Annotated in this window: 103 protein-coding genes and 1 pseudogene (2 of these 104 running past the window's edge); 42 read left to right on the top strand and 62 right to left on the bottom strand. The window is 66.0% G+C overall.

Translation table 11 applies throughout. The features are described 5' to 3' along the window. Window positions 1–1,058, bottom strand: the 5' portion of a protein-coding gene (locus tag FHR22_RS18980; protein ID WP_166945244.1) for a M48 family metalloprotease. Its footprint begins 343 nt before the window's first position; the window shows 1,058 of its 1,401 coding nt (coding positions 1–1,058); the start codon lies at window positions 1,056–1,058; its stop codon lies off the left edge, out of view. Window positions 1,059–1,147: 89 nt separating this feature from the next. Next, the gene (locus tag FHR22_RS18975; RefSeq protein ID WP_208417803.1) at window positions 1,148–3,841 is read right to left on the bottom strand and encodes an Rne/Rng family ribonuclease; all 2,694 of its coding nucleotides are present in this window, start codon (window positions 3,839–3,841) and stop codon (window positions 1,148–1,150) included. Window positions 3,842–4,506: 665 nt separating this feature from the next. Between FHR22_RS18975 and FHR22_RS18970 the strand changes: the two genes are divergently transcribed. Beyond that, window positions 4,507–5,721 carry an N-acetylmuramoyl-L-alanine amidase gene (locus FHR22_RS18970; RefSeq protein WP_166945243.1) on the top strand — a complete coding sequence of 405 codons (1,215 nt, stop codon included), beginning with the start codon at window positions 4,507–4,509 and terminating at the stop codon, window positions 5,719–5,721. Between the two features lie 4 nt (window positions 5,722–5,725). On the opposite strand, the gene FHR22_RS18965 is transcribed toward FHR22_RS18970, so the two are convergent. Beyond that, entirely contained in the window at window positions 5,726–6,871 is a 1,146-nt protein-coding gene (locus FHR22_RS18965; RefSeq protein ID WP_166945242.1) for an aminotransferase class I/II-fold pyridoxal phosphate-dependent enzyme, read from the bottom strand. A 267-nt stretch (window positions 6,872–7,138) separates the two neighbouring features. On the opposite strand from FHR22_RS18965, the gene FHR22_RS18960 reads away from it, so the two are divergent. From FHR22_RS18960 to FHR22_RS18935, 6 genes are all read left to right on the top strand, one after another. Further along, entirely contained in the window at window positions 7,139–8,392 is a 1,254-nt protein-coding gene (locus tag FHR22_RS18960; protein WP_166945241.1) for a D-arabinono-1,4-lactone oxidase, read from the top strand. Next, on the top strand, window positions 8,389–9,534 hold the full coding sequence (locus FHR22_RS18955) for a DSD1 family PLP-dependent enzyme (protein WP_166945240.1): 1,146 nt from the start codon (window positions 8,389–8,391) through the stop codon (window positions 9,532–9,534). Before FHR22_RS18960 ends, FHR22_RS18955 begins: the two co-directional genes overlap by 4 nt. After that, on the top strand, window positions 9,531–10,169 hold the full coding sequence (locus tag FHR22_RS18950; protein ID WP_341786919.1) for a TetR/AcrR family transcriptional regulator: 639 nt from the start codon (window positions 9,531–9,533) through the stop codon (window positions 10,167–10,169). Before FHR22_RS18955 ends, FHR22_RS18950 begins: the two co-directional genes overlap by 4 nt. Before the next feature lie 58 nt (window positions 10,170–10,227). Further along, window positions 10,228–12,744 carry a penicillin-binding protein 1A gene (locus FHR22_RS18945; RefSeq protein WP_166945239.1) on the top strand — a complete coding sequence of 839 codons (2,517 nt, stop codon included), beginning with the start codon at window positions 10,228–10,230 and terminating at the stop codon, window positions 12,742–12,744. 191 nt (window positions 12,745–12,935) lie between these two features. After that, entirely contained in the window at window positions 12,936–14,063 is a 1,128-nt protein-coding gene (gene prfB, locus FHR22_RS18940; RefSeq protein WP_166945238.1) for a peptide chain release factor 2, read from the top strand. Then, on the top strand, window positions 14,063–14,794 hold the full coding sequence (locus tag FHR22_RS18935) for a class I SAM-dependent methyltransferase (protein ID WP_166945237.1): 732 nt from the start codon (window positions 14,063–14,065) through the stop codon (window positions 14,792–14,794). Before prfB ends, FHR22_RS18935 begins: the two co-directional genes overlap by 1 nt. Before the next feature lie 282 nt (window positions 14,795–15,076). On the opposite strand, the gene FHR22_RS18930 is transcribed toward FHR22_RS18935, so the two are convergent. From FHR22_RS18930 to FHR22_RS18895, 8 genes and pseudogenes are all read right to left on the bottom strand, one after another. Continuing rightward, window positions 15,077–15,451, bottom strand: a complete 375-nt coding sequence (locus FHR22_RS18930; protein ID WP_243853853.1) for a DsrE family protein — start codon at window positions 15,449–15,451, stop codon at window positions 15,077–15,079. After that, entirely contained in the window at window positions 15,430–16,179 is a 750-nt protein-coding gene (locus tag FHR22_RS18925; protein ID WP_166945236.1) for a HesA/MoeB/ThiF family protein, read from the bottom strand. Before FHR22_RS18925 ends, FHR22_RS18930 begins: the two co-directional genes overlap by 22 nt. A gap of 90 nt (window positions 16,180–16,269) precedes the next feature. Beyond that, window positions 16,270–16,731, bottom strand: a pseudogene (gene dut, locus FHR22_RS18920) (dUTP diphosphatase); the annotation flags it as partial. Next, window positions 16,694–17,980, bottom strand: coding sequence for a bifunctional phosphopantothenoylcysteine decarboxylase/phosphopantothenate synthase (locus tag FHR22_RS18915; protein WP_166945234.1), 1,287 nt, complete (start codon window positions 17,978–17,980; stop codon window positions 16,694–16,696). The pseudogene dut and the gene FHR22_RS18915, both read right to left, overlap by 38 nt. A gap of 4 nt (window positions 17,981–17,984) precedes the next feature. Next, entirely contained in the window at window positions 17,985–18,278 is a 294-nt protein-coding gene (locus FHR22_RS18910; RefSeq protein WP_166945233.1) for a CcdB family protein, read from the bottom strand. Further along, complete coding sequence (locus FHR22_RS18905; protein ID WP_166945232.1) at window positions 18,278–18,523, bottom strand: type II toxin-antitoxin system CcdA family antitoxin; 246 nt, start codon at window positions 18,521–18,523, stop codon at window positions 18,278–18,280. The genes FHR22_RS18910 and FHR22_RS18905 overlap by 1 nt, the downstream gene beginning before the upstream one ends. Window positions 18,524–18,567: 44 nt before the next feature. Further along, window positions 18,568–19,677: a hypothetical protein gene (locus tag FHR22_RS18900; protein ID WP_166945231.1), complete on the bottom strand. Its 1,110-nt coding sequence runs from the start codon at window positions 19,675–19,677 to the stop codon at window positions 18,568–18,570. Window positions 19,678–19,679: 2 nt separating this feature from the next. Beyond that, the gene (locus tag FHR22_RS18895; RefSeq protein ID WP_166945230.1) at window positions 19,680–20,807 is read right to left on the bottom strand and encodes a glycosyltransferase; all 1,128 of its coding nucleotides are present in this window, start codon (window positions 20,805–20,807) and stop codon (window positions 19,680–19,682) included. Window positions 20,808–21,522: 715 nt separating this feature from the next. Here FHR22_RS18895 and rpsT point away from each other — a divergent pair. Continuing rightward, window positions 21,523–21,786, top strand: a complete 264-nt coding sequence (gene rpsT, locus FHR22_RS18890; protein WP_166945229.1) for a 30S ribosomal protein S20 — start codon at window positions 21,523–21,525, stop codon at window positions 21,784–21,786. Between the two features lie 504 nt (window positions 21,787–22,290). Then, complete coding sequence (gene dnaA / locus FHR22_RS18885) at window positions 22,291–23,646, top strand: chromosomal replication initiator protein DnaA (protein ID WP_166945228.1); 1,356 nt, start codon at window positions 22,291–22,293, stop codon at window positions 23,644–23,646. A gap of 33 nt (window positions 23,647–23,679) precedes the next feature. Here the strand turns inward: dnaA and FHR22_RS18880 are convergent, their stop codons facing one another. The 5 genes from FHR22_RS18880 to secB form a co-directional block, all read right to left on the bottom strand. Further along, a complete protein-coding gene (locus FHR22_RS18880) occupies window positions 23,680–24,573 on the bottom strand; it encodes an alpha/beta hydrolase (RefSeq protein WP_166945227.1) in 894 nt (297 codons plus the stop codon). Between the two features lie 445 nt (window positions 24,574–25,018). After that, window positions 25,019–25,711 carry a DUF4136 domain-containing protein gene (locus FHR22_RS18875; RefSeq protein WP_166945226.1) on the bottom strand — a complete coding sequence of 231 codons (693 nt, stop codon included), beginning with the start codon at window positions 25,709–25,711 and terminating at the stop codon, window positions 25,019–25,021. Window positions 25,712–25,838: 127 nt separating this feature from the next. Then, on the bottom strand, window positions 25,839–26,855 hold the full coding sequence (gene trpS, locus FHR22_RS18870; RefSeq protein WP_166945225.1) for a tryptophan--tRNA ligase: 1,017 nt from the start codon (window positions 26,853–26,855) through the stop codon (window positions 25,839–25,841). Window positions 26,856–26,858: 3 nt separating this feature from the next. After that, entirely contained in the window at window positions 26,859–28,466 is a 1,608-nt protein-coding gene (gene murJ, locus FHR22_RS18865) for a murein biosynthesis integral membrane protein MurJ (protein WP_166945224.1), read from the bottom strand. A 27-nt stretch (window positions 28,467–28,493) separates the two neighbouring features. Then, window positions 28,494–29,012 (bottom strand): protein-export chaperone SecB, encoded by a 519-nt coding sequence (secB, locus tag FHR22_RS18860; protein WP_166945223.1) that lies wholly within the window; start codon window positions 29,010–29,012, stop codon window positions 28,494–28,496. 264 nt (window positions 29,013–29,276) lie between these two features. Between secB and FHR22_RS18855 the strand changes: the two genes are divergently transcribed. Genes FHR22_RS18855 through FHR22_RS18845 form a run of 3 tightly spaced genes read left to right on the top strand, consistent with a single transcriptional unit; the run spans window position 29,277 to window position 31,873 of the window. After that, window positions 29,277–29,945 carry a Tim44/TimA family putative adaptor protein gene (locus FHR22_RS18855; RefSeq protein ID WP_341786909.1) on the top strand — a complete coding sequence of 223 codons (669 nt, stop codon included), beginning with the start codon at window positions 29,277–29,279 and terminating at the stop codon, window positions 29,943–29,945. Between the two features lie 19 nt (window positions 29,946–29,964). Beyond that, window positions 29,965–31,290, top strand: coding sequence for a murein transglycosylase A (mltA, locus tag FHR22_RS18850; protein WP_166945341.1), 1,326 nt, complete (start codon window positions 29,965–29,967; stop codon window positions 31,288–31,290). 7 nt (window positions 31,291–31,297) lie between these two features. After that, entirely contained in the window at window positions 31,298–31,873 is a 576-nt protein-coding gene (locus tag FHR22_RS18845; RefSeq protein WP_166945221.1) for a Smr/MutS family protein, read from the top strand. A 224-nt stretch (window positions 31,874–32,097) separates the two neighbouring features. Here FHR22_RS18845 and dapE read toward each other — a convergent pair whose 3' ends face one another. Continuing rightward, window positions 32,098–33,234 (bottom strand): succinyl-diaminopimelate desuccinylase, encoded by a 1,137-nt coding sequence (dapE, locus tag FHR22_RS18840; protein ID WP_166945220.1) that lies wholly within the window; start codon window positions 33,232–33,234, stop codon window positions 32,098–32,100. A gap of 95 nt (window positions 33,235–33,329) precedes the next feature. On the opposite strand from dapE, the gene FHR22_RS18835 reads away from it, so the two are divergent. After that, a complete protein-coding gene (locus FHR22_RS18835; RefSeq protein WP_208417801.1) occupies window positions 33,330–33,797 on the top strand; it encodes a cupin domain-containing protein in 468 nt (155 codons plus the stop codon). 323 nt (window positions 33,798–34,120) lie between these two features. On the opposite strand, the gene FHR22_RS18830 is transcribed toward FHR22_RS18835, so the two are convergent. The 24 genes from FHR22_RS18830 to FHR22_RS22580 all read right to left on the bottom strand — a co-directional run bounded on the left by FHR22_RS18830 (window position 34,121) and on the right by FHR22_RS22580 (window position 49,602). Continuing rightward, window positions 34,121–34,792 carry a glutathione S-transferase family protein gene (locus FHR22_RS18830; protein WP_166945219.1) on the bottom strand — a complete coding sequence of 224 codons (672 nt, stop codon included), beginning with the start codon at window positions 34,790–34,792 and terminating at the stop codon, window positions 34,121–34,123. Window positions 34,793–34,948: 156 nt separating this feature from the next. Next, complete coding sequence (gene yihA / locus FHR22_RS18825; protein ID WP_166945218.1) at window positions 34,949–35,599, bottom strand: ribosome biogenesis GTP-binding protein YihA/YsxC; 651 nt, start codon at window positions 35,597–35,599, stop codon at window positions 34,949–34,951. A 107-nt stretch (window positions 35,600–35,706) separates the two neighbouring features. After that, window positions 35,707–37,464 (bottom strand): membrane protein insertase YidC, encoded by a 1,758-nt coding sequence (yidC, locus tag FHR22_RS18820; RefSeq protein WP_166945217.1) that lies wholly within the window; start codon window positions 37,462–37,464, stop codon window positions 35,707–35,709. 42 nt (window positions 37,465–37,506) lie between these two features. Further along, a complete protein-coding gene (gene yidD / locus FHR22_RS18815) occupies window positions 37,507–37,719 on the bottom strand; it encodes a membrane protein insertion efficiency factor YidD (protein WP_166945216.1) in 213 nt (70 codons plus the stop codon). A 258-nt stretch (window positions 37,720–37,977) separates the two neighbouring features. Continuing rightward, on the bottom strand, window positions 37,978–38,316 hold the full coding sequence (gene rnpA, locus FHR22_RS18810; RefSeq protein WP_166945215.1) for a ribonuclease P protein component: 339 nt from the start codon (window positions 38,314–38,316) through the stop codon (window positions 37,978–37,980). A 38-nt stretch (window positions 38,317–38,354) separates the two neighbouring features. After that, on the bottom strand, window positions 38,355–38,489 hold the full coding sequence (gene rpmH / locus FHR22_RS18805; RefSeq protein ID WP_039570342.1) for a 50S ribosomal protein L34: 135 nt from the start codon (window positions 38,487–38,489) through the stop codon (window positions 38,355–38,357). A gap of 101 nt (window positions 38,490–38,590) precedes the next feature. Further along, complete coding sequence (locus FHR22_RS18800; RefSeq protein ID WP_243853851.1) at window positions 38,591–38,902, bottom strand: PGPGW domain-containing protein; 312 nt, start codon at window positions 38,900–38,902, stop codon at window positions 38,591–38,593. 275 nt (window positions 38,903–39,177) lie between these two features. Further along, window positions 39,178–39,972 (bottom strand): alpha/beta hydrolase, encoded by a 795-nt coding sequence (locus tag FHR22_RS18795; protein WP_166945214.1) that lies wholly within the window; start codon window positions 39,970–39,972, stop codon window positions 39,178–39,180. Window positions 39,973–40,090: 118 nt separating this feature from the next. Next, on the bottom strand, window positions 40,091–40,744 hold the full coding sequence (locus FHR22_RS18790) for a glutathione S-transferase family protein (protein WP_425057473.1): 654 nt from the start codon (window positions 40,742–40,744) through the stop codon (window positions 40,091–40,093). Next, window positions 40,741–41,196, bottom strand: coding sequence for a hypothetical protein (locus FHR22_RS18785; protein ID WP_166945213.1), 456 nt, complete (start codon window positions 41,194–41,196; stop codon window positions 40,741–40,743). The genes FHR22_RS18790 and FHR22_RS18785 overlap by 4 nt, the downstream gene beginning before the upstream one ends. Then, a complete protein-coding gene (locus FHR22_RS18780) occupies window positions 41,183–41,680 on the bottom strand; it encodes a VOC family protein (RefSeq protein ID WP_166945212.1) in 498 nt (165 codons plus the stop codon). The genes FHR22_RS18785 and FHR22_RS18780 overlap by 14 nt, the downstream gene beginning before the upstream one ends. Beyond that, window positions 41,680–42,093, bottom strand: coding sequence for a VOC family protein (locus FHR22_RS18775; RefSeq protein WP_166945211.1), 414 nt, complete (start codon window positions 42,091–42,093; stop codon window positions 41,680–41,682). The genes FHR22_RS18780 and FHR22_RS18775 overlap by 1 nt, the downstream gene beginning before the upstream one ends. A gap of 25 nt (window positions 42,094–42,118) precedes the next feature. After that, entirely contained in the window at window positions 42,119–42,832 is a 714-nt protein-coding gene (locus tag FHR22_RS18770; RefSeq protein ID WP_166945210.1) for a DUF899 family protein, read from the bottom strand. A 42-nt stretch (window positions 42,833–42,874) separates the two neighbouring features. After that, window positions 42,875–43,663 (bottom strand): VOC family protein, encoded by a 789-nt coding sequence (locus FHR22_RS18765; protein ID WP_166945209.1) that lies wholly within the window; start codon window positions 43,661–43,663, stop codon window positions 42,875–42,877. 21 nt (window positions 43,664–43,684) lie between these two features. Further along, complete coding sequence (locus FHR22_RS18760; protein ID WP_166945208.1) at window positions 43,685–44,401, bottom strand: DUF899 family protein; 717 nt, start codon at window positions 44,399–44,401, stop codon at window positions 43,685–43,687. Window positions 44,402–44,403: 2 nt separating this feature from the next. Then, a complete protein-coding gene (locus FHR22_RS18755; protein WP_166945207.1) occupies window positions 44,404–44,955 on the bottom strand; it encodes a GFA family protein in 552 nt (183 codons plus the stop codon). 155 nt (window positions 44,956–45,110) lie between these two features. Next, complete coding sequence (locus tag FHR22_RS22800; RefSeq protein ID WP_166945206.1) at window positions 45,111–45,830, bottom strand: DUF1428 domain-containing protein; 720 nt, start codon at window positions 45,828–45,830, stop codon at window positions 45,111–45,113. A 31-nt stretch (window positions 45,831–45,861) separates the two neighbouring features. Beyond that, window positions 45,862–46,536, bottom strand: coding sequence for a glutathione S-transferase family protein (locus tag FHR22_RS18745; RefSeq protein WP_166945205.1), 675 nt, complete (start codon window positions 46,534–46,536; stop codon window positions 45,862–45,864). Between the two features lie 29 nt (window positions 46,537–46,565). Beyond that, entirely contained in the window at window positions 46,566–47,240 is a 675-nt protein-coding gene (locus FHR22_RS18740) for a glutathione S-transferase family protein (RefSeq protein WP_166945204.1), read from the bottom strand. Between the two features lie 3 nt (window positions 47,241–47,243). Continuing rightward, complete coding sequence (locus tag FHR22_RS18735; RefSeq protein WP_166945203.1) at window positions 47,244–47,462, bottom strand: DUF4287 domain-containing protein; 219 nt, start codon at window positions 47,460–47,462, stop codon at window positions 47,244–47,246. Then, complete coding sequence (locus FHR22_RS18730; protein ID WP_166945202.1) at window positions 47,459–47,875, bottom strand: DoxX family protein; 417 nt, start codon at window positions 47,873–47,875, stop codon at window positions 47,459–47,461. Before FHR22_RS18730 ends, FHR22_RS18735 begins: the two co-directional genes overlap by 4 nt. 24 nt (window positions 47,876–47,899) lie before the next feature. Beyond that, window positions 47,900–48,337 carry a VOC family protein gene (locus FHR22_RS18725; protein ID WP_166945201.1) on the bottom strand — a complete coding sequence of 146 codons (438 nt, stop codon included), beginning with the start codon at window positions 48,335–48,337 and terminating at the stop codon, window positions 47,900–47,902. A 77-nt stretch (window positions 48,338–48,414) separates the two neighbouring features. Beyond that, entirely contained in the window at window positions 48,415–48,858 is a 444-nt protein-coding gene (locus tag FHR22_RS18720) for a VOC family protein (RefSeq protein ID WP_166945200.1), read from the bottom strand. Window positions 48,859–48,894: 36 nt separating this feature from the next. Continuing rightward, window positions 48,895–49,602: a TetR/AcrR family transcriptional regulator gene (locus tag FHR22_RS22580; protein WP_166945199.1), complete on the bottom strand. Its 708-nt coding sequence runs from the start codon at window positions 49,600–49,602 to the stop codon at window positions 48,895–48,897. A 162-nt stretch (window positions 49,603–49,764) separates the two neighbouring features. On the opposite strand from FHR22_RS22580, the gene FHR22_RS18710 reads away from it, so the two are divergent. Both FHR22_RS18710 and FHR22_RS18705 read left to right on the top strand, forming a co-directional pair. Then, window positions 49,765–51,273, top strand: coding sequence for a YifB family Mg chelatase-like AAA ATPase (locus FHR22_RS18710; protein WP_166945337.1), 1,509 nt, complete (start codon window positions 49,765–49,767; stop codon window positions 51,271–51,273). Between the two features lie 5 nt (window positions 51,274–51,278). Then, entirely contained in the window at window positions 51,279–51,572 is a 294-nt protein-coding gene (locus FHR22_RS18705) for a DUF1905 domain-containing protein (protein ID WP_166945198.1), read from the top strand. Between the two features lie 229 nt (window positions 51,573–51,801). Here the strand turns inward: FHR22_RS18705 and FHR22_RS18700 are convergent, their stop codons facing one another. Next, on the bottom strand, window positions 51,802–52,257 hold the full coding sequence (locus FHR22_RS18700; protein WP_425057472.1) for a bactofilin family protein: 456 nt from the start codon (window positions 52,255–52,257) through the stop codon (window positions 51,802–51,804). Continuing rightward, window positions 52,205–53,407 (bottom strand): M23 family metallopeptidase, encoded by a 1,203-nt coding sequence (locus FHR22_RS18695; RefSeq protein WP_166945197.1) that lies wholly within the window; start codon window positions 53,405–53,407, stop codon window positions 52,205–52,207. The genes FHR22_RS18700 and FHR22_RS18695 overlap by 53 nt, the downstream gene beginning before the upstream one ends. 303 nt (window positions 53,408–53,710) lie before the next feature. On the opposite strand from FHR22_RS18695, the gene FHR22_RS18690 reads away from it, so the two are divergent. Beyond that, window positions 53,711–55,045: a protein-S-isoprenylcysteine methyltransferase gene (locus tag FHR22_RS18690; RefSeq protein ID WP_166945335.1), complete on the top strand. Its 1,335-nt coding sequence runs from the start codon at window positions 53,711–53,713 to the stop codon at window positions 55,043–55,045. A 187-nt stretch (window positions 55,046–55,232) separates the two neighbouring features. Here the strand turns inward: FHR22_RS18690 and FHR22_RS18685 are convergent, their stop codons facing one another. Next, window positions 55,233–57,500 carry a TonB-dependent receptor gene (locus tag FHR22_RS18685; RefSeq protein ID WP_166945196.1) on the bottom strand — a complete coding sequence of 756 codons (2,268 nt, stop codon included), beginning with the start codon at window positions 57,498–57,500 and terminating at the stop codon, window positions 55,233–55,235. 242 nt (window positions 57,501–57,742) lie between these two features. Between FHR22_RS18685 and FHR22_RS18680 the strand changes: the two genes are divergently transcribed. Then, the gene (locus FHR22_RS18680) at window positions 57,743–59,584 is read left to right on the top strand and encodes a gamma-glutamyltransferase family protein (protein WP_166945195.1); all 1,842 of its coding nucleotides are present in this window, start codon (window positions 57,743–57,745) and stop codon (window positions 59,582–59,584) included. A 191-nt stretch (window positions 59,585–59,775) separates the two neighbouring features. Here the strand turns inward: FHR22_RS18680 and FHR22_RS18675 are convergent, their stop codons facing one another. From FHR22_RS18675 to FHR22_RS18660, 4 genes are all read right to left on the bottom strand, one after another. Next, a complete protein-coding gene (locus tag FHR22_RS18675) occupies window positions 59,776–61,149 on the bottom strand; it encodes a glutamate--cysteine ligase (protein WP_166945194.1) in 1,374 nt (457 codons plus the stop codon). A 64-nt stretch (window positions 61,150–61,213) separates the two neighbouring features. Beyond that, window positions 61,214–63,577, bottom strand: coding sequence for a beta strand repeat-containing protein (locus tag FHR22_RS18670; protein ID WP_166945193.1), 2,364 nt, complete (start codon window positions 63,575–63,577; stop codon window positions 61,214–61,216). Further along, on the bottom strand, window positions 63,577–65,517 hold the full coding sequence (locus FHR22_RS18665; RefSeq protein WP_341786885.1) for a proprotein convertase P-domain-containing protein: 1,941 nt from the start codon (window positions 65,515–65,517) through the stop codon (window positions 63,577–63,579). The genes FHR22_RS18670 and FHR22_RS18665 overlap by 1 nt, the downstream gene beginning before the upstream one ends. Before the next feature lie 137 nt (window positions 65,518–65,654). Further along, a complete protein-coding gene (locus tag FHR22_RS18660) occupies window positions 65,655–66,395 on the bottom strand; it encodes a 16S rRNA (uracil(1498)-N(3))-methyltransferase (RefSeq protein ID WP_166945333.1) in 741 nt (246 codons plus the stop codon). A 239-nt stretch (window positions 66,396–66,634) separates the two neighbouring features. Between FHR22_RS18660 and FHR22_RS18655 the strand changes: the two genes are divergently transcribed. From FHR22_RS18655 to ubiA, 4 genes are all read left to right on the top strand, one after another. Continuing rightward, window positions 66,635–68,671 carry a pilus assembly protein gene (locus FHR22_RS18655; RefSeq protein ID WP_243853849.1) on the top strand — a complete coding sequence of 679 codons (2,037 nt, stop codon included), beginning with the start codon at window positions 66,635–66,637 and terminating at the stop codon, window positions 68,669–68,671. Further along, window positions 68,668–69,264 carry a TadE/TadG family type IV pilus assembly protein gene (locus tag FHR22_RS18650; protein ID WP_166945191.1) on the top strand — a complete coding sequence of 199 codons (597 nt, stop codon included), beginning with the start codon at window positions 68,668–68,670 and terminating at the stop codon, window positions 69,262–69,264. Before FHR22_RS18655 ends, FHR22_RS18650 begins: the two co-directional genes overlap by 4 nt. Then, the gene (locus tag FHR22_RS18645) at window positions 69,261–69,917 is read left to right on the top strand and encodes a TadE/TadG family type IV pilus assembly protein (RefSeq protein WP_243853847.1); all 657 of its coding nucleotides are present in this window, start codon (window positions 69,261–69,263) and stop codon (window positions 69,915–69,917) included. The genes FHR22_RS18650 and FHR22_RS18645 overlap by 4 nt, the downstream gene beginning before the upstream one ends. A 70-nt stretch (window positions 69,918–69,987) precedes the next feature. After that, window positions 69,988–70,896 carry a 4-hydroxybenzoate octaprenyltransferase gene (gene ubiA / locus FHR22_RS18640; RefSeq protein ID WP_166945189.1) on the top strand — a complete coding sequence of 303 codons (909 nt, stop codon included), beginning with the start codon at window positions 69,988–69,990 and terminating at the stop codon, window positions 70,894–70,896. A 7-nt stretch (window positions 70,897–70,903) separates the two neighbouring features. Here ubiA and smc read toward each other — a convergent pair whose 3' ends face one another. Further along, the gene (gene smc, locus FHR22_RS18635) at window positions 70,904–74,347 is read right to left on the bottom strand and encodes a chromosome segregation protein SMC (protein WP_166945188.1); all 3,444 of its coding nucleotides are present in this window, start codon (window positions 74,345–74,347) and stop codon (window positions 70,904–70,906) included. Between the two features lie 314 nt (window positions 74,348–74,661). On the opposite strand from smc, the gene clpA reads away from it, so the two are divergent. The 8 genes from clpA (at window position 74,662) to FHR22_RS18595 (ending at window position 84,127) form a co-directional block, all read left to right on the top strand. Further along, window positions 74,662–77,001, top strand: a complete 2,340-nt coding sequence (clpA, locus tag FHR22_RS18630) for an ATP-dependent Clp protease ATP-binding subunit ClpA (RefSeq protein ID WP_166945187.1) — start codon at window positions 74,662–74,664, stop codon at window positions 76,999–77,001. A 42-nt stretch (window positions 77,002–77,043) separates the two neighbouring features. Beyond that, entirely contained in the window at window positions 77,044–77,271 is a 228-nt protein-coding gene (locus FHR22_RS18625) for an AbrB/MazE/SpoVT family DNA-binding domain-containing protein (protein WP_166945186.1), read from the top strand. Between the two features lie 9 nt (window positions 77,272–77,280). Further along, complete coding sequence (locus FHR22_RS18620; protein WP_166945185.1) at window positions 77,281–77,664, top strand: type II toxin-antitoxin system death-on-curing family toxin; 384 nt, start codon at window positions 77,281–77,283, stop codon at window positions 77,662–77,664. A 44-nt stretch (window positions 77,665–77,708) separates the two neighbouring features. Continuing rightward, window positions 77,709–78,548 (top strand): type I methionyl aminopeptidase, encoded by an 840-nt coding sequence (map, locus tag FHR22_RS18615; RefSeq protein ID WP_166945184.1) that lies wholly within the window; start codon window positions 77,709–77,711, stop codon window positions 78,546–78,548. A gap of 214 nt (window positions 78,549–78,762) precedes the next feature. Then, window positions 78,763–80,949: a PQQ-dependent dehydrogenase, methanol/ethanol family gene (locus FHR22_RS18610; RefSeq protein ID WP_166945183.1), complete on the top strand. Its 2,187-nt coding sequence runs from the start codon at window positions 78,763–78,765 to the stop codon at window positions 80,947–80,949. A 463-nt stretch (window positions 80,950–81,412) separates the two neighbouring features. Further along, entirely contained in the window at window positions 81,413–81,751 is a 339-nt protein-coding gene (locus FHR22_RS18605) for a P-II family nitrogen regulator (RefSeq protein WP_037518110.1), read from the top strand. Between the two features lie 70 nt (window positions 81,752–81,821). Next, entirely contained in the window at window positions 81,822–83,234 is a 1,413-nt protein-coding gene (gene glnA / locus FHR22_RS18600; RefSeq protein ID WP_166945182.1) for a type I glutamate--ammonia ligase, read from the top strand. A 326-nt stretch (window positions 83,235–83,560) separates the two neighbouring features. Beyond that, window positions 83,561–84,127 (top strand): YqgE/AlgH family protein, encoded by a 567-nt coding sequence (locus FHR22_RS18595; protein WP_166945181.1) that lies wholly within the window; start codon window positions 83,561–83,563, stop codon window positions 84,125–84,127. Between the two features lie 28 nt (window positions 84,128–84,155). Here the strand turns inward: FHR22_RS18595 and FHR22_RS18590 are convergent, their stop codons facing one another. Further along, a complete protein-coding gene (locus FHR22_RS18590; protein WP_166945180.1) occupies window positions 84,156–84,554 on the bottom strand; it encodes a hypothetical protein in 399 nt (132 codons plus the stop codon). A gap of 400 nt (window positions 84,555–84,954) precedes the next feature. Here FHR22_RS18590 and ahcY point away from each other — a divergent pair, with 400 nt between their 5' ends. From ahcY to FHR22_RS18545, 9 genes are all read left to right on the top strand, one after another. Beyond that, a complete protein-coding gene (ahcY, locus tag FHR22_RS18585) occupies window positions 84,955–86,370 on the top strand; it encodes an adenosylhomocysteinase (RefSeq protein ID WP_166945179.1) in 1,416 nt (471 codons plus the stop codon). A 255-nt stretch (window positions 86,371–86,625) separates the two neighbouring features. Beyond that, window positions 86,626–88,965: a sensor histidine kinase gene (locus FHR22_RS18580; RefSeq protein WP_166945332.1), complete on the top strand. Its 2,340-nt coding sequence runs from the start codon at window positions 86,626–86,628 to the stop codon at window positions 88,963–88,965. After that, window positions 88,962–89,411 (top strand): tRNA (adenosine(37)-N6)-threonylcarbamoyltransferase complex ATPase subunit type 1 TsaE, encoded by a 450-nt coding sequence (tsaE, locus tag FHR22_RS18575; RefSeq protein WP_166945178.1) that lies wholly within the window; start codon window positions 88,962–88,964, stop codon window positions 89,409–89,411. The genes FHR22_RS18580 and tsaE overlap by 4 nt, the downstream gene beginning before the upstream one ends. After that, on the top strand, window positions 89,411–90,394 hold the full coding sequence (locus FHR22_RS18570; protein ID WP_166945331.1) for an aminoglycoside phosphotransferase family protein: 984 nt from the start codon (window positions 89,411–89,413) through the stop codon (window positions 90,392–90,394). The genes tsaE and FHR22_RS18570 overlap by 1 nt, the downstream gene beginning before the upstream one ends. Then, a complete protein-coding gene (locus FHR22_RS18565) occupies window positions 90,391–91,110 on the top strand; it encodes a nucleotidyltransferase family protein (protein WP_341786866.1) in 720 nt (239 codons plus the stop codon). The genes FHR22_RS18570 and FHR22_RS18565 overlap by 4 nt, the downstream gene beginning before the upstream one ends. A gap of 100 nt (window positions 91,111–91,210) precedes the next feature. Continuing rightward, window positions 91,211–94,183, top strand: coding sequence for a double-strand break repair protein AddB (gene addB, locus FHR22_RS18560; protein ID WP_166945176.1), 2,973 nt, complete (start codon window positions 91,211–91,213; stop codon window positions 94,181–94,183). Continuing rightward, window positions 94,183–97,659, top strand: coding sequence for a double-strand break repair helicase AddA (addA, locus tag FHR22_RS18555; RefSeq protein ID WP_166945175.1), 3,477 nt, complete (start codon window positions 94,183–94,185; stop codon window positions 97,657–97,659). Before addB ends, addA begins: the two co-directional genes overlap by 1 nt. Before the next feature lie 34 nt (window positions 97,660–97,693). Next, the gene (trxA, locus tag FHR22_RS18550) at window positions 97,694–98,017 is read left to right on the top strand and encodes a thioredoxin TrxA (protein ID WP_166945174.1); all 324 of its coding nucleotides are present in this window, start codon (window positions 97,694–97,696) and stop codon (window positions 98,015–98,017) included. 89 nt (window positions 98,018–98,106) lie between these two features. Continuing rightward, window positions 98,107–98,391, top strand: coding sequence for a virulence factor (locus FHR22_RS18545; RefSeq protein WP_166945173.1), 285 nt, complete (start codon window positions 98,107–98,109; stop codon window positions 98,389–98,391). Window positions 98,392–98,453: 62 nt separating this feature from the next. Here the strand turns inward: FHR22_RS18545 and argJ are convergent, their stop codons facing one another. From argJ to FHR22_RS18515, 6 genes are all read right to left on the bottom strand, one after another. Then, window positions 98,454–99,680 carry a bifunctional glutamate N-acetyltransferase/amino-acid acetyltransferase ArgJ gene (gene argJ / locus FHR22_RS18540; RefSeq protein ID WP_166945172.1) on the bottom strand — a complete coding sequence of 409 codons (1,227 nt, stop codon included), beginning with the start codon at window positions 99,678–99,680 and terminating at the stop codon, window positions 98,454–98,456. Window positions 99,681–99,880: 200 nt separating this feature from the next. Beyond that, complete coding sequence (locus FHR22_RS18535; RefSeq protein WP_166945171.1) at window positions 99,881–101,320, bottom strand: aldehyde dehydrogenase family protein; 1,440 nt, start codon at window positions 101,318–101,320, stop codon at window positions 99,881–99,883. A gap of 92 nt (window positions 101,321–101,412) precedes the next feature. Continuing rightward, complete coding sequence (locus FHR22_RS18530) at window positions 101,413–102,747, bottom strand: M20/M25/M40 family metallo-hydrolase (RefSeq protein ID WP_166945170.1); 1,335 nt, start codon at window positions 102,745–102,747, stop codon at window positions 101,413–101,415. 58 nt (window positions 102,748–102,805) lie between these two features. After that, entirely contained in the window at window positions 102,806–103,417 is a 612-nt protein-coding gene (locus FHR22_RS18525; protein WP_166945169.1) for a flavodoxin family protein, read from the bottom strand. Window positions 103,418–103,471: 54 nt separating this feature from the next. Continuing rightward, window positions 103,472–104,947, bottom strand: coding sequence for a PQQ-dependent sugar dehydrogenase (locus FHR22_RS18520; protein WP_166945168.1), 1,476 nt, complete (start codon window positions 104,945–104,947; stop codon window positions 103,472–103,474). 93 nt (window positions 104,948–105,040) lie between these two features. After that, window positions 105,041–105,559, bottom strand: coding sequence for a hypothetical protein (locus tag FHR22_RS18515; protein WP_166945167.1), 519 nt, complete (start codon window positions 105,557–105,559; stop codon window positions 105,041–105,043). Window positions 105,560–105,751: 192 nt separating this feature from the next. Here FHR22_RS18515 and FHR22_RS18510 point away from each other — a divergent pair, with 192 nt between their 5' ends. After that, window positions 105,752–106,234 carry a peroxiredoxin gene (locus FHR22_RS18510; protein ID WP_166945166.1) on the top strand — a complete coding sequence of 161 codons (483 nt, stop codon included), beginning with the start codon at window positions 105,752–105,754 and terminating at the stop codon, window positions 106,232–106,234. Between the two features lie 228 nt (window positions 106,235–106,462). Next, window positions 106,463–107,947, top strand: coding sequence for an AMP nucleosidase (locus tag FHR22_RS18505; protein WP_166945165.1), 1,485 nt, complete (start codon window positions 106,463–106,465; stop codon window positions 107,945–107,947). Between the two features lie 264 nt (window positions 107,948–108,211). Here FHR22_RS18505 and FHR22_RS18500 read toward each other — a convergent pair whose 3' ends face one another. The 3 genes from FHR22_RS18500 to FHR22_RS18490 all read right to left on the bottom strand — a co-directional run bounded on the left by FHR22_RS18500 (window position 108,212) and on the right by FHR22_RS18490 (window position 110,717). Next, the gene (locus FHR22_RS18500) at window positions 108,212–109,087 is read right to left on the bottom strand and encodes an SDR family NAD(P)-dependent oxidoreductase (protein WP_166945164.1); all 876 of its coding nucleotides are present in this window, start codon (window positions 109,085–109,087) and stop codon (window positions 108,212–108,214) included. Window positions 109,088–109,177: 90 nt separating this feature from the next. After that, on the bottom strand, window positions 109,178–109,810 hold the full coding sequence (locus FHR22_RS18495) for a TetR/AcrR family transcriptional regulator (protein ID WP_166945163.1): 633 nt from the start codon (window positions 109,808–109,810) through the stop codon (window positions 109,178–109,180). A gap of 103 nt (window positions 109,811–109,913) precedes the next feature. Then, complete coding sequence (locus FHR22_RS18490) at window positions 109,914–110,717, bottom strand: SDR family NAD(P)-dependent oxidoreductase (protein WP_166945162.1); 804 nt, start codon at window positions 110,715–110,717, stop codon at window positions 109,914–109,916. A 63-nt stretch (window positions 110,718–110,780) separates the two neighbouring features. Between FHR22_RS18490 and FHR22_RS18485 the strand changes: the two genes are divergently transcribed. Next, window positions 110,781–111,227: a winged helix-turn-helix transcriptional regulator gene (locus tag FHR22_RS18485; protein WP_243853845.1), complete on the top strand. Its 447-nt coding sequence runs from the start codon at window positions 110,781–110,783 to the stop codon at window positions 111,225–111,227. 10 nt (window positions 111,228–111,237) lie between these two features. On the opposite strand, the gene FHR22_RS18480 is transcribed toward FHR22_RS18485, so the two are convergent. Both FHR22_RS18480 and FHR22_RS18475 read right to left on the bottom strand, forming a co-directional pair. After that, entirely contained in the window at window positions 111,238–111,972 is a 735-nt protein-coding gene (locus FHR22_RS18480; RefSeq protein ID WP_166945161.1) for a sulfotransferase, read from the bottom strand. Window positions 111,973–112,039: 67 nt separating this feature from the next. Continuing rightward, window positions 112,040–112,522, bottom strand: coding sequence for an SRPBCC family protein (locus FHR22_RS18475; RefSeq protein ID WP_166945160.1), 483 nt, complete (start codon window positions 112,520–112,522; stop codon window positions 112,040–112,042). Between the two features lie 46 nt (window positions 112,523–112,568). Between FHR22_RS18475 and FHR22_RS18470 the strand changes: the two genes are divergently transcribed. Next, window positions 112,569–112,904, top strand: coding sequence for an ArsR/SmtB family transcription factor (locus FHR22_RS18470; RefSeq protein WP_166945159.1), 336 nt, complete (start codon window positions 112,569–112,571; stop codon window positions 112,902–112,904). Window positions 112,905–113,263: 359 nt separating this feature from the next. Here the strand turns inward: FHR22_RS18470 and FHR22_RS18465 are convergent, their stop codons facing one another. Then, on the bottom strand, window positions 113,264–113,981 hold the end of the coding sequence (locus FHR22_RS18465) for a M2 family metallopeptidase (protein WP_166945158.1). The gene runs 1,127 nt beyond the window's last position; the window shows 718 of its 1,845 coding nt (coding positions 1,128–1,845); its start codon lies beyond the right edge, outside the window; its stop codon occupies window positions 113,264–113,266.

Below are 113,981 nucleotides of genomic sequence, written 5' to 3'. Positions count from 1 at the left end.
GGCTGCGAGCGCGAGTTTTTGACCGCCTTGCGCAGCGCCGGGATCGCTTCCCCGGGGTGCCCCGATTCGAGCAGCACTTGGCCTTCGAGTTCGAGGAAATAGGGATCCTCGGGATTGGTCCTGAGCAGTGCCTCGACCTCTTCCAGCGCCTTTTGCGGATAGGCGCTGCGGTGCCAGGCATAGGCGCGGGCGTAGCGGGCGGGGACACTGCTATTGGTTTCGGGGAATTTGCGCAGCGTCCGGTCGGGATCGGCGATATAGCCCGAAAGCTTGGCCTTGATGCGCTGGAACCGCGCCTCGATCGCGGGATCGGCAGGCTTCGTCCACGCCGGGTCGATCACATAGACCTCGCGCAGGGCCTGGATGCGGTCGCCCGACATCGGGTGGGTGCGTCCATAGGCCTGATCATCGTCCTGCTTGACCCCGTAACGGAACTCCAGGTTCTGGAGCTTCTTGAAAAAGGCCAGGCTGCCGCGGCCGCTGATCCCGGCCTTCGACAGATATTGCGCGCCCGCCGCGTCGGCGGTCGATTCCTGAACGCGCGTGAAGGCGAGGAATTTGCCGAGCGCGGCTTGCTGCCCAGCCATCATCACCCCCATGCCTGCCTCGCCCGCGCCCGCCGCGATCGCTGCGGCGCCGAGCAGCAGGCTGACGATCGAGATGCCCGTTGCAGTCTTCGCGCCGTCGTTGACACGAATCGCGTGCCCGCCCATCACATGGCCCAGCTCGTGTGCCAGCACGCCCTGCACCTCTTCGGCGCTGTCGGCGGCTTCGATCAGGCCGCTGAAGACATAGATGTCCTGGCTGCCCGCGACGAAGGCGTTGATGCTGCGGTCGCCGAGCAGATGGACGTGCACCTGCCCCGGCTGCAACCCCGCGGCGACGAGCAGCGGGTCCATCATGTCCTGAAACAGCGCCTCGGTCTCGGCGTCGCGCAGGATCGACTGTGCCATCGCCGGCCGCATCGCGACGGCCAGCATTGCAAGCAACGTCAGGATGATACGGAAAAGCGGACGCCATGTGTCCGCCCGAAATCTCGCTGGCGTGAACGGGGTCATCGCCGCGATCCTTGCCCCGCGCGCCTGAACCTCCACTGAAGCCCAAGAGGCTTCGCGAGGTTCAGGGCGCGCGGAGGCAAGGGACCGGATCAATTGCCAAATGTACGTTGCCACCAGCCGCGACGCGGTTCGCCGTCGGGACCTTCGCCGGCCTCATCGCCCTCGGCGGCGACCGGTTCGACTTCGCGCGTCGTGGCGGCTTCGGGCGCGGCCTCGGCGGCGACGGCCTTCTTGGCGCGGCTTGCACGCTTCTTCGGCGCCGGCTTGGCCGGTTCGGCCTCGGGCGCCGCTTCGACCGTCTCGGGCGTCGTTTCGACAACGGGGGCCGCCTCGACGGCTTCGGCCGCCGCTGCGGCGGCTTCGGCTTCGGCGACCGCCTTGGTCTTGCGCGGCGCACGCTTGCGCTTCGGCTTTTCTTCGGCAACCGGGGCTTCTTCGGCGACCGGCTCGGCAGTTTCGGCTTCGACCGCCTCTACCGGTGCAGCCTCAACTTCCACTGCGGCGTCGTCGCCGGCATCCGCCGTATCGGCCTTCTTGCGGCCACGTCCGCCACGGCGGCGGCGTGGCTTCGCTTCGGCTTCGTCGGCCTCGGGAGCGGCCTCGACGGCTTCGGCCGGTGCGGCTTCGCCTTCCGCGGCGTCAGCGGCGTCGTCATCGCGATCCTCGCTGCCTTCGCCGCCTTCGCCGATTTCATTGCCTTCCTCGTCGCGGCGACCGCGGCGGCCGCGGCGGCGGCGGCGGCGGCGCTTGCGTCCGTCACCATCGCCATCGCCGTCCTCACGATCGCGCGTGCCTTCTTCGCGGTCCCGCGAACGCGCGGGACGCTCTTCGGCGGCCTCCTCTTCGGCTTCTTCTTCCTCGTCCTCGGGATAATCGTCGTCGTCGTCATCCTCGATCGGAGCGATCGGCGCGAAGCTGCGGCGCGCGATCGGCGGCGGGCCACTGACCTCGACCGCCATGCGTGCACCCTCGGTCTCGCCGTCGAGCAGGATTTCGACGGTGACACCGTAAAGCTCCTCGATCTCGCGCAGTTCGCGGCGCTTTTCGTTGAGCAGGTAGAAGGTTGCCTCCTGGCTCGCGCGCAGGGTGATCTTGTTGCCCTTGCCGCGTGCGGCTTCCTCTTCGATCAGGCGTAGCGCGCTGAGGCCGGCCGACGATGCGGTGCGGACGAGGCCGGTGCCTTCGCAATGCGGGCACGGACGCGTCGAAGCTTCGAGCACGCCGGTGCGCAGACGCTGGCGGCTCATCTCCATCAGCCCAAAGCCCGAGATGCGGCCGACCTGGATGCGCGCGCGGTCGTTCTTCAGCGCATCCTTCATCGCGCGCTCGACCTTGCGGACGTTCGAGCCATGATCCATGTCGATGAAGTCGATCACGACGAGGCCCGCCATGTCGCGCAGGCGCAGCTGACGAGCGATTTCATGCGCGGCTTCGAGGTTGGTGCTGAGCGCGGTCTGCTCGATATTATGTTCGCGCGTCGACCGGCCCGAGTTGATGTCGATCGACACCAGCGCCTCGGTCGGGTTGATCACCAGATAACCGCCCGATTTGAGCTGGACGACCGGATTGAGCATCCCCGCGAGCTGGTCCTCGACGCCGTAGCGCTGATAGAGCGACACCGGATCGGCATATTGCTTCACGCGCCGCGCGTGGCTCGGCATCAGCAGCTTCATGAACTGCTTCGCCGCCTTGTAGCCGTCGTCGCCCTCGACGAGCACTTCCTCGATATCCTTGTGATAGATGTCGCGGATCGCGCGCTTCACCAGGTCGCTGTCCGAATGGACCAGCGCCGGCGCGCTCGATTCGAGCGTCTTTTGGCGAATCTCGTCCCACAGGCGCGCGAGATAATCGAAGTCGCGCTTGATCTCGACCTTGGTGCGGCTCATCCCCGCGGTGCGGACGATGCAGCCCATCGTCGGCGGCAGCGCGAGTTCGTCGATCATCGCCTTCAGCTTGCGGCGATCGGCGCCGTTCGAAATCTTGCGGCTGATCCCGCCACCATGCATCGTGTTCGGCATCAGCACGCAATAGCGGCCGGCGAGCGACAAATAGGTGGTGAGCGCTGCGCCCTTGTTGCCGCGTTCTTCCTTGACGACCTGGACCAGCATCACCTGACGACGACGGATGACGTCCTGAATCTTGTAACGGCGGCGCAGCGACATGCGGTTTTCACCGTCTTCGTCGTCATTGCGGCGGCTGCGGCCGCGGCCGCCCTTGCGGTTGTTACTGTTGCCGCGCCCGCGGCCGCGACCCCGGCGATCGCCGCGGCCGTCCTTGTTATTCTCTTCCGAGCCTTCGGCGCCTTCCTCGGCGTCGCCATTTTCGGCATCGCCATGGTCGTCGCCATCTTCATGGCCGTCGTGATCATCATGATCATCGTCGTCGTGATCGGCGCGGTTGTCGCCATTCTCGTCCTCGTCGTGATATTCGACGTCGGCGACATCACCCTCTAGCTCGTCGAGGTCTTCCTCGGCGCGCTGCGCCGCTGCGGCGGCATGCTCGGCCTCTTCGCGCAGCAACGCGTCGCGGTCTTCCTTCGGAATCTGGTAATAGTCGGGGTGGATTTCGCTGAACGCGAGGAAGCCGTGGCGATTGCCGCCATATTCGACGAACGCCGCCTGCAAAGACGGTTCGACACGGGTAACCTTGGCCAGATAGATATTGCCCTTGAGCTGCTTGTGCTCGGCGGACTCGAAATCAAACTCCTCGATGCGGTTTCCCTTGGTGACGGCGACCCGGGTTTCTTCCCGGTGCCGCGCGTCGATCAACATGCGCGTGGTCATTAGTAACACTCCAAGCGCGCCCTGGCGCGCCATCAAAAAATCCCGCGACCCTCCCCGAGGGAAAGCCACGGCGGATACGGGTGAAAAGAAAAAAGACGTTATTGCCGCTGGGGGGGTGCGTCCGGTCCTGAACGCGCATGCGGTCTTCGCATCCGGCGACGGCCGAGGCGAAAACGCCCGCGTCGGGATATGAAGAGGGCATGGCAAGCCTCATGCGGCATCAACCTGTTTCGGGATGAGCGGGCAGGGCGAAAATCGAAACGATCGTTTCCCTGTCCGGTCAACCGGGTGGACTGGCGGCAGGTTGCCATTCCCCGCATGTCCGGCACCAGGGCTGCAGCGTTCCCGCACGTTCACGGGATCGGCGCCTTTCCCCTCAAAAGGCCGGACGGGGCCGGGAAGGGCACCGTCAGTGATGGTCGTGCTAGCATCGGCATGACCCGACGGCAACCACCACCAAGGAAGAAAGATGGGGGCGGCACTTTTCGCATACAAGTTCGGCGGTCGACCCCATCGTGCTGAATCACCAGTTAACCTTGCCGGTTGACCCGCATTTGACGGGCGATGGCTAATGGATGGTTCACAACGTTCTGCGGCCGGGGGCCTGACCCGATATGTTTAATAAGCGCTGGACCACAGCTCGCCCGCGGCGGCATAACTGCGCCATGGGTCTCGCTCTTGTCCTTTTGACCATGATGCTGAACCCCGCGGCGGCGCTGGCGGGACCGATCGGTGCGGTCGAGATCGGCGATTCGGACATCACCGTGCGGTTCGACGATCTTGTTGCGGGCGCGTCGGCCTTTTTGCTCGCCGGCCCCGACCGCATCGCGCTCGATATCGCGGGCGCGCAGCCGGGCCGCGCGCTCGGTGGCGCAGGAATCGTCCGCGCGGTGCGTCAGGGACAGCAGGACGCCGGCACGGCACGCGTCGTGCTCGACCTCGCAGAGCCCGCGATTGTATCGAACGCGCGCTTTGCCGCCGACGGCCGCAGCCTGACCTTTCGCCTGCGCCCCGTATCGGCGAGCGAGTTCGAGCGCGCGGCGCGCGGCCCCCGGACCTTATTGCAGCCGCCCGCCGAGTTTCGCGCCAAGCCGCCCGAAAAGCGCTACAGTGTCACCGTTCCGATCGGAAAACCCAGGCCAGCGCTGCCGCTGCCCGCGATCGAGGGGCCCGGCAACAACCGCCTACCGCTCGTCGTCATCGACGCCGGACATGGCGGACACGATCCGGGCGCGATCAGCCCGCACAGCGGCAAGCGCGAAAAGGACATCACCCTCGCGCTTGCCCGCGCGATCCGTGATGACCTGATCGCTTCGGGCCGGGTCCGCGTCGCGCTGACCCGCGCGGACGACCGCTATCTGGTGCTCGAGGAACGCTATGGCATCGCGCGGCGGCTCAAGGCCGACCTGTTCATTTCGATCCACGCCGACGCGGCGGAAAACCAGCAGGCAAGCGGTGCATCGGTCTATACCTTGTCGGAAGTCGCCTCCGACCGCGAGGCGGCACGGCTCGCGGCGCGCGAGAACAAGGCGAACATCATCAATGGCGTCGATCTCGGCGCACACAGCAGCGACGTGTCGTCGATCCTGCTCGACCTGACGCAGCGCGAGACGATGAACGTCGCCTCCGACTTCGCCCGGCTGCTCCAGCGCGAGGCGGCGAACGACGTCAAATTCCGCTCGACCGCGCATCGCTTCGCGTCGTTCGTGGTGCTGAAGGCGCCCGATACGCCGTCGATCCTCTTCGAAACCGGCTTTATCTCGAACAAGGACGACGCTGAATTCCTTGCATCGTTGGCTGGCCAGAAAAAAGTCGCGCGCGGCGTGCGCGACGCTGTGCAGATCCATTTCGCGCGCCAGATCGCCGCGCTGGGGCGGTGACTCTTTACCTCGGCAGGCTGGCCGCTTTGGCAGCGAACCACGGTCCGATACGCCGGATCGCCTCTTCGACCAGATCGGTGGAGACGGCGAAGCTGAGGCGTATGAAGCTGTTGCCATCGACCGGATCGAAATCGAGTCCGGGCGCCAGTGCTACATCCGTATCGCGCAGCAAGGCTTCGCAAAAGGCGAGGCTGTCGTTCGTGAGATGGCCGACATCCGCATAGATATAGAAAGCTCCGTCAGGAGGTGCGATCCTTCGGAGACCCATTGCGGGAAGGGCGCCGAGCAAGAGTTCGCGATTGCGCGCATAGGTGTGAATATGGCCTTCGAGTTCGTCGCGGCAGTCGAACGCTATCAGGCCGGCATGCTGGGCAAGCGAGGGCGGCGTCAGGAACAGATTGCCCATGCGGGCGCGGGCGGCGTCGACCAGCTTCTCGGGAACGATGAGCCAGCCAAGGCGCCAGCCCGCCATGCTGAAATATTTGGAGAAGCTGTTGACGACCAGCGCATCCGGCGCGTGCTTCAACATGGTTTCGGCGGGAAGCGTATAGCTCAGCCCGTGATAGATTTCGTCCGAGACCAGCGCGATGCCGCGGCGCTTGCACACCTCGGCCAGAGCCTGAAGCTCCTCTGGCGGGATGATCGTGCCGGTGGGATTGGCCGGGCTTGCGACGATCAGCCCTTGCGGAGCGGGTTCCAGTCGCTCGACCGCATCGGCGGTGATCTGAAACCGTTCGGCTTCGCCGCAAGCGAGTTCGACCGGCTCGAGATGAAGCGCCTTGAGCGTGTTTCTGTACGCCACATAACCGGGCCGCGCCAGCGCGACCCGGGCGCCCGGAGCAAACAGGCAGGAGAGGGCAAGCACCAGCGCGGGCGAAGCGCCGCAGGTCAGGATGACCTGTTCCGGATTGACGGCGACCCCATAGGTTTCGCCGTAATGGGCCGCGATCCGCGCCTTCAGCGCCGGACTCTCCCAATAGCCCATGCCATCGGTGTCCAGAATGCGGTGTGCCGCCTCGATGGCCTCCGCCGGGGCGCCGGTCCAGGGCTGGCCGAATTCCATATGAATTACGGACCGTCCCTCGGCTCGCAGCCGATGCGCGAGACGACTTATGGCGATTGCATGAAAGGGATCGATCTCCACCGGCATGAAAAGCTTGCTCCGTTTGAACGTCGACTGACGAGACTGTGCCCCGGATCGCACCGGGCTGTTCATACAGGTTCATCGGTGGGCCACAACGGGATAGCGAAACGCCCTTTCGGCCTATGAACTGCTGTACCGGGTACAGCCTGCCACGTTCTGGTCTCGATTTCGAACTGCAGGCGGACGGATAACCGCCGACGCCAGGCAATAATATAGTCTTGACTAACTTTCTTCGGAAGGACAGCTTTTGCTTGCTGGCCAAAGGAGAGGCATATGGGCTGGAGCAACTGGTCGGGCAGCGTTTCTGCGCCCGCTGCTGTCATGCGTCCGCGCAGCGAGGACGAACTGGCATCGCTGGTACGCGGGGCGGGCAAGGTCCGCGCGGTCGGCGCGGGGCACAGCTTCATGCCGCTCTGCGAATCGGGCGATTTGATCGTCGATATCGTCGACCTGCCCGGTGCCGTCCGCGTCGCCGCCGACCGGCGGAGCGCCCGCGTTCCCGCGGGCTGGTCGATCAAGCGGCTCACCGCGGCATTGTGGGACGAAGGGTTGGCGCTGGCCAATCAGGGCGACGTCAATCCGCAGTCGCTCGCCGGGGCGATGGCGACGGGGACGCATGGCACCGGGGTCGATCTTGGCTCGCTGTCGACGATGGCGCGCGGGTTCCGGCTGCTTGGGGCTGATGGCGAAACGCGCTGGTGCGATGCCGCGACCAACGCCGACCTGTTCGAGGCGCAGCGCCTGTCGCTCGGCCTGTTCGGGATCGCGACCGAAATCGACGTAGCGCTCGTCCCCGCCTACCATCTCGCCGAACGGATCGAGAAGCGCCGCTGGGCCGAGGTGCGCGAAGCCTATGACGAGTGGGCGCGCGCGCAGCGGCACGTCGAATTCTGGTTCTTTCCGCACAGCGACGATGTGATCGTGAAGACACTCACGCCCTGCGATCCGTGCGATCCACCGCCGACGACGACCGACATGGACGAAACGGCGTTTCGCCGCGTGCTCGACATCGCGGCGCGCCTGCCCTTCCTGACCCCGTGGCTCCAGCGCGCGATGATGAAGACGCGCTTCGACGGCCGCCGCCGCGGCCCCGCGCACAGCATCTTCCCGTCCGACCGGACGTTGCGGTTCGAGGAGATGGAATATGAAATGCCGCGCGCGGCAGGGATCGAAACATTGGCGGAGGTCGTCGGCTGGATCCGCCGCAAGCGGCTTCCCGTCACCTTTCCGTTCGAATATCGCGCTGTCGCCGCCGACGATATCTGGATCAGCCCGATGAACGCCGGGCCGGTCGCCGCCATCTCGATGCACCAATATGCCAAAATGCCGTGGCGGGGCCTGTTCGCGGAGGCCGAAGCCATTTTTCGCGCCTATGGCGGCCGCCCGCACTGGGCGAAACGCCACACGCTCGGCCGCGCCGATGTCGAGGCACTCTATCCGATGGCGGGACGTTTCGGCGCCGTCCGCCGCGCTGCCGATCCGCACGGCAAATTTCTCAACCCGCATCTCGAAAGCCTGTTTGCATGAGCACCGACCATGACCTCCACGCCCATCTGATCGACCAGCAGGGCAGCCGCGCCGACCTCAACACGCCGGTGCTTGTTCTCGATATCGCGGCGCTCGACCGGAACATTCAGCGCATGGCGGCGCTCGCGGCGCATCAAGGCGCGCTGCTGCGGCCGCACGCCAAGACGCACAAGAGCGTCGACATCGCCAAACGCCAGATCGGCGCCGGCGCGGCCGGTGCCTGCTGCGCGAAGATCGGCGAGGCCGAGGTGCTGGCGGCGGGCGGCGTAACCGGCATCCTGATCACCTCGCCGGTCGCCGCGCCCGGGGCGATTGTGCGGCTCGCCAGACTCGCGGCCGCGGCCGACGGGCTGATGGCGGTGGTCGATCATCCGGGCGTCGCGGCGCGCATCGACACCGCGCTGGCCGCGACCGAAGCGAAGCTTGATGTGATCATCGACATTGACCCCGGCATCGCGCGCACCGGCGTCGCATCGGCCGAAGCCGCCGTCGCGCTGGCCGGGGCAATCGCCGCGTCGGCGAACCTCGTCTACCGCGGTGTGCAATTTTATTGCGGGTCGCAGCAACATATCGAGGATTATGCCGAACGCCGCGCCGCGATTATCGAGCGTACCGCCTATCTGCAGGAGGTGATTGCCGCGCTGACCGTCGCCGGGTTTGCGCCCGATATCGTCACCGGCGGCGGGACGGGCACGCACCGGATCGACCTTGATCTCGGCGTTTTCACCGAACTGCAGGCAGGGTCCTATGTCTTCATGGACAAGCAATATCTCGATTGCGACCTGACCGGCGCCGCCGAGCCGCCGTTCGAAACCGCGCTTGCGGTCGATGCGCGCGTCGTCAGCGCGAATCATTCGGGGCTGGTGACGATCGATGCGGGCTTCAAGTCGCTGTCGACCGACGGCGGCGTCGCGGTCGTCCAGCGCGGTGCGCCCGAAACTGCCTTTTTCGCCTTCATGGGCGATGAGCATGCGGCGCTGATCGCCCCCGGCATCGGCAACGACATGCAGCCCGGCGACCCGGTCAGCCTGACCGTGCCGCACTGCGACCCGACGGTGAATCTCTATGACAATTATCACGTCGTATCGGGCGATACGCTGATGGGCATCTGGCCGGTCAGTGCGCGCGGGCGGGCGCGGTGATCGGTGCGGTGCCTGGCGCGGCGGCCAAGGCGCCGCCGAAACAGCAACGCGCACGCCAGACCTATGACCTGCTGCTCGACGTCGCGGGCGAACTGCTCGCCTTGGTCGGGATCGAACGCGTGTCGACGAACCTGATCTGCGCGCGCGCCGGGCTGACTCCGCCGGCGCTCTATCGCTATTTCGGCGACAAATATGCGGTGCTCGAAGCGCTCGGGCGGCGGCTGATGGACCGGCAGAACGCGGTGCTCGACGCGTGGATCGCACGCTATGCCGGGGGCGGGCTCGACGCGATGGCGAATCATATCGGCGAACTGCTCGCCGAAAACGCCGCCGCGACCCGCGCCGAACCGGGAGCGGTGTGGATCTTGCGCGCGCTCCACGCGACGCCGCGGCTGGTGCATGTGCGGCTCGAATCGCACCGCTACGTCACGGCGCGGCTGACCGACGCCTGCGCGCGGCACCTGCCGGGCGCCGATCCCGAGATGCTCTGGGGGCGGTTGCGGCTCGCGGTCGAGCTGGGCTTCGCCGCCGACGAAATGCTGTATGAGGAAGATCGCGTGGCACCCGACGCAATTTTCGGCGCTGTCGCCGGCATGCTGAAAACCGCCATACGCGACCTTACCGCGCTTCGCTGAGCGGATTGCCGCAAGCACGCTTCCCTTTCGGCGAAGCAGGCTTTAGAGGCTGGCCATCATGGTCGCCGACAGTCCGCCCAATTTCCGCCTGCGCCTGCGCCGCGACAGCAACGCCGTCATCGGGTGGTTTCGCGACATGTGGACGCGGCGCTGGTTCCGCTGGTTCGGCTATCTCGCCCTCGCCGGCCTGCTTGCCTTGGTGCTGCTCTGGGTACTCGTCGCGCGCAACCTGCCGTCGGTGGACCAGCTTCGCGACTATGAGCCGCCGTTGCCGACGATGGTCCGCGACGCCGAGGGCAAACCCGTCCACGCCTATGCGCGCGAACGGCGCGTCCAGCTCGAATATAGCGAATATCCCCAGCTTCTGGTCCGCGCCTATCTGGCGGCGGAAGACCGCACCTTCTTCGAACATGGCGGCATCGACTATCCGGGTATCGCGAGCGCGATCCTTACCAATCTGAAGAATGACGGCCGGCCGATCGGGGCGTCGACGATCACCCAGCAGGTCGCGAAGAATCTGCTGCTCAGCAACGAACTCAGCTACACCCGCAAGATTCGCGAGGCGATCCTTGCCAAGCGCATCGAAGGCGCGCTGAGCAAGGAGCAGATCCTCGAACTCTATCTCAATGAAATTCCGCTCGGCCGGCGCAGCTTCGGCGTCCAGGCGGCGAGCCGCGCCTATTTCGACAAGGACGTCGACCAGCTCAAGCTGCATGAAATGGCGTTCCTCGCGATCCTGCCCAAGGCGCCCGAGACCTACGGCCGCGCCCGCAATGCCGACAAGGCGATCGCGCGGCGCAATTTCGTGCTCGGCGAAATGTACCGCAACGGCTGGATCACCGCCGCACAGCGCGACGCGGCGCAGGCGATGCCGCTCGGGCTTACCGACACGGGCAACACGGTGGTCGCGCAGGTCGGCGGCTATTATATGGAAGAGGTGCGGCGCCAGTTGATCGCCGAATTCGGCGAGACCGCCGAGGATGGGCCGCACAGCGTCTATGCCGGCGGCCTCTGGGTCCGCACTGCCTATGACGACAAGATGCAGGCCGCCGCCGCCAAGGCGCTGCGCGCGGGTCTGATTCGCTATGACGCGGGCAAGGGCTGGTCGGGCCCGATCGCGACGATCGAGGCCGACGACCAGTGGCAGAGCCGCCTCGCATCGAGCTTCATCGGCATCGATTACGACGGCTGGCGGATCGCCACGGTGATTTCCAAATCGGCGGGCGCCGCGCAGATCGGTTTTGCCGACGGATCGACCGGCACGCTGCCTGCGGGCGCCGCGAGCCTCGGCTATCGCAAGACCGGCGGCAGCGCCTTTTCGGCGATGCGTCCGGGCGATTTGATCGCGGTCAAGGCGATCGGGAACGGCGTCTATGGCCTTCGCAATATTCCCGAAGTGTCGGGCGGCTTCATGGCCGAAAGCCCGCATTCGGGCCGCGTCTATGCGATGCAGGGAGGCTTCGACGTCCGCCTGTCGCCGTTCAATCGCGCGACGCAGGCCGAACGCCAGCCAGGCTCGACGATCAAGCCCTTCGTCTATGCGACCGCGCTCGACAACGGCATGACCCCCGCGACGATGATCGTCGACGGATCCTTCTGCGTCTATCAAGGCGCCAGCCTCGGCAACAAATGCTTCCGCAACTTCGGCGGCGGCGGCGGGTCGGGCGAGCATACGATGCGCTGGGGCCTCGAACAGTCGCGCAACCTGATGACGGTGCGCACCGCGAGCCAGGTCGGGATGGAGCCGATCGTCGACACGATCCGGACGATGGGGATCGGCAAGCATGAACCCTATCTTTCGACCGCGCTGGGCGCCGGGTCGACGACGGTCGAGAAGATGACCAACGCCTTTGCGATGCTGGCAAACCATGGCCGCGAACTGAAGCCGCGTGTGATCGACTATGCGCAGGATCGCCGCGGCAAGGTGATCTTCCCGGCGAAATGGAAGCCGTGCGAAGGCTGCAATAAAAAGGATTGGGACGGCCGGCCGATGCCGCGCTTTGCCAAGTCGGGCAAGCAGCTGATGGACCCGATGACCGCCTATCAGGTCGTCCACATGCTCGAAGGCGTCGTCCAGCGCGGTACCGCGGTGCGGCTGCGCGACCTTGGCGTACCCCTGTTCGGCAAGACCGGGACGACCTCGGGTCCGAAGGACGCCTGGTTCGTCGGCGGTACGCCCGATGTCGTCGCCGGCGTCTATATCGGCTTCGACCAGCCGCGGAACATGGGCGGCTATGTTCAAGGCGGCAGCATGGCCGCCCCGATCTTCAAGCAATTTTATCTGGAATCGCTCGCCGATCGCCAGCCGGTACCGTTCACCGCGCCGAAGGGCGTGCGCATGGTGCGTATCGACCGCCAGTCGGGCCGCCGCGTCTATGGCAGCTGGCCGGGCAGCGACCCCAAGGCGGCGATCATCTGGGAAGCGTTCAAGCCCGAAAGCGAGCCGCGCCGGACGATCCGCGAAGAGGAAATCAAGCCGGTCAAGACCCCGCGGCGGCAGGATGCGCCGGTTCAGCAAGGCAATGGACGCCGCAGCGACAGCGATTTCATGGAGGATCGCGGCGGCATCATCTGAGGCGAATACGGGGCCAAGCTATTGCCGCATACCCAGAGCGAAGACGGCGGGGCCGTTCGAGCGGAACGAGAACCGGCAGTTTCTGGCTCGACTTTGCTTGGTATCGTCCCTCGTCTTCGCTCTGGGATGCGGCCTTGTGAGAGTGAGTCCGTCCAACTATGGCCGGACGCTGTTATTTCAGGAGTAAGGACATGCGCGCCGAAGCGCAGGATCATATCGACAAGATCGGCGCCGCGCTGGCGCTGCTGCGGCGCTTCCTCGACTGGGACCGCGCGGTGCGACGGCTCGACGAACTCAATGCGAAGGTCGAGGATCCGACCCTGTGGAACGACGCCAGGGCGGCGCAGGACGTCATGCGCGAACGCCGCCGGCTCGACGAGGCGATCACCGCGACGCGCGCGATCGAAACCGAATGCCGCGACACCGCCGAACTGATCGAACTCGCCGAGATGGAAGGCGACGAGGCGATGGTCGACGAGGCCGTGGCCTCGCTCGGCATCCTTGCCGCGCGTGCCGAAGAGGACAAGATCAGGGCGCTGCTCGCGGGCGAGGCCGACGCCAACGACGCCTATATCGAAGTCCACGCCGGTGCCGGCGGCACCGAAAGCCAGGACTGGGCCGAAATGCTCCAGCGCATGTACAGCCGCTGGGCCGAAAAGCGCGGGCTGAAGGTCGAACTGGTCGAATATCAGGCGGGCGAACAGGCGGGCATCAAATCGGCGACGATGCTGGTGAAGGGCGAAAACGCCTATGGTTATGCCAAGACCGAAAGCGGCGTCCACCGCCTCGTCCGCATCTCGCCCTACGACAGCTCGGCGCGGCGCCACACCAGCTTTTCCAGCGTCTGGGTCTATCCGGTGATCGACGACAATATCGATATCGAGATCAACGAAGGCGATCTCAAGATCGATACCTATCGCGCCTCGGGCGCGGGCGGGCAGCATGTCAACACGACCGATTCGGCGGTGCGTATCACGCACATCCCCACCGGCATCGTCGTCGCCAGCCAGAACGACCGCTCGCAGCACAAGAACCGCGCGACCGCGATGGGCATGCTGAAGGCGCGGATGTACGAGGCCGAGTTGCAGAAGCGCGAGGCCGCGGCCTCGGGCGAATATCAGGCGAAGACCGAAATCGGCTGGGGCCACCAGATCCGTTCCTATGTTCTCCAGCCTTATCAGCTGGTGAAGGATTTGCGGACCGGCGTGACCTCGACCGCCCCCTCCGACGTGCTCGACGGCGCGCTCGATCCCTTCATGGCGGCGGCGCTGTCGCAGAAGGTGACCGGCGAAAAGGTCGAGGTCGAGGATATCGACTGATGGCGCTGGCGGGCGTCCGGTCGGCGATCGCTGCACTGGCGCTGGCGTCGCTGCTCGGCGGCTGTGATGCGCCATGGGAATCAGGCAGCGATCGCCTTGAAACGTCGCGCGAATTTCCGCCCGCTGATCGCCCCGTCGCTCCGACGGTTTCGACCAAATGGTCGACCGAGGAAGCGCGCGACCGGGTGAACGAGGCTGACGACGTCATGGATTCGGCCGACGTGCGTCCGGATATGACCGTCGCCGACATCGGCGCGGGGGACGGCTATTACACCGTGCGCCTCGCGCAGCGGGTGGGCATCGGCGGCCGCGTGCTTGCGCAGGACATCATTCCCGAGGTGATCGAGCGCCTTGCCGATCGCGTCGCGCGCGAGCGGCTCGACAATGTCTCGATCAAGCTTGGCGCGGTCGATGATCCGCGCCTGCCCGCCGCCAGTTTCGACCGCATCTTCATGGTCCATATGTATCACGAGATCGGCGAGCCTTATGCCTTCCTGTGGCGGCTGCGGCCGGCGCTGCGGGCGGGCGGGCAGGTGATCGTCGTCGATGGCGACCGCCCGATCGCCCAGCACGGCACGCCGTTCCGCCTGCTCGTCTGCGAATTCGAGGCGGTGGGGTACAAGCTGGTGTCGTTCGACGACAAGCAGCATGCGGGCGGCTATCTCGCGCGCTTCGTGCCGAGCGGTAAACGCCCCGATCCCGACGCGATCACCGTCTGCGATAATCCGTAGCGCGGCGGTAACGACCATAAGGGTGATCGGCTATTCAAGCGAGGGCGCGGATGGCGCTTCATCTAAAGATGATCGGCGAAGGAATGTCCGAATTGGAGTGGGGAGCGGACATAGGTACCACCCTACTTTCGTCATCCCGGGCTTGACCCGGGATCCCGCTTTTTTGCGGGCTTCCGCAACTTTCGACGTCAAGCGGGACCCCGGGTCAAGCCCGGGGTGACGAAAAGGGATAACGGCAGCTTCCGGCCGCTAGCCGACCATCCCGAAACCGCATCATCGCCGTCAATAAACCACCAGCCGATCGCCGGCTTCGATGTTCGCCATAAAGCTGACCAGCCCGGCGATGCGGACGTCGGGCGCGATTTCGGGTGCCGTCATGCCGGCGAGCGCCATCCCCGACTGGCATAGGAAAAAACCGACCCCCATCATCGCCGCTTCGTCGATCATCGAGGCGAGATCGGGCTGCCCTACCGCTTTGCGCGCGGCGTCGCCCGCAAAGGCGATCGGCGGGCGCAGCAACGCCGCCGCCTCGCCCTGCAGGAACAGGCGGACGGGCGTGCCGAGCGCTGCTGCCGCCATCGCGGTTTCGAGCGCGGCGTAAAAGCGCGCGCCCTCGGCGAGCGAGACGATGATGTTCAATGCCGGCATATCGGGCATCCCGGGTCCTTGGCGACGCCGACCTCGCGCCAGCGCCGGTCGAGCATGTCGACGATCGCCAGCCGTCCGGCGAGCGGCTCGCCCCAGCCGGTCAGCGCGCGCACCGCCTCGAGCGCGGCCATCGTCCCGATCATTCCCGCGAGCGCGCCCATCACGCCCGTCTCGGCGCAGTTGATGCCTTCCTGATTCGGGTCGCTGCCGACCAGGCAGGCATAGCAGGGGCTGTCCGCGCGCCAGCCGTGGTAGAGCGCGACCTGCCCCTCGAACGCCCCGATCGCCGCGCTGAGCAGCGGGATCTCGCGCGCCACCGCGGCGCGATTGACCGCGAGCCGCGTCGTGAAATTATCGCAGCCGTCGAGGATCAGGCTCGTATCGCCCAGCAAGTCTTCGGCATTGGCATCGGTCAGCCGGACGATATGCGCCGCAAAATCGACATGGGGATTGATCCGGCGTCCGGCGTCCGCCGCGACCGTGGCTTTAGGCATGCCGATATCGGCGTCGGTGAACAGCGGCTGGCGCTGCAAATTGCTGCGCTCGACATGGTCGTGATCGATGATCGTCAGCCGGCCGACCCCCGCCGCGGCCAGATAGGTGATCGCCGGACAGCCGATCCCCCCGGCACCGACGATCGCGACATGTGCCGCCTTCAGCTTCGCCTGCCCCGCGCCGCCGAACGCGGGCACGATGATCTGGCGCGCATAACGGTCGAGTTCGGCGTCGCTGAGCAAGGTCTATTCGCCCGGCCGCCGCATCTGGATGGCGGCCAGCGAGGCGACGCCGGCGGGTTCGGCTTCGTCCTCGACCGGATCGCTCGTGATCCCGGTCGAACCGAAGCCGCCCGCGCCGCGCGCGGTTTCGTCAAGCGTCTCGACCTCGGCAAAGGCGGCGCGCTGGACCGGCGCAGGAACGAGTTGCGCAACGCGGTCGCCGCGCTTGATCTCGAAATTCTCGTCGCCAAGATTGGCGAGGATCACCTTCACTTCGCCGCGATAGTCGCTGTCGATTGTCCCCGGCGTGTTGAGGCAGGTGATGCCATGTTTGAGCGCGAGGCCCGAACGCGGGCGCACCTGCACTTCGTAACCGGCGGGGATCGCGATCGCAAATCCGGTGGCGACTGCGTGGCGCGTGCCGGGGCGGATGGTCAGCGTCTCGGCGGCGACCACGTCCATCCCCGCCGCGCCGTCCGACGCATAGGCCGGCAGCGGCAGGCCGCCGCCATTGGGCAGCCGCTGGATGCGAATTTCAATCTCTTTCAGGGGGGGCGCGGGTGTCGAGTTCATCGGCGATCTTTTCCATCAATTTACGGGCGACGGCGTTCTTGGGCTGCCGTTCCCAGCTGTCGACACCCTGCGGCGTCACGATATGCACCATATTCGCGTCGCCGCCCATCGGGTCGGCGGACACGTCGTTGGCGACGATCCAGTCGCATCCCTTGCGTGCCAGCTTGGCCTGTGCGTGCTGGATGACGTCGTTGGTCTCGGCGGCAAAGCCGATCAACAGCGGCGGGCGGCGGGGATCCCTGGCCAGCCCGGCCAGGATATCGGGATTCTCTGCGAGCGCGAGCGGGGGAACCTGTCCGCTGCCATCCTTCTTGATCTTTTGCGCCGCGGTGTCGGCGGCGCGCCAGTCGGCGACCGCGGCGACCATGATCGCGGCGTCGACGGGCAGGCCCTGCTGCACTTCGGCCGCCATTTGGGTCGCGGTTTCGACATCGACGCGGATCACCCCGGGCGGCGTCGGCAAGGGCACGGGGCCGGCGATCAGCAGCACCTCGGCGCCCGCTTCGGCGGCGGCGGCGGCGATCGCAAAGCCCTGCTTGCCGCTCGAGCGGTTGGCGATGTAGCGCACCGGGTCAATCGGTTCGTGCGTCGGGCCGGCGGTGATCAGGATGCGGCGACCGTGGAGCGGGCGATGCTCCGCGGGGGCGAAATCGGGCTGGCCGGCCAGCGGCGATGTCGAAGACGACGGGAGAAGCGAGGGCAGGGGCGCATTGGCCAGCGCATCCTCGATCGCGGCGAAAATCGCCGCGGGCTCGGGCAGCCGGCCCGGGCCATATTCGCCGCACGCCATTTCGCCCTCATCGGGTTCCATCACCGTCACCCCGTCGCCGCGCAGCGCCCTGACGTTGCGCTGCGTTGCGGCGTGCAGCCACATGCGGACGTTCATCGCGGGCGCCGCGAGCACCGGCTTGTCGGTCGCGAGCAGCAGCGTGGTAGCGAGGTCGTCGGCCTGTCCCCCCGCCATCTTGGCGAGCAGGTCGGCGGTCGCCGGCGCGACGACGACCAGATCGGCCTCGCGGCTCAACTGGATATGCCCCATCTCGACCTCGTCCTTCAGGTCGAAGAGGCTGGTGTAGACCTTGTTTTCGCTCAGCGCCGCAAGGGTCAGCGGGGTGACGAACTGCTCGCCCGCGCGCGTCAGTACGCAGCGCACGACATGGCCCGACTTGCGGAGCAGCCGGACCAGTTCGATCGATTTATACGCGGCGATACCGCCACCGATGATCAGCAGGATGCGGGGTGCGGCCATCGATTCAGACTCCCGTCAGCAGCACGTCGAGCGCGTTCAATATGTCGCTTCGCTGGTCGGCCAGCGAAGCGATCTTGGGGCCAAGATCTTCGATATCGACCGCCGACGCCAGTTGCGTCGCCAGAATATGCTGCGTGCCGTCGATGCTGAACACCGGATGCAGGCGCGGCAGCGTCCGGGCCGTCTGCTCCGACATCAGCGGAATGACGAAGCGCGTGCTGAAATGGCTGAGAAGATCGCTCTGGCAATCCAGCAGCAGTTCGCCAAGCCGGCTTTCGTGCACATCGAACTGTGCCATCAGAATTGCCGGTATTTTGCGAGCGGAAGCCCGTGCTTGCGGGTGTAATCGTTCCAGCTTTCAATCGCGGCGCGATTTTCTTCCTGCCACGCCGCCTCGCGGGCGCGCTTGACCTCAGCCGCCAGCCCGCCCTGACAGGCTTCGCTGACGTTGATTCCCAGCCGCTTGGCCTCTTCGACCAGTTCGGCGCTCAGCGACACATTCGTCGCCTTCTTGGGACCTTCGAATCGCGCGGGGCGGTTCATCACCATCTCCTTTGCGCATAATGTATGCGCAAATATCCTGCGTTTCAATTGGGCATGGCGGCAGGGTGCAATCGCCCGGGCCCCAATGCGCGAATCAGCGCTGTCACGGCCGCGGGGGCAAACGCCAGCCCGATGAACAGGGTCGGCGCGATCAGCATGCCCCAATAGAAATTGTCGGGCCGCGCGAACAGCATGAGGAGCAGCGCATAGATGAGTTGCACGCCAAGGCCGGCCAGACCCAGCCGCGATCGCCAGCTTGCCCAGCCAAGCAGCGCGAGCGGCACCAGCAGCGCGGCGGTCCACATCGGCGTGAAACGCAGGATCGAGGTTTCGTGGACGAAGGCGACATAGGTCGCCCAGCCGCCGAGGCCGCTCCAGCCTGGGCTTGCCAGGTCGGTGGGCACGGTCACCGCGGCGAGCGCGGCGATATGCGCGGCAAGGACCGCGAGGAAGGCAAGGCCAAGCGCAGCCCAGCCAGCCGCGGCGCGCCAGTCGCGGTCGATGAGCGCGAACAGGCCGAACAGCATCGCGACCGGCAACGCCGTCTCGCGAATCGCGACGGCAACCCCGGCGACGGCCATCGGCGCCCACGGCCGCGCCGGGCGGTAAAGCGCGAGCGCGAGCGCGATCAGCGCCCCGGTCACGGCTTCGTGCATCAGCACCCAGGCCCGTTCGGTAAGCTGCGAGAGATTCACCGCGATGAACAGCGCGGCCAGGCTGGCATAGCGCGGCAGGCCGGGCTCGCTCCGTATTCGCTGGCGCCACGTCGATACCGCCACGACGCCGGCCAGCAATCCCAGCGCCATGGCGGCAGGGACGCCGATCGTCGCCACGATCATCATCAGCGTCGGCAGGCGAACCGTCATGAAGGGTTTCAGCGGATAGTCGTTCGCGCGATGCTCGGCGGCAACCGCGGTATAATAGGATTCGCCCGCCTCGACGCGGTGGAGGACATTGGCGTAGAGCGCATGGTCGCCGATCAGCCCGCTTTCGGCGCGCATCGATCCGGCGCCCGCGCCGGCAACCCGCGCGCCGTCGCCGCCGCCGATGACGCCGATCAGCATCAGCGCGGCGAGAAGCGCCAGCAACGCTGCGGCAAGCGGACGCGGCGCGGGCGCGAAGCGGTTCCAGCTTGCCGAAGGCGCGGGGGCCACGATCATTTGCGCCAGGTCAGCACGGACGACATCGCGAAGTTCCAGATCGCGCCGACCAGCACGCCCGCGACGCCCGCGACCCACCATCGCTCGTCATGCCCGGCCATCCAGGTGCCGATCCCGATATTGGCGACCGCGCCGAGCGCCGAAATGGCATAGAAGCTCGCCAGCCCGCCGAGCATCCGCCAGCCTTTCAGCTTGCGATCGGCATAGGTGAAGCTGTTGTTCAGGAAGAAGTTGAAGGCGATGGCGACGACCACCGCCGCGGTCTGTGCGGTGATGAAGGCATCGCCGAGGCCGAGCATCGTGCGCAGCACCGCCAGATGAACGAAGACCCCAAGCCCGCCGACGATCAGAAACTTTATGAGCCGGATCGGCACGAACCGGCCGATCGTCTTGTCGGCGATCAGCTCGGCATATTCGGCGATGACGCGCGCGCCGATCTTGCTTTCGCCCGCCTCGCGGCTGCGGAAATGATAGGGTATCTCGGCGACCTTCAGCGCGGTCGGCGACGAGGCGAGGATATCGATCAATATCTTGAACCCGATCGCCGACAGGCGCGGCAAGGCGCGTTCGAACGCGTCCCGCCGGATCGCGAAGAAGCCGCTCATCGGGTCGCTGACGTCGGTGCCCAGCGCCATCTGTCCGGCGCGCGTCGCAAGGCGGCTCATCCGCACGCGGCCGGCATCCCAGTCGCCGGTGCCGCCGCCTTCGACATAGCGCGTCCCGATCGCCACCTCGGCCCCGCCCGTCTCGATCGCGTCGACCAGACGCGGCAGCGCGTCCTCGCTATGCTGCAGGTCGCCGTCCATGACCGCGATCACCGGCGCGGCGGTCGCCAAAATTCCTTCGATCACCGCCGACGACAGCCCGCGGCGCCCGACGCGCTGGACGATGCGCACATGCCGTGATCCACGCCCGATGCGGCGGACGAGGTCGCTTGTGCCGTCGGACGAATTGTCGTCGACGAATATCACTTCCCAGCCGCGCCCCGCGAGCACGACCGACAGGCTTTCGACCAGCCGTTCGACATTGGCCGCCTCGTTGAGCGTCGGCACGACAACGGCCACTTCGAGCGGCAGCGTCTCGACGTCGAGAATCGGTTCGGCAAGCTTGATATCGTGACGCATGGGTCCTCGATTGGTCCGGATCGGGTCGGCGCACTCCGCCGCTGGACCATGCCATAGGGAATTAGGGTAAATCTTCGGTAACCAAGCGCGGGCCGGCCGGACATGGTCAGGGGAAGGGGCGGCTGGTTTCGGCCGGTTGCTGCCATTACCCTTATCGTCACCCCGGACTTGATCCGGGGTCCCGCTTGAAGTCAAAGGCGGATTATGCGGTCAAAAAGCGGGATCCCGGATCAAATCCGGGATGACGAAGGTGCGTTAAGCAGCGTCCGCTCCCCACCCCAAAACCGCCGCCATCGGCCGGGCAAAAAAGCGCTGTCCTACATTATCCGGTCGTGCCATCCTCCCACCGGATGTCGTTAGGGCGGCAGCCCCGCGGATGAGGCTGTAAAGCCTCAAAGGACACAAATCCGGTGCCCGCATGCGGGGCTTTTGTGGCTTTATCGATGAATCCCTGGGCGAAGGCAGCGCTCGCGGCGGACAATCCCTGTCATCTCGGCCGCCCGGCCCGCCCTGCCGGGAGCGCTGCAATGCCCCTCGCTGGGCCGAAAGCCATTGACCTTCAGCGCCTCGCTGGCTATGGGCGCACCCTTCGAGCAGGGTCCGGTCGTACCGGAACCGGCCGTATCCGGACATTGATTCGCCTGTTTGCGCGATTCGGCTGCTCCGGTGACGCTGCGCTCCGACTGACTTAGACCGTTTGGAAACCGAGGAATTTATGGCCAATACGCCGCAGGCAAAAAAGCGCATCCGCCGCAACCAGGCGCGCACCGTTGTGAACAAGAATCGCGTTTCGCGCATCCGTACGCTGGTGAAGAAGGTCGAGAATGCTGTCGCCGCCGGTGACAAGGATGCCGCGGTAACCGCACTGAAGGCTGCGCAGCCCGAAATGGCGCGCGGCGTGGCCAAGGGTGTCCTCCACAAGAACACTGTCGCGCGCAAATTCTCGCGCCTGACCAAAAGCGTCAACGCCATCGCCTGATTCGGCTTCTGCCGAACCAAGGATCAAAAGACCCGCCGGCCCGTCCGGCGGGTCTTTTTGCGTCCGTCGTCGCGGCGCGATTATGACGCGGTGATGGCAATAGTGTTGCAGCGCGGTAAGTGACGGATTTTCGGCGATTCGTTTTTCAATGACGCGATTGTCACAAATAAATCATTGAAATATAGTGATAAAAAGCCGGTTTCGCGGGTTTCTGAGGGGTCCGGCGAGTCAAGATTTTTATTTCAGTATTTTTACAGGGGCGACCCTTGCTCGACTCGGCGAGCCCTGACTAGACAGGGGTGTCGTCGGCCTTCGCCGGTGGCCGCCACATCGACATGATTCGCATATTTTCGGGCCATTTGCCCGGGAAAGGATGCTTGCGCCCCGGCGCAAGTGACGAATCGGCGTGCGGGCGGGCCACATGCGGGGGCGGCGGGGGCTCAGGGGGCGACACGGCGTGACACAAGAGGGAATCGGCATGGTATCGACGCGGGAACAGGGGCGATGAGCGGCGATGCCGCAGCGCTCTGGCCGCGCGTCGCCGAAGGCCTCCGCCGCGACCTCGGCGTACGCACCTTCGACCATTGGTTGAAGCCGGTACGCTTCGCCGACTATTGCGCGCTATCGGGCGTCGTGACGCTTGAAACCGCCAGCCGCTTTTCGGCGAACTGGATCAACGAACGCTTCGGCGACCGGCTCGAACTGGCATGGCGGCAGCATCTGCCAGCGGTGCGCAGCGTCGCCGTGCGCGGCGGCGCCGCGGCCGCCGATCGTGCTGCGATCCTCGCCAGCCCGCCGCTGCCGGCGTTCGAACCCGCGCCTGCCGCCATCGCGGCGCCGTCACCCTTCGATGCGCGCCTGTCATTCGACCGCTTCGTCGTCGCGCGCAGCAATATCCTCGCCGCCAATGCCGCGCGCCGCATGGCGATGGCCGAAGCGCCGCAGTTCAACCCGCTCTACCTCTGCTCGGGCACCGGGCAGGGCAAGACCCATCTGCTCCATGCGATCGCGCAGGCCTATGCCGCGGTTCACCCGGCCGCGAACATCATCCTGATGTCGGCGGAAAAATTCATGCTCGAATTCGTCGGCGCGATGCGCGGCGGCGATATGATGGCGTTCAAGGCGCGGCTGCGCGCCGCCGACCTCCTCCTCCTCGACGATCTCCAGTTCGTGATCGGCAAGAATTCGACGCAGGAAGAACTGCTTCACACGATCGACGACCTGATGACCGCGGGCAAGCGCCTCGTCGTCACCGCCGATCGCCCGCCGACGATGCTCGACGGGGTCGAGGCGCGACTGCTGTCCCGTTTGGCTGGTGGTCTGGTCGCCGATATCGAGGCACCCGAGGACGATCTGCGCGACCGCATCATCCGCCAGCGGCTCGAAGCGATGCCGATGGTCGAGGTTCCGGACGATGTCGTCGCCTATCTGGTCAAGCATTTCACCCGCAATATCCGCGAACTAGAAGGCGCGCTCAACAAGCTGCTCGCTTATGCCGCGCTGACCGGCGCGCGCCTCGACCTTGCGCTCGCCGAGGACCGGCTCGCCGAAAATGTCCGCAGCGCGCGGCCGCGGATCACGATCGATGAAATCCAGCGCGCGGTGTGCGCCCACTATCGCCTCGACAAGTCGGAAATGGCATCGAAGCGCCGCGTCCGCGCGATCGCGCGCCCGCGCCAGGTCGCGATGTATCTGGCGAAGGAACTGACCCCGCGCTCCTATCCCGAGATCGGACGCCGCTTTGGCGGGCGCGACCATAGCACGGTGATCCATGCGGTGCGCACGGTCGAGGCGCTGCGCGTCAGCGACAGCGAACTCGACGCCGAAATCGCCGCGATCCGCCGCAGCCTGAACGGCTGATTTCCCCGCTGGGCGGCGGCGGCGCGCCCGATCTCAGCGATCGAAATAGCCGGCGACGGTGGCGACGATCCGGCGTCTGGCATCGGGGTGCGAGAAGCCGTTGTGGCCGAACGCGAAATAATGAAAGCGGGCATCCGGATTGCGATCGGCAAGGACCAAGGCGAAGGGCGCCTGCGCATCGTAGACGCCGCAGAAAAAATCGAGCGGGACGGGGATCGCATAATAGTCGAAACCCCAATCCGCTGTCGCCCACGCCAGCTCGGCCAGCAGCGCCTTGCTATCGGTCCGATCCATCGTGCGCCATTGGACTTCGGCAACATCCGCCTCGATCCCCGGCGGGGGTCCGAGCAGGTCGACCCGGTTATATTCGCCTTCGCGGCGGGGCGTTTCGGCTTTCTGCCTGCGAATCCTGTCCGCCGAATTGGCCGCCAGCCGGGCGACGACGCGCGGCAGATATGTCATCATGCGATATCCGATCGCCGCCCCACGCGAAGCCACGCTGCGGGCCAGCGGATCATACCAGGGCAGGGTCGGGTTGATCGGCACGCCGCCAAGGACGCGGCTATGCATGGTGGCGGTGACGGCCAGCGTCATCATGCCGCCGTTCGATTCGCCGAAACAGGCGAATGTGTCGATCCCCAGTGTGGCGAGCAGTTCTTCCAAATCGTCGGTATAGGCGGCAGCGGGGCGCCCGGGGCAGACGGTTGAACCGCCGGCGCCGGGCCGACTGGTCGCGATCAGCCGGATATTTTGCCCGGCTGCCTCGCGATGGAAAATCCCGCCTTCGATGCTACAGCCGCCGCCGCCATGAAAATAGAGGACGGGCCTTCCGTCCGGGCGGCCATATTCCCGCCATTCAAGGTGCCTGCCATCGGCCAGTGTCATCGACTGCACCGGCGGATCGATCAGGGGGATTGCTTGCATCATGGAGAGCGCCCTTCGTGCGTGTAGAACCTTTGGCGGCATCTCTAACGCTTCGTGGCAGCTCTTGCTTAGCCTTGCGTGCAAAACTATTTGGCGCGCTGCGTAAAAGCGGTCGCGGATTGACGAAGGTTCTCACGGATTCGGGCTGCGGTTGTCCGGTAACGGCGGCAATGGGGATGACGATACAGGGTAGGAAATGGCCGAGAGCTGCCATCTCCATCCTCGTCACCCCGGACTTGATCCGGGGTCCCGCTTGGCGTCACAAGTTGCCGGATAACCTTAAAAAGCGGGATCCCGGGTCAAGCCCGGGATGACGGTTATAGGAACGACAGCTCTCCACCCCAAAGCCGCCATTCTTCTTTTGAATCCGCCACCGCCATAACCGCCACAACAAAAAAAGGCCCGCCCTCCAAGTGGAGAGCGGGCCCTGTTCCGCTTTGTGCGGGGATTATCTCTTCTCGGGCGGAGCCACCGTAATCTGCACGCGTTCGCCCGAATTGCCTGGGAAATTGGTGAACATCGCCTCGATCAGATTGGGGACGATCTGTTGCAGGTCATTGTCGCGCGACTGCGCCTCGGCGCGGCCTTCGAACAGGCGTGTGCCGTCGGTGGCGCGATTGATCTGCAACTGCATGCCGCTCGTATAAACGGTGTAGCTGCTGACGTCGTTATAGCCGCCGAAGCCGCCGCCCCACATGAAGGGGTCGCTCCAGCCATAAACATAGCGGCGGCCGCGCGGGCCGCGCACGATCACCGGGCGATAGAAACCGCGGCCATAACCATAGCCGCCGTACCACGGATCGCCGAAGCCGGGGGACGACACGACGCGCTCGCGGCCCTTGTCGACACCATAGTCCATGCGGACGAGCATATCGGGGCGTTCGCCCGGCGCCGCGGGGCGATAGCCGTAGCGCGTCAGTTCACCGGCGACGAGGCTCGCATATTGGCCGAACTCGATTCCGCCTTGCAGCGTCGGATCGTTCGATTCGATCGCGAAGCTCTGGCCCTGCGGCGCGGGAAGCTGCGTCTGGAAGCGCGCGACGTCAGCCTTGAACGGTGTCGCGCAGCCGGCCAGCGCCAGCGCCGCGCCCGTCATGGCGGCAAGGCCCAGCCGCCGGAGGTTCATCTTGCTCATCTTCATGCTCCGTGATTCGATGCGCATATTTATCGCACTCATATAGCATGACTACACCGATGCGACTTAACCTTGGTTGAACCCGTTTCGTCGCGGCTTCGTTCCCGGCCGGTTCTCCTTCGCCGCTGTTATTTCAGCGACATAGGCCGAGTATGTCATAAGTGGCGTCGAGCGTCGGTTTTGCAAGGGCCCGCGCCTTGGCGGCGCCTTTGTCGAGAATCGCGTCGAGGGCCGCCGTATCGTCCTTCAATGCCACGAAACGCGCGTTGATCGGCGCCAGTTTTTCAACCAGCAAATCACCGAGCGCCGGCTTGAACGCGCCGAAGCCCTTGCCGGCATATTCGCTGAGCACCTTATCCACCGGCGCATCGGCGAAGGTTGCATAGATGCCGACGAGATTCTTCGCCTCGGGCCGCCCCTCGAGCCCCGCCGCTTCGGACGGCAGCGGCTCGGCATCGGTCTTCGCCTTGCGGACCTTCTGCATCATCGTGTCGGCGTCGTCGGTCAGGTTGATCCGGCTCATGTCCGACGGGTCGGACTTCGACATCTTCGCCGATCCGTCGCGCAGGCTCATGATGCGCGCCGCGTCCGGCGGGATGATCGGGTCGGGAAGGGTGAAAACCGGCGCCTCGGGCGTCCCATAATCATTGTTGAACTTCTGCGCGATGTCGCGTGCCAGTTCGAGATGCTGCTTCTGGTCTTCGCCGACCGGGACATGCGTCGCTTGGTAAAGCAGCACGTCGGCCGCCTGCAGCACCGGGTAGGTGAAGAGCGCGGCAGAGGCGCCTTCGCGATTCTTTCCCGATTTGTCCTTGAACTGCGTCATGCGGTTCAACCAGCCGATCCGGGCGGTGCCGTTCAGCAGCCATTGCAGCTCGGCATGCGCCGGGACGCGCGCCTGGTTGAACAGGGTCGAACGGTCGGGATCGATCCCGCACGCGACAAGGGCGGCGGTCATCGCGCGGGTGTTCGCGGTCAGGTCCGCCGGAACATGCGGCATCGACAGCGCGTGGAGGTCGGCGAGGAAGAACAGGCAGTCGCCGCCTGCCTTCGCCGCATCGTCCTGCATCCGCACCCAGTTGCGGATCGCGCCCAGATAATTGCCGAGGTGCAAATTTCCGGTGGGCTGGATGCCCGATACGATCCGCATGTCTTACTCCTGTGCTGGCGCCGGTAGTTTCGCGCGCCGCCGCGTCAGCATGGCGACCAGATCCTTGTCAAGCGCGCCGACGAGGAAGGCGGCGGCGAAGAAGACAGCGCCGCCCGCCGCGACGAGCGCTGCGAGCGACCAGATGCGATCGAAAACCCCGCCGCTATAATAAGGCGCGAGCTGCGGCATCATCCACCACAGCAGTGCCGACATCACCGCGACGGCGACGATCTGGCGCGCGATCTTGCCGGCGAGCTGGGCGGTGAAGTGGAACCAGCCGCGGCGGTGGAGCATGGTGTAGAGCAGCAGGCAGTTGATGCTCGCCGACGCCGCGGTCGCACCGGCGAGCCCGACGATGCCATATCGCTCGACGACATAGAGGTTGATCGCGATATTGATGATCAGCGAGGCGAGCGCGGTCCACACCGGCGTGCGCATATCCTCGCGCGCAAAAAAGCCGGGGTTGAGGATTTTGACGATGACATAGGCGGGAAGCCCGGCGACGAGTGCGACGACGATATGCGCCATGATCGCGCCGTCCGCCGCCGTGAATTTGCCGCCGACGAAAAAGGCGGCGGTGAAGGCCGGGGCGCAGATCGCCAGCGCCGCCGCGGCCGGCAGGGTCAGCAGCGTCGCCATTTCGAACGCATTGCCCTGCAACCGCTGCGCCTCGCTGGCATCGCCCGAATGGATATGCCGCGACAGCATCGGCAATATCGCGGTGCCGAGCGCGATGCCGACGATGCCGAGCGGCATCTGGTTCAGCCGGTCGGCAAGCTTCAGCAGGGTCAGCGACCCCTGCGGCAGCGAGGTCGCGAAGAAGGTGTCGACGAACTGGCTGATCTGGTAAATGCCCGCGCCAAAGGTTGCGGGCAGGATCAGCATGCCGAGCTTCTTCACCTCGGGGGTGAAGCGCGGCAGGCGCCAGTGGAGCTTGAGGCCGGCGCGGCGCACCGACCAGATGAGATAGGCAAGCTGCGCGACCCCGGCGAGGCTGACCGACACCGCCAGCGCGATCGCGACGATGCGGTCGTCATGGCTGTCGCCGCGCAGCCACCAGCCCGCGGTGATGCCGCCGATCAGCACGATGTTGAGCAGCACCGGCGCGAGGGCGCCGGGCGCAAAGCGCGATCGCGCGTTGAGCAGCCCCGACAGCATCGCGACCAGACTGATCAGCCCGAGATAGGGAAAGGTGAGGCGGCTCAGATAGACCGCGAGGTCGAACTTGCCCGGCACCTCCTGGAAATCGCGCGCGAGGAGCCAGACGATGCCCGGCATCGTGATCATCATCACCGCCGAAAAGGCAAGCAAGACCCACAGGAAGACCGACAGGACATCGTCGGCGAATTTCGCCGCCGCTTCCTCGCCGCCGCCTTCGCTCGCGGCGCCGTGCAGCGCGCGGCTGTACATCGGCACGAAGGCGACCGAAAAAGCCCCTTCGGCGAACAGGCGGCGAAAGGTGTTGGGCAGCGTGAAGGCGAGCTGGAAGGCGTCCGCTGCCAGCCCCGCGCCGAGCACGCGGGCCAGCAGCATGTCACGCGCGAAGCCGAAGACCCGGCTGATCAGCGTCAGTCCGCCGATCGTCCCGACGCTTTTGACCAGACTGGTCAAGCCGTGCGCCCGCCCCGCAGGATCGTCTTACGCCTCGCCGACCGGCGCCGGAATGTCGCCCAAGCCCTCATCCTGTGCCTGGACCTGCTGCTGGAACAGGCCATGGAAGTCGATCGGTTCGAGCAGCAGCGGCGGAAAGCCGCCGTCGCGGACCGCATCGGCGATGACGCGGCGCGCGAAGGGGAAGAGGATGCGCGGCGCTTCGGCGAGGAAGAAGGGCTGCAGCTGGTCGTCGGGGACGTTGCGGACACCGAACAGACCGGCATATTTGAGGTCGACGACGAACGCCGTGCCTTCGTCGGCCTTCGACGTCACGTCGACCTTCAGCGCGACTTCGTACAGATTCTCGCCGACCCCTTCGGCGCTGATGTTGAACTGGACGTCGAGCTGCGGCGCCGACTGCCACTGGTAAACGGCGGGTGCGTTCGGATTTTCGAACGACATGTCCTTCACATATTGCGAGATCAGGCCGATCGCGGGGCTCGTATCCTCGCCATTGGGCTGGAGGGCGGGGTTATTGAGGTCGCTGCTGGTCTCGTCAGCCATGATCAATTGCTTTCGTCTGGAACGTTGTGAAGGATCCGGACCGCGGGCCGGAAAGCCCGGCGGCTGGAGGTTGCGGCGCGCTTAGCAGCGCCGCACGGCGAGCACAATGGTGCGCCTGAACGAGCGGCCCTGACGGTCCGGGGCAACCGTCCGGCGTACCAGACGTTGACCTGCCGCGTGCGCCAAGTCATGGAGATTTGAAACATGGCGGCGCTTCGCCTATGTTACGCCAGATTATACCATCGCCGCATTGGACATTTGCCCGTGACTTCTTTTGCTATCGTCTTGCTCGCCATGATTGCCGCCTTCCTCGGCATGCGGCTCTATTCGGTGCTCGGCAAGCGCACGGGGCACGAGCAGGAACCGGTGCTGCCGCGCCGCGACGAGCGTGCGGCACCGGCGCCGGTGCGGCTCGACGACGGCGATACTCCCTCGGCACCGCAGGGCGCGGCTGGCGATACGGCGGGCCTCGTTTATGAACCCGCCGCCGAAGCGGGGCTGCGCGCCTTGCTTGCCGCCGACCGCAATTTCGATGCCGGGCGCTTCATGGAAGGTGCCGAATCGGCGTATCGCATGATCCTCGAGGCCTATTGGAGCGGCGACCGCGACACGCTGCGCGATCTCTGCGACGACGACAGCTACGAAGCCTTCGCCGACGCGATCACGGCGCGCGAGGCTCGCGGCGAAAAACTCGACAACCGCCTCATCGGCATCGATTCGGCGAAGATCACTGCGGTCGATCTCCATCGCAATGAAGCGCGTGTCACCGTCCATTATCGCGCCGACATCAGCGCGGTCACCCGTGACGCCGACGGCCGGATGATTGCCGGGTCGATGAGCGACGCCGCCGCGACCGACGATCTGTGGACGTTCCGCCGCACGATCGGCAGCAGCGACCCCAACTGGCTGCTCGACGAAGCCGAAGCAGCCTGACCGCGTGCGGGGGGTGATGATGGCGCGGCGCGTTCGCGCGTTCGGACTCGCCTGCCTTGTCATACCGCTGCTTGCCGGCTGCGCCTCGGTCATTCCCGATAGCGGCGGGCGCGTGTCGAACGGACCGCTCCCGCCACCGGCTACAAGCAAGCCGGCCCCGACGCCCGCCGGCCCGGTGCGCCCCTATCAGCCGCGCCCGTCCGAAAGCGGCGTCGTTGCGGCCAAGCCGATTCCCGCGACTCCCAACCCGGCGCTGCCCGCGGCGCCCGTCCCCGCAAGCGCGACGACCGCGGCGGCGAGCGGCATCGTTGCGGGCCCGGCCTTCGACAAGCTCGGGGTGACGGCGAATCAGGCGAAAGCCGCACTGGCCGCCTTCCGCCTCAGCTGTCCCTCGGTGCAGCGCCGCGCCGACGCGAGCGGCCTGACGCAGGGTGCCGACTGGACCGAAAGCTGCAATGCGGCAAAGGGCTGGTCGGACAATGACGCGAGCGCCTTCTTCACGCGCTATTTCGGCACGGTACAGGTCGGCGCGGGCAACGCCTTCGTCACCGGCTATTATGAGCCCGAAATCGCGGGATCGCGTGCCAAGCGCCCGGGTTACGACGTGCCGATCTATCGCCGTCCGAGCGATCTCGTCGACGTCGATCTTGGCCAGTTCTCGGCTGACCTCAAGGGCAAGAAGATTCGCGGCCGGGTCGAAGGCAGCAATTTCATACCCTATTACGACCGGCAGACAATCGAGCGCGGCGCGCTCGAAGGGCGCGGGCTCGAAATCGCCTGGGCGGCCGATGCCGCCGAATTCTTCTTTTTGCAGGTGCAGGGTTCGGGGCGCCTGCGGCTCCCCGACGGCGGCGTGATGCGCATCGGCTATGATACGCAGAACGGCCGCGATTATGTCGGCATCGGCAAATTGCTGCTCGATCGCGGCGAACTGCAAAGCGGGCAGGCGTCGATGCAGGGTATCCTCGCCTATCTGCGCGCCGATCCCGTGCGCGGCGCCGCAGTGATGAACGAGAATCCCAGCTGGGTCTTTTTCCGCGAGATCACCGGGCCGGGGCCGCTCGGTGCGCTCGGCGTTCCCGTCACCGGCCGCGCCAGCGTGGCCGCCGATCCCAAATATGTGCCCTTGGGCGCCCCCGTCTTCCTGTCGCTCGACCGCGCCGAGCCCAATGGCCTTTGGATCGCGCAGGATACCGGCGGCGCGATCAAGGGCGCCAACCGCTTCGACAGCTTCTGGGGCGCGGGCGACGATGCCCGCGCGATCGCCGGCGGCATGTCGGGGCGCGGATCGGCGCTGTTGCTGCTCCCGCGCGCCAGCATCGCGCGGCTGATCCCGCCGCGTTGACGCTGCGATGCCGCGGCGCCTCGATCCCGATGAAACGGCGCTGTGGAAAAAGGTGGCGGCGACCGTCAAGCCGTTGCCAAGGGCGAAGGCCCCGCTCGCGCCCGCCGCGCCGCCGACCGTCAGCCCGCCCAAGCAGACGCCGCGCCTGACAGCGGCGCCCGCCGCCGCCCCGCGGCCCCTCGCGAAACTCCCGCCACCGCGCCGCACGCATCAGGCCGCGACGCTCGATGGCCATTGGGACCGCCGGCTCCGCAAGGGACTCGTCCGCCCCGATCTCAGCATCGACCTCCACGGCCATACGCTGGCCTCGGCGCAGGCGCTGCTCGACGAGGCGATCGGGCGCGGGCTGATGCGCGGCGCGCGGGTGCTGCTGGTCGTGGCAGGTAGGCTGCGTCCGGGCGCCGACCGTCTGCCGGTGATGCACGGCGACCCGCGCCCGCGCGGCGCGATCCGCGCTTCGCTCCCTGACTGGCTCGCTTACTCGTCCTACGCCGACCAGATCGTCGCGCTGCGCCCCGCGCATATCAGCCATGGCGGGGCGGGCGCGGTCTATGTCATCCTGCGGCGGGCGCGCGAGGAATAGTCTCACGCAAAGGCGCAAAGGCGCAAAGGCGCGAAGAAGATAAGAAAAAGAGTTTCACACAAAGAGGGCGCGTCACATAGCGGTTGTTGCCCGTCGCCGCAGGCGACTTCTATAAGGCGCTTCGCGCGATGCTGGAGCAGGAGTACGGGTGAAGGCGCGCCCTCTTTGTGTCTTTGTGTGAGTTTTTTCTTCTTCGCGCCTTTGCGCCTTTGCGTGAGATATTTTCAACCCGCGAGCGCGCGCATCAATATGCCGCGATAGATGGCGGTCAGGGTGTGGAGATCGTCCACCGCCACCGCCTCGTCGAGCTTGTGCATCGTCGCATTGGTCAGTCCGAACTCGACCACCGGGCACAGTGCATGCAGGAAGCGCGCGTCCGACGTGCCGCCGGTTGTCGACATCTCTGGCATGATGTCGGTTTCCGCATGAATCGCTTCGGCAACCAGCGCGGACAGATCGCCGGGCGGGGTCAGGAAGGCCTCGCCCGAAATCTTGCCCAGCACCTTGGCTGCGGGTTCGACCTCGTGCGCGATCCGCTCGACCATCGTGACCAGTTCGGAGCCTTTTTGCTGGTCGTTAAAGCGGATCGACAGCCGCGCGCGCGCCGAGGCGGGAATGACGTTGGTCGCGCCGTTACCGACTTCGATATCGGTAAATTCGATATTCGACGGCTGGAACCAGTCGGTACCGGCGTCCAGCGCCACCGCGTCGATCGCCGCCATGATGCGCACCAGCTTGGGGATCGGATTGTCGGCGAGGTGGGGGTAGGCGACATGCCCCTGCGTCCCAGGCACGTCGATCCAGATATTGACCGATCCGCGCCGCCCGACCTTCACCATGTCGCCGAGCCGGTTCACCGACGTCGGCTCGCCGACGACGATCATGTCGGGACGGATGCCGCGTCCTTCCATATGCTCCATCAAGGCGCGGGTACCGAAGATCGCGGGGCCTTCCTCGTCGCCGGTGATGATCAGGCTGATCGTCCCGGCTTCGGCGGGGGTATGGGCGGCCGCCGCGACGAACGCCGCGATCGAACCCTTCATGTCGACCGCGCCGCGGCCATAGAGGAGATCGCCGCGTATTTCGGGAAAGAAGGCGTCGCCGCTCCAGCCGACACCCGGCGGCACGACGTCGAGGTGGCCGGCAAAGCCGAAATGTTTCGGCCCCTTGCCCGTCCGCACCGCGAGCAGATTCTCGACCGGGCCGTCGGGCTCGATGCCGTCGATGAAACGCTCGACGGTAAAGCCGAGCGGGGTCAGCGCGGCCTCGATCACGTCGAAGACCGCGCCCGTTGCGGGGGTGATGCTCGGTGCGGCGATCAGCGCCTGTGCGAGGTCGACGGGGTCGATGGTCGTGCTCATGCCGCTCCCTTACGCGTTCGACCCATGCCAAGTCGAGACTTTGCATCGCCGCGGCTTTGTGCGAAACAAAGAAAGAACAAACAAGGGACTGCATCATGCCCAAACTCGATCTCGACACCATCCAGCAGACGAACGCCACCGGCTATCCCGCGCCCTATAGCGATGCGGTACAGGGGCGCTGGTACCGCCGCCTCGCGCCCGCCGCCGGCATCGACGATTTCGCGGCGAGCCATGTCGTGCTCAAACCCGGCGCCTGGTCGTCGCAGCGCCACTGGCACGACGGCGAGGACGAGATGCTCGTGATGATCGCGGGCGAAGCCATGCTGATCGAGGACGACGGCCGCTCGCCGATGCGGCCGGGCGATATCGCGGTGTGGCCGAAGGGCAGCACCAATGGCCATCATCTGGTCAATGAATCGGACACCGACTGCGTCTTCGTCGCGCTGGGCGGGGGCAAGAAATATGACACCGGCGGCGGCTATTCGGACATCGACATGCTGTTCGGCCCCGACGGCTATTTCCACAAGGACGGCACGCCCTATCCGGTGACGCGGATTCCGTAACGGGTCTTGTCCGGCGCGGCGGCTTCGGGGTGGTGAGCGGGCATTCGTCCAGCCTACCGAGTACCCCGGCGAAAGCCGGGGCCCAGAGTGTTAGAAAGCCGACGTTGCGTGGTACCGCCCTGGTCCCCGGCTTTCGCCGGGGTACACGACGGAAACGGCAGCTATCATCCGCTTCCCGCCCTCACCCCTCGTCATCCCGGGCTTGACCCGGGATCTCGCTTTTTTTGAGGGTGCCGGCCGTTTTCGACATCAAGCGGGGCCCCGGATCAAGTCCCGGGTGACGATGATGGATAGGGCAGCTTCCAGCCGAAACCCGATGCTTCCTACCCCTCGACCGGCCCTTCGAACTGTTCGATCACCCAGTCCTCGGCCTGGGCGCCGCCGATCCATTCCTGCATGCATGGATGGCTGATCACCGCCTGGGCATAGGCGGCGGCAAAACGCGGCAGCGGGATCGAGTAAGTGATGAAGCGCGTGACGACCGGCGCGAACATGATGTCGGCCGCCGACCAGCCGCCGAACAGATAATCGCCTTCGCCGCCGAACCGCGCGCGCGCCTCGGCCCAGATCTGGAAGATGCGGATGACGTCGGCCTGCACTTCGGGAAGCAGTTCGGTCGCGGGATAGATGCGGCGGATGTTCATGCTGTGGTTGCGGCGGAGCGCGGCGAACGACGAATGCATTTCGGCCGCCATCGACCGCGCCATCGCCCGCGCCGCCATGTCTTCGGGCCAATAGCCCTTCGTCCCGCCGGTTTTTTCGTTGAGATAATCGATGATCGCCAGGCTGTCCCAGACGACGATATCGTCGCCGTCCCACAGGATCGGCACCTTGCCGCCCGACGGGGCGAACTCGTCGCCCTCGCGGCGATTGCTCCATTCCTCGTCATAGAGCGGGACGGTGACTTCCTCGAACGGCAGGCCGCTGTGCTTGACCGCCAGCCAGCCGCGCAGGCTCCAGCTGGAATAGGCCTTGTTGCCGAGGAAGAGTTTCATGGGGTCTCCGAAACTCCCCTCCCGCAGGCGGGAGGGGTTGGGGGTTGGCGCGAGCGAAGCGAGCTCCTGCCGTCGACAGGCCCACCCCGCTGCGACTAGCGAACGAAGTTCGCAAGTCTCGCTGCCCCTCCCGCTTGCGGGAGGGGAGCACGTCCGTCAACTCTCCACCGCCTCCAGCACCGCGGTCCGGAGCTCGGCGATGCCCAGCCCCTTTTCGCTGCTCGTCGCGATCACTTGCGGATGCGCGGCGGGGTGCTTGCGGGCTTCGGCCTCGGTCGCGGCCTGAACCTCGGCGAGCGCGCTGGCCTTGATCTTGTCGGCCTTGGTCAGGACGATGCGATAGCTGACCGCCGCGGTGTCGAGCATTTCGAGCACGTCGCGGTCGACCTCCTTGATCCCGTGGCGGCTGTCGATCAGCACGAGCGTGCGTTTCAGCACCGCACGGCCGCGGAGGTAATCGTTGATCAGGAAACGCCATTTCTTGACGATATCCTTCGGCGCCTTGGCAAAGCCGTAGCCGGGCATGTCGACGAGGCGGAAGATCAGCGGATCCGCGCCGACATCGAAATAGTTGAGTTCCTGCGTCCGTCCCGGCGTCACCGACGTGCGCGCCAGCCCGTTCCGGTTCGTCAGCGCGTTGAGCAGCGACGACTTGCCGACGTTCGAGCGGCCCGCGAACGCGATCTCGGGCACGCCCGGCGCCGGCAGATGCTGCAACGCGGGCGCCGATTTCAGGAAGGCGATCGGCCCCGAAAACAGCTTGCGCGCCCGTTCGGGCAGAAGGGGGTCGATGTCGGTATCAGTCATATGCCGTACCCCTGCGAAGGCAGGGGTCCATCTCCTGTTGGTGAAATCCGAAGCCACCGGAGATGGGTCCCTGCCTTCGCAGGGACACACGCCGATGAGAATGGTTCCTATTTCGCCGGGGCCGCCTTCAGCTGCGGGAACTTGCGATACATCCACTGCTGCTGCGCGATCGACAGGCAGTTGTTGGTGATCCAGTAAAGCAGCAAGCCCGCCGCGAACGGCGCCATGATGAACATGAACATCCACGGCATGATCTTGAACACCTGTTGCTGCACCGGATCCGCCGACTGCGGGTTCAGGCGGAACTGCAGGAACATGGTGATGCCGAGGATCAGCGCGAGGATGCCGATGCTGAGCAGCGACGGCGGGGTGAAGGGCAGCAGCCCGAACAGGTTCAATATGTGCAGCGGGTCGGGCGCCGACAGATCCTTGATCCACAGGATGAACGGCTGGTGCCGCATTTCGATCGTCAGCATCAGCACCTTGTACAGCGCGTAGAAGATCGGAATCTGGATGACGATCGGCAGGCAGCCGGCGAGCGGATTGATCTTCTCGTCCTTGTAGAGCTTCATCAGCTCCTGCTGCTGCCGCTGCTTGTCGTCCTTATATTTTTCCTGCAGCGCCTTCATCTTCGGCTGCATCAGGCGCATCTGCGCCATCGACCCGAACTGGCGCTGCGCGATCGGGAACATCAGGGTACGGATGATCAGGGTCAGCAGCATGATCGCGACGCCGAAATTGCCGACCTGCTTGAACAGCCAGTCGAGCAGCTTGAAGATCGGCACCTCGAAAAATTCGAACCAGCCCCAGTCGATCGCGTTCGACAGGCGCGGGATGCCCTGATCGTCCTGATATTTCGACAGGATGCCGACTTCCTTCGCCCCGGCGAAGATGCGGCTGGTCGTCGTCACCTGCTTGCCCGGCGCGACCTGTGCAAAGTCGCGCGCGAACAGCGTCTGGTAATTATTGGCAGCGGGCGAGCTGATCGCGGCGGTGACGCGTTCGCCCTTCGCCGGCACGATCGCGGCGAGCCAATATTTGTCGGTAAAGCCCAGCCAGCCCGCCGACGTATAGCGCACGGCACGGTTCGGCGCTTCCTCGACATCGTCATAATCGACGTCGAACACCGATTTGCCGCCCAGATAGCCGGTCGGGCCGATATGGATCGTCCAGCTGTCCTTTTCGTGCGGATCGGTCGGCTTGCCGAGGCGGTCGATCAGCGCGAAGCTGCTCGCATTGACCGGCGCGGTGCCGCTGTTCGCGATCGTCTGCTTCGCGGTGATCAGATAATTGGCGTCGATGCTATATTCGATGCGGAACGTCTGGCCGGCGCCGTTCGCCCAGCTCAACGTCACCGGCGTCGCCGGGGTCAGTTTCGTCCCCGTCGCGGTCCAGACCGTATTCGGTCCGGGAACCTGTACGCCCTGCGCCGACCAGCCGAGGCTGGTGAAATAGGCGGCCGACGTGCCGCCGGGGGCGAACAGGCGAACCGGCGGCGAATCCTTCTTGATCGTCTGGCGATATCGGGTGAGCGTGATGTCGTCGACGCGCGCGCCCACGAGGTTGATCGAACCCGACAGCGTCGGGGTCTCGATCGGGATGCGCTGTCCTTCGGCGAGCACCGTTTCGATGGGGCGGATCGCTGCGGGCGCTGCGGCGGCGGCGGGCGCACCCGGCGCCGGCAAGGCCGAGGGCTGGCCCTGCGCGGCGGGGGTCGCGGCGGGCGCGCCGCCGGTGCCGGCGACGGTCTTGGTCACGTCGGGCTTCGCGGGGGTCGGAAAAAATTTCGTCGCGACGAAATTCCAGCCCAAGAGGATGGCTACCGACAAAAGAATTGCCGCGATCAGGTTACGCTTGTCGTCCACGCTCGTTGGTCTCTCTTCGTCTCAATGTCGGGATATTCGCTATTACGGCACCGGGTCGTAGCCATGACCGCCCCAAGGATGGCAGCGCAATAGCCGCTTTGTCGCCATCCAGCCACCCTTGATCGCACCATGGCGCTGCAAGGCGACAATCGCATATTCGCTGCACGACGGCGCATAGCGGCACGTCGGCGGCAGGATGCGCGAGGGGCCGATCTGCCAGCCGCGCGCGATCAGGATGAGCAGGCGGGCGATCATGCGGAAAGCCCGGAAAACTGCGCAACTTCACACTGAACCGTCCAAATTCCGTCACCCCGGACTTGATCCGGGGGCCCGCTCTTCACCCTCGCCAAGCGGGACCCCGGATGAAGTCCGGGGTGACGATGGGAGAGAATGGGCGAAAGATGAAAAACGTTGGAAAACCGCGCAACTTCACACTGAAATGGCGTTTGCCGGGGGGATGATGTCGCGATCATGCCCGCACGCTAACCCGGCCAGATATTGTAGGACAGTGCTTCATTTCGCCAGCTTCTTCGCCGCGCGCGCCAGCGCCGATGCCAGATGTTCGCCGAGTTCGGCAAAGACGATGTCGTTGCCGCCGGGGCGGCCGATCAGCACATGGTCGGCGCCCGCGATCCCCGATTCGGGCAGCGCCGCGCGGGTGAGCGCGCGCAGCCGGCGCTTCATCCGGTTGCGCGTGACGGCATTGCCGACCTTCTTGCTGACGGTGTATCCGATGCCCAGCGCATCATCATCGTCGCCGCGCGGGCGGACGAGCAGGACGAAACCGGGCATGGGAAAGCGAAGGCCGCGGTTCGCGGCCAGAAATTCGCTGCGTTTTGAAAGCGTTCGCACCAGCCCGGAACCTGGCGCTGGCGCAGAAGGGTCAGCGATCAGGCCGACAGCTTCTTGCGGCCCTGGGCGCGGCGGTTGGCCAGAATCTTGCGGCCGCCGACAGTCGCCTTGCGGGCGCGGAAACCGTGGCGACGGGCGCGTACGAGGTTGCTCGGTTGAAAGGTACGCTTCATCGCGGTTGTCCCTAAATCTCGTCAAAGGCTCTAACAGAAAAGGGCCGCCAAACGTGGGCGGCCACTGATGGAGGCGCGGATAAGCGAGAGTCGGATGAAAGTCAATCGTCATCCATGGCTCTTTCGAGGCGCACCCGCGCCCGCCGCCGCGCGGCGCTGACCCGGCGCATCACCCGGTCGGTCCAGTCGCCATAGCGCGGATGGCGCCGTTTGAAGCGGACATAGACGCGTTTCGCCCAAGAGCTGTTCTGCAGGCACAGCATCATGCCGATGGGAAAGACGATCAGGAAACCCGGGCCCGGCAGCGGCCCGATGATCACCGCGACGATCATCAGCAGGATGCCGAGGCAGAAGAGGCCCGAACGTATCTGCGCGTTCGACCGCATCCGCTGATAGAGGCTTCGCTTCGCCATGGGGACGATGTGGGGAGGCAGGCGGCGTGTTACAAGGATAAGGCACGTCGTGGGGGTGGGAGATGGTTTTGGAGGACGGGCGCGGATGGCGGTTTTGGGGTGAGGAGTGGACATAGGCTCCACCCACTTTCGTCATCCCGGGCTTGACCCGGGATCCCGCTTTTTTTGAAGTCATCTGCTGTTTTCGAGAGCAAGCGGGACCCCGGATCAAGTCCGGGGTGACGGTGAAGGGAATGACCGGAACCGGCCGCAACCGCCCCGCCCCGCCGCAAGCCTCAGTTCAGGGTGACGAAGCGCGCCATGTCGTCGCGCGTCAGATAGCGGACGTCGTCGAACGGGGTGCTGTTGGTCAGCGCATAGAATTCGCGCGCCTTGGCGCCGTCTATCCCCATTTCGCGGTAGAGGCCGAGATATTCGGCGTGCACCGGGTCGTTCGCGGGATAATCATTCGCCTCGCGGCCATATTCGTCGGCCCAGCTGTGGACCCCGAACTGGGCGTCGGGCGCGGCGCTGCGCCGGGTGCCGGCGAGCCACAGTTCGACCGCGCCCGAGCGCACCGACCCGCCGGCGGGGACGATTGTTTCGAGCCCCGCGCGGCGGATCGCGCGGGCGAGGATCAGATTCGCTTCCTCGTCGAGGCTGCCGGGGCAGTCGACCATCTCGATCCGCTTGAGGCCCGGAAAGGCCGCGAGCATCGCCGCGAACTGGCGCGGCGTCGCGCCGTCGACATCGCCTGCCATGCGGACGGTGGTCGCGTCGATCACCGCGAACGGACCGAAATTCGCCTTGGCATGGCCGAGCGTCGCAAGGGTTCGGCCGGGGGCATAGCGGCGGGTCGTGCCCCCGGAACCCTGGACGTCAGCGTCGCCGGCGAGCGCTTCGTCGTCGAGCAGCGCGCTGTCCTCATCGATGACGCTGCCGTCATCGGCGGCGTCGGCATCGTCATAGCTCCACGTCACCGTCGTCGTGGTGACGGTGACGAACTGCTGTGCATGCGCCGGCGCGAACACCAGCACCGCCGCGAAAGCGGCGATGATCAGCGTGCGGACGAGGGCGAGCGGTCGGACCATAGGGCCGCTTTCGCGCGCGCGCACTTGCCAAAATGCAAAGCGGCAACGTCAGCGCCCCGTTAACCTCTTCGCGCCCGCCGTGCCATTTCGGGACGGCCGCCCGCGACAATGCTAATGATCAATCGCGGTCGGGCGCGCCGAGCGGGAAATAGGCGCGGTACGGCCGGGCATCCTCGACGCAGCGCGCCATCGACGGATGTGCGAGCAGGCGAGCGCGATAGGCGCGGAGATTCTCGTACGCTTCCGGAATCGGGTGAACCCAGTCGGCGTAGAAGAGCGACGGTGCCGCGGCGCAATCCGCCAGCGTAAAGCCATAGGGCGTCGCCCAGCCGCCGCCCGCCAGTTCCTTGTCGAGCCAGGCGTAGATAGTGTCGAGCGCCGCCTTCGCCTGCTCGACGATCATCGGCACATGATTTTCGGTACCGCGTATCGCATCCGCCACCACCGCCTGCATCCGGCCCATCACATGATGGTCGAAGACGCGGTCGAACAGGCGGACCTTCAGCGCGGCATCGAAGTCCTGCGGGATCAGCCGCGGTTCGGGAACCAGATGGTCGAGATATTCGATGATGATCGACGATTCGAAATAAGGGATATCGTCGTGGACGAGCAGCGGGAACTGGCCGACCGGCCAGTGCGCCCTGAGTTCGGGCATATGGTCGGGAAAGGCGGGGTCGACCGAGCGATAGTCGAAATCGATCCCCTTCTCGTAAAGCGCGATCAGCGCCTTCCACGTATAGGAGGAGAAGGGGTGGCCATAGAAGATCATCATCGGCGGTTATCCTGGCGCGTCAGCCAGGCGAGCGGCCAGCCGACGAAGACGATGTGGGGAAAGAGCGCGATCGCACCCTTCATAAGATCGGCGGGCGGGAAGGGCATTCCGAAGCGCAGCGGCAGGACGACCCCGTTCATGATATAATAGAGGATCAGGCCGTAGATGGTGCCGGTCAGCCACCATGGCCATGCGGTGAGCGCGGACCAGCGCCGCGCGACGAAGAACCATGAAGCGACCATCGCGCCCATGATCGCATAATGCGTCGCGAGCCCGGCGATGTCGCCGCCGATCCCCCACGTCCGCGCACCGTCGCCGAACGGCCCGCTCGCCACCGCGTGCAGCATGGAGGAGACGGTGCCGCCCTGCACCACGCTCGACACCGCCGCATAGACGATGTCGAGCGTGCCGCAGAGCGCCCATGCGAAGGGCGCAGGGCTACGCCGCGCCAACGGCTTCGCCCTTGATCGCGGCTTCGATGGCGCTGATATCGATCTTTTTCATCGCCATCATCGCGTCGAAGGCGCGCTTGGCCGCCGCCTTGTCGGGGTTGGTCATCACGTCGGTCAGGACGCGCGGGGTGATCTGCCAGTTGACGCCCCATTTATCCTTGCACCAGCCGCACATGCTTTCGGCGCCGCCATTGCCGGTGATCGCGTTCCACAGCCGATCGGTTTCCTCCTGCGTGTCGGTGTGGACCTGGAAGGAAAAGGCTTCGTTGTGCTGGAAGGCGGGGCCGCCGTTGAGGCCGATGCACGGAAAGCCGAGCACGGTAAAATCGACGGTCAGCACATCGCCTTCCTTGCCGCTGGGGTTGTCGCCGGGGGCGCGGTGGACCGCGCCGACCTGGCTGTCGGGGAAGGTTGCGGCATAGAAATGCGCCGCTTCCTCGGCGTCCTTGTCGTACCACAGGCACAGGGTTGCTTTTCCGGACATCATTTCTCTCCTTTTATCGGCGTACCGAGCGACCAGCTATGGCCGAACGGATCCTTGATCTGACCATAGCGGTCGCCCCAGAACATATTGTCGAGCGGCATGATCACCGTCGCGCCGGCGGCGACCGCGCGCTCGAACCACGCGTCGGCGTCGTCGACCTGCAGGTGCAGCGTCACCCCATTGGGGGGCGAGCTTTCGTTATCGACATATTCGGGAAATTCGTCGTGGAGCATCAGCGATGCGCCATTGACCGTCAGGTGCGCGTGCATCAGCCGCACCCCGTCGTCGGCGGGCATGCGCATATTCTCGATCGCGCCGAACGCCTTGACGTAGAAGTCGATCGCTTGCGCGCCGCGCTTGTCGGCGATCGCCAGATGCGGGGTCAGGCCGCTCGTCGGTCCCTGATTGTCCATCGTTTCTCTCCTTTTCCTTGCCGGTTCAGGCGTCGTCATAGCTCAGGCTGGGATACCAGTCGGTGCCGCGTCCTTCGGGGGTCAGGTCGAGCAGGTTCCACAGCGGGTTCGGATCGGGGGCGCCGTGCGGGTCCTGTCCCGGATCGGCGATATCGGGGCCGCCCTCGACGCTCCAGAAATGGCGGATCGTGCCGCCCTTGCGCGTGAAGACGCTGTATCCCGCCATGTCGTCGTCGCGGGTCTCGCCGATATAATCCTGCCAGAAATCGCCGCTCGGGTCCGCATAGAGCTTCAGATGATTCCAGCCCTGTTCGCGCGCGAAGGCGGCGAGGCGCGGATAGGGCGAGCGGGCGACGATCGCAAAACCGATCCGTTGTTCAAGGTGCGGCACCTCGGGGTCCCAACTCGCCACCGTCGCGGTGCACATTGGGCACGCCTGCTTGCGCTCGGGACCGTACATCATGCCATAGACGAACAGCGTGTCATGATCGCCGAACAGTTCGGCGAAGCCGACCTCGCCATCGGCGCCGACGAAGCGGTAATCCTGCGTCACCGCGCCGCCGGGGGGCAGCGCGCGCCGCTGCGCCGCGACGCGCGCCAGGTGACGGCGCAGTTCGATCTCCTCGACGAGCAACGCTTCGCGCGCCGCCCGATATTCGGCGCTTTCGTTCGGCGTCGACTGCGGTTGGCGCCGCCGCACCAGCTCTTCGGCGGGGATCAGCTTTCGGGTACCGGTCATCATGCTTTCCTTTCCTGCCCCCTCGAAGGGTGCCGGTCCGCGCTATTTGCGCGGGCCGACGAGGCCGAAGGCGGCGCCCTGCGGATCGATGCCGTTCATCGCATATTCGCCGCCGGGGATTTCCATCGGTTCGTTGGTGATCGTGCCGCCATTCGCGGTGATCGCGGCGTGCGCGCGGTCGATATCGTCGACGCCGATGTAGAAGCTCCAGATCGGGGCGGGATAGCCCTCCATCAGCGGCATCATCGCGCCCAGCCCGACATCGCCGCGCTGGATGAAGCGATAGGCGCCATGTTCGCCCATCTCCATCTGCCCTTCCTGGCCCCAGCCGAAATGCTTTTTATAAAAGGCGATGGCGGCGTCGGGGTCGCTGGTCGCGAGTTCGTTCCAGCGCACGCGTTGCGCTTCGGTCACCGAAAAGACGTCGCTTTCGCCGCCGCCCTCGGGCGGGACCGGGTCCATGATATAGAAGGGCGCGCCCTGCGGGTCGGTGACCATCGCGATGCGCCCGACCGGAATGTCCATCGCCCCCATCTGGACGGTGCCGCCGTCGGCTTTGATCGCCTCGATCGCCGCATCGACGTTATCGACATGCAGATAGCCGAGCCAGATCGGCCGCGCGCCGCCCGCGAGCATATTGGCATCGAGCGCGAGCATCCCGCCTGCGTTGCCGCCGTCGCTGCGCCCGATCATGCGGTAATCGACCCCGCCCGCGGTGGCATCGCCTTGCGAGGGGATATTCCAGCCGACCACCGCGCCGTAAAAGGCGGCGGCACCGGCCGGATCGCTCGTCATCAGTTCGTACCAGATGAAATTGGCAGCCTCGGTCATCGTCTCTCTCCTTTGTCCGGTTCAATAGGTCAGGCTGGGAAACCAGTCGCCGCGCCCCTCGGGCGTCATGTCGAGCAGGCCCCACAGCGGATCGACAAGGTCGCCGGCGCGATGATGCTGGCCCGGATCATCGGGCGCATAGGCCATTTCGCTGGCCCAGACGTGGCGGATGGCGCCGCCGTCGTTGCGGAAGACGTTGAAGATCGTCTCGTCCCAATTCTCATCGGGTTTCATGCCGCGTTCGGCGCGCTTGGCGTCACTGATTTTCGACGTGTCGCCGAAATAATCCGCCGAATAACGCCCGTCGACGTCGGACAGAAAGACGAGGTGCGGCCAGCGCCGGTCCTTCGCCCAGGCTTCGAGCCGCGCGATCGGCGACTTGGCGACGACATAGAGCGGCGCGCGCTGGCCGACATGGCGCGCGGCGCCGTCGATCGCGTCGAGCATATGGGTGCAGCCGTTGCACGGCTTGTCGCGTTCGGGGCCGAACATGAAGCTTTGCACGATGATGCTGGGCTTGTCGCCGAACAATTGGGACAGCGTCACCCGCTCGGGGCGCTGATAAGCACCGATCCGCTCGAAGCTGTAATCCTCGGGGATCTCACCGCCCGGGGGCAGCGTGCGGCGCTGCGCCGCGACTGCCTCGATCTGGCGGCGGAGCGCAATCTCCTCGTCGAGCAGCGCGATCCGCGCCGCACGATATGCGGCGCTTTCATTGGGGAAGGACAGATGTTCCATGATCAACTCCTGTAGCCGGGCGTCGCCTCGAGCGGCGGGGCGCGGAAACCCATCGCGATCCACGCGGTCAGCAGCCGCCACATGAATTTGCCCGACGGAGTCCGGTAATTGGGGACGTCGTCCGGCAGCTCGACGCCATCGGGGCGGTCGCCGACGATCGTCCGCATCTCGGGCGCCGGGCGTTCGCTTTCGGGGATGCGCGCCGAATAGACGCTCAGCCAATGGCCCTTGGTGAATTCGAGCGCGACCGGCGTGTTGCAGCATCGCGCCACGAAGCGCCGCGTCGGCGAATCGGGGGTCAACCGATGTTCGCCAAGCTGGTCCGATCCCGACAGCCATTCGACCCGATCCTTGCGGACGAGCAGATAGGGCGTGCCGCCGTCGGCGCCGACCACAGCGGGCGCGCCGGGAAGCGCTTCGAACCCATGCCCTGCCGTCTGGCAGCTCTGGCAATAACAGGTCGCCGCCATGATCGGCTTGCCGGTGAGTTCGAGGTTCACCGCGCCGCATTGGCACGATGCGGTGCGCGTTTCTCTCTTTTGGGTGCCGGTCATCGGGTCTCTCCTCTGATCCTCCCTGTGGCGCAGCCATGGGGAGGGGGACCGCCGCCGCAGGCGGTGGTGGAGGGGCGGCGACGGTGCGCCATCGCCCCTCCGTCAGCCCTACGGGCTGCCACCTCCCCATCGCTCCGCGACAGGGAGGAGCAAAGTCAGGCCTCGACGATCGGCGCGAAGCCGCCATAGATCATGCGCGCACCATCGAACGGGTTGTTGTCGGGATCGTGCTTCATCCGTTCGTCGGTCATCATCTTTTCCCAACCCTTGGTGCGCGCGTCCTTGTCCGGCCACTCGACCCAGCTGTAGACGACGGTCTCGCCGTCCTGCTTGTGCGCGGCGCGGGCATAGTCGGTGACCTTGCCGTCGGGGACATCGTCACCCCACGCCTCGACGACGCGCGTCGCGCCATAGTCGCGGAACACTTCGGACGCCTTCCGCGCCATCGCGCGATAGGCTTCCTTGTTGCGGTCGGGGACGGGCAGGACATAGCCATCGACGTAGCTCGTCTGGCCCGCCGCGCGGTCGTCGACGATCGAATCGAAACCGCCGATGATCATCCGCTTCGCGTCGAACGGCATCTCGCCGCCCATCGCCTCCATGCGCGGGTCGCTCATCATCTTCGCGTTCGCGGCGTCGCGCGTCGCCTTGTCGGGATATTCGAACCAGCTGAACACGACGGTCTCGTCGTCCTTCGCCTGCACCGCGCCTTTCAGGTCGTTGACCTTGCCGTCGGGCACATCGTCGCCCCAGCATTCGACCATCCGGCTCACGCCGAATTCCTTGAACAGCGGCGCCGCGTCGGCGGCGTGCTTGCGATAGGCTTCCTTGTTGGCGGTCGGCACCGCGACCACAAATCCTTCTACATAGGTCATCTTGTCTCTCCTTGGGGGGTGGGAGGAGTTTTCAGGCGGCGGGTGGACCCGCTTCTTCGCTGAAGGCGGCCAGCTGCGCGTCCATCGCGCGCTGGAAGGCGGGTCGGGCGAGGCAGCGACCCAAATACGCCTGCAATCGCGGCTGTTCAGCGATCAGCCCCGCTTCGACGGCTTCGCGCAGCACGGTCGCCATCGCGATGTCGGCAACGCTGAATTCGCCCGTCAGATAGTCCTTGTCGCCGATCGCGTCATTGAGGCGGCCGAGCCGGCCCTGAATGAACTCGATCAGGCTCGGCCGGCGCAGCTTCGCCCATTCCTCGTCGGTCGAGAAAATATCGACATTGCCGAGTTCGAACAGCATCGGCTCGACGCTGTTATAGGCCGCGAACAGCCAGGCGAGCGTGTTCGCGCGCTGCTGCGGGTCGCGCGGCATCAGCCGCGCATCCTTCTCGGCGAGGTGGAGCAGGATCGCGCCGCTTTCGAACAGGCGGATGCCGCCGTCGTTAAGCACCGGCACCTGCCCCCACGGCTGGAACAGGAAATGGTCGGCCGGACGGTTGATCGCGCTGATCAGATGCTCGGCATAATCGAGCCCGATTTCCTCGCACGCCCAGCGCGGGCGCAGATCGCGGACATAGCCGCGCGCGAAATCGGGAACCCAGTCGAAGGCGGTGACTTCAATCTTGCTGTCGGGGTTTACGGGCATGGCTATCTCTCCTCCGTTGAGCGTGAGTTTCAGGCGGGCAGCGGTTCGCCGACCGCGCAGTCGGCCAGATGCGCCGCCATCGCGCTTTGAAAGGCCGGGCGCGACGTGCCGCGCGCGACATAGGCGGCCAGATTGGGATGCGGCGCCAGCAGCTGCGGATTGGCATTGCGCAGCACGTCGATCATCACGATGTCGCCGATCGAGAAACGATCTTCGAGCCAGTCGCGGTCGCCCAGCGCCTGCGCCAATCGGGCGAGGCGTTGTTCGGCAAAGGGTTTTGCCGCTTCCATCGATCCGGCGAGCCAATCGGTGCCCTGTCCCTTGACGGTCAGTATGACCAATGTCTGGATCATCGGTTCGACGCTGTTGAGCGCCGCGATCGCCCAGCTGATGGCCCGCCCCCGGCCCTTGGCATCGCGCGGCAACAGACGCTCGTCCCTTTCGCCGATGTGGATCAGGATCGAACCCGATTCGAACAAGGTCAGGCCGTTTTCCTTATAGACCGGCACCTGCCCAAAGGGCTGGTCCGCCATATAATCCTGTGGCTTGTCCTCGAAAATCCCGTCGATCAGGCGCGCACGATAGGGCAGGCCGATTTCGTCCAGCGCCCAGCGGATGCGGATATCCTTGATGCGTCCGTAGGCGAAGGACGGCACGGCCTTATAGGCGGTGATCTCGATTGCGGCATCGCTATCGACCGGCATGACCTAGTTCCTCTTCCCTTTGATCCAGGCGACGATCGACATCGCGTGGCCGTGGCCCAGGTCGAAGTCGCTCTTCAGCCAGTCGATGATCGCGCCGGGTTTGACGCCAGGGGCAAGGCCGTCCTCGTTGGCGAGGCCCTTGCCGATCGCGATGCTCTTCAATTCGCCGGCCGATTTGCCGGTCTTCGCCTCGACATTGTCGATATAGGCCTGAAAGCTCATGCGCTCGCTCCTGCCCGCAGCGGGATCAGCGCGCGGAGGCGCGGATCGCGCAGCCACAGGCCGCCCCACAGCATCAGGCCAAGGTAGACGCCGAACAGGCTGTGGCTGAACAGCGGGCTGCCGATGCGGACATGGGTGCCGATCGCGCCGCCGAGATAGCCGGTGATCAGGATCGCACCCAGGATCGCCGTGCGCGGCCAGATATAGAGCAGGGTCGGGATCAGCAGCAGGAGCCCCAGCATCGTCATCGTGGGGACGTCGAGCGGCCATCCGAGATCGGGCGGGCTGTATTTGATCGCGGTCTCGGGCGACACCAGCTTCAGCCCGGCATCGAAGAGGAGGAAGAGGATCACGAGGCCGCTCAAAACATGGCCCGCGATCAACTGACCCTTTCCGGTTTGTTGGTCCGTCATTCTCTTCCTCCTCCCTTATCGTCTTTATGCTTCGGCTTCGGCGGGTTCGCCGGCGGGGATCGCGGTCGGGTCCATCCACATCACTTCCCAGATATGGCCGTCGGGATCCTCGAAGCTGCGGCCGTACATGAAGCCGCCAAAGTCCTGCGTCGGGGTCGGGTCGGCCTTGCCGCCCGCCTTGACCGCCTTGTCGACCTGGCCATCGACCGCTTCGCGGCTGTCGGCGGAGACGCAGATCAGCACCTGCGCGGTCGTGTGCGCGTCGGGGATATTCTTCGAGGTGAAGGTCGCCCATTTTTCATGCGTCAGCAGCATGACGTGGATCGACCCTTCCTCGACCACCATGCACGCGGCGGTGTCGTCGGTGAAGGCGGGGTTGTTCGCCGCGCCGACGGCTTCATAAAAGGCCTTCGACTTGTCGAGGTCGGTGACGGGCAGGTTCACGAAAATCATCTGGGGCATCTACTCTCTCCTTGGGGGTGGTTGTTCGGGTTGGTTCGCGGCGCCGGCGATCGCCGGTCGTCCGCTGCGCCTGTCTTTTACTCGGCGGCAACTTCGGGGACGGGCTGCTCGCCATTGGCGACCGCGGGGTCCATCCAGAAGGGGCCCCAGACATGGCCGTCGGGGTCGAGCAGGTCGCGGCCGTACATAAAGCCATGATCCTGCACCGGATTGACGTCGGCGGTGCCGCCATGCGCCGCGCCCGCTTCGATCATCGCGTCGACGGCCTCGCGGCTGTCCATCGCGAGCGCCAGCGACACCTCGCTCGAACCGCGGGGTGCGATCGGCCGGTCGGTGAAGCCTTTCCATTTCCCGTGGGTCAGGATCATCACGAAGATCGTGTCGGACCACACCATCGCGGCGCCGGTCTCGTCGCTGAAGCGCGGCTCGTTGGTGAAGCCCAAGGCTTCATAAAAGGCCTTCGATTTGGCCAGATCGGCGACCGGCAGGTTCACGAAGATCATCTTGGGCGTGGTGGACATCGGGGGAACTCTTCTCTCGTTTCTTTTCCGGGGGGCTCAGCCTCTGCCGAACAGCATGAGGATGTAACGCTTCAGGTGGGTGACGCTGTCGCGCGCGATGGCGGCATCGTCGGTGGTCTTCGCCATGATGAACGCGCCTTGCAGCACCGCCTGGACATGGCGCGCGAGGCTGATCGCGCTGACCCCGTGCGAAACGCCGTGGCGCGCGATTGCCGCCTCGATGTCGGGGGCCAGCGCTTCGCAATAGGCGTTGATGCTTGCCTCGCACGCGGCGCGGATCGCCGGGCTCGTGCCATAGGCTTCCTGCACCATGGTGCCGACGAAGCAGGTGAAATCCTCGACAGGGCCGTCGAGCATCGAAAAGCGGAAATCGATATGGCCGAGCAGGCGGCCCAGCGGATCATCCAGCTTGGTGTGCGGCGGCATTTCGAACATCGGGCGGGCGCGTTCGGTCCAGCCTTCGGCGGCCGCGATTGCCAGCGCTTCCTTCGATGTGAAGTGATGGAAGAAGGCGCCCTTGGTGACGCCCGCCACCGCGCAGATTTCGTCGACGGTCGTCGCGGCGTAACCTTTCCGGCGCACCGTGGCGTGCGCGGCGGCGATCAGCTTGTCGCGTGCACTGCCGCGCGGGGCGCGGCCTGCTCCCGGGGTGCCGCCGCCCGCCGAGGGGACATTGCGGGCGGCGGCGGCGCGCGGCGTGCGCCGGGGCGCCGAAGGGACAGATGGAGGCTGATTCGTCGTCATGCGAATCTACATACCGACTGGTTGGTATGTTGTCAAATGTGCAAATGATGCCACGCTACGCGGCACCTTCGCCAACTTCCGAAAAGACTCGACCTTCGCGCTGCCGGGGTTAAGAAGGCACGGGAACAAAGGGTGGACATCATCGCCGTTCCGGGGGGGATCATGGTCGCAATCGTTTCTACCGTCGCCTATCTCGGCATCGACGCGCGGGGGGTGGAGGTGCAGTGCCAGATCACGCCCGGCGTGCCGCGCTTCGTTGTCGTCGGCCTGCCCGACAAGGCGGTCGGCGAAAGCCGCGAGCGCGTGCGCGCCGCGATCGCCGCGATCGGCCTGTCGCTTCCGCCCAAGGTCATCACCGTCAACCTGTCGCCCGCCGACTTGCCCAAGGAGGGGTCGCACTATGACCTGCCGATTGCGCTCGCGCTGCTTGGCGCGATGGGGGTCGTCGATTCTGAAACGCTCGCCTCTTATGTGGTCGTCGGCGAGCTTGGCCTCGATGGCCGGGTGGCGCCGTCGCCCGGCGTGCTGCTTGCCGCGATCCACGCGGGCAGCGTCGAGCGGGGGTTGATCTGCCCCGCCGCCCAGGGGTCCGAGGCGGCGTGGGCCGGCAATGTCGAGGTACTCGGCGCGCCCGACCTTCTTTCGCTGCTGGGGCATTTCAAGGGCGGCGCCCTGCTTTCGCCACCGGTGGCGGGCGAGGTTGAGACGCCGGTGCGCGCGGCGGACCTGGCGCAGGTGAAGGGGCAGGAAACGGCGAAACGCGCGCTCGAAATCGCGGCGGCCGGCGGACATAATCTGCTGATGTCGGGTCCGCCGGGGGCGGGCAAGTCGCTGATGGCGGCGTGCATGCCGGGCATCTTGCCCGACCTCACCCCCGGCGAGGCGCTCGAAGTGTCGATGATCGCGTCGGTCGCGGGCGGGCTCGACGGCGGGCGCCTCGTCCGGGCGCGGCCGTTCCGTGCCCCGCATCATTCGGCGTCGATGCCCGCGCTCGTCGGCGGGGGCTTGCGTGTCCGGCCGGGCGAGGTCAGCCTCGCGCATCTCGGCGTGCTGTTCCTCGACGAACTGCCCGAATTCCAGCGCGGCGTGCTCGATTCGCTGCGCCAGCCGCTCGAGACGGGCGAGGTCAGCGTCGCGCGCGCCAACGCGCATGTGACCTTTCCGGCGCGCGTCCAGCTCGTCGCGGCGATGAACCCGTGCCGCTGCGGCCATCTCGGCGATCCCGCGCTCGCGTGCAGCCGCGCGCCGCGCTGCGCCGCCGATTATCAGGCCAAGCTGTCGGGTCCGCTGCTCGACCGCATCGACCTGCACGTCGACGTGCAGGCGGTCAGCGCCGCCGACCTGGTCCTGCCGCCGCCGGCCGAGGGCAGCGCCGAAGTCGCGGCGCGCGTCGCCGCGGCGCGCGCCGTGCAGACCGCGCGCTATGCGGGGCACAAGGCGCGGACCAACGCCGAAATCGACGGCGAATTGCTCGAAGCGGTCGCGACCCCCGACGAGGCGGGGCGGGGGCTGCTCGCACAGGCGGCCGAGGCGATGCGGCTGTCGGCGCGCGGTTATACGCGCATGCTGCGGGTCGCGCGGACGGTCGCCGATCTGGCTGGCGCCGAAACGATCGGGCGCATCCATATTGCCGAGGCCTTGAGCTATCGGCGGCAGGCACCGCGGAACTGATGGCGATGGATGAGATTGTGTTCGAAGCCGAGATCATCGAGTGGCGCGGGCCGGCGCCGTTTCTGTTTGCGGCGGTCCCCGACGAGCATGTCGCCGATATCCGCTATGCGGCGCTGTCCGAAAGCTATGGCTGGGGCGTCGTCCCGGTCGTCGCGCGGATCGGGTCGACCGAGTTCACCACGTCGCTGTTTCCGCGCGACGGCGGCTATCTGCTGCCGGTGAAGGTTGCGGTGCAGAAGGCGGAAGGGGTGGGGCTCGGGGAGCGGGTGATGGTCTCGCTGCGCGTTGGGCGGCGCTGAGCTTTCCGGTGGGAGGTGGCGGTTATTGGCCGGTTGCGGTCATAAAAGCCCTCTCCCCTTGGGAGAGGGTTGGGTGAGGGTGTCTGCGGTTGGTTTTCGCAGGCGAGGGCTGAACCCCTCACCCAACTTCGGCTAGGCTGCTTTGCAGCCAAGCCTGCGTATCCCTCTCCCACAGGAGAGGGGGAACGGCAGCTCCTCACCCCTAAGCGGATGTCGGCTGTAATCGGGGTCAGTTTCCGACCGATGCCGATCTGTTTTCGACGACTTCAAGCGGCGGCGGCGCCTTGGCGGCGCCTGCGCCGTGGCGGCGGTGGCTCAGCTTGCCGTCGACCTTGCCGCCGTTTTCGATCGTGATATTTTCATAGATCACATCGCCGGTGATCCGCGCGGTGGGATGGACGATCAGCGTCTTGGCCTCGATCGACCCGTCGACCAGACCCGCGATCTTCGCGGTCTCTGCGGTCACCGCGCCCTTGATCTCGCTCGCTTCGCCCTGGACGAGGTTGGCGCATTTGAGGTCGCCGTCGATCTTGCCGTCGACATGCAGGTCGACGCTGGCGGCGACATTGCCGGTGACGACGACATCTGATCCCAGGATCGAAAAGGTCGTGTGACGGGCGCCGGTCGCCATCTTAGCGGGCACCGGCGGTGCCGGCTGCGAGGGCGCCGACTCGCTGTCGGGCATCGGCTTTGACTTCGAGAACATCGGCTTTGGCCTCCAGGAAGCGGCGCGGGTTGACCGCGGCGCCGTTCAGACGGACTTCGAAATGCAGGTGGCTGCCGGTCGAACGGCCGGTCGAGCCCATTTTGGCGATCTGCTGCCCCGCGGCGACCGCGCTGCCGACCTTGGTCGTGAAGCCCGACAGATGCGCGTAGCGGGTAAGGATGCCCTGGCCGTGATCGACCTCGACGACGTTGCCGTAGCCCGATTTCTGGCCGACATACACGACCTTGCCGGGCGCGGCGGCGAGGATGGGGGTGCCGATCGGGCCGGGGAAATCGAGCCCCGAGTGCATCGCGCCGGCGCCGGTGAAGGGATCGCTGCGATAGCCGTAGCTCGACGAGAGCATCAGGACATTGGCGGGCTGGCCCGAGGGGATGGCGACGAGGGTGCGTTCGAGCACTTCCATGCGGAACAAGGCACCTTCGAGCGCGGCAAAGCCCTTGCCGAGCTCACCGGCGCGGCCCAGCCGACTGCGATAGGGGATGAAGGGACCACCGCGGCCGGTAGCGGCGCTGCGGACCAGCGAAACGGGATCGAGGCCGAGCTTGGCGACCGCGCTCTCGGCCTTGGCGGCGCGTTCGCTGACCGCGGCGAGCAGGCGCGCCGAAAAAGCTTCCTGCCGCGCTTCGATCCGCGCCAGCGCCTGCGCTTCGGGGGGCAGATTGGGGTCGATGGCGCTGGTCTTCAGCGCTGCGGGCTGGGTGCCGGCGGCGGGCGCGGCGGCCTCACCCGGAATGGCGGGCTCGTCGCCGAAATAGCTTTTCTGCCATTCGTCGAGCTGGTTCTGCCGTTCCTCGAGATCGGCGGCGGTTTCGGCGACGCGATCGCGATATTTGGCGATGCGCGCCTCGGCCGCCGTCGCCGCGGCCTGCTTCTGCGCGACTTCGGCGCGCTCGTCGGCGCCGAGCAGCTGGTTGACGAGCACCGCAAGCATCGTGCCGGCCCAGACGAGCAGCACCAGCCCGGCGATCAGCGCGACGCGCTTTTGCCAGACGGCGCTGACCCGCAGAAAACGGACATGGCCGTGCGTGCGAACGAAGATTTCATGGTCCTGGAACAGCGCGGATACGCGCTGGCGCCATTGGCGCAGGCCCGTCGATAACGAAGACAAGTAGCGACCCCATCTTATGTTTTTGTGGAGCCCTCCGCCCCGACTTGCTGGCGCCTGTAACAGTCAACAAGGGGCGGCGCGAATCTTTGACCCGCGACTCGCGCCGAGTCGAACATGACTCGCGGTGAACGGTGTCATAGGGCGCAAATAGTGCCGTTTTGGCAGGAAATTGCTTGCGAATCGCGTGGTAATATTGACGGCTTGCTTACCATTTTTCGCTAGAGGGACGGCGTGAACCAGACTTCCTACCTTGTCCCGCCGGCCGGTGGCGACGCCGTTTCCGTATCGGCCCCCGTCAGTCCGGTGCGGCCGCGTTCGGCGGTCAGTGCCGGGGTGGGAATCGTCGGTCTGCTTGGTCTTTTTTCCTATCTGCTGCTGGCCCGCTACGCGCCCGAGATCGCGGCCGTCCTTGGCATCGACTGGGGCAATCGCGGCCCGATGGACGGCCCCAATTCGGCGATCGCGAGCGTGCTGGCCTGCGGCGTCCCGATGGTGCTGTGGTCGGTGTTCGTCGACAAGGTCCACCGCAATCCATCGACCGGCATCGACTGGTCGCTGCGCCGGCCGTGGCGCGAGACGATCGACATCAGCCTGACCAAGCTTGCCGGCCTGTGGGCGACCTGGGCGCTGATCGCGCTCACCTATGCGACGATGCGCTATTATTGGGAGGGCAATTACGCTTTCTCGATGGACCTGCTTGAGCGGGTCGCGCCCTGGCTGCTCTTGGTGTCGGTTTTCTACATGCTGTGGCTCGACCGCCGCATGGTCGAACCGCGCGACGGTTGCTATCAATTCGGGCGCTGGCTGATCACACCCGGCCAGCCCGTCGATAGCCGCGCGATCTGGCATCATTTGCGCGCGTGGACGGTGAAGGGCTTCTTCACCGCCTTCATGCTCTCGATCGTGCCGGGCAATTTCTCGTCGCTGGTCGCGGTGCCGATGAGCGAGATCCTCGCGAATCCGTTCACGATCGGGCTGTGGACGATCAACCTCCTCTATCTGGTCGACGTCCATATCGCGACCGTCGGCTATATATTGACGCTGCGCCCGCTCGATTCGCACATCCGTACCGCCAATCCCTATGGCATGGCGTGGGTCGCGGCGCTGATCTGCTATCCGCCGTTCATCCTGATGAACGGAGGGCCGCTCGATTATCAGATCGGCGGGTCGGACTGGGGCTATTGGCTGCAGGGCCATGACAATCTGATGATCATCTGGGGCATCGTGCTCGTCGGGCTCATCTCAATCTATGCCTGGGCGACGATGGCGTTCGGCATCCGCTTTTCGAACCTGACGCATCGCGGCGTCATCACCCACGGCCCGTACAGCTTGACGCGCCACCCCGCCTATATCTCGAAGAATCTGAGCTGGTGGGTCGGGTCGATGCCCTTCCTCGTCACCGACGGCGGCTGGATCGAGGGGGTGCGCAACGTCATCCTGCTCGGCCTGGTCAGCGGGGTCTATTACTGGCGCGCGAAGACCGAGGAGAAGCATCTCCTCGGCGATCCCGCCTATCAGGCTTATTGGAACTGGGCCCAGCAGCATGCCTTCGTCCCGCGGCTGTTCGCGAAGCTGAACGGGCGGACGCAGCCGCTGATCCGGCTGGAGCCCGACGAGCGCATCGGGCCGGTGGCGTAGGGCGGGCCTGATATCACAGCCCTATGCTGTCCCATCTCCCACCGTCACCCCGGACTTGATCCGGGGTCCATAGTCGCGACCGTTGCTTGGATCCCGGATCAAGTCCGGGATGACGAAATAGGAGGGTCGGTTCGGCAGGCCGAAATAGTCCTCCCCACGGCTTTGCCGCAGGGAGGAGTTCACAAGCTTAGAACTTCACGCCCGCCTCGAGGCCCCAGATGCGGGGTTCGTTGACGTAGCTGGTCAGATTGTTGAAATCGATGCCGCCGGTCGGCGACGCATCGTTGGTGACGTTGCGGACAAAGGCCGCGACGTCGAAGCGGTCGGTGCGATAGCCGACGCGCACGCCGCCTTCGAGCAGCTTGTCGTCCGAAAATTCGACCGAGCGATAGAGGAAGAACTGGATCTTCGAGCGGTAATACCAGTCGGTGAACGCGTAGATCGCGCCATTGCCGACGGGGAATTCATAACCCGCGGTCCAGTTGACCGTCCATTTCGGCGACTGCGGCAACTGGTTGCCGTCGATCGAGAAGATGCCGGGGCTGCCCGGACGCTGCGGGTCGAGCACGGTGCACGGCGTCGCCGAGCCGCAGCCCGCGACAAAGGCGCCCGCATCGTCGATCTTGGCGACGTTCCATGCGCCGCCGACCGAGAAGGTCAGGCCCTTGGCGGGTGCCGCCTGTAGTTCGGCTTCGATGCCATGGCCCTTGGCGTCGACGTTGAGCAGGCTGGCGACGTTCGAGGTGCCGCCGACCGCGGTGAGTTGCAGATCCTTGGTGTCGAAGAAATAGCCGGTCAGGTTGAAGCGGACGCGGTTGTCGAGGAAGCTGGTCTTGATCCCCGCCTCATACGACATCGTCTCTTCCTGGTCGGCGGTCGAGATGACGCGCGAGAAGGTCAGGCGGCCCTGCACCGACGGGGCGCGATAGCCGCGTGCGACGCGGGCGTAGATGTTGAAGCCGTCCGCTGCTTCCCAGGTCGCGCTGGCGTCCCACGTCAGCAGCTTGCCCTTGACGCTGGCCGCCTGCGGCGGGACAGGCGTGTTCGGGTCGACGACGAAGATCGGCCGCGTCTCGACCGGACGCGACGCCACGAAATCGCGCGTGTCATGATTGTAGCGCGCGCCGGCCTGCAGCTTCAGCCCATTGTCGAATTCATAGTTGACCGACCCGAAGATGCCGTAAGCTTCGCTTTCCTGGCGCTGCACCGCGATCGCCGACGGGGCCGCGTCGGTCGGGCCGCCGAATTCGAAGCTCGAGATGTCGAGGTCTTCCTTGAAGTAGAAGGCGCCGAACTGATAGCCGAGCCCGCCGCTGTTGTTCGACGCGATGCGGATTTCCTGCGTGAACTGATCGAGGCTCGGCACATTGTCCTGGCTCTGCGCCTGGAACGGGATGAGGCCCGGGCCCGATTCGGGCAGGAAGACGGCGCCATAGCCGCCGTCGATGTCGCCGCGGCTGCGGAAATTGCCGTTCCAATAGGAGGTGATCGAATAAGCGGTGACCGGCCCGAAATCATATTCGAGGTTCAGCCCGACATTATAGGTGTTGAGCTTCTGGAAGTTGATCCCGTCCTGCCGCACCTTGTCGCGTTCGAATTCGGTGCCCGCGCCGCCGAGGCCGACGAGCTTGTTGCTGCCCGGCACCTGCGTGTTGGCGCGGAAGATGATCGCCGAGCCATCGTAAATGCGGACCTGGCCGGTCACGCGGCCGGTGAAGGGGCCGTTTTCATATTGCAGCTGGAGACGCGCGGCGATGTCGTCATAGCCGCCGAGATCCTTCTTCCCGGTCGTCTCGACATTGTCGACCCAGTCGTCGCGGTGCTGGTAGAGGCCCGAAAGGCGGACCGAGAAGCCGCTGTCGTCGGCGGCGCCCGCCGCGACTTCGACCTGCGACGTGCCGTAGCGGCCATAGCTGACGCGCGCGTAGCCGCCGGTCTTGCCGGGCTTGACGGTGTCGAACTTGACGATGCCGGCCGGGGTGTTGCGGCCGAACAGCGTGCCCTGCGGCCCGCGCAGCACTTCGATGCGGTCGAGGTCGAAGATCGGGAAGCCCTTGAGGATCGGGTTTTCGAGCACGACGTCGTCATAGACGACGCTGACCGGCTGCGACGCGTTGAGGTCGAAATCGGTGTTGCCGAGCCCGCGGATGTAGAAACGCGGGAAGGTGCGCCCGAACGAGCTTTCGATGTTGAGGCTGGGAACGCGGCCCGCCAGCACGCGTACGTCCGAACCGGTCGAGGTGATCGCATCGAGCGCGCCGCCCGACAGCACGCTGACCGAAACCGGCACGTCCTGCAGGCTTTCCTCGCGGCGCTGCGCGGTGACGACGATGTCGCCGAGGCCCCCTTCTTCGGCGCCGGGGGCGGTATCCTGCGCGGCGGCGGGGGCGGCCCAGCCGGCGGCGAGAATGGCGAGGACGGGGGCTATAGCGGTAGCGGAAGGAAAGTGGCGCATGGGCAAGCTTCCTGAAACAAGGTTGATGATGGGAGAGACGAAAATCAGTCGCTCTTTGGCTTTCAACGCGCGTGCGATCAATCGCCGAAGCACGTCGCGCCGACGTTCATGTCGGCAGTGTTGCGAAATTGCTGCACTTTTGAGACAAATCCGGCCCGGGTGACGGGCCATGCGGGGCCAATCGCGCCTTGCCGATCGGGCCAGCATGCCGCAGAATCGATCTTTTCAGGGGATTTGAACCCATGCGTCGTCGTACACTTCTTGCCGCCGTTCCCGCTGCCGCGTTCTTGCCGTCGGCGAGTCTCGCCCAGAGCGGCCAAGCCAAAGCCCCGCCCAAGGCGGCCGATCCGGGGCCGCCGCTGTGGGAAGCGGGGGTGGACCGGTTCGTGCGGCCCGATGTCCAGGGCGGCGACCGGCCGGTCGGGGCGAGCTTTGCATCGCGCACCGCCGCCTATGGCCTCCACGGCGCAGCGGGCACCGCGCAGCCGCTCGCGACGCAGGCGGGGATCGACATATTGAAGCGCGGCGGGTCGGCGGTCGACGCGGCGATTGCGATCAACGCCTGCCTCGGCCTGCTCGAACCGACCGCGAACGGCATCGGCGGCGACGTCTATGCGATGATCTGGGATCCCAAGACGAAGAAACTCGCCGGACTGGCGGGATCGGGAAAGAGCCCGCGCGCGCTCGACCTTGCGACGGTGCGGTCGCGTGCCAAGGGCGGGACCTTGCCCGCCTATGGCGCGATCAGCGTGTCGGTGCCCGGCGCGGTCGACGGCTGGTGGACGATGCACCAGCGTTACGGCAAGCTGCCGTGGAAGGAGCTGTTCGAGCCCGTCATCGCGCATGCCGAGGCGGGGGCGCCGGTGCCCGACATGATCGCTTATTATATCCGCCGCAGCCTTGCGGGCTTTCGCCAGCCGGGACGCGGGATCGAGGAAGTGGGCAATGCGCTGCGCACCTATGGCCTGGGCGACGGCAAGGGGCCGGCGGCGGGGCAGGTGTTCCGCAACCCCGACCTCGCGCGCACCTTCCGCGCCATTGCCGAGGGCGGGCGCGACGCTTTTTACACCGGCGAAATCGCCCGCACGATCGATGCCTATTTCAAGCGGATCGGCGGCTGGCTGCGCTACGAGGATCTCGCAGCGCACAAATCCGAATGGATCGACCCGGTGAAGACGGGCTATCGCGGCACCAACGTCTATGCGCTCGGCGCCAACACGCAGGGGATCGCGACCTTGCAGATGCTCAATATCCTCGAGCATTTCGACCTGAAAGGGGCGGGCTTCCAGTCGGCGCTGTCGATCCATCTGCAGGCCGAGGCCAAGCGCCTCGCCTATGAGGATCGCGCGCGCTACTATGCCGATCCGCATTTCGCCAAGGTGCCGGTCGAATGGCTGGTGTCGAAGGACTATGCGGCGGAACGCGCCAAGCTGATCCGCCCCGACCGGCTGCTGTCACCGGTCTATCCGGGGCAGGCGCCGAGCCGCGGCGACACCACCTATTTCAGCTGCGCCGACAAGGACGGCATGATGGTGTCGATGATCCAGTCGAACTTCCGCGGCATGGGATCGGGGCTCGTTGCCGACGGGCTGGGCTTCATGTTCCAGGACCGCGGGCAATTGTTCAGCCTCCAGGACGGGCATCCCAATATCTATGCGCCGGGCAAGCGGCCGTTCCAGACGATCATCCCGGGCTTCGCGGCGCGCGGCGATGAACCGTGGATGAGCTTCGGCGTGATGGGCGGCGACATGCAGCCGCAGGGGCAGGCGCAGATCATCATCAACCGCGTCGATTATGGCCTGGAGATTCAGGCGGCGGGCGATTCGCCGCGCTGGCACCATGAAGGGTCGTCCGAGACGATGGGCGAGGATGCGCCGGGGCTGGGCGCCAACGGCTTGCTGCGGCTCGAAAGCGGGGTGCCCGAGGCGAGCCGGCGGCAGCTCGCCGATATCGGCTGGACGCTGGGTGAGCCCGATGGCGGGTTCGGGCGCTATCAATGCGTCGAGCATCGCATGGATGGCGACACGCGCGTGTATGCGGCGGCGAGCGAAATGCGCGCCGACGGGTGTGCGCTGGCCTATTGAGATGGTGTGGGGAAGATCGGCGTTCGGCTGGGAGTGGATGTTCCCCCTTTTTCGTCACCCCGGACTTAATCCGGGGTCCCGCTTGCCTTCGAGAACTTTGGAAGCCCGCGAAAAAGCGGGATCCCTGGCCATGCCCGGGATGACGAAGGTGGGTGAAGTAACGTCCCCTCCTCACCCCAACCCGTCGTGCTTCAGAAGCTCAGTTCGTCATAGATCTTCGACAGGTCGTGGTTCCACGGCCCTTCATAGCGGTCGAGCAGGTCATGCGCGGGGGATTTGCCGTTCTTGGCGATGCGGCGGAGCGGTTCGAGGAAGCCGACTTCATTGTCGCCCATCGAATTGACCTCGCCGCGCGCGGCGAGCCCTGCCGCCGCAATATCGAGCACCCGGTGGGCGAGTTCGCCGAGCGTGCCGCCGCCGGGGGCGGGGGCGTCGAGCCCCTCGCTCGGCACCGCGTCGCGCAGCGCCTGCTGCTCCTCGATGCTCCAGCCCTTGACGAGATCCCAGGCGGCGTCGAGCGCCCCTTGGTCATAGAGCAGCCCGACCCACAGCGCCGGTAGCGCGCAGATGCGGTTCCACGGGCCGCCGTCGGCGCCGCGCATTTCGAGGAAGCTTTTGAGGCGCACTTCGGGGAAGGCGGTCGAAAGATGGTCGTTCCAGTCGGAGAGGCGCGGTTTTTCGCCGGGGAGCGCGGGGAGTTCGCCTTTCAGGAAGTCGCGGAAGCTCTGCCCCGCGGCGTCGATATATTTGCCATCGCGGAAGACGAAATACATCGGCACGTCGAGCATATAGTCGATATAGCGCTCGTAGCCGAAGCCATCGTCGAACACGAAGGGCAGCATGCCAGTGCGCGCGGGGTCGGTGTCGGTCCAGATATGGCTGCGGTACGACATATAGCCGTTGGGCTTGCTCTCGGTGAAGGGCGAGGCGGCGAAGAGCGCGGTCGCGAGCGGCTGGAGCGCCAGCGACACGCGGAATTTCTGCACCATGTCGGCCTCGCTCATATAATCGAGGTTGGTCTGGATGGTGCAGGTGCGCAGCATCATGTCGAGCCCCATCGTGCCGACGCGCGGCATATGACCCAGCATGATCTTGTAGCGCCCCTTGGGCATGATCGGCAGCTCGGCGCGCGTCTTGTCGGGCCACATGCCCAGCCCGAGGAAGCCGAGCCCGAGCTCGGCGCCGATTTCCTTCACCTGCTTCAGATGGCGGCCGGTCTCGGCGCAGGTCTGGTGAAGATTTTCGAGCGGGGCGCCTGACAGTTCGAGCTGACCCGCCGGTTCGAGACTGACCGCGCCGTCGCTGCCCGACAGGGCGATGACGTTCCCGCCCTCATAGACCGGCTCCCAGCCATAGCGGGTGAGCGCCATGAGCAGGTCGCGAATGCCGCCGGGCTCATCATAGCCCGGCGCGCGGTGGTCGGCGGTGCGATAAACGAATTTCTCGTGCTCGGTGCCGATGCGCCAACGGTCCCTGGGTTTTTCGCCCTTGATCATGGGGGCCGCGAGCTCGCTCGCATTTTCGACGATGGGATCGTTGCTGTCCGAGGCGGTTCGCGTGCTCATCGCGCGCATTTAGACGGTTCGGTATAGAATGCAATCGGCTGTTGAAGCCGCTCGCTCGGTCCCCCTATTTCACCATCGCGCGAAGGTTGATCGTAAAGCTCGATCCCGGCGCCATGCTGCCTTTGGGATTGACGCGGACGTGGGTGACATTGGTGTCGACACCGTTCGCATCGGCGGTCGGCACATAGGTCCAGCTGGCGCCGCCATTGTTCGAGAAGCTGAGGTCGTCGGCGGTGTTCGCCAGGCTGGTGAAGGCGTAGGTCAGGCCGCTGCCGCCCGGTGCGAAGGCGATCGGGCCGGGCCCGGGCGCATAGGTGCCGACGAACAGGCTGAGGTTCGCGGGGATCGCGTCGGTGACGATGACGCTGCCCGCCGTCGGTGCTGTGCCCGCCGGGGCGCTTACGGTGATGCTGTAATCGGCGAAGCCGCCGGGGATCAGCTTGGGATTCGTCGTGCCGTTCACCGGATCGCTGTAGGCGGCCGAGGTCTTGGCGATCGTCAGCGGCAGGACATAGGCATTGGTGTAGGTGCAGACGGTCGCGGTGGTGCTGGGCGCGATCGTCAGCGTGCGGCCGGTGGCGCCGCTGGCGAGCGGGCTGCCGCCGGTGCATTCGACGGTGGCGTTATAGAGGGCGGCAGACGCGCCGCCGCCATAGGTTTCGGCGGGCAGGGTGACGATATCGCCGGCGCGCATTATGACCAGCGCGCCGTTGGTCGCGGCGGGCGCGGTCGAACTGAAGTTGGCATTGGCGGTGCCGCCGCTGGTCGTTGCGCTCGCGGTGTGGCCGCTGGTGGCGCCCGACCATAGTTTGGCGAGCCGCAATTGCTGCAGGATACGGCTGTTGGTGAAGGTGCAGACGATCGCGGTGTCGGCGGGGTTCACCGTCAGCACCGCGCCCGCGAGCGCGGTGGCGTTGCCGGTGCAGGCAAGCGTCTGGTTATAGTTGGCGGCGCTGCCGACGGTAAAGGTTTCGGCGAGCGTCGCGCTTTCGGCGGCATAGACGGTGACCGCGGCGTTGGTGTCGGTCTCGCTCGCGCTGTTCGCGACCGAGGCGAGGCTGGCGTCGTTGGTGAAGCCGTCGGTCGCGACGGTGACGGCATTGGTCGTCTGGGCGTTCGTCCATGTCTTGCGCATGACGAGCGTCGCCGATTTGCGGCTGTTGGTGAAGGTGCAGGTCAGCGAGGTGCCCGACGGCATCGTCACGGTGCGGCTGAGCCCGCTGCCCGATGTCGCGACCACGGCGTTGTCGCTGTTGCGCCGGCATTCGATGCTGCTGTTGTAATTCGCCGCCGACCCGGCCGTGAAAGCCTCGGTCAGCGTCAGCGTCGCGCCGGCAACGGCGACAGTGGTGGCGTTCGTCGCGCTGCCGCCGACGGTCGAAGTGCCGGCGGTGGGGAGAAGGCCGCCGCTGATCGACAGGCCGACCGCGTCACCCGCAATGCCGTTTGTCCAGCTTTTCGCGAGCACGACGGGCGAATCATTGTCGGTGATCGTATAAGTGCTTGCCGTCCGCGCCGTGCCGCCGCAGCTCGCGGTGCTCGCAACGGTGTAGCCGGTGCCGCTGTTCAGCGCGATCTGGATCGTTTCGCTGCCCTCGTTGGCGGCGTCGTCGACGATCTGGATACCCAGCGGAACGGTGGTGTTCTGATAGGTGCCGGCGGGGATAGTGACGGTGAAGCTCGCGCCGCCGCCGGGGGTGGTATAGTCGGTGCCGCGCGTCGCGGTGCCGCCGGTGATGCTGACGTTGACCGTGCGCGCCGTCGCCAGCGTGCCGTTGATGAGCAGCGCGGGCAGGTTCGCCGTGGGGATCGATTCGACCCCGGACGCGGTCGCCGCCGACAGCTCGACGAAGGGGTTGAGCGTGATGCGGATGTCGTCGAGGAAATTGCCGATGCTGCCCGCGTCGGTGGTGATGAACTGGACGCGCTGGACCCCTGACGCACCGCTATAGGTCGTCGACCCCGAGTTGACGTTCCAGACATTGTTGACCGTCGACGACTGGGTCGCGAGATTCTGGATCATCGTCCCGCCGCTGGTCGCGACCTGGAAGCGCGCGGTCTGCGTCGCCGGGCCGCCCGAACGCGCCCGGTGCGCAAAGGTCCAGCCGATGGTCTCGCCGTTCACCATGCAGATATTCTGATAGAGCGCGCCGGGGACATTGGCGTTCATTTCGGCAAAGACCGACCCGGCATAGGCGGGGACGCTCTGGAAACCCGTGTCCCATAATTCGATCTCGCCCGACGCCGAATCCCAGCCGGTCACCGACCCGTTGGCGTAAATCTGGTAATTGGCGGCGCCCGGTCCTTGCGGGTCGTTCGCCTCGAACGACGGGTTGACGATGACGCGCTGCGCCGCGGCGGGCGCGGCGGCGCCCAGCGCTGCCAGCAGACACATGCAGAAACGGAGGAGGCAGAGCGTCGAGGGCATCAGTTGAGCGTCACGTTAAAGGCGACCGCAATCGCGGCGGCGGGAGCAAGCGTCGGCGCGGTGGCCGAAATCGTTGTTGCGGCGAACGACGCGCCGAACGGATCGCTTTCGTCGGCGCCGCTGGCATTATCGTCTTCGGCCGTCGTTGCGCCGGCACAGTCGGTGCCGCTGCGCAGCGATCCCGGAACATAGGTCACCGTCGGCGGCAGCGGATCGGCGGCGACGACGCCGGTCGCGGTGCTGCTGCCGTTGTTGGCGACGAGCAGGCAATAGCGCAGCGTCGCGCCGGGGATCGCCTTGGGATTGGTCGTACCGTTGACGGGATCGCTGACGATGCTGCTGGTCTTGGCGATCGCGAGATTGCCGACGGGGCGGCAGAAGCTGATGTCGTGGATCGCCATGCCCTGCTGCCCCGGGTTGGCGGGTGCGATCGCGTGGCTGCCATATTCGATCGTGATGCTGTCGACCGGCGCGTTGAAGGTCACGGTCACCGTGCCGTTCGCGCTCGTGTCGGCGGACAGCACATCGCCATAAGCGCTGTTGCCGATGACATAGTTGGTGACGCCGTTGGTCAGCACCGGATAGACGGCCGTGCCGTTGAAGCTGCCGGTCACGGTGACGCGATCGGCGAACTGGCCCGACGAATAATCGACGTCGAAGAGGCGGAACTGGACTCCCGGAACCGCGGTCGGCAGCGTCATCGTCGTGGTGACGGTGCCCGCCTGGCTGGTGAAGTCGACGAGCTGGAAAAGCGAATATTGCGCCGGCGACAGCCCGCCGGTGACGGCGTTCTGGCGCGTCGGCGATTGGCCGCCATAGGTCGCGTTGCTGAGGAAGCTGCCGCCGCTGATCGCGATGCCGAAAGTCATCGTGCCGATACCGGTGAGCGCGTAACTGCCGCTCGTCGCGCTCGCCGACCAGCTGACGCTGTCCCAATCGTGGATCGTCGTGAGCGCCGGGCAGGTCAACGCGGGCGCGATGCCCGCGGTGCGCGTCCCCGATACGGTGAAACTCGCCGCAGCACCGTCATCCTCGCCCGCCGCGCCGTTGCCCGGCGTCGAATCGGCATCATAAGCCGAAGAGGCGCTGACCTCGGCATTGTTGGTGACGGTGGCGCCCGAGGTCGCGGTGACCGTCCCGCTGATCGTCAGCGTGCGCGTCGTGCCGGGCGCGATGCTGCCGACCGTCCACACGCCGGTGCCGCTGCTGTAACTGCCGAACCCCGAGGCGCCGGTGAAGCTGAAACCCGCGGGCAGGCTGTCCTGCACCGTCACGCCGGTGGCGGTGAGCGGCGAGCCGCCGGCGTTGGTCACGCTCAGCACGAAATTGACGCTGGCCCCGAAGGCGGGCGAGGCGTAGCTGACCGTCTTCGTCAGCGACAGGTCGGCATAGTTGGCCGGCATGCTCGTCAGATACAGGTCGGCGCGGGTGAAGCTGCCGTTATCCGACGAGGGAAATTGGTCGCAGATTTCAAGCCGCCAGGTCCCGGCGCCGTTCTGGCCGTTGAAGGCCGACAGCGCGGCGTTGGGCCTGAACTGATTCTGATAGGGCGGCGCGCTGGTCGAATGGGTGACCGTATTGCCGTCGGTGTTGACGGTCTGCGATGCATCATCGTCGAGCCGGACGTTGAAATTGTCGCCCGACAGATTGTCGGTGTCGCCGTTGACCAGCTGGACGCGCGTGCCCGCGGGCGATTGCAAGGTGAGACGAAGGTCGCCGCGCCATGTGTGGCTGGCGAGGACACCGATATCGACATCGGCGACGACATAGCTGGCCGCTACCGTGAAATTGCGCACCAGGGGGGCGGCACAGGTGGTGGTTCCGTTGATCGCGCCCGATGCGGTGTTGCTGTAGGTGGTGGTGGTTTGCGCCTGTAATGGCGCAGCGACGAGACCGGCCGCCAAGCAGGCGAGCGTCATCAACGCTCGCAAAAGCTGCACATACTGGTCCCCACACCAGCAAGTTCGGCTCTGGTCCCGCCGCTGCATGGGCCCTCTATGCCGCGGCTGTGGCTAACGGCGGGTTAAGATTGACAAGATTGTACCATTATTGTGCCGGACGGGGACAATATCGGGGGTCAGCGCCAGTCGCCGTGACGCGCCATCCACAGGCTGGTCGCGGCGATCGCGGCGGTTTCGGCGCGCAAGATGCGCGGGCCGAGCGCGATGCGCCGGACGGCGGGGCAATCGAGCAACAGTGCGCGCTCGCGTTCGGTAAAGCCGCCCTCGGGTCCGGTAAGGATCGCGGCGGAAGCGGGCGCATCGACCGATAAGACGGGCGTGCCCCCGGCCTCGTCGGCGAACAGCAAGGCGCGCGCCGCCGGCCAGTCCTTCAGCAGCGCGGGCAGCTTGACCGGGTCGGCGAGCGTGGGGACTGCGGTGCGTCCGCATTGCTCGCACGCCTCGATGATCTGCGCCGCGAGCCGCTCGGTCTTGACCCGCTCGACGATCGTCCGCTCGGTGATCACCGGCTGGAGGCGTGCGACGCCGAGTTCGGTCGCTTTCTCGATGATCCAGTCGAGCCGTGCCTTCTTGACCGGCGCGAAACAGAGCCAAAGGTCGGGCACGGGTTCGAGCGGGCGGGTCTGTCGCTCGATCGCCAGCGACAGCGATCTTTTCCCGATCCCGGCGATCGTCGCCAGCCATTCGCCGCTGCGATTGTCGAACAGCAGCAAGGGATCGCCGGTTTTCAGCCGCATGACGTGGAGCAGATAATGCGCGGGGGGGCCGTCGATGACGGGCGTCGCGCCCGCTTCCAGCAGTTGGTCGACGAACAGGCGGGGGGTGCTGGCGGGCGGCCAGGCGGGTGTTGCGGGCATGGCGACCGGATAGCAGAATGCGATTCCTTGTGCATCCACCGCGATGAAACGGAGCATCTGTCCTGAAACGGGTCAATCCGGCCGTTTCGCGGTGACGGGCCGCTGAGCCGATTAGCCATTTGGTAAGCAGTTTTCCCCTAGTGCGACACAACCAGTCACGCGTCCGCACGGGCCGCCGGTCTGGTCGAAGAGGGGTTTTGACCATGGGTGGGACCATATTCAGCCGTCTGCGGCGGGACATGAAACGGCTTGCGCGCGACCAGCGCGGCAATGCCCTTATCCTGACCGCCGCCGCACTGGTGCCGATCATCGCCATCGTCGGTTCGGCCGTCGATATCGGGCGCGGCTATATGGCGCAGCTTCGCCTGCAGCAGGCGTGCGACGCGGGGGTGCTCGCCGGGCGGCGTTCGATGGCCGCCGGCACCTATGGCGACACGGCGAAGGCCGAAGCCACCAAGATGTTCAATTTCAACTATCCCGGCAACATGTACGGCAGCACCGATGTGGTGTTCACCACGCAGAAGCTGACGGGAACGACCGACGTCAGCGGGACCGCGACCGCGCGCGTGCCCACGGCCATCATGTATATATTCGGCACCAGCCGGTTCAATCTGGTGGTGAACTGTTCCGCAAAGCTCGAGATTTCCAACACCGACGTGATGCTCGTCCTCGACGTCACGGGATCGATGGAAGAGAAGACGAGCGACGGCAAGACGCGGATGCTGGCGATGCAGAACGCCGCAAAGCTGTTCTTTACGACGATGACGAGCACGAATGTCGGCGACGGCCGGTTGCGCTTCGGCATGGTTCCCTATGCCTCGACGGTCAACGTCGGCGAAATTCTTCGTGCGAAAAATCCGGCGTGGCTGTCGGATTATACGCTGCTGCCCTCACGTTCGCCGATCACCAAGCTGACCTGGACGGGCACCTCGGCGCCAGCCGCAGTCACGGGCGGGACGACGGCCGATTCGGCGTGGACGAACATAATTCCGATCAGCGGTTTTACCAATTCGACCGACTGTTCCGCGCTGTCGCCGCCCGCCGACAGCGCCCCTACGGCGACGGCGACCCCGGGCATGAACCGGACGGCGCGTCTCGTCGATCCGTCGGACACGCGCGTCTATTCGGACGATACCGGCAAGATCCATTATTATTATAATTACCGCTATACCTATACGAGCAGCAAATGCTGGCTGCAGCAGCGGAAGCGAACCTATACGCAGACGACCGCGGCGGCGAAGCCCAGTTTGGCGTTCCGCAACCAATATCGGTACGAGGATCGCCTGTTCGACGTATCGGCGCTCAAGACGGCGGGCGGCGAGATAACCGTCGACACCGGCAGCTCGGGCACGAACAAGACCTACAAGTGGAGCGGCTGTATCGTCGAACGGCAGACCAGTCCGTTCGCATCGACGGCGTCCCCGCCTGCGGAGGCGCTCGACATGGACGTCGATACGGTGCCGACTGCCGATGAAGCGACCAAATGGCGGATGTATATCCCTGAAATCACCTACCCGCGCGCGATCAGCTATAATAACTCGGTCCCCTATTTTGCAGTGGATTCGAAAAATTCGTCGCGCGGCATCGCGGCGGTCGACAAACAGGTGCTGACGGTGAACAGCAGTTTCGTATCGGCCGACGGCACCAAAGAGGGCAATTGGATGCCCTATCCATCCTATTGGTCGCAGGGCGGCGGGGTTTGTCCGGCTGCCGCCAAGAATATGACGGAAATGACCGCTGCCGATCAGACGACGTTCGACGAGGATTGGATCGACAAGCTGGAGCCGCTCGGCGGGACTTATCACGATGCCGGCATGGCATGGGGAATCCGCCTGCTGTCGCCGGTCGGACTGTTCGCTGCGGAAAACACCTACGTCAAGAACGAGCGTCCGATCTATCGCCACATCATTTTCATGACCGACGGCGAGATGGCGCCCAGCATGCGCAATTTTTCGACCCAAGGTTATGAATATCTGATGCAGCGCGTCGGCGGGTCGTTCAACATGACCAGCGGCGAACAGATGGCACGGCACAACAACCGGTTCAGCCGGCTGTGCGAGATCGCCAAGGACGAAAATCACAATATCACGATTTGGGTGATCGGGTTCGGCGTCAACCTGAACGCGCAGCTCATCAACTGTGCATCGCCGGGCGACGGCGCTGCGGATGCCGGCGGCGTCAGCAAAAATGCCTTTCAGACCAACAGTTCGACCGAGCTGGAGAATATCTTCAAATCGATCGCCGGCAAGATTTCGCGGTTGAGGTTGTCGCAATGACGCGCCGTTTCCTCTTCGCGCATCGTCTCGGCCGCCACGAGCGGGGTGTGGCCGCCATCGAATTCGCACTGACGGGACCGGTCTTCCTGCTGTTGCTGATGGGCATCTTCGACTACAGCTGGCAATTCTACGCCCGGCAGGTGCTGCAGGGTTCGGTGGCGAAGGCGGCGCGCGATTCGACGCTCGAAATCAATGCCAAATCGCAGTCCAAACTCGACGAGCGCGTCCGCTATGCCGTGCATAATGTCTTCCCGAACGCCGAAGTCAGTTTCTCGCGCAAGGCTTATGACAATTTCGACGACGTCGGAAATCCTGAACCATTCAAGGACAATAACGGCAACAAGGTGCGCGATTCGAACGAATGTTTCGAGGATATCAACGGCAACGGTGTGTGGGACAGCGATCGCGGACGTACCGGCAACGGCGGCGCCGACGATATCGTGCTCTACACTGCCTCGATGAAGATCAAGCGCGTGCTGCCGGTGTGGCGATTGCTGGGGCAGCCGCAGGAATCGACGATGACCGCGACGACGGTGCTCCGGAACCAGCCGTTCAACACCGGCTCCGATGCCGATCCGGTGAAATGCAAATGACCATCGCAGCGACAAAGCTGTGCCGCATCGCGATCCGATTGCTGCGCGAAAGCCGCGCCGCGATCATGATCGAGATGGCTTTCGCCATCCCTTTGCTGGTGCTGATCGGTTTCGGCGGCCTGGAGATCGCGAATCTGGTGCTGGCGCACACGCGAATCAGCCAGATGGGGTTGAGCGCCGCCGACAACGCCGCGCGCGTTGCCTATGGCAGCAGCTTGTCGCAGTCGCAGATTCGCGAGCGCGACATCAACGACCTCCTGGCAGGAGTCGAAAAGCAGGGTGGCAGCCTGAACTTCAAATCGCGTGGGCGCATCATTCTCTCGAGTCTCGAGCGCAATACCTCCGGCGGCCAGTGGATTCACTGGCAGCGTTGCTACGGCGGCCTCGCGGTTTCGTCGAGCTACGGCAAGCAGGGTGACGGCGCGACGGGGACCAGCCTTGACGGCATGGGCCCGCCGGGACGGAAGGTCGCGGCGTCGAACGGGACTGCCGTGATGTTCGTCGAGATCGTTTATGACTATCAGCCGCTCGTCTATGGCAAAGTCGTCGGCAACAGGCGAATTCGATCGACCGCCGCCTTCAATATTCGCGAAGGGCGGAATCTGTCGAAAGTCTTCAACGACGAAAAGGCGACCGTATCGAGCTGTCCCTGAGCAGGGCAAGTCAGGCCAATCCAATCAGCCATTTATCGAAAGCGCCCGGGCTGCTATCGGGCGTCGGCCGATGACTGCGACCCATCTCCCCGACAGCCAGCATCAGGGGCTCGTCGCCTTGCTTCCCGCGAGCGTGCGGCCTTATGCACTGCTCGCGCGCTTCGACCGGCCGATCGGCTGGTGGCTGCTTTACTGGCCCTGCGCCTTCGCGCTGGCGCTCGGCGGCGGGGCGATCAGCCATTGGCCGCTGTTTCTCTGGCTGCTGCTCGGCGCGATCGCGATGCGCGGCGCGGGCTGCGTCTATAACGATATCGTCGATCGCGACCTCGACGCGAAAGTGGCGCGCACCGCGTCGCGGCCGGTGGCGAGCGGTGCGGTGTCGGTGCGGGGTGCCCTGCTGTGGACATTGTTCCTGTCGCTCGTCGGCCTGTTCGTGCTGCTCCAGCTTCCCCGCCCGGCGCAGATCGTCGCGCTGGCGAGCCTGATCCTCGTCGCCGCCTATCCGTTCATGAAGCGCATCACCTGGTGGCCGCAGGCGTGGCTGGGCCTGGTGTTCAGCTGGGGCGCGCTCGTCGCGTGGGTGGCGGTCGGCGGGCAGGCCGGGCTCGCCCTGCCTTTGCTCTATGCTGGCTGCATCGCGTGGGTGATCGGCTATGACACCATCTACGCGCTGCAGGATATCGAGGATGATATGGCCGTCGGCGTGAAATCGAGTGCGCGCGCGATGGGCGGACAGGTCCGCGGCGGCGTCGCCCTTTGCTATGGGACGGCGCTGGTGCTGTGGGCCGGGGCGCTGTGGGCGGTGCGGCCCGACCCGCTGGTGTTCATCGCCTTGCTTCCCGCCGCGGTGCATTTCGCCGGGCAGGTGGTCACGCTCGAGCCCGCCAACGAGGCCGATGCGCTCGCCAAGTTTCGCAGCAACCGTTTTGCCGGCCTGCTGATCTTCGCCGCGATGCTGGTGGTCGGCAGCGCGCCTTAGGGCCCCGTTACTCCGCCGCGAGCAGCTCTTCGGCGCCGCCGAGGTCGACCGAGACAAGGCGGCTGACGCCCTTTTCGATCATCGTCACCCCGAACAAACGATGCATGCGCGCCATCGTCACCGCATTGTGGGTGACGATCAGGTAGCGCGTGTTGGTCTCGCGGCTCATGCGGTCGAGCAGGTCGCAGAAACGCTCGATATTCGCGTCGTCCAGGGGCGCGTCGACCTCGTCGAGGACGCAGATCGGCGCGGGGTTGGTAAGGAAGAGGCCGAAGATCAGCGCGACCGCGGTCAGCGCCTGCTCGCCGCCCGACAGCAACGTCAGCGTGCCCAGCCGCTTGCCTGGCGGCTGTGCCATGATTTCGAGGCCTGCTTCGAGGGGATCGTCCGAATCGACGAGCTCCAGATGCGCCTGGCCGCCGTTGAACAATGTCGTGAACAGCCGCTGGAAATGCTCGTTCACCGTCTCGAACGCCGCGAGCAGGCGGACGCGGCCCTCGCGGTTGAGATTGCCGATCGATCCGCGCAGGCGATTGACCGCCTGGGTCAGTTCCTCGATTTCGCCGGCGCTCTTCTCGCGCTCGGTATCGAGTATGGCGAGTTCGTCGGCAGCGACGAGGTTGACCGGGCCAAGTCGCTCGCGGTCGGCGATCAGCCGGTCGTGCTGCGCGGACTCGTGCACGGCATCGCTGACCGAGTCGCTTTCGAAGCCGGCCTTTTGCGGCAACAGCGGCGGCGGACATTCGAAGCGCTCGCCCGACAGGCGGCCCATTTCGATGCGGCGCAGTTCGGCATTTTCGGAGCGCGCAGCCGCACCGGCGCGGGTCTCGCGCGCCGCCGCGACGCGCTCGCGGATCGCGGTCAGCGCGGTTTCGGCTTCGCGCAGCGCGGCTTCGGCCTCGCGCTCCTGCGCTTCGGCGGCGGCGACCTTGTCGCGCCGGTCCGCTTGCTGCGTTTCGGCGGCGAGGCGCTGCGCCGCCAGCTTTTCGGGGACATCGGCCAGCTTGGCGGCTTCGGCGGCGAGCGCTGCGGCGCGCTTGTCCATTTCGGCGACGCGGCGCGCCGCCTCGCCCGCGCGCGCCTTCCAGCTTCTGATCTCGGCGGTGACGACCGCCTGCCGTTCGCTGAGGCCGGCGAGGGCGCGATCGTGCGCGGCGAGCGCGTCGCGCGCGTCCGCGGCGTTGGTGCGCGCCCGGTCGGTCGCCGCTTCCTCGCCATCGAGCGCGGCGCGCGCGATGCTGTCGTCGGGGAGCGCGGCCAGCGCGGCGTCCTGCACGGCGAACGCGTCGGCGGCCTCTTTCGCGGCTTCGGCGATCTCGGCGAGACGGCGGTCGAACAGCGCCGCGGCATCGTGGTGGCGATCGAGCGCGGCCTGCGCCTGATCGGCGGCGCGTAGCGTGGTACGCCGGGCTTCGTCGGCCTGCGCCAACCCCTTGCGCGCCGCGCCGGCCGCTTCGGCGAGTTCGGTGGCTTTGGCGGCGGCGGCGTCGCGCCGGTCGCACAATTCCTGCACACCAAGTTCGACTTGGGGGCGCTGTGCCGCGAGCGCTTCGAGGCGGTTCTGGCGTTGCAGCCGCTCGGTCGCGGTCGCGCCGTCGCCGCGCGTCACGAAGCCGTCCCAGCGGCGCATCACGCCGTCGTGCGTGACGAGCCGCTGCCCGACCGCGAGCGGCTGGCCACCGTCGGTGTCGGCGACCGCGACCTGCGCGAGGCGGCGGGCCAGCGCGGCGGGCGCCTGCACGAAATCGGCAAGTGATTGTGTCCCGGCGGGCAGCGCAGGGTCGCCCTTGGCCCGATCGGCGCCGCCCCAGCTGCGCGCGGCGTCCTTTGCGGTGCCCGCGTCGAGATCGTCGCCGAGCGCGGCGGCGAGTGCGGCCTCATAGCCCGGGGTGACGCGAAGCTGGTCGAGAATGCGGTCGTCGCCGCTCTTTGCGGCGGCGAGCGCGCGTTCGAGCGTCGCGGCCTCGCCGTCGAGCGCGGCCAGCGCGGCGCGCGCTTCGGCAAGGCCCGCTTCGATGGTGGCCAGGGCGGCGGCGGTGGCTTCGCGGTCGGCCTCGGCCTCCTGCAAGGCGGTTTCGGCCGTGGCGATCGCGGCTTCGGCATCGACGGCCGCGCTGGCACTCTCTGCCTGTGCGGCCGTCAGCGCTGCGCTGTCGCCGAGCGCGGCCACCTCGGCGTCGACGCGTGCCTTGTCGTTTGCGACGCGGCGCACCGCGGCTTCGGCGGTGTCGCGCGCCGACACGGCGATGCGGCGGTCGGCAGCTTCGCTCGCCGCCTTGGCGCGCGCTTGGGCGAGCGCGACCTCGGCATCGCGGAGACGCGCCTGTGCGGCCTGATTGGCGTCGACGAGCGCCGCCTTGCTGGCGCCATGCGCCGCGATGTCCTGCGCCAGCGTCTTGCTCTCGGCATCGAGCCCGGTCAGCGCCGCATGCGCCTCGCGCGCGAGTTCGCCTTCGCGGGTCCGGTCGTCGGCGAGCCGCGCCTGTTGCGCCGCCAGATCGTCGAGCCTCTGGCGCGCCGCGCGCTCCTCGCCCTGCAGCCGGACGAGCGTCGCGGTGGCTTCGGCGAGGGCGTCGCGCTGCGCCTGCGCCTCGGCGCGCGCGGTGCCGACGCGTGTCGCGACCGCAACCTGCGCCGCGGAGATGGTTTCGAGCTCGTCCTGCGCGGTCTTTACCGCGGCTTCGGCGGCATCGGCGTCGCGCCGCGCCTGATCGGCGGCGGCCGCGGCGTCGCGCCAGCGCGCATAGATCAGCCGCGCCTCGGCGATACGGATGTCGTCGGAAAGCTTCTTATATTTCTCCGCCGCGCGCGCCTGGCGGCGCAGCGCATTGGCGCGCACCTCCATATCGCCGACGATTTCGGACAGGCGGGTCAGGTTGGTTTCGGTCGCGCGCAGTTTCTGTTCAGCATCCTTGCGGCGCACGTGCAGTCCGGCGATGCCCGCCGCTTCCTCCAGCATCGCGCGACGGTCGGTCGGTTTCGCCGCGATGACATTGGCGATCTTGCCCTGGCTGACCAGCGCCGGGCTGTGCGCGCCGGTCGCGGCGTCGGCAAAGATCAGCGCGACGTCCTTGGCGCGCACGTCGCGGCTGTTGGCGCGGTACGCCGATCCGGCGCCGCGTTCGATGCGGCGGATGATTTCCAGCTCATGCCCGTCGCTCGCGTCGGACAAGCCCGCGACGATCGCACCTTCGGTATCGCAATGGATCGCAACCTCGGCAAAGTCGCGCGACGGCCGCGTCGAGGTGCCGGCGAAGATGACATCTTCCATCCCGCCGCCGCGCATCGATTTGGGCGAGGATTCGCCCATCACCCAGCGGATCGCCTCGAGCAGGTTCGACTTGCCGCAGCCATTGGGACCGACGACGCCGGTCAGCCCGGGCTCGATGCGCAGCTCGGTGGGTTCGACGAAGCTTTTGAAACCGGTCAGGCGCAGCCGTTTTATCTGCACGGAAGGCTCCCGTGCAGCGGGGCGAATCGCGATGGATGCAACCTGACTGTCACATTTCCCCCTTGGCTGCCGTCATGCCGCGCCGCCGGAGGAGTCGCAAGGGGGTGCGAACGGTACCGATATTTTCAATCGCTTAGCAGCGCGGCCATGCCTGGCCGGCTGCCGGCAAGGCAACGTCCCGTTAACCATAATGCAAGGCCTGTCATCGTAATTTCACATGCGCCTCCGCTTTTCCCTTGCGGCGGGGCGGCGGCGTTGCCACCTTGTGTTGGCGGGCGGGCCTCTCCCCGGCTTGTCCCCAAGGAGATAAGCCCATGCCGTCCTTTTCGGAAAGCCTCGAAAAGACCCTGCACAATGCGCTGAAGGCCGCGTCGGAGCGGCATCACGAATATGCGACGCTCGAGCATCTGCTCTACGCGCTGATCGATGACGATCATGCCGCCGAAGTGATGCGCGCCTGCGGCGTCGCGCTCGACGACCTGCAATCGGCGGTCGTCCACTATCTCGACACCGAACTCGACAGCCTGAAGGTCGAGGGGCACAGCGACCCGTCGCCGACGAGCGGCTTCCAGCGCGTCGTCCAGCGCGCGATCCTGCACGTCCAGTCGTCGGGCAAGGATGAAGTGACGGGCGCCAACGTCCTCGTCGCGCTCTTTTCCGAACGCGAATCCTATGCCGTCTATTTCCTGCAGCAGCAGGACCTGACGCGCCTCGATGCGGTCTCCTACCTCAGCCACGGCGTCGGCAAGGGCGGCAAGCCCTCGCCGCAGGCCGAGCCCGAGGAAAAGGAAGAGACGAAGGACAAGGACAGCGGCGGCAAGTCCAAGAAGGAAACCGCGCTCGACCAGTTCACCGTCAACCTCAACGAGAAGGCCAAGGTCGGCAAGGTCGATCCGCTGATCGGCCGCACCGCCGAGGTCGACCGTACGATCCAGATTCTGTGCCGCCGCAGCAAGAACAACCCGCTCTATGTCGGCGATCCCGGCGTCGGCAAGACCGCGATCGCCGAAGGCCTCGCGCGCAAGATCATCGAAGGCGACGTGCCCGAGGTGCTGTTGCCCGCGGTCATCTATTCGCTCGACATGGGCGCGCTGCTCGCCGGAACGCGCTACAGGGGTGATTTCGAGGAGCGGCTGAAGCAGGTCGTGACCGAACTCGAAGGCCTGCCGCACGCGATCCTGTTCATCGACGAAATCCACACCGTCATCGGTGCGGGTGCTACTTCGGGCGGCGCGATGGACGCGTCGAACCTCTTGAAGCCTGCTCTCTCGGGCGGCGTGATCCGTTGCATCGGCTCGACGACGTACAAGGAGTTCCGCAACCATTTCGAAAAGGATCGCGCGCTGCTGCGCCGGTTCCAGAAGATCGACGTGATCGAGCCGAGCCTTGAGGATACCAAGAAAATCCTCGCGGGTCTGCGCAGCGCGTTCGAGGCGCATCATCAGGTGCGCTACACGCAGGATGCGATCAACGCCGCGGTCGACCTGTCAGCGCGCTACATCAACGACCGCAAATTGCCCGACAAGGCGATCGACGTGATCGACGAGGTCGGCGCGATGCAGATGCTCGTCGCCCCGTCGAAGCGCAAGAAGACGATCACCGCCAAGGAGATCGAGGCGGTCATCGCGACAATGGCGCGCATCCCGCCCAAATCGGTGTCGAGCGACGACAAGGCGACGCTCGCCAGCCTCGAGACCGACCTCAAGCGCGTCGTCTTCGGCCAGAACACCGCGATCGAGGTGCTGTCGTCGGCGATCAAGCTGAGCCGCGCGGGCCTCCGCGATCCCGAAAAGCCGATCGGCAACTATCTGTTCAGCGGCCCGACCGGCGTCGGCAAGACCGAGGTCGCCAAACAGCTTGCGTCGATCATGGGTATTCCGCTCCAGCGTTTCGACATGTCCGAATATATGGAACGCCATTCGGTCAGCCGCCTGATCGGCGCGCCGCCGGGCTATGTCGGTTATGATCAGGGCGGCCTGCTCACCGATGCGATCGACCAGAATCCGCATTGCGTGCTGCTGCTCGACGAGATCGAAAAGGCGCATCCCGACCTGTTCAATATCCTGTTGCAGGTCATGGATCATGGCCGGCTGACCGACCATCACGGCAAGACGGTCGACTTCCGCAACGTCATCCTGATCATGACGACCAATGCGGGCGCAAGCGACATGGCGCGCGAGGGCATCGGCTTCGGCCAGTTCACGCGCGAGGATGTGCAGGAGGAAGCGGTGAAGAATCTCTTCACCCCCGAATTCCGCAACCGCCTCGATGCGATCGTCCCCTTCGGCTATCTGCCGCCCGAAGTGGTCGCGCGCGTCGTCGACAAGTTCATCCTTGAGCTCGAGCTGCAGCTTGCCGACCGCAACGTCCACATCCAGCTCGACGAGGCGGCGCGCGAATGGCTGACCGGCAAGGGCTATGACAAGCTCTATGGCGCGCGTCCGATGGGCCGCCTGATCCAGGAAAAGATCAAGCAGCCGCTCGCCGAGGAACTGCTCTTCGGCAAGCTCGTCCATGGCGGCGAGGTCAAGGTGAAGATGAAGACCGGCGACGACGCCAAGGTCGGCAATCCGCTCGCCTTCGAAATCGTCTCGGCGCCGCCCAAGGCGGGCAAGGGCAAGGCGAAGGGCAAGGCCGAGAAGGCGGCGGAATAGCCTTCGGTTGAAATTCTTGAGCGGCGATGTTATAACGAGCGTATGAACACGCCGCTCAAGATCACCAAAGTCGGCAACAGCGCTGCCGTTATCCTTCCCAAGGAGCTGCTGGCGCGTCTTGGCGCGGCTCAAGGCGATATGCTGTCGGTACGCGATACTGAGCGTGGCATTGAGCTCGTTCCCTTCGACGCCGATTTCGAAGAGGAAATGGAGGTAGCGCGCGAGGTGATGGCGCGCCGCAAACGCGCATTGCGCGAATTGGCGAAATAGGCGGAATCCATGACCTGGAAATGGGTGTCGCTTGAGGCTGCTCTGGCGGCCCATCAGGAGCAGATCGCAGAACATGGCGGCGGCGCTGGGATTCGCGATGCCACGCTGCTTGAAAGCGCCATGGCCCGGCCGCAAAATCTTGCCGGTTATGGCGAACCCGATCTGGCGGCGCTTGCAGCCTCCTATGCGTTTGGAATCGCCTGCAACCACCCCTTTGTCGATGGAAACAAGCGGACGGCGGCGGTCGTCAGCGAAACCTTTGTGGTTCGAAACGGTGGCTGGCTGGACGCTACGGACGCCGAATTGGTCGTAACATTCCTTGCCCTCGCCGCAGGCGAACTCGCGGAAGAAGAGCTGGCCGACTGGTTTCGCGACCACCTGTCCACAGCCTGACCTCGCCCCTCGCAATCCGGCGCCAGATCGCCTATATCACCCCCATGTACGACTATGTCACCGTAACCACCGGCGATGCCGCCGCTCCGGCGCGCGTCCGCGACGGTACGATCAAGCTGCATGATGAGGCGGGCTTCGCCGGGATGCGCAAGGCGGGGCGGCTGTCGGCCGAGATTCTCGACGCGCTCGTTCCGTTCGTTCAGCCCGGCGTGACCACCGGGGCGATCGACGACCTTGTCCGCACGATGATGCTGGAGGGCGGCGGCATCCCCGCGACGCTCGGCTATCGCGGCTTCACCCATAGCTGCTGCACCAGCATCAACCATGTCGTCTGCCATGGCATCCCCGACGACAAGCCGCTGCGCGACGGCGATATCGTCAACATCGACGTCACCAGCATCATCGACGGCTGGCACGGCGACACCAGCCGCATGTATCTGGTCGGCGATGTGGGCGTAAAGGCGAAGCGGCTGGTCGACGTCACCTATGAATGCCTGATGCTCGGCATCGAGCAGGCGAAGCCCGGCAACCGCATGGGCGACGTCGCGCATGCGATCCAGCAGCATGCCGAACGCCATCGCTATTCGGTCGTCCGCGATTTCTGCGGGCATGGGCTGGGACAGATGTTCCACGACGCGCCCGAGGTCGTTCACGCCGGCCGCCCCGGCACCGGGCCCGAACTCCGCCCCGGCATGTTCTTCACGATCGAGCCGATGATCAACACCGGCAAATATGCGGTGAAGATGCTGAGTGACGGCTGGACCGCGGTGACGCGCGACCGCTCGCTCTCGGCGCAGTTCGAGCACAGCATCGGGATTACCGAAACCGGCTGCGAGATTTTTACCGCGAGTCCCACGGGGTTGAACGCACCGCCTTGGGCGTGAGCGGCGCAACGGTTCCAGTTTCGTCATCCCGGACTTGATCCGGGATCCATGACGTCAACGCAGCACTCGTCTTCGTGGACCCCGGATCAAGTCCGGGGTGACGAGTGTGGGTAGCGTGCCCCCTTTCTCACCCCCCATTTTCCCGCTTGCACCCGCCCGCCTTCGCGCGCAGTCTTGACGTTAACGTCAAGCATAGGCGTCGGGAGAGCATGGGATGGCGAAACGGGTCTTTTCGGCCGCGCTGCTGGGCGGTGCGGTTTTGGCACTCACAGCATGCAATGCATCGAAGAATGAGAGCATCTCGGGCGGCGGATCGCTCGACGAGGCCGAAAAGGCCAGCGAGGCCCTGCTCAGGACCGGCGGCAATGGCGATGACTGGGCCGGCATCGGTTACAGCTATGACGAACAGCGCTTCAGTCCGCTCACCGACATCAATGATCAGAATGTGGGGCAGCTCGGCCTCGCTTGGTTCGCCGACCTCGACGATGCCCGCGGACAGGAAGCCACGCCCGTCGTCGTCGACGGCGTGATGTATGTGACCCACGCCTGGTCGAAGGTCAGCGCGTGGGACGCCGTGACGGGCAAGAAGCTCTGGTCCTTCGACCCCAAGGTTCCCGGCGAACGCGCGGTTTCGGCCTGCTGCGACGTCGTCAATCGCGGCGTCGCGGTGTGGGGGGACAAGCTGTTCGTCGGTACGCTCGACGGCCGCCTGATCGCGCTCGATCGCAAGACCGGCAAGGAAATCTGGTCGACGCAGACCTTCGACACGTCGAAACCCTATACGATCACCGGCGCGCCGCGCGTCGTGAAGGACATGGTGCTGATCGGCAACGGCGGCGCCGAGTTCGGCGTGCGCGGCTATGTCACCGCTTACGACGCCGACACCGGCAAGGAGCGCTGGCGCTTCTACACCGCGCCCAACCCGACCAAGGCGAAGGACGGCGCGGCCTCGGACGATATCTTCGCGAGCAAGGCCAACGCGACATGGTCCGACAAGGGCGAGTGGCAGACTTCGGGCGGCGGCGGCACCGTGTGGGACGCGATCGTCTACGACAAGGATCTCGACCAGATCTATCTCGGCGTCGGCAACGGCAATCCGTGGAACCACGGCACGCGCTCGAACGGCGAGGGCGACAACTGGTTCCTGTCATCGGTCGTCGCGCTCGACGCCACGACCGGCAAATATAAATGGCATTATCAGGAAACCCCGGCCGAGACGTGGGATTATACCGCAACCCAGCCGATCATCCTTGCCGAGCAGGCGGTGAACGGCACGCCCACCAAGGTGCTGTACCACGCGCCGAAGAACGGCTTCTTCTTCACCATCGACCGCACCAACGGCAAGCTATTGGGCGCCAAGCCCTTCGTCGACGGAATCAACTGGGCGTCGGGGTACGACATGGCGACCGGCCGTCCGATCGAGAATCCCGAATCGCGCTTCTACAAGACCGGCAAGCCGTTCATCGCGGTCCCCGGCGCGCTTGGCGCGCACAACTGGCACCCGATGAGCTTCAACCCCAAGACCGGCCTTGTCTATATCCCCGCGCAGCAGATTCCGCAGGGCTATCTCGCCGACATGGACGAGCTCGACAAAAGGAAGGTGCTGGGCTTCAACGTCGGGACGTCGCTCAACAAGACGATGCTGCCCGACGACAAGGCAGCGTTCCGCGCCGCGGTTGCCGCGACGACCGGCCGCCTCGTCGCCTTCGATCCGCGCACGGGCAAGGTCGCGTGGGGCGTCGACTATCCCGCGGCGTGGAACGGCGGCACGATGACCACCGCGGGCAACCTTGTCTTCCAGGGCACCAGCACCGGCCGCTTCCGCGCCTATGCCGCCGACACCGGCAAGCAATTGCTCGACCTCGACATGCAGTCGGGGATCGTCAGCGCGCCCTCGACCTTCCGCGTCGGCAGGGTGCAATATGTCGCTTTCCAGACCGGCAAGGGCGGGGCGTTCCCGCTCGTCGCCGGGATCGCGGGCGGGGTGACGCGCAAGGTCCCCAACCTGCCGCGCCTCGTCATACTCAAGATCGGCGGCACCGCGCAGCTTCCCGCGCTGGCGGCGGCGGCTCCGCTGGCGTGGAATCCGCCGGCGATGACCGCGAGCGCGGCGCAGGTCACGGCGGGCAAGGCGCATTACGGGCGCTATTGCCAAGTCTGCCACGGCGACAGCGCGATCGGCAACGGCTTCACCCCCGACCTGCGCGTCTCGGGCACGCTCGCCAATGCCGATGCGTGGAAGTCGGTGATCATCGACGGCGCGCTGAAGGATCGCGGCATGGTGAGCTTCGCCAAGGTGCTGACCCCGCAGGACGTCGAGGCGATCCGCGCCTATGTCATCGAGCGGTCGAACTGGACGAAAGCCAATCTGGCGGACTCGGCGGCGCCGATGGGACGGTAAGGTACTTTTGGTGCTCTTCGCAACCGATCGTCGGCGCGGATAGGGCGGGATAGGAAATTTCACGCGAAGGCGCGAAGGCGCGAAGAGGGTTGGGTCATTGGGCCGACCTTGCTTGCCAATCGCGCGAAGCGCCTTTCAAGGTCGCCTGCGGCGACAATGGACGGCCGCCTTCTTGTGCGGCCTTCTTCGCGTCTTCGCGCCTTTGCGTGAAACAAAATGGACCGCGGCCACTGTATGTGCCCATATTTTAGGCATTCAAATAACCTCTTTGCCCACCCCTTGGGCAACCGTGCGCTGTCACGCCAAAATTCTTACCAAAACCCCGCGATTCGCCAATTGGCACGGCTTTTGATTGGTGCAAGATGGCGGGACACCGCACCGACTCGACGGCGAACCGGGCCAGCACAGCTGATCCGGCTCGATGTGCAAGGGGCGGCGGCCAGCCCAAAGGGGGACGAAAAGCGTGAAGAAGATTGAGGCGATCATCAAGCCGTTCAAGCTCGACGAAGTGAAGGAAGCGCTGCACGAAGTGGGTGTCAGCGGGATCACCGTCACCGAGGCCAAGGGCTTCGGGCGGCAAAAGGGTCACACCGAACTCTATCGCGGCGCCGAATATGTCGTCGACTTTCTGCCCAAGGTGAAGCTCGAAGTCATCGTCGAGGATTCGATGGCCGAACGCGTGGTGGAGGCGATCGCCGCCGCCGCGCAGACCGGCCGCATCGGCGACGGCAAGATCTTCGTCATCCCGGTCGAAACCGCGCTGCGCATCCGCACCGGCGAACGCAACGAGGACGCGCTTTAATCTTTCGCATTTTCGAAAACCCGAAAACCCCCGGCACGCCGGATCATTTCGCAAGAAGGAAGCATGGACGATGGCTACGAAGCCCAAGGATATCATCGCGCGGATCAAGGAAAACGACATCGAGTGGGTCGACCTGCGCTTCACCGACCCCAAGGGCAAGTGGCAGCATCTGACGATGGTCGCCTCGGTCCTCGGCGAGGACGAGCTCGAAGACGGCCTGATGTTCGACGGCTCGTCGATCGAAGGCTGGAAGGCGATCAACGAATCCGACATGATCCTGATGCCCGACCTCGACGCGGTCTATGACGATCCCTTCTCGGCCACCCCGATGCTCGTGATCTTCTGCGACATCGTCGAGCCGTCGACCGGCGAAGGCTATTCGCGCGACCCCCGCACGACCGCGAAGCGCGCCGAGGCCTATGTCGCCTCGACCGGCATCGGCGACACCGTCTATGTCGGCCCCGAAGCCGAATTCTTCATGTTCGACGACGTGCGTTTCGAAACTGGCTATAACAAATCGGGTTTCGAGATCGACGATATCGAGCTGCCGACCAACACCGGCCGCAGCTATGAGGGCGGCAACCTCGCGCACCGTCCGCGGGCCAAGGGCGGCTATTTCCCCGTCGCGCCCGTCGACAGCGCCGTCGACATCCGCGCCGAAATGGTCTCGACGATGCTCGAACTCGGCCTGCCGTGCGACAAGCATCATCATGAAGTCGCCGCCGCGCAGCACGAACTCGGCCTGACCTTCGGCACGCTCACCGAGACCGCCGACCGCATGCAGATCTACAAGTACGTCGTGCACCAGGTCGCGCACGCCTATGGCAAGACCGCGACCTTCATGCCGAAGCCGATCAAGGACGACAACGGCAGCGGCATGCACACGCACATCTCGATCTGGGAAAAGGGCAAGCCGCTCTTCGCCGGCAACGGCTATGCCGGCCTCAGCGACATGTGCCTCTATTTCATCGGCGGCGTCATCAAGCACGCCAAGGCCTTGAACGCCTTCACCAACCCGACGACGAACAGCTACAAGCGCCTCGTCCCGGGCTTCGAAGCGCCGGTGCTGCTCGCCTATTCGAGCCGTAACCGCTCGGCCTCGTGCCGTATCCCTTACGGGACGGGTGCCAAGGCGAAGCGCGTCGAGTTCCGCTTCCCCGACGCGATGGCGAACCCTTATCTTTGCTATTCGGCGCTGCTGATGGCGGGCCTCGACGGCATCCAGAACAAGATTCATCCCGGCGACGCGATGGACAAGAACCTCTATGACCTGCCGCCCGAAGAGCTGAAGGAAGTGCCGACGGTCTGCGCTTCGCTGCGCGAAGCGCTCGACAGCCTGCTCGCCGACCATGACTTCCTGCTGAAGGGCGACGTTTTCTCCAAGGATCAGATCGAAGCCTATGTCGAACTGAAGTGGGACGAGGTCTATCGTTTCGAACAGACGCCGAGCCCGGTCGAGTTCGACATGTACTACAGCGCCTGACCTTTAGGGGGCTTTGTAGCGGGGCGTCCGGTTCGGGGGAACCGGGCGCCCCTTTCATTTGACGATCGTTGCGGTCGCGGAGGCGCGGCGGGGATGGCTGGTTGCGGCCGGTTGTTGCCGTTTCCTTCATCGTCACCCCGGACTTGATCCGGGGTCCCGCTTGACGTCGAAAACTGCTCGTGCCTCAAAAAAAGCGGGATCCCGGGTCAAGCCCGGGATGACGAAGCTGTAGAAAGCGACGTCCGCTCCCCGCCCCAAAACCGCCATTCGCCCCGGTCCGTAGCAAAGACGCTGGACCGCCCCGCCACCGCAGGGCATGAAGGGGGATGGAGAGTGCTCCGCCCTGGTTCACCGGCCAGCTGCTGCTGGCATTGCCCGGCATTGGCGACCCGCGTTTCGAGCATTCGGTGATCGCGATGGTCAGCCATGACGAGGACGGCGCGATGGGGATCGGCATCGCCGATCCGATCGGCGGCATGACCGTCGGCGCGGTGCTCGACCAGCTCGAGATTGCGCACGACGGTAATCCGCTCGACCAGCCGGTCTTTCTGGGCGGCCCGGTCGAACCGTCGCGCGGCTTCGTGCTGCACAGCCGCGACTGGGGCGGCCAGGAAGCGGTGCAGGTCGGCGACCGCTGGATGATATCGAGTTCACACGACATCTTGCGCGCGATCGGCGAAGGACGTGGTCCGTCGCGCTGGCTGGTCGCGCTGGGCTATGCGGGCTGGTCGCCCGGGCAGCTGGAGGAAGAGATGGTGCGCCACGGCTGGCACCTGACCCCGGGCAGCGACAATCTGTTGTTTGAAACGCCGCCTGCTGAAAGGTGGCAGGCGGCGTTTGCCGAAGCCGGAGTGGACGCCCGGCTTCTGACCACGGAAGGCGGCGAGGCTTAGGTCACCGCATTGTTTCTTTCGTCTGAACCTATCGCGCCAGCGCCAGGAGCGCGCGGCCCCCATTCAGGTTCGCGAGCGCAGTGCGTGCGGCCCAGCGCGAATCGACATAATCGCCGCTCGCCAGTTCGACATCATAGCGGATCGGGCTGTCGATCGCGGCTTCATAGGCGGCCGCGGCATTGCCGGCCTGGCCGAGGCGGGCATAAGCGGTGCCGAGGTTGATCAGCCGCGACGGATCGCGGGCATCGAGCGTGGTGTCGCCGGTCAGCTTTGCAACCGCAGCGCGATTGTCGCCGGCCTTGAGCTCCGCATAGGCGACCGGCAGGGTGCCCGAATCGGGTTGCGGTGCGGTGACCACGAAGATCGACTGGGCGGCGGCCGGGCTCGCGAAGGCCAGTGCGATCAACGGCAGCAATATTTTTTTCATTTTCATATCTCCCCGAAAACTTGGGATGATTTTCTCGCTCGGCGAAGAAAAAGTCAATGTTTTCTGCGGTTTGTAACATAGATGTCACAAATAGAGATTATGCTCACCGCAAGGCGCATTATAAGTCAGGATTTTCATAATCTTGGGCTTCGCGACTCTGCGTCACAAAAGGGCGCCGCCGATTGTCACAATTGGGATCCCGGAAATTTTTTTCGCGGGGCCGGGCGTTTTTGCGCGTCCGATTCGCGCGCGTCGCGCGTCGCCGGATCAAGGTTGGAATGCGATATAAAGAAAAGTTTATATTTGATCGGCGGCGCGCTTTGGGATAGGGCGCCGGGCATATATCGACCCTTTCGGGGCCGCTCGCCTGCGGCCGAACCCGCCTACAGGAGACTGAACCGTGGCCACTCTCGCCGCCGACACCCGTGATTATGTGATCGCCGACATCGGCCTTGCCGACTTCGGTCGCAAGGAAATCAATATCGCCGAAACCGAAATGCCAGGCCTGATGGCGCTGCGTGCCGAGTTCGGCGCGGCGCAGCCGCTGAAGGGCGCAAAAATCGTCGGGTCGCTGCACATGACGATCCAGACCGCGGTGCTGATCGAGACGCTGACCGCGCTCGGCGCCGAGGTCCGCTGGGCGACCTGCAACATCTTCTCGACGCAGGACCATGCCGCCGCCGCGATCGCCGCGACGGGCGTGCCCGTGTTCGCGATCAAGGGCGAAAGCCTTGCCGATTATTGGGATTATGTCGGCCGCATCTTCGACTGGGGCGTGGAAGATGGCACGACGTGCAACCTGATCCTCGACGACGGCGGCGACGCCACGATGTTCGCGCTGTGGGGCGCGAAGCTCGAGGCCGGCCAGACGATGCCGGCGCCCGAGAATGAAGAAGAGATCGAGATGCAGCGCGCGCTGAAGGCGTTCGTCGCCGCGAACCCCGGCTACCTGACCAAGACGGTCAAGGCGATCAAGGGCGTTTCGGAAGAAACGACGACCGGCGTCCACCGCCTGTACCACATCGCCAAGAAGGGCGAGCTGCCCTTCCCCGCGATCAACGTCAACGACAGCGTCACCAAGTCGAAGTTCGACAATCTTTATGGCTGTAAAGAGTCGCTCGTCGACGCGATCCGCCGCGGCACCGACGTGATGCTCGCGGGCAAGGTCGCCACGGTTGCCGGCTTCGGCGACGTCGGCAAGGGCTCGGCGCAGAGCCTCCGTAATGGCGGCGCACGCGTCCTCGTCACCGAAATCGACCCGATCTGCGCGCTGCAGGCCGCGATGGAGGGCTTCGAAGTCGTGACGATGGACGAAGCCGTGAAGCGTTCGGACATCTTCGTCACCGCGACCGGCAACGCCGACGTCATCACCGCGGAGCATATGGCGGCGATGAAGAATATGGCGATCGTCTGCAACATCGGCCATTTCGACAGCGAAATCCAGATCGCGGCGCTCGCCAATTACAAGTGGACCGAAGTGAAGCCGCAGGTTGATCTCGTCGAATTCCCGGATGGCAAGCAGATCATCATCCTGTCGAAGGGCCGCCTCGTGAACCTCGGCAATGCGACCGGCCACCCGAGCTTCGTGATGTCGGCGAGCTTCACCAACCAGACGCTGGCGCAGATCGAGCTGTGGACGCGCAGCGAGCAGTATCAGAACGACGTCTATGTCCTGCCCAAGCATCTCGACGAAAAGGTCGCGGCGCTGCACCTCGACAAGCTGGGCGTGAAGCTGAGCCAGCTCAGCCAGAAGCAGGCCGATTATATCGGCGTGCCGGTCGAAGGGCCGTTCAAGCCCGACCATTATCGCTATTGATCTGCTTTCGTCATGCCGGACTTGATCCGGCATCCATCTCCGTTTGCGGCGTCATGGACCCCGGATCAAGTCCGGGGTGACGAAAGAGAAAAAACTGTGGACGGCGCGCTCATCGGACGATGTTGCGCGCCGTTTCGCTGTGACATGCGATTGAAACATGACTCCATCGTCTTTAGGGCAGGCGGTCATGATCGCGGCGCGAGCATCAGAAAAGCGAAAGCATAGGGCGAGGTGAGCGAGACGCTTTCCCCGACGATGCTGTTCGCGCTCGGCCTGTTTGCGGCGCTATGGCTGCTCGCCGGGCTATGGGCGACGCTGCGCGGGATTGCGATGCAGCGTCGTGCGGCATTTGTTGCCGGGCAGACCGACCGGCTCGCGAGCCTCGTCGATGCCTCTCCCTATCTGCCCGTCATCGTCCGCGGCGACTGGCGGATCGAGGCAAGCGAGCGGCTCGGCCGCTGGCTGGGCATCGAGCGTGGTCCGCGCAATTTCGACGAGCTGCGCGGGATCGACTATGGGCTCGATCCGGTGGGGCATGATGCGCTGCGCCAGGCGATCCTCGGCGCGCAGCGGGGCGCCAAGCCCTTTACGCTGAGCCTGAAGCCGCAGGGCGGCAACCGGACGATCGTCATCCATGGCGCCGCGGCGCCCCCCGCGGTCGGCGGGCCGGGAAGCGTGCTGCTCTGGCTCAGCGATGCGACCGACGGCCAGCAGGCGCTGGCGCAGGCGCGCAGCGAACGCGACGAGGCGATGGGGGCGTTCGAAGCCTTGTCGGGGTTGATCGAGGCGGCGCCTTTTCCGATGTGGTTCCGCGACACCAGCCTGGGGCTCGCGCTCGTCAACCGCGCCTATGTGCGCGCAGTCGAGGCGAAGAGCGCCGCGGCGGTGATCGACGCGGGCATCGAGCTGTGCGAGCCCGTTGCCGGGGTCAGCGCCGGGGAGGCGGCCGAACAGGCCCGGCTTTCGGGGACGGCGCAGGTCCGCACCATCCCGGTGACGATCGAGGGCGAACGGCGCATCATGCGCGTCGTCGATATCCCGCTGGCGCCCGAAGGCGGCCGCGCGATCGGCATCGCGGGCTATGCGATCGACATCCAGGAACTCGAAAGCGAACGCGGCGCGCACCGGCGCTTTGTCGACACGCAGCGCGAGTTGCTCGACCGGCTGTCGGCCGCCGTCGCGCAATTCGGTCCCGACCAGGGCCTTGTCTTCGCCAACCAGCCGTTCCGCCGCCTGTTCGCGCTCGAAGCCGATGACGTCAGCGAGGCGCGGCCGTTCGCGCGGCTGCTCGATGCATGGCGCGAAAGCGGACGCACCCCCGAGGTGCGCGATTTTCCCGAATGGCGGCAGGCGCATGTCGACTGGTTCGCGCTCCCGCACGCGAGTGAAGAGGATTGGCTGCTGCGCGACGGGACGCACCTGCGCGTCGTCGCGCAGCCGACCCCCGACGGCGGGCTGCTGCTGATCGCCGAGGACCGCACCGAACAGGTCCAGCTCGCCTCGACGCGCGACACGCTGCTGCGCGTGCGCACCGCGACCTTCGACAATCTGTTCGAGGCGATCGCGGTGTTCGCGCCCGACGGGCGGCTGCACCTGTGGAACCAGCGTTTCCGCCGCCTGTGGGGCATCGACGAGGGGACGCTGGCGGCGCACCCGCGTGTCGACGTGCTGATGGGCGGGCTTGCCGACCGGCTGGCGAAGCCGAACCAGATCAGCATCGTACAGGAAGTCATTCGCGCCGCGACATTGGAACGCACGCAGCGCGCCGGCGAGATCCGCTTCGCCGACGGCCGCCATTTCGACTTCGCATCGATTCCGCTGCCCGACGGCAACGCACTGTTGATCATGCTCGACGTCAGTGACAGCCGCCGCATGGAAAGCGCGCTGCGCGAACGCAACGAGGCGCTGGAAGCCGCCGACAAGGTCAAGACCGCTTTCCTGTCGCGGATGAGTTACGAACTGCGCACGCCATTGACCACGATCGGCGGTTTCGGCGAGATGTTGCAGGCGGGCTATGCCGGCAAGCTCGCGGAGCAGCAGCAGGTCTATATCGACGCGATCATGGATTCGGTCGCGGTGCTCGGCCGCCAGATCGACAATGTGCTCGACCTCGCGCAGGGCGAAGCCGGAACGCTGGCGATCGAGCGCGCGCCGGTCGATGTGCGCACATTGCTCGACGCGGCGCTCGCCGGCGTCAGGCCGCTGGCCGACGGCGAGAAGATCGAGCTCGTCGGCAATATTTCGGCGAACCTTGGCAGTATCGAAGGCGACGCGCCGCGCCTGGCGCGCCTCGTCGCCGGGCTGCTCGACAATGCGGTCCGCTTCACCGCGCCGGCGCGGCGCAGCGGCGGGCGCGTGCTGCTGCACGCCGATGGCGACAAGAAGAGTGTCGACATCATCGTATCGGACAACGGCCCCGGCATGCCCGACGCGGTCGCGGCGGTGACCAGGGGACAGCAGGCGGGCACCCCGACCGGCGGCATCGGGCTCGCGCTCGCCCGCCAGCTCGTCGCCGCACACGGCGGCACGATGGAAGTGCTGAGCGAGAAGGGCCAGGGCACGATGGTGCGGATCAGCCTGCCGCGGGGCACATGACGATCCATCGCCACGACTACAGCCTCGCCGATGCCGACCGCATCGGCGCCGCGATCGGCACGGCGCTCAGGCCGGGCGATGTCGTCGCGCTCGAAGGCGATCTTGGCGCGGGTAAGACGACGCTGGCGCGCGCGATGCTGAAGGCACGCGGGCTGGCGGGCGAGGCGCCGAGCCCGACCTTTGCGATCGTCCAGCCCTACGCGCCGCCCGAGGTCGATTTGCCCGTCGCGCATGTCGATCTTTACCGCATCGAGGATGAAAGCGAGCTGATCGAACTCGGGCTCGACGATTATCTTCAGGACGGCGCGCTGCTGATCGAATGGCCCGAACGGCTGGGCGCGGGCGGCTGGCCCGATCCGCTGGTACTGGCGATTTCGGGGAGCGGCGACGCCCGAGTCTTGACAGCGTCGGTGCCGCCCGCTTGGGAAGCGCGATGGCCGCTTTGATGATTCCGCCCGCGCATGCCCCGGCTTTCCTCGCCGCGCATGGCTGGGGCGACGCGCAGATTTTACCGCTTGCGGGGGACGCGTCCTTCCGCCGCTATTTCCGCGTCGTCGATGGCGCGCGGCAGGCGGTGCTGATGGACGCACCGCCGCCGCACGAGGACCCGCGCCCGTTCATCGCGGTCGCCGAATATCTGTGCGGGCTGGGACTCAACGCCCCGACGATCCTCGCGCGCGACCTCGACCAGGGGCTGCTGCTGATCGAGGATTTCGGCGACGTGCGGCTGCGCGAAACGGTCGACGAACAATTGCACCGCGAAGCCGGACATTATGCCGGGGTGACCGACCTCCTCGTCCATCTTCACGCCCGCCCGCCGATGGACGGGCTGCCGGTCCACGGGATCGCGCAATGGCTGGACGAGGTGATGCTGTTCACCGACTGGTATTGCCCGGCGCTCGACATCGACGTCGACCGCGACGGCTTCCGCGCGGCGTGGGAAGAAGCCTTGACCCCCGTCGAACAGGACGGGTTGCCGCGCGTCACCGTGCTGCGCGATTTCCATGCCGAAAATATCATGCTGGTCGCGGGGCGGGACGGCATCGCGCATTATGGCCTGCTCGACTTTCAGGACGCGCTCGTCGGTCACCCCGCCTATGACCTTGCTTCGGTGCTCGAAGATGCGCGGCGCGATGTGACCCCGGCGGTCGAGACGGCGATGCTCGCACGCTATCAGGCGGCGACCGGGCAGGATATCGAAAACGCCTATTGGGCGCTCGCGGCGCAGCGCAACACGCGCATCCTGGGGGTTTTCGTCCGCCTGTGGAAGCGCGATGACAAGCCGCATTACAAAAGCTTCCAGCCGCGGATGTGGGGGTTGCTCGAACGCGATCTGGCGCATCCGGCGCTTGTCCCGGTTCGGCAATGGTTCGACGCCAATGTCCCCGCTTCGAAACGGGCGGAGATTTGGAAGGCGATGGGGACGTGACAGCGAAAATCGAAAGCGCGATGGTGATGGCGGCGGGGATCGGCAAGCGGATGCGGCCGCTGACCGCCACCCGGCCGAAGCCGCTGGTGCGCGTCGCGGGCAAGGCGCTGATCGACCACAGCCTCGACCGGATCGCGGCGGCGGGCATCCCCCATGTCGTCGTCAACGTCCACTATCTCGCCGACGCGCTGGAAGCGCATCTCGCGGCGCAGAAACGGCCGTTCAGCATCGCGATTTCGGACGAGCGCGCCCAATTGCTCGAAACCGGCGGCGGGATGGTCAAGGCGTTGCCGCAGCTGCGCGGCGACCCGATCCTGATCGTCAACAGCGACAATATCTGGACCGACGGGCCGCAGGACAGCATCCGCCATCTCGCGCGCCACTGGGACGGCGCGCGCATGGACGCGCTGCTGCTGGTGATCCGCCAGGCGAGCGCGGCGGGACATGGCGGGCGCGGCGATTTTCACATGGATCCCGCGGGCCGGCTGTCGCGGCGCAAGTCCGGGCATGTCGCCCCCTTCGTCTACACCGGCATCCAGCTTATCTCGCCGCGCCTGCTCGACGGCGCGCCCGCGGGGGCGTTTTCGACCAACATATTGTGGGACCGCGCGATCGCGGCGGGGCGATTGTTCGGATTGTCGCATATGGGCCAGTGGTTCGACGTCGGCACTCCGGCGAGCATCGCACCGACCGAAGCGGCGTTGAGCGAGGTTTGATCCCGCTTGTTCGTCATTGCGAGCGCAGCGAAGCAATTCAGGGTTGCGTATCCCGCGCTGGATTGCTTCGCTGCGCTCGCAATGACGCAGTTTGATGCCAATGGCTGACGCCAAACCCACCGTCACTTCGATCCCGGTCCACCGGGCCTTTGCCGATGCGCTCGCCGCCGGGATTATCGCACAATATGCCGATGGCGCGCTGGGGCTGGCCGAGGGGCTGATCCTGCTGCCGAGCAACCGCGCGCGCAGCGCGGTGCAGGCGGCGTTCGTGCGCGCGGGCGGCGCGGGGCTGCTGATGCCCCGGCTCGCGGTGATCGGCGATGCCGATCTCGATGAAAATGTCGCGCTGGCGCTCGATGCGATCGATGAGGCCGAACCGATCCCGCCGGCGATCGATACGCTGCATCGCCGCCTGTTGCTGGCCGACCTGATCGAGCGGCACACCCCGGCGGGCGAAATGCCGATCGCGGGCGCCGCGGCGTTCCAGCTTGCTGACGGGCTCGCGCGGGTGATCGACCAGCTGCATTATGAGGAAGTCAGCGTGTCGGCGCTCGTCGATCTCGACCTTGGTGCCTTCGCCGGCCATTGGCAGGCGTCGCTCGGGCGGCTGCGGCTGCTCGTCGATCATTGGCCGGCGGTGCTGGCGCGGACGGGCCGCATCGACCGCGCCGAACGCCGCAACCGCCTGCTCGCGCGGGTGGCGGCCGCATGGCGCGCCGCGCCGCCGGCGCGTTTCGTCGTCGCGGCGGGGATCACGACCGCGGCCGCGGCGATCGCGCGGCTGCTGCGCGCTGTTGCCGATATGGAGCGCGGCATGGTCGTGCTGCCGGGCGTCGACTGCGTCATGACTGCGGATGAATGGGAGACGCTCGGCCCCACTCGGCCTGATCCCGATAATGCATCGCGCCCGCTGGAGACGCATCCGCAATATCATCTGAAGCTGTTGCTCGATCGCATGGGGGCCGGCCGCGACGAACTGCTCGAATGGGACGCGGTGTCCGAGTTCGACGGGCCGGTGGCGCGCACGCCCTTCCTCTCTTTACTCTTCGCGCCTGCCGAACATACGGCGCAGTGGCAGGCGGCGGGCGATGTGTCGGCGGCAACCACCGGGATTTCGGGCGCGGTCTTTGCCGACGACGGGCAGGAGGCGCAGGGGATCGCGTTGCTGATGCGCGAGGCGATCGAAACGCCCGGACGCACTGCGGCGCTGGTGACCCCCGATCGCGGGCTGGCCGAGCGCGTCGCGGCGGCGCTGGCGCGCTGGGGGATCGCGGTTGACGACAGCGCCGGGCAGCCCCTGTCGCGGACGCCGCCGGGGGCCTTGCTGTTGCTGCTGGCCGAACTTGCTGCCAATTTCGATCCCGTCGCGCTGATATCGCTGCTCGGCCATCCGCTGGTGCGCAAGGGTGGCGAGCGGAGCGCGTGGCTCGACCAGGTGCGGCGGCTCGACCTGGTCCTGCGCGAGCCCGGGCTGACGCCCGGATGGGACGGGGTGACGACGCGCATCGCGATGCGCGCGGGCGATCCCAAGACGCGCGGCCATGGGCTGGCGGCGCAGTTGCAGCCGTGGTGGGAGGAGGTCTCGACGCGATTGGGCGCGGCGCTGGCGCCGTTCGCCGCGGGGCCAGTGCCGCCCGCGGCGCTGCTCGCCGCCTTGCAGGCCGCGCTTGAGGCGCTGGCGGGCGAGGCCGTGTGGGCGGGGCCGGCGGGGCGGATGCTCGCCGAACTGTTCGACCAATGGGCGCTGGCGCGCGGTGACGGCCCGGCGCGCGTCGATCCGGCCGAGTTTCCGGCGATGCTCGGGCAATTGCTCGCGCAGGCGAGCGTGCGGCCGCCCTATGGCGGGCATCCGCGGCTGTTCATCTGGGGGCTGCTCGAGGCGCGGCTGCAGCGCGCCGACCTGATGATATTGGGCGGGCTCGACGAGGGGCGCTGGCCCGCCGCAACGCAGCCCGATCCGTGGCTGGCGCCGGGTATCCGCCGCCTGCTCGGCCTTCCGGCGCCCGAACGGCAACAGGGGATGGCGGCGCATGATTTCGCGGGAGCGCTCGGCGCGCGGGAGATTGTCGTGACGCGGGCCGAGCGAAGCGGCGGCGACCCCGCGGTCGCGTCGCGTTTCTGGCTGCGGCTGTCAGCGCTGGCGGGCGACCTGCGCGAACCGGCGCCCGGCGGGGTGCCGCTGACCCGGCTCGCGGCGATGCTCGACATGCCGCCCGGCGACCCGAAGCCGGCGGGCAAACCTGCGCCGCGGCCGCCGGCGGACGACCGGCCGCGCCGGATCAGCGTCACCGGGGTCGACAAGCTCGCGCGCGATCCCTTCGCTTTCTACGCCGATCGCCTGCTCGGGCTGTCGGCGCTCGATCCGCTGAGCGCCGCGCCCGATCCGCGCTGGCGCGGGACGCGCGTCCACAAATTGTTCGAGGATTGGGTGCGCGGCGGCGCGACGCGCGAGGGGTTCGAGGCCGAACTGGCCGCGCTCAGCGACGACCCGGCGCTCGACGCCATCGCGCGCGCCTTCTGGCTGCCGCGGATCGAGCCCGCGCTGCGCTGGGCGGCGGCGCAGGTCTGGAATGCCGAAGGCCGCGCGCCGATCGCGGTCGAGGCATCGGGCGAGATCGTCATCGATGGCGTGACGCTTTACGGCAAGGCCGACCGCATCGACCGTGACGCCGACGGCGGGCTGGCGATCGTCGATTATAAATCGGGCGGCGCGCCGAGCGCGAAGGCGGCGTTTGCCAGGCTCGACAACCAGCTCGGCCTGCTCGGGCTGATCGCGCGCGAAGGCGGGATGAAGGATATCGCCGCGGCACCGGTCGGCGCGCTCGAATATTGGAGCCTGCGCCCCGATCGCCGCGCCGGCGGGGCGGGCAAGATATCGAGCACCTATGGCTCGCGGAGCGACCTCAAAAGCGCCGAGGCGGCGATCGACCATGCCGGTGATGCGCTTGCCGAACTCGCGGCGCTCTATCTGTTCGGCGAAGCGCCGTTCGTTCCTGGCGAGGCGGGCGGCTATGGCGATTATGACCAGTTGATGCGCCGCGACGAATGGTTCGGGCGGGGCGAGGCCGACTGATGGCGAAAACGAACGGTCTTGCCGAACTCGACGCGCGCCAGCGCGCCGCCGCCGACCCCGAAAGCCATGTCTGGCTGGGCGCGTCGGCGGGGACGGGCAAGACGCAGGTGCTGTCGGCGCGCGTGCTGCGGCTGATGCTCGACGGCGTGTCGCCCGAAGCGATCCTCTGCATCACCTTTACCAAGGCGGGTGCGGCCGAGATGGCGCATCGCATCCACGAGCGGCTGGCGGCGTGGGTGCGGATGGACGACGGCGAACTCCGCCTCGACCTCCACGCGCTCGGCCTGCAATGGGACCGGCCGGGGCTGATGGCACGCGCGCGGTCGCTGTTCGCTACGGTGATCGACAGTCCCGGCGGCGCGATCCGCGTCCAGACGATCCACAGCTTCTGCCAGACCCTGCTCGCCAGCTTTCCGCTCGAGGCGAAGCTGCTGCCCGGCTTTCGCGCGATCGAGGAGGATGAGGCGGCGGCACTGCAACAGCGGGTGCTTGGCGAACTGCTCGGTGCTGCGGGAGAGGAAGGCGCCGCGCTGCGCGATGTCGCCGCGATGCTGTCGCGGCGGCTGGGGCAGGATACGGCGCTGTCCTTCCTGTCGAGCTGCGCCGCGGCGTTCGGCGGGCCGCGCGCGACGCTGCCGCCGTCGGCGCACGACCTGCGCGCGGCGTTCGAGCTGCCGGGCGGCGATCCCGATGCGTGGATTGCGGAGGCGATCGCGGCGGGTGCGATTGCCGATGCCGATATCCGCGCGGTGGCGACGAGCGGCGCCGACTGGGGAACCAAGACCGGGCTCGCCTGTGCGGATGTGATGGTCGGCTGGCTGATCGCCGATCCGGCGGGGCGCGCCGCGATGCTGCGCGAACTTACCGGCTGTTTCCTGACCGGCAAGGGCGAGCTGCGCGCCGATTTCGCGGGCGACAAGGGGCGGATGACCGATTGCGTCGACAGCGCGGTGCGCATCGTCGACGCGGCGCAGGCATTGCTCGGCACCGCGACGGCGATGCGTGTCGCTGACGATCTGGCCGCGGCGTGGGAGCTCGGCAGCCGCTTTGCCGAGGCCTATGCGCTCGCCAAGCGCGACGCCGGGCTCGCCGATTTCGACGATCTGATCACGCTCGCCGGGACCCTGCTGCGGATCAGCAGCTTTGGCGAATGGGTGCGTTTCAAGCTCGACCAGCGCACCGACCATATCCTCGTCGACGAGGCGCAGGATACGAATATGCGCCAATGGGGCATTGTGCTGTCGCTCGCCGAGGAATTTTTTGCCGGCGTCGGCGCGAAGGAAGATCGCGTCCGCACGCTGTTCACCGTCGGTGATCGCAAGCAGGCGATCTTCGGTTTCCAGGGTACCGAGCCCAAGGCCTTCGTGAAAGCGCGGGAACTGTTCCATTTGCTGGGTGAGCGATCCGGGCAGGAATTCCAGAACGTCGATCTCGTTTCCAATTATCGCTCGACCCCGGCGGTGCTTGCTGTCGCCGACAAATGGCTCGCCGCGGGCGGGACGGAAGCCATGGGCCTTGAAGGCAGCGAACCGCCGCACCGGCCGTTCCGCGGCGCGCACGCCGGCCAGGTCGAGCTGTGGTCGCCGCTCCCGGTCGGCAAGGCGCTCGACGCCGAGGCCGAGGAGACGGGCGACGAAGAGGGCGGCGGCGACATCGGCACCCCTGCCTCCGACCCCGCGAGCATGCGGCTGGCGCGCGCGATTGCGGGCGAGGTTCAGGACTGGATCGCGCACGGCAAGGATGGACGCCCCGTTTCGCCCGGCGATATCATGATCCTCGTCCGCCGCCGCCGCGATCTCGCGGCGCGGATCGTCGCGCGCTTGCAGGCGCTGCACGTGCCGGTCGCGGGCGTCGACCGTTTCGCGCTGACCCAGCCGCTGGGGGTGCAGGACCTGATCGCGGCGATGCGCTTTGCCGTCCAGCCGCTCGATAACCTCAACCTTGCCTCGCTGCTCGTGTCGCCGCTGATTGGCTGGACGCAGGACGAGCTTTATGCGCGCGCGCACAAGCGCGGCCGCGCGGCGCTGTGGGAGCATTTGCGCGCCACCGAGGGCGATGTTCCCGCCGCGTCGATGGCGGCACTGCGCCACCTGCTCGGCATGGCCGATTTCACCACGCCGTTCCGTTTTCTCGAAAGCGTGCTGTCGGGCCCGATCGACGGGCGGCGCAAGCTCTACGCGCGGCTGGGCCGCGAGGCGCGCGATCCGATCGACGAATTGCTCAGCCAGGCGCTGGCTTTCGAACAGCGCGAGACAGTGTCGCTGCTCGGCTTCCTGACCGCGACCCAAGGCAGCGGCGCCGACATCAAGCGCCAGACCGAGGCGCGCAGCGACGTGGTGCGGGTGATGACGGTGCACGGGTCGAAGGGGTTGCAGGCGCCGATCGTCATCCTCGCCGACGCCACCGACGACCCCGGCATCGGGCACCGGCCGTTCACCGTCGACGTCGCGGGCTGGGAAAAATTGCCGGTCTTCGCGGTGCCGGGCGACGAACGGCATGGCGCGCTCGCCGACGCGCACCGGAAAGCCGCCGAGGCGGCGTCGGAGGAGCATTGGCGGCTATTCTATGTCGCGATGACGCGCGCCGAGGAAATATTGGTCGTCGCGGGGACGACGAAAAAGCCCGACCGGACGATCCCCGAAGCGAGCTGGCACGCGGCGGTTGAGGGTGTGCTGGCGGATATGGGAAGCGATTGGGAAGAGGCGGGCCCGCATTGGGGCCGCCGCCGTGTCCACCGCGCCAATGCCGGCAAATGGGCGAAACGCGAAAAGGCCGCGAAGGCCGCGCCGCCACCGCTGGTCCTGCCCGGCTGGGCGCACCGGCCGGCGCCCGAGGAAGCGCGGCCGCCACGCCCGCTCGCCCCCTCGGCGCTCGGCGAGGACGATGTCGCGGTGGCGCCGCAAGGGACGGCGCGCGCCGCGGCAGTAACGCGCGGCCTGCTGCTCCACGCGCTGTTCGAACGGCTGCCCCCGGTCGCGCCCGACCGGCGCCGCGACGCGGCGCTGCGCTGGCTCGGCACGCAGGCGCCGGATCTCGCCGAAACGGCTCGCGGCGCGATGGCGGACGAGGTGCTTGGCGTGCTCGCCGATCCCGCGCACACCGCACTCTTCGGTCCCGGATCGCTCGCCGAAGTGCCGCTGTCGGCGGTCGTCGACGGCTTGGTCGTCGCGGGGATCGTCGACCGGCTGCTCGTTGCGGGCGATGCGGTGACGGTGATCGATTACAAGACCGGGCGGCATGTTCCGGCGCAGGCGGCCGATGTCGCGCCCGCCTATCTGCGCCAGATGGCCGCCTATCGCGATGCGCTGCGGGTGATTTTCCCCAGGAAGCGCGTCACGGCCGCCCTGCTCTATACCGCCGCGCCGCGGCTGATCACCCTCGACGATGCGCTGCTCGACGCGCACAAGCCGGGCTTGGCGGCAACCAAGGCGAATTTGCAGGGTTCGACCCTTGAGCCCGGCGCGCCGACGCCTTAGCTTGGGTGCAACAGATATTCAGGAGTTCAAGACTATGGGTACCAAAGCGATCAGCGACGACAGCTTCCAGGCCGATGTCCTCGACAGCGACACCCCCGTGCTCGTCGATTTCTGGGCCGAATGGTGCGGTCCGTGCAAGCAGATCGGCCCGGCGCTCGAGGAAATTTCGGACGAACTCGGCGGCAAGGTTGTCATCGCCAAGCTCAACATCGATGATCATCCGAACGCCCCCGCCAAATATGGTGTGCGCGGCATCCCGACGATGATCCTGTTCAAAAATGGCGAGATCGCCGACACCAAGGTCGGCGCAGCGCCGAAAAGCGCGCTCAAAGGCTGGCTTGAAAGCGTGCTGGTCTAATTGCGCCATAACGGCTACTTCTCCGTCCCATGAACGTGCCAATCGGACATAATCGATTTGGCCCGCGTCGTGCGGGAGGGGGAGGAAGCATGTACGCGATCGTTTTCGATCTCGATACCGCGACGCTGGAACAGACCTATCCGAACAGCTCGTGGCGCAACGCCTATGCCGACGTGCGGCGGGTGCTGGAAATCAAGGGCTTCGATTGGCAGCAAGGTTCGACCTATTTCGGCAATGAAGCCGTAACCGCGGTTGATTGCGTGCTTGCGGTGCAGGAATTGAAACGCCAGTTCGATTGGTTTCAACCGTCCGTTCGCGACATCCGCATGCTGCGGATCGAAGAGAATAACGATCTTGGACCTGCGCTGGGATAATCAACTTCGCTAGGGATGCTCCGACCTACAAACCGTCGCGGGGGCGACGGTTTTTGGGAAGCTCAGCTGCGATAGTCGGCGTTGATGCTGATATAGCCATGGGTCAGATCGCACGTCCACACCGTCGCATGGCCTTCGCCGAGGCCGAGGTCGGCGCCGACGCGGATTTCGAGGCCCTTCAGATGTGCCGCGACCGGCGCCTCGTCATAACCATCGACGGGCAACCCGTCCTTCGCCACCCAATGGTCGCCGAAGCGGATCGCGAGCCGGTCGCGGTCGGCGGGTTCGCCCGCCTTGCCCACCGCCATCACGACGCGGCCCCAGTTCGCGTCCTCGCCCGCGATGGCGGTCTTCACCAGCGGTGAATTGGCGATGGCGAGCGCGACGCACTTGGCGCTGTCGTCGCTGACCGCACCCGATACCTGCACCTCGATGAACTTCGACGCGCCCTCGCCGTCGCGCACGACCTGCTGTGCAAGGTCGAGCGCGACGGCGCGGATCGCGGCGTAAAGCGCGTCGGCGCCGGGGTCGTCGCGGATCGTCAACGGCGTATTGCCCGCCTGACCCGTTGCGAAGAGCAGCACCGTGTCGCTGGTCGACGTGTCGCTGTCGACGGTGATGCTGTTGAAGCTGCCGCCGGTCGCTTCGCTCAGCATCTCCTGTAACAGCGCCGGCGCGACCGCGGCGTCGGTGAAGATATAGCCGAGCATCGTCGCCATGTCGGGGGCGATCATCCCCGATCCCTTGACGATCCCGGCGACTTGCACGGTACGTCCGCCGACGATCGCGCTCGCCGCGGAACCCTTGGCAAAGGTGTCGGTGGTGCAGATGGTCTCGGCGGCGGCTTCCCACGAGCAGGGAGGGGCGGTCAGCGCGGCATCGACCCCGGCGCGCGCCTTGTCTTTCGGCAGTGGCACGCCGATGACGCCGGTTGAACTGACGAAGACCTCATTCGCATCGCAGCCGAGGTGATCGGCGACCTGCGCCATGATCTGTTCGACCGCCTCGCGCCCGCGATAGCCGGTGAAGGCGTTGCTGTTGCCGGCGTTGACGATCAGCGCGCGGCCGACGCCGCCCTTCACCTGGGCGCGGCCGAGTTCGACTTCGGACGAACAGCAGACATTGCGCGTGAAGACGCCGGCGACCGTGGTGCCCGGCGCCAGCTCGATATAGGTCAGGTCGCAGCGGTCCCAATTCTTGTAGCGCGCGCGCGCGACGCGGCGCGTCACCCCGGCGATGTCGGGAAGGGCGGGGAAGGTTGCGGGCGCGAGCGGGGAGCGGGTGGTCATGGGGACGCGCTTAGCTGTGCGGCGAACAAAGAAAAACCCCTCCCTGCAAGGAAGGGGTCTTTCATCCTCCCTGTCGCGAAGCGATGGGGAGTGGCAGTCGCGCAGCGGCTGACGGAGGGGCTTGAACGCGGCCCCTCCACCACTCGCTACGCGAGCGGTCCCCCTCCCCATGGCCTGCGGCCACAGGGAGGATTTGGCTATCAGCCCGGAATGCCGCTGATCGACTTGATTTCCATAAAGTCCTTGAGCCCGAACAGCCCGCCTTCGCGGCCGTTGCCCGAAGCCTTGTAACCGCCGAACGGTGCGCCCGGTCCGGGGCCCCAGGCGTTGACCGCGACCATGCCGGCGCGCAGCTTCGGCGCGACGTCGGCGGCCGCGGCGGGGTCGCCCGAGATCACCGCCGACAGGCCATATTCGGTGTCGTTGGCGATATCGACCGCCTGGTCGAGATCGTCATACGCCATGACGGTCGCGACGGGGCCGAAGATTTCCTCATTGGCGATGCGCATGTCGCGCGTCACGCCCGAGAAGACGGTCGGCTTGATATAATAGCCGCGGTTGACGTTCGACGGCAGGCCGGTGCCGCCGGTCTCGAGCGTCGCGCCTTCGTCGATCGCCGACTGGATCAGGCCCTGGATCTTGTCATATTGCGCCTTGTTGACGACGGGGCCGATATGCGCGCCCTCGGCCTGCGGGTCGCCTACGCTGGTGCCGTCGAACATCGCCTTGATCACGCCGACGGCCGCCTGTGCCTCGTCCTTCTGGACGAGGATGCGGGTCGGGGCGATGCAGCTCTGCCCCGTGTTGACGAGCACGCCCGACACCGTCGGCGGCAGCACCGCAGCAAGGTCGGCGCCGGGCAGGACGATATTCGGCGATTTGCCGCCAAGTTCCTGATGGACGCGCTTGACCGTGTCGGCAGCCGCCTTGGCGACGAGGATACCGGCGCGGGTCGATCCGGTGAAGCTCACCATTTCGATGCCGGGGTGCGAGCTGATCGCGTTGCCGACGGTCGGGCCGTCACCCTGGACGAGGTTGAAGACGCCCGGCGGCACGCCCGCGGCGTCGAGAATCTCGGCGAAGATGACCGCATTGCCGGGGCATTCCTCGGACGGCTTCAGGATCATGCAATTGCCGCCGGCGAGCGCGGGCGCGACCTTCAGCGCGATCTGGTTGAGCGGCCAGTTCCACGGCGTGATCATGCCGACGACGCCGATCGGTTCGTACACGACCTTGTTCGCGCCATGCTGTTCGGTGAATGCGAAGTCCTTGAGCGCCGCGATCGTGCCGAGGAAGCCGCCGATGCCCGCGCCGACTTGCGCCGTGCCTGCGAAGCTGACCGGTGCGCCCATCTCGCTCGCCATCGATTTGGCAAGGTCGGCGCCGCGCTTCTTATATTCCTCGACGATGCGGTTCAGGAGGTCGAGGCGTTCCTCGCGCGTCGTCTGCGAAAAGGTCTTGAACGCCTCTTTCGCCGCGGTGACCGCATCGTCGACATCGGCCGCGGTGCCGAGCACGACGGTCGATGCCGCTTCCTCGGTCGCGGGGTTGATGACGTCGTGGAGCTTGCCGCCCTTGCTGTCGACCCATTGGCCGCCGATGTAATTTTGTTTCAGGTGCGTTTCGGTATCGCTCATCATATGTCTCCCATCGGCGCGAAATTACGTCTCGGATTGCTACCTAAGCGGTGTGGCGAATGAATCAAGCGCGAGGCGCCATGAAAAATCGAGTCCTATCGCTTTTCAGCACCCAGACGTGACATCAATATGGCGGCGCGCGTCGCCTGCCGTGCGATGCTGGGAATATCGACCGCTTCGCCGGGGGCGTGGTCGCCGGTGCTGTACGGGCCCAGTCCCGCCATGCCGTCGACATCGGCGGCGACAAAGCTGATGTCGCCCGCGCCGCGTTTCAGCGGGTCGAGCGGCGCCATCTCGGCCAGCCCGAGGTCGCGGTTCACGCCGTTGAGCTTGGCGAGCAGCGCCTTGTTGCCTTCGGTCGGCGCCATCGGTGGATAGCCGCCGGGATCGAAACTGAGTTCCGCGCCGGTGCCCGGGGCATGGCTGGCGACGATCGCGGTCATTTTCGCCTTCACACGCGCGATCTGCTCGGGCGACAGCGCGCGCAGGTCGCCGCGCGCGATCGCGATCGCGGGGATGATGTTCGTCTTGCCGTTCGCGGTGGCGCGGATGCCGTCGGCGTCGAGTTCGGCCTGCTGCCCGCCCGCGATCAGCCCGACGCTGAAGGTCAGGTTCGGTTCGGGCAATTCGGTGCGAAAGCGCTGGATGATGCGCGTCAGCTCATAGATGGCGCCGTCGCCCGCCGCGGCGCTGAAGATGCCCGAACTATGACTTGCCTTGCCGGTCGCGACGATCTTCCAGCTGTCCGACGAGCGGCGGGCGATCGATCCCATGTCCACGCCTCCATCGCGGACGAGCCCCTCGAAATCGAGCGCGACGTCGCTGCGCTTGCCTGCGGCGATCAGGTCGGCGCGTGCCTTTTCGATCGGGCTGCCCGAATCCTCCTCGTCACCCGTCATGTGGATTTCGATATTGGCGTCCTTCAGCGTTCCCGCCGCCTGCATCGCGCGGAGCGCCGCGACGATGACGACCATCCCGCCCTTGTCGTCGCCCACGCCGGGGCCTTCGCCCATATCGCCCCCTTCGGCGGAGCTCAGGACAGGCTTGCGGGTGAATTTCTGGAACGGCGAATCGGGTTCGAACACCGTGTCGAGATGCGCGACGAGCAGCAGCCGCTTGGCATCGGGCTTGCCGACATGCGTCGCGATCAGGTGCCCGGCGCGGCCGGTGTCGCGCATCGGCTTCCATTCGACCTTGAAGCCCAAAGGTTCGAGTTCGGCGCGCATCATCTGCCCGACCTTTTCGACCCCGTCGAGATTGAGCGAGCCGCTGTTCTGGTTGACGAGCTTTTCGAGCAAAGCGACGCTGCGTTCCTGCTCGGCCGCGACCGTCTTCGCCATCTTCGTCTCGGCCGGACTGAGCTTCGCCTCGGCCGTCGGCGTCAGCGCGAACCCAAGGGCGGTGAGAGCGGCAAATGGCAGTGATTTCATGGGGGGAGACTCCTCTGGACGCTTCCTTGTGCCGCCTCCACTGCGTGCCCGCAAGCGGTCAGCCGGGGTATGGCGCCTGCTTGAGCAGCCGCGCCAGATGCGCCGCGTTCGCCGCGACCATCTTCGCCGTTTGCGTGACCTTGCGCGGACGATGGTCCAGATCCTTGAAGTCGACCGAGCCCATCGCCTCGCCCACCCAATAGCAGGCGGCGACCGCGGGGATCGTCCAGCCGACGTCGTTCAGCGCCTGGAAGATCTGCGACGAGACATGGTGCGCCCCATCCTCGTTGCCGACGATCGCCGCGACCGCGACTTTGGACGTGCTCGGCATGCGCCCCGCGTCGTCGGTTTCATCGAGGAAGGCGTCCATCCGTTCCATGACGAGCTTGGCGACGCTCGATGGCTGTCCCATCCAGATCGGGGTGCCGAAGATCAGGATATCGGATGCCAGGATTTGTTCGCGGATCGCCGGCCAGTCGTCGCCGGCGCCCTCGTCCGACATAACCCCCCATTTGACGTTATGCGCGGCAATCCGGATCGGATCGCCGACCGCGACATCCTGTTCGGCGAAATGTTCGGCAAGGACGCCGAGCATCGCGTCGGTCGAACTGGCGCGGCCCTTGGCCGAAAGCGAGCAGTTGATGGCGGTGGCGGTGAGCGAAGCGGGCATATGGCGTCCTTTGCGGGTTCCGCCCCTCTGCCAAAGAAAGCCGCGGTGCGGCGCTCAGGTTCCCCGGCGCACCATGAAAATGTCGCCGCCCAAGCCGATCAGGAACAAATTGCCCGCACTATCCTCACCGAAGGAGGCAAGTTGATCGATCGTCCCGGCGTCGGGCAGGAAATCCTCGTTCCGCCGCGCGAACCGCGACGAGGGCAGCGTCTGCCCGGCGACGAGACTGGAGAAGGGAACGGTCCAGATGTTGCCCGAAATGAAATCGCCAAAGACATATTGGCCCTGCAGCGATGCGACGGGGCCGTGATAGACATAGCCGCCGGTCACCGTCCGCCCCTGCCGTGGGCCGGTGCCGTGCAGATATTCGAGCACGGGGTTGACGAGCCCGCCCGGGGCGGTGCCCGAATAGCTTTGCGTTCCCTCGCGAAACGGCCAGCCGAAATTGGTGCCCGGCTGCGTCGTCGTCAGCATGTCGATCTCTTCGACCGCATTCTGGCCGACGTCGCCGATAATCAGCGTCGAACCCGAAAAGGAGGCGCGGAACGGGTTGCGCAGGCCATAAGCATAGACATAGGGATCGCCGCCGCCGGCGATATGGGGATTGCCCGGGGCGGGGGCGAAAAAGACTGCCGAAGCACCGGCATAGGGATCTTCGACCACCCGGATCCGCAATATCTTGCCGAGCTGCGAATTGAGGTTCTGGGCATTGTTGCCGGGGTCGCCGGCGCCGCCGCCGTCGCCGGTCCCGACATAGAGAAAACCGTCGGGACCGAAGAGCATCGAACCGCCATTATGGTTGCTCGCCCCCGGATGCGGAATCGACAACGCGTCGAGCAGCCGCGGCGGGGATCCGGTGGAACCGAACCCATATTCGCGAATCTCGATATCGCCGGCGGCATTGGTGCAATAGATCAGAAAGCGGTCGGAATTCGCCGGATTGGGGAGCAGTGCCATGCTCAGCAATCCGCGCTCGCCGTCGGTAGACAGGTCGCCGATCGTGAACAGCAGCCTTTTCACGCCCGTCGAAGGGGTCAGGCGATAGACCCGGCCGGCCTTTTCGAGCACATAGACATCGCTGCTGCCCGGTATGCCGAGCACGAAGGTCGGCTGGTCGAACCCGGTGCCGACGCGCGCGACTGCGATGCCTTCGCGGTCGTTGGTGACGGTGACGTTGACTGCCTGCGTCGCGCTGGCATTGCCGTCGCTGACGCGGAGCTGGACATTATAGACATTGTCGCCGTCGGCATCGCCCGGAAGGTCGTAATCGGGCGCCGCGTTGAAGCGCAGGGCGCCGGCGGTGGTGATCGAAAACAGCGCCGCGTCGCTGCCTCCGTCGATGGCAAAGCTCAGCGCGTCGCCATTGGCATCGCTTGCCGTCGCCTGATAGGCGGCCGTTATGTTTTCGGCCACGCTGGCGGTCTGGGCCGAGGTGAAGGCGGGCGGCGCGTTCGGCGCAGGGGGCGTGCCGCCACCGCCGCCGCACGCGCTCAGAAACAGGGGAACCGCGATGACAAATCGTATCCGCATGATAGCCCCCCCTTGTGACCGCTATTCGTGCGGCACGGTGCCACGCGCGGGCAAGGCGTGCAACCCGTTGCGATCCGCCGTCGCGGCCATGCGTCAGGCGGGGTCCTGCACCTCTTCGAAGTCATCGAGCTTTTTCAGCGCGTCGCGCGCGATCTCGCGCAGCTTCGCGGTGTTGACCGCCAGGCCCGCCGTGTCATGGCCGGTCAGCTCGTCGAGGGTGAAGGCGACGCGCGTCCGGTCGGGTGCCAGTTCGTCGAAAGTGAATTTGAGCCCCGTCGAGAGCGCGCCATCGTCGACGCTGTAGATCATGTGCGCCTCCCGCGGGATTTCCATCGCGACCGCGAACTTGACCTTATACGCCTCGGGACGCTCCTTCGGCGCGATCTGCGCCCACAGCGGATCCTGCTTTTCGACCACCAGTTCATAGAGGCGGCTCGAACCGCCGTTGGTGACGAGGGGCAGGCCGGTAAAAGCGCTGTCGTCGCCGAACATCCGCGCAAACACCTCTTCGCGCGGCGCCGCGACGGTGCGTGTCTGATTCGCCAGCTCCACCATCTTCCCGCATCCGGCCAGGAACAGCATCGCGATCGTCAGGCCCATCATCCGCAGCATGGCATCATCCCCCAAGAGACACGGCGTGCTTTTAGATAGCGCTGTTTACCAAAGCGTGATTGCGGTGAAGAAATCGATGGCGGCGGCAGGCGTCGCCAAAAAAACGCGCCATACCCTCGCCGTCCTTGACTCCGCGGCCCGACAACCCAATGTCTCGCCGACCCAAATCCCCTCGATGAAAAGGATGCCGAAATGACGATCCAGACCGGAGACAAGCTCCCCGAAACGACGCTGGTCAAGGTGACCGAAAACGGTCCCGAACAGGTCAGCACCGCCGATTATTTCAAGGGCCGCAAGGTCGCGCTCTTTTCGGTTCCCGGCGCCTTCACCCCAACCTGTTCGGCGAAGCATCTGCCGGGCTTCGTCGACAAGGCGGCCGACCTCAAGGCCAAGGGCGTCGACGAAATCGTCTGCACCGCGGTCAACGACGCCTTCGTGATGGGCGCGTGGGGCAAGAATGCGAACGCCGGTGACAGCGTCACGATGCTCGCCGACGGCAACGGCGACTTCGCCGAAGCGGTCGGACTGACGATGGACGGCAAAGCGTTCGGCATGGGCAAGCGCGGCCAGCGTTTCTCGATGATCGTCAACGACGGCGTCATCGAACAGCTCAACGTCGAAGCGCCCGGCGAATTCAAGGTGTCGAGCGCCGACCATATGCTCGAACAGCTGTAAGATATGTCTCCCCCCTCCCCTTCGGGGGAGGGGCAGTGAGGCTTGGTCCGGCGTAGCCGGGCCTTGGTCGAGCGGGGTGGGGGCCATCGCCTTGCGCAACCTCGACAGCCCCCACCCGCTGCGACGAGCCAGCAAGCCCGGCAAGTCCCGCTGCCCTCCCCTGAAGGAGAGGGATTTAGGGGGCCGCCGCTCTTCCCTTTTGTCACAATTTCGTGCAAGAGCGCCGCGATGACATCCGCATCGCAAACCCCCGACATCGCCGACCCCGAAACCCTCGTCGCAGCGGTGATCGCCGACCTGCAGGACCGGTTCCACGCCTCGGTCGCCGCGCTCAAATCCGCGATCGCCGCTTATGTCCAGCACGGCACCCTGCCGCCCGCCGATGCCGCCGCGACCGGCCTGTTCGACTATCCGGCGCTGCGCCTGATCACGACGGGCGAGCGGCGCGAAGGGCAGACGGGGCATAATCTTGCCTTTGGCCGGATCGAGCGCGCGGGCGAATTCGTCACCACCGTGACCCGCCCCGACCTGTTCGCCGATTATCTTCGCGACCAGCTGCTCCTGCTGCTGCGCCATTATGACGTCCGTGTCGAAGTGACGCGGACGGGGCAGCAGATTCCCTTTCCCTATGTCCTCGACGCCAGCGACGGGTCGGACATGGGCGGGGTTACCCCGCTCGAACTCGCGCGTCATTTCCCGACCACCGAACTGGCCGACATCGGCGATGAACTCGCCGACGGGCTGTTCGGGCAGGACCCCGCCGCGCCGCAGCCGCTGGCGCTGTTCGATGCGCTGCGCACCGACTTCAGCCTCGCGCGCCTGCGCCACTATACCGGCACCGCGCCCGAGCATTTTCAGCGCTACATATTGTTCACCAACTATCACCGCTATGTCGACGAATTCGTCGCCTGGGCGGGGTCGCAGGTCGGCCAGGGCAAATATACCGCGCTGGCGGGCGCCGCGGGCCTCTATGTCGACCAGCCCGGCGTCAATGCCAGCGCGCTTGTCGCCGACAGCGCGTGGCGGCGGCACCAGATGCCCGCCTATCACCTCATCGCGCCCGACGGCGGCGGCATCACCCTCGTCAACATCGGCGTCGGCCCCTCGAACGCCAAGACGATCTGCGACCATCTCGCTGTGCTGCGCCCCGAGGCCTGGCTGATGATCGGCCACTGCGGCGGGCTGCGCCCCAGCCAGCGCATCGGTGACTATGTGCTCGCGCACGCGTATCTGCGCGACGATCATATTCTCGACGCGGTGCTGCCGGTCGCCATCCCGATCCCGCCGATCGCCGAAGTGCAGGTCGCGCTCGCCGCCGCCGCCGAAGCGGTGTCGGGGACCAGCGGCGCCGACCTCAAGAAGCGCATGCGCACCGGCACCGTCGTCACCACCGACGACCGCAATTGGGAACTGCGCTATACCGACAGCGCGCTCCGCTTCTCGCAGTCGCGCGCGATCGGCATCGACATGGAATCGGCGACGATCGCGGCGCAGGGCTATCGCTTCCGCGTGCCCTACGGCACGCTGCTCTGCGTCAGCGATAAGCCGCTCCACGGCGAGCTCAAGCTGCCCGGACAGGCGAACCGCTTCTACGAGGAAGCGATCGCCGCGCACCTCCAGATCGGCATCCGCGCCTGCGAAGCGCTCCGCGACGAGGGCGCGAAGCTGCATAGCCGCAAGCTCCGCGCGTTCAACGAGCCGCCGTTCCGTTGACCTTCTCGCGCTCCATCGCCGGCCGCGTCGTGATCGCCACTGGCGCAGTGATCCCGGTCGACGGCGGGCTGATGGCGCGGAATGCTTGATCGTCGGCTTTGGGGTGGAGAGCGGACGCTGCTTTCTACAGCTTCGTCATCCCGGGCTTGACCCGGGATCCCGCTTTTTTTGGGGGCGCCAACAGTTTTCGAAGTCAAGCGGGACCCCGGATCAAGTCCGGGGTGACGAAAATGGATATGGCTACTTCCGGCCGCTTCCGGACCGCTACCCCTTCAACCCCAACAGCCCCGCACAATCGTCCCACAGCTTCGCGCACGCCGCATCGTCGCGCGCCAGCGCCGACGGCGCGATCCGTACCAGCGCCGGATTGCGCACCGACCAGTAATCGCCATGCGCCGCGGCATAGGCCGGGCCCGCCGCCAGCGTCGCGAGATATTCGCCCGACAGGGCGATCGTGCTCTTGCGGTCGCGCTTCATCGTCAGCGGCAGGATCAGGCTGACCAGCGACGACAATATCTTCCCGCTCGACCGCGCCAGCCCGGTCCACGGCACATAGCCGGGATCGAAGCTCATCGCCGCGAGATCGGGGCGACGGTGCGCGAGTTCGCGGGCGGTCATGATGTTGGCGAGCTTCGACGAACTATAGGCGCGGAACGCCTGCGCCTGGTCCTTCTTCGGTAATGTCGGGTCGCGATCGGGATGGGCCAGCCATTCGGCATGGGCGTGCGCGGGCGGTGTGACGAGGGTCTTTTCCTCGGGATCATGCGTGCCGCTGCCGGTCAGGATCACCCGCGCGCCGGGTGCGAGATGCGGCAACAGGCGGTGCAACAGCCGGAAATGCGCGAGCTGGTTGACCGCGAAGGTCCGCTCGAAGCCTCCGGCGCCTGTCTCCAGCTTCGAAGTCTGCAAGCCCGCATTGAGCACCAGCGCATCGATCGCCGGTCCCTTGGCCACCGCCTCGGCAAAGCGGTCGACCGACGCAAAATCGTCGAGGTCGAGCGGTAGCGCTTCGGCGCCCCACGCCTTTTCAACCGCATCGGGACGCCGCGCGCCGATCGTCAGCATGTGCCCGCCCGCCGCCAGCCGCGCTGCTGCATTGGCGCCGAACCCCGACGTCGCGCCCGTCATGACAATATGCATCGCTTCGATCCTTGATTTAGTTGGTCAACCAACCAAATAATCATTGCCGCGGTTCCGCGCAAGGGGAAGGGGTGCTTGGTATCGCGAGAATTATTTGTGGTCGCGCAGGCCCGCGCGCAGTCCGGCCGCCCATTCGCCCAGCGCGTCGCCCATCGGAAAATCGGGCTGCGCCAGCCACGACAGCATCAGGCCCTCGAACGCCGCCTTGGTCATCCGCGCGCGAAGCCGGTCGCGGTCGTTGACGTCGCTCCGCCCGGCGCCCGCGGCAAAAACCGCCGCGAGCCGGCGGCGGATTGCCGCATTGCCGACCTCCAGCCGCGCCGCCAGCCCCGCGTCGTTCATCGCGCGCACGCCGAGCGACAACCGGACCCGGAACAGGTCGCGATTGGCGTCGAGCGTCGCCGCGGCGAAATCGACATAGGTATCGAACAGCTGCGCGGCCGGGGTCGCCGCGATCAGCGCGTCGATCTCGGCGATGTAGCGCGCGGTGGCGCTTTCGACGGCGGCTTCGAGCAGCGCGTCCTTGCTAGCGAAATGATAGTGGAGCAGGCCCGGATTGACCCCGGCCTCGGCGGCGATCGACTTGACGTTCGTATCGGCAAGCCCGTTGCGCGCGACGGCGCGAAACGCCGCGTCGATCAGCTTCTCGCGCGTGCCTTGTCCCGCAGTGCCCTTCTTCGTCGCCATGGTGGCGCGATAGGGCATCGGGGCGGGCCGGGGCAAGGCGAGAGCGTTGTCTCCGGTTCTTTCGTCATCCCGGACTTGGTCCGGGATGACGAGGATGGGAAGGGCGGCTGGCAGGCCGCGGGTCGCCCTCCCGGTCCCTTCAGACCGCTTCGCTCACCCGATAGCGCGCCGCCACGTCGCGCCGCGACAGGTTTGGCGCCAGCGCCAGCCGCGCTGCCTGATACGCATCCCACTGGCCTTCGTCGGCGAGCGGGGGAATCGTCACCTCCTCGCCGCGATCAAGACCGAGCAATGCCGCATCGACCAGATCGCCCGCGTCCATCACCATTTCGGCAGGAAAGGCATCGACATCCTTGCCCGACCGCTCCCATATCTCGGTGCGCGTTGCGCCGGGAAGCACCGCCTGGACATGAAATCCCTTTTCGCGGCCGTTCGCCGCGAGCGCCTGGCTCAAATTGAGCAGGAACGCCTTTGACCCGCTGTACACGCCCTCGAACGCTTCGGGGGCAAGCGCGAGGACCGAGGCGATGTTGACGATCGCGCCCTTGCCGCGCGCGCCGAATGCCTTGCCCGCCGCGATCGCCAGCCGCGCCGCAGCGGTGATGTTGAGCGCAATGATCGTCTGCACCGCTGCGGCGCTATTCTCCAGCGTCCCGCCGTTCAGCGACATGCCTGCGTTGTTGATGAACAGCGTGATACCGGCATCGTCCGCCAGCCTTTGCTCGATCCGCGTCACATCGTCGCCGTTGGTGAGGTCGGCGGCGATCACGTCGACCGCAACTCCCGTTTCGGCGCGCAGCCTCGCGGCCAGTTCGTCCATCTGCGCGCGGCCCCGCGCAACGAGGATCAGGTCGTGGCCGCGCCGCGCGAGGCGGTCGGCATAAACGGCGCCAAGGCCGGTCGAGGCGCCCGTGATCAGGGCCGTTCCAGAGGGGATGCTCATATCGTTGCTCCTTGCTGGCGGCCCGGAAACGAGTCGCTTGCAAAATGATAGTTACTGCCCCATATGACTTCAATGACCGGGCATGAAAATAATCCGGGCAGCTGTCCCGTCGACCGCGGGCTGATGCGCGTCGGCGACCGCTGGAGCATGCTGGTGCTGCGCGATATCGAGCGCGGGCTGACCCGCTACGAGCAGCTGCGCACCAGCCTCGGCATCGCGCCGAACATCCTTGCGAAGCGCCTCGCCGCACTCACCGGCGCGGGGCTGCTCGAAAAGCGGCGCTATAGCCAGCGCCCGCCGCGCGACGAATATCTGCTCACCGACGCGGGGCGTGACTTCCTGCCGATCCTGATGGCGATCGGCGCGTGGGGACGCAAATATAATGGCGCCGGCGCGCTCAGCCGCCATCTCGACGTGGAAACGGGCGAAGCGGTGCGCCCGGTGGTGATCGACGCCAACAGCGGCGCCCCGATCGGCTCGCGTCCGCTGCGGCTCGAAGGCCCGGATTGAAAGCCGTGATTCAGCGCGGCGCCGAATAACCCATCGCCAGCGCCGTCTCGCCGGCGATATCCCAGATCGCGGCGGCTTCTTCGCCGGTCAGATTCTCGCGCCAGCGGTCGATGCGGACCCGATGATCGGGCCGCGAATAGCTCCGCGAGGTCTGCGCTTCGATGAAATCCTTGTTGTTGCTGTTCTGCACCCGCTTCGACCACCGCGCCAGATGCGCGTCGTTGGCTTCGGGATCGACCCCGAGCTTGCGGCATATCGCGGCCGAAAATCCGTCCGCGTCGGCGATCATATCCTCGAACCGGACCAGCGTGGCGCAATGTTCGACTTGCGCATAGCCGGCGCGATTGAGGAATTCCCAGTGATACGCGCATTGCGCGATCAGCGGCCGCGCCCGCCAGTCTTGCCAGTCGGGCGGCCTTGGATGATGTCCCCATTGCCTGGCTATGCCGACCCGCAGCGAGCAGACGGCATCGAGCGGGTTGCGCACGATCCAGAACAGCCGGGCTCCCGGCGCCGCCGCCAAAAAGCGATCGAGCGGAAACGACAGGCCCGGCCTTGCCGGATGAACGTCGCTCTCGCGCGGCACCTTGAAGGCCTGCGGCACGCCATAGTCGGCCGCCAGGACCGCATCGAACGACGGTTCGCTGCGGTAGGTGTAGCGATCGAGGCCATCGAACAGCTCGCCGAAAATCGACGTACCGCTGCGGCCGCAACCGAGGATCATGACGGGCGGCGCGCTTGTCATGCGCCGATGCTATCCCCGGACCGCGACAGGCGCAATGCCGCTGGTTCGCCGACCGACGGCGGCGTGGCTATCGATACATGCCTTCGCGCAGGTTGATGCCATATTCGGTCCACGCCTTGAGCGCGCACAGCATTTGCGACCAGCCTTGGCAATTGCCGTAGGACGCGCCGAGCGCGCCCTGATTTTCGCGCCAGCCTTCCTCGGCGATCTCGACCAGCGTGCGGCCGTCGTCGAGGCCCTTGAAGCTCATCGTCACCCGCGTGCGATAAGCGGCATCCTTCAGCTCGCCGCCCTCGACATTCGGCGCCTCGCCTTCGTTCGCCTGCCATTCGAGGACAATCTTCTCATCATCCACCACCTCGATCACCCAGACCGGAAAGGCGCCGGGAAAATCGTGGAAATCCCATGTCACCGTCGCGCCCGTTTCCAGCCGCCCCTGCGCGCCGCCGGTGGTGAAATAACGGGACAGCTTCGCGGGATCGGCGACCGCCTCGAACACCTCATGCACCGGCTTCGCGATCCGCGCCGCGACTCGAAATTTCAGCTCCATGACACTCTCCACTTGATTCCCTGCCATTATGTTATATATTTATAACATGTCAATCCACGAAGAATATGACAAGATTTTCAAGGCTTTGGCTTCGCATGTCCGCCGCCAGATCCTCGACACGCTCAAGGATCAGCCGCTCACGACGGGCACGCTGTGCGGCAACTTCATGCATCTCGACCGCTGCACGGTCATGCAGCATCTGAAGGTGCTGGAGGATGCAGGCCTGATCATCGCCGAACGCCGCGGCCGCGAGCGCTGGAACCACCTCAATGCCATGCCGATCCAGGATATCCACGACCGCTGGATCGGCCCGCACGCCGCCGCGGCAACCGCGAAGCTCGCGCGGTTCAAACGGTCGGCCGAGACGCGTTCGGAGGGTTAGGACTGCGTCGATATTGGGGTGTGAAGCGGACGTTCGCGACCTTTTGTGTACCCCGGTAAAAGCCGGGGCCCAGGGCGTTAGAAAGCTGGCCTTGCGTAAATAGGCTCTGGGCCCCGGCTTTCCCGGGATACACAGCATTATGGTTGCTTCCGGCCCGTTTCCCGCACCCTCTCCCTTCGTCATCCGGGCTTGACCCGGGATCCCGCTTTTTGAGGCCACCCGCTGTTTTGGAAATCAAGCGGGACCCCGGATCAGGTCCGGGGTGACGAAGATGGAAATGTCAGCTCCCGGCCGAAAGCCGACATTTCGACGGGGCCGCAGCCTCCGTAACCGGGCGCCGCCGAACCGTCGGGGCGCGCTCACCACCCTTGCGGCTTGCCCTTGTTCTGCTCGTCGAGCCACGCCTTCAGCGGCGCGAAATAGTCGGCCATCGCCTTGCCCGACATCTCGCGATTGCCGGTGAAGGCTTCGAGCGCCTCGGGCCACGGCTTCGACGCGCCCATTTCGAGCATCGCGTTCAGCTTCGCGCCGACCTCCTTGTTGCCATAGAAGGAACAGCGGTGGAGCGGCCCGGTCCAGCCCGCCTGCTTGCACGCCGCCTCGTAGAACTGGAACTGCAGGATGCGCGCGAGGAAGTAACGGGTGTAGGGGGTGTTGCCCGGGATGTGGAACTTGGCGCCGGCATCGAAGGCGTTCGCGGGGCGCTCGGCGGGCGGGGTGATGCCCTGATATTGCAGGCGAAGCTGCGTCCACGCCTTGTTGTAGTCGGCGGGCTTGATCGTGCCGTCGAAGACGCCCCAGCGCCAGCGGTCGACGAGCAGGCCGAACGGCAGGAAGGCGACCTTGTCCATCGCCTGGCGCAGCAGCAGGCCGATGTCCTTGTCGGCGCTCGGCACCTTCGCCTTGTCGAGCAGGCCGATGTCGACCAGATATTGCGGGGTGATCGACAGCGCGACGAAATCGCCGATCGCCTCGTGGAAGCCGTCATTGGCGCCGTTGAGGTACAGGAACGGCTGCTTGTTATACGCGCGCTGGTAATAATTATGCCCCAGCTCGTGGTGGATGGTGACGAAATCG

Origin of the sequence: Sphingopyxis panaciterrae (assembly GCF_011762125.1) — a bacterium.
Classification (GTDB): domain Bacteria; phylum Pseudomonadota; class Alphaproteobacteria; order Sphingomonadales; family Sphingomonadaceae; genus Sphingopyxis; species Sphingopyxis panaciterrae.
This window is presented reverse-complemented; position numbering and strand designations above follow the sequence as displayed.

Excerpts from the sequence above, each read along its gene's own strand:
- FHR22_RS18975 (WP_208417803.1), bottom strand. The coding sequence starts at position 3,841 with ATGACCACGCGCATGTTGATCGACGCGCGGCACCGGGAAGAAACCCGG.
- FHR22_RS18970 (WP_166945243.1), top strand. The coding sequence starts at position 4,507 with ATGGGTCTCGCTCTTGTCCTTTTGACCATGATGCTGAACCCCGCGGCG.
- FHR22_RS18965 (WP_166945242.1), bottom strand. The coding sequence starts at position 6,871 with ATGCCGGTGGAGATCGATCCCTTTCATGCAATCGCCATAAGTCGTCTC.
- FHR22_RS18960 (WP_166945241.1), top strand. The coding sequence starts at position 7,139 with ATGGGCTGGAGCAACTGGTCGGGCAGCGTTTCTGCGCCCGCTGCTGTC.
- FHR22_RS18955 (WP_166945240.1), top strand. The coding sequence starts at position 8,389 with ATGAGCACCGACCATGACCTCCACGCCCATCTGATCGACCAGCAGGGC.
- FHR22_RS18945 (WP_166945239.1), top strand. The coding sequence starts at position 10,228 with ATGGTCGCCGACAGTCCGCCCAATTTCCGCCTGCGCCTGCGCCGCGAC.
- prfB (WP_166945238.1), top strand. The coding sequence starts at position 12,936 with ATGCGCGCCGAAGCGCAGGATCATATCGACAAGATCGGCGCCGCGCTG.
- FHR22_RS18935 (WP_166945237.1), top strand. The coding sequence starts at position 14,063 with ATGGCGCTGGCGGGCGTCCGGTCGGCGATCGCTGCACTGGCGCTGGCG.
- FHR22_RS18930 (WP_243853853.1), bottom strand. The coding sequence starts at position 15,451 with ATGCCCGATATGCCGGCATTGAACATCATCGTCTCGCTCGCCGAGGGC.
- FHR22_RS18915 (WP_166945234.1), bottom strand. The coding sequence starts at position 17,980 with ATGGCCGCACCCCGCATCCTGCTGATCATCGGTGGCGGTATCGCCGCG.
- FHR22_RS18910 (WP_166945233.1), bottom strand. The coding sequence starts at position 18,278 with ATGGCACAGTTCGATGTGCACGAAAGCCGGCTTGGCGAACTGCTGCTG.
- FHR22_RS18905 (WP_166945232.1), bottom strand. The coding sequence starts at position 18,523 with ATGAACCGCCCCGCGCGATTCGAAGGTCCCAAGAAGGCGACGAATGTG.
- FHR22_RS18895 (WP_166945230.1), bottom strand. The coding sequence starts at position 20,807 with ATGCGTCACGATATCAAGCTTGCCGAACCGATTCTCGACGTCGAGACG.
- rpsT (WP_166945229.1), top strand. The coding sequence starts at position 21,523 with ATGGCCAATACGCCGCAGGCAAAAAAGCGCATCCGCCGCAACCAGGCG.
- dnaA (WP_166945228.1), top strand. The coding sequence starts at position 22,291 with ATGAGCGGCGATGCCGCAGCGCTCTGGCCGCGCGTCGCCGAAGGCCTC.
- FHR22_RS18880 (WP_166945227.1), bottom strand. The coding sequence starts at position 24,573 with ATGATGCAAGCAATCCCCCTGATCGATCCGCCGGTGCAGTCGATGACA.
- FHR22_RS18875 (WP_166945226.1), bottom strand. The coding sequence starts at position 25,711 with ATGAAGATGAGCAAGATGAACCTCCGGCGGCTGGGCCTTGCCGCCATG.
- trpS (WP_166945225.1), bottom strand. The coding sequence starts at position 26,855 with ATGCGGATCGTATCGGGCATCCAGCCCACCGGAAATTTGCACCTCGGC.
- secB (WP_166945223.1), bottom strand. The coding sequence starts at position 29,012 with ATGGCTGACGAGACCAGCAGCGACCTCAATAACCCCGCCCTCCAGCCC.
- mltA (WP_166945341.1), top strand. The coding sequence starts at position 29,965 with ATGGCGCGGCGCGTTCGCGCGTTCGGACTCGCCTGCCTTGTCATACCG.
- FHR22_RS18845 (WP_166945221.1), top strand. The coding sequence starts at position 31,298 with ATGCCGCGGCGCCTCGATCCCGATGAAACGGCGCTGTGGAAAAAGGTG.
- dapE (WP_166945220.1), bottom strand. The coding sequence starts at position 33,234 with ATGAGCACGACCATCGACCCCGTCGACCTCGCACAGGCGCTGATCGCC.
- FHR22_RS18835 (WP_208417801.1), top strand. The coding sequence starts at position 33,330 with ATGCCCAAACTCGATCTCGACACCATCCAGCAGACGAACGCCACCGGC.
- FHR22_RS18830 (WP_166945219.1), bottom strand. The coding sequence starts at position 34,792 with ATGAAACTCTTCCTCGGCAACAAGGCCTATTCCAGCTGGAGCCTGCGC.
- yihA (WP_166945218.1), bottom strand. The coding sequence starts at position 35,599 with ATGACTGATACCGACATCGACCCCCTTCTGCCCGAACGGGCGCGCAAG.
- yidD (WP_166945216.1), bottom strand. The coding sequence starts at position 37,719 with ATGATCGCCCGCCTGCTCATCCTGATCGCGCGCGGCTGGCAGATCGGC.
- rpmH (WP_039570342.1), bottom strand. The coding sequence starts at position 38,489 with ATGAAGCGTACCTTTCAACCGAGCAACCTCGTACGCGCCCGTCGCCAC.
- FHR22_RS18800 (WP_243853851.1), bottom strand. The coding sequence starts at position 38,902 with ATGGCGAAGCGAAGCCTCTATCAGCGGATGCGGTCGAACGCGCAGATA.
- FHR22_RS18795 (WP_166945214.1), bottom strand. The coding sequence starts at position 39,972 with ATGGTCCGACCGCTCGCCCTCGTCCGCACGCTGATCATCGCCGCTTTC.
- FHR22_RS18790 (WP_425057473.1), bottom strand. The coding sequence starts at position 40,744 with ATGATGATCTTCTATGGCCACCCCTTCTCCTCCTATACGTGGAAGGCG.
- FHR22_RS18780 (WP_166945212.1), bottom strand. The coding sequence starts at position 41,680 with ATGTCCGGAAAAGCAACCCTGTGCCTGTGGTACGACAAGGACGCCGAG.
- FHR22_RS18775 (WP_166945211.1), bottom strand. The coding sequence starts at position 42,093 with ATGGACAATCAGGGACCGACGAGCGGCCTGACCCCGCATCTGGCGATC.
- FHR22_RS18770 (WP_166945210.1), bottom strand. The coding sequence starts at position 42,832 with ATGACCGGTACCCGAAAGCTGATCCCCGCCGAAGAGCTGGTGCGGCGG.
- FHR22_RS18765 (WP_166945209.1), bottom strand. The coding sequence starts at position 43,663 with ATGACCGAGGCTGCCAATTTCATCTGGTACGAACTGATGACGAGCGAT.
- FHR22_RS18760 (WP_166945208.1), bottom strand. The coding sequence starts at position 44,401 with ATGGAACATCTGTCCTTCCCCAATGAAAGCGCCGCATATCGTGCGGCG.
- FHR22_RS18755 (WP_166945207.1), bottom strand. The coding sequence starts at position 44,955 with ATGACCGGCACCCAAAAGAGAGAAACGCGCACCGCATCGTGCCAATGC.
- FHR22_RS22800 (WP_166945206.1), bottom strand. The coding sequence starts at position 45,830 with ATGACCTATGTAGAAGGATTTGTGGTCGCGGTGCCGACCGCCAACAAG.
- FHR22_RS18745 (WP_166945205.1), bottom strand. The coding sequence starts at position 46,536 with ATGCCCGTAAACCCCGACAGCAAGATTGAAGTCACCGCCTTCGACTGG.
- FHR22_RS18740 (WP_166945204.1), bottom strand. The coding sequence starts at position 47,240 with ATGCCGGTCGATAGCGATGCCGCAATCGAGATCACCGCCTATAAGGCC.
- FHR22_RS18735 (WP_166945203.1), bottom strand. The coding sequence starts at position 47,462 with ATGAGCTTTCAGGCCTATATCGACAATGTCGAGGCGAAGACCGGCAAA.
- FHR22_RS18730 (WP_166945202.1), bottom strand. The coding sequence starts at position 47,875 with ATGACGGACCAACAAACCGGAAAGGGTCAGTTGATCGCGGGCCATGTT.
- FHR22_RS18725 (WP_166945201.1), bottom strand. The coding sequence starts at position 48,337 with ATGCCCCAGATGATTTTCGTGAACCTGCCCGTCACCGACCTCGACAAG.
- FHR22_RS18720 (WP_166945200.1), bottom strand. The coding sequence starts at position 48,858 with ATGTCCACCACGCCCAAGATGATCTTCGTGAACCTGCCGGTCGCCGAT.
- FHR22_RS22580 (WP_166945199.1), bottom strand. The coding sequence starts at position 49,602 with ATGACGACGAATCAGCCTCCATCTGTCCCTTCGGCGCCCCGGCGCACG.
- FHR22_RS18710 (WP_166945337.1), top strand. The coding sequence starts at position 49,765 with ATGGTCGCAATCGTTTCTACCGTCGCCTATCTCGGCATCGACGCGCGG.
- FHR22_RS18705 (WP_166945198.1), top strand. The coding sequence starts at position 51,279 with ATGGATGAGATTGTGTTCGAAGCCGAGATCATCGAGTGGCGCGGGCCG.
- FHR22_RS18700 (WP_425057472.1), bottom strand. The coding sequence starts at position 52,257 with ATGCCCGACAGCGAGTCGGCGCCCTCGCAGCCGGCACCGCCGGTGCCC.
- FHR22_RS18685 (WP_166945196.1), bottom strand. The coding sequence starts at position 57,500 with ATGCGCCACTTTCCTTCCGCTACCGCTATAGCCCCCGTCCTCGCCATT.
- FHR22_RS18680 (WP_166945195.1), top strand. The coding sequence starts at position 57,743 with ATGCGTCGTCGTACACTTCTTGCCGCCGTTCCCGCTGCCGCGTTCTTG.
- FHR22_RS18675 (WP_166945194.1), bottom strand. The coding sequence starts at position 61,149 with ATGAGCACGCGAACCGCCTCGGACAGCAACGATCCCATCGTCGAAAAT.
- FHR22_RS18670 (WP_166945193.1), bottom strand. The coding sequence starts at position 63,577 with ATGCCCTCGACGCTCTGCCTCCTCCGTTTCTGCATGTGTCTGCTGGCA.
- FHR22_RS18660 (WP_166945333.1), bottom strand. The coding sequence starts at position 66,395 with ATGCCCGCAACACCCGCCTGGCCGCCCGCCAGCACCCCCCGCCTGTTC.
- FHR22_RS18655 (WP_243853849.1), top strand. The coding sequence starts at position 66,635 with ATGAAACGGCTTGCGCGCGACCAGCGCGGCAATGCCCTTATCCTGACC.
- FHR22_RS18650 (WP_166945191.1), top strand. The coding sequence starts at position 68,668 with ATGACGCGCCGTTTCCTCTTCGCGCATCGTCTCGGCCGCCACGAGCGG.
- FHR22_RS18645 (WP_243853847.1), top strand. The coding sequence starts at position 69,261 with ATGACCATCGCAGCGACAAAGCTGTGCCGCATCGCGATCCGATTGCTG.
- ubiA (WP_166945189.1), top strand. The coding sequence starts at position 69,988 with ATGACTGCGACCCATCTCCCCGACAGCCAGCATCAGGGGCTCGTCGCC.
- clpA (WP_166945187.1), top strand. The coding sequence starts at position 74,662 with ATGCCGTCCTTTTCGGAAAGCCTCGAAAAGACCCTGCACAATGCGCTG.
- FHR22_RS18625 (WP_166945186.1), top strand. The coding sequence starts at position 77,044 with ATGAACACGCCGCTCAAGATCACCAAAGTCGGCAACAGCGCTGCCGTT.
- FHR22_RS18620 (WP_166945185.1), top strand. The coding sequence starts at position 77,281 with ATGACCTGGAAATGGGTGTCGCTTGAGGCTGCTCTGGCGGCCCATCAG.
- map (WP_166945184.1), top strand. The coding sequence starts at position 77,709 with ATGTACGACTATGTCACCGTAACCACCGGCGATGCCGCCGCTCCGGCG.
- FHR22_RS18610 (WP_166945183.1), top strand. The coding sequence starts at position 78,763 with ATGGCGAAACGGGTCTTTTCGGCCGCGCTGCTGGGCGGTGCGGTTTTG.
- glnA (WP_166945182.1), top strand. The coding sequence starts at position 81,822 with ATGGCTACGAAGCCCAAGGATATCATCGCGCGGATCAAGGAAAACGAC.
- FHR22_RS18595 (WP_166945181.1), top strand. The coding sequence starts at position 83,561 with ATGGAGAGTGCTCCGCCCTGGTTCACCGGCCAGCTGCTGCTGGCATTG.
- FHR22_RS18590 (WP_166945180.1), bottom strand. The coding sequence starts at position 84,554 with ATGAAAAAAATATTGCTGCCGTTGATCGCACTGGCCTTCGCGAGCCCG.
- FHR22_RS18580 (WP_166945332.1), top strand. The coding sequence starts at position 86,626 with ATGCTGTTCGCGCTCGGCCTGTTTGCGGCGCTATGGCTGCTCGCCGGG.
- tsaE (WP_166945178.1), top strand. The coding sequence starts at position 88,962 with ATGACGATCCATCGCCACGACTACAGCCTCGCCGATGCCGACCGCATC.
- FHR22_RS18570 (WP_166945331.1), top strand. The coding sequence starts at position 89,411 with ATGATTCCGCCCGCGCATGCCCCGGCTTTCCTCGCCGCGCATGGCTGG.
- addB (WP_166945176.1), top strand. The coding sequence starts at position 91,211 with ATGGCTGACGCCAAACCCACCGTCACTTCGATCCCGGTCCACCGGGCC.
- addA (WP_166945175.1), top strand. The coding sequence starts at position 94,183 with ATGGCGAAAACGAACGGTCTTGCCGAACTCGACGCGCGCCAGCGCGCC.
- trxA (WP_166945174.1), top strand. The coding sequence starts at position 97,694 with ATGGGTACCAAAGCGATCAGCGACGACAGCTTCCAGGCCGATGTCCTC.
- FHR22_RS18545 (WP_166945173.1), top strand. The coding sequence starts at position 98,107 with ATGTACGCGATCGTTTTCGATCTCGATACCGCGACGCTGGAACAGACC.
- argJ (WP_166945172.1), bottom strand. The coding sequence starts at position 99,680 with ATGACCACCCGCTCCCCGCTCGCGCCCGCAACCTTCCCCGCCCTTCCC.
- FHR22_RS18535 (WP_166945171.1), bottom strand. The coding sequence starts at position 101,320 with ATGATGAGCGATACCGAAACGCACCTGAAACAAAATTACATCGGCGGC.
- FHR22_RS18530 (WP_166945170.1), bottom strand. The coding sequence starts at position 102,747 with ATGAAATCACTGCCATTTGCCGCTCTCACCGCCCTTGGGTTCGCGCTG.
- FHR22_RS18525 (WP_166945169.1), bottom strand. The coding sequence starts at position 103,417 with ATGCCCGCTTCGCTCACCGCCACCGCCATCAACTGCTCGCTTTCGGCC.
- FHR22_RS18520 (WP_166945168.1), bottom strand. The coding sequence starts at position 104,947 with ATGCGGATACGATTTGTCATCGCGGTTCCCCTGTTTCTGAGCGCGTGC.
- FHR22_RS18515 (WP_166945167.1), bottom strand. The coding sequence starts at position 105,559 with ATGCTGCGGATGATGGGCCTGACGATCGCGATGCTGTTCCTGGCCGGA.
- FHR22_RS18510 (WP_166945166.1), top strand. The coding sequence starts at position 105,752 with ATGACGATCCAGACCGGAGACAAGCTCCCCGAAACGACGCTGGTCAAG.
- FHR22_RS18505 (WP_166945165.1), top strand. The coding sequence starts at position 106,463 with ATGACATCCGCATCGCAAACCCCCGACATCGCCGACCCCGAAACCCTC.
- FHR22_RS18500 (WP_166945164.1), bottom strand. The coding sequence starts at position 109,087 with ATGCATATTGTCATGACGGGCGCGACGTCGGGGTTCGGCGCCAATGCA.
- FHR22_RS18490 (WP_166945162.1), bottom strand. The coding sequence starts at position 110,717 with ATGAGCATCCCCTCTGGAACGGCCCTGATCACGGGCGCCTCGACCGGC.
- FHR22_RS18485 (WP_243853845.1), top strand. The coding sequence starts at position 110,781 with ATGACTTCAATGACCGGGCATGAAAATAATCCGGGCAGCTGTCCCGTC.
- FHR22_RS18480 (WP_166945161.1), bottom strand. The coding sequence starts at position 111,972 with ATGACAAGCGCGCCGCCCGTCATGATCCTCGGTTGCGGCCGCAGCGGT.
- FHR22_RS18475 (WP_166945160.1), bottom strand. The coding sequence starts at position 112,522 with ATGGAGCTGAAATTTCGAGTCGCGGCGCGGATCGCGAAGCCGGTGCAT.
- FHR22_RS18470 (WP_166945159.1), top strand. The coding sequence starts at position 112,569 with ATGTCAATCCACGAAGAATATGACAAGATTTTCAAGGCTTTGGCTTCG.